Annotated in this window: 79 protein-coding genes and 1 pseudogene (1 of these 80 only partly in view); 17 read left to right on the top strand and 63 right to left on the bottom strand. The window is 48.5% G+C overall.

What is annotated here, in order from left to right; translation table 11 throughout:
- Positions 1–529 precede the first annotated feature (529 nt).
- Genes ACO53F_RS07760 through ACO53F_RS07750 form a run of 3 tightly spaced genes read right to left on the bottom strand, consistent with a single transcriptional unit; the run spans position 530 to position 2,916 of the window.
- Positions 530–1,873, bottom strand: a complete 1,344-nt coding sequence (locus ACO53F_RS07760) for a glucose-6-phosphate isomerase (RefSeq protein ID WP_298077485.1) — start codon at positions 1,871–1,873, stop codon at positions 530–532.
- Positions 1,874–1,910: 37 nt separating this feature from the next.
- Entirely contained in the window at positions 1,911–2,312 is a 402-nt protein-coding gene (locus ACO53F_RS07755) for a CvfD/Ygs/GSP13 family RNA-binding post-transcriptional regulator (protein WP_023392268.1), read from the bottom strand.
- Positions 2,313–2,331: 19 nt separating this feature from the next.
- Complete coding sequence (locus ACO53F_RS07750) at positions 2,332–2,916, bottom strand: peptidylprolyl isomerase (RefSeq protein WP_485137970.1); 585 nt, start codon at positions 2,914–2,916, stop codon at positions 2,332–2,334.
- Positions 2,917–3,105: 189 nt separating this feature from the next.
- On the opposite strand from ACO53F_RS07750, the gene ACO53F_RS07745 reads away from it, so the two are divergent.
- Both ACO53F_RS07745 and ACO53F_RS07740 read left to right on the top strand, forming a co-directional pair.
- The gene (locus ACO53F_RS07745) at positions 3,106–3,594 is read left to right on the top strand and encodes a divergent PAP2 family protein (RefSeq protein ID WP_023392270.1); all 489 of its coding nucleotides are present in this window, start codon (positions 3,106–3,108) and stop codon (positions 3,592–3,594) included.
- Between the two features lie 76 nt (positions 3,595–3,670).
- The gene (locus ACO53F_RS07740; RefSeq protein WP_485137969.1) at positions 3,671–4,675 is read left to right on the top strand and encodes an NAD(P)/FAD-dependent oxidoreductase; all 1,005 of its coding nucleotides are present in this window, start codon (positions 3,671–3,673) and stop codon (positions 4,673–4,675) included.
- A 33-nt stretch (positions 4,676–4,708) separates the two neighbouring features.
- On the opposite strand, the gene ACO53F_RS07735 is transcribed toward ACO53F_RS07740, so the two are convergent.
- The 7 genes from ACO53F_RS07735 to ACO53F_RS07705 all read right to left on the bottom strand — a co-directional run bounded on the left by ACO53F_RS07735 (position 4,709) and on the right by ACO53F_RS07705 (position 9,302).
- Positions 4,709–5,119 (bottom strand): Ohr family peroxiredoxin, encoded by a 411-nt coding sequence (locus ACO53F_RS07735; RefSeq protein WP_070755835.1) that lies wholly within the window; start codon positions 5,117–5,119, stop codon positions 4,709–4,711.
- A 59-nt stretch (positions 5,120–5,178) separates the two neighbouring features.
- Positions 5,179–5,799, bottom strand: coding sequence for a TIGR01906 family membrane protein (locus ACO53F_RS07730; RefSeq protein ID WP_485137968.1), 621 nt, complete (start codon positions 5,797–5,799; stop codon positions 5,179–5,181).
- Between the two features lie 2 nt (positions 5,800–5,801).
- A complete protein-coding gene (locus ACO53F_RS07725) occupies positions 5,802–6,572 on the bottom strand; it encodes a TIGR01457 family HAD-type hydrolase (RefSeq protein WP_485137967.1) in 771 nt (256 codons plus the stop codon).
- 9 nt (positions 6,573–6,581) lie between these two features.
- Positions 6,582–7,250, bottom strand: coding sequence for a YutD family protein (locus tag ACO53F_RS07720; protein WP_303885937.1), 669 nt, complete (start codon positions 7,248–7,250; stop codon positions 6,582–6,584).
- 166 nt (positions 7,251–7,416) lie between these two features.
- Entirely contained in the window at positions 7,417–8,490 is a 1,074-nt protein-coding gene (locus ACO53F_RS07715) for an iron-containing alcohol dehydrogenase family protein (RefSeq protein WP_485137966.1), read from the bottom strand.
- A gap of 186 nt (positions 8,491–8,676) precedes the next feature.
- Positions 8,677–8,964, bottom strand: a complete 288-nt coding sequence (locus ACO53F_RS07710; RefSeq protein ID WP_485135837.1) for a DUF1294 domain-containing protein — start codon at positions 8,962–8,964, stop codon at positions 8,677–8,679.
- Positions 8,961–9,302, bottom strand: a complete 342-nt coding sequence (locus ACO53F_RS07705; RefSeq protein ID WP_023392278.1) for a MazG nucleotide pyrophosphohydrolase domain-containing protein — start codon at positions 9,300–9,302, stop codon at positions 8,961–8,963. Before ACO53F_RS07705 ends, ACO53F_RS07710 begins: the two co-directional genes overlap by 4 nt.
- 92 nt (positions 9,303–9,394) lie before the next feature.
- Here ACO53F_RS07705 and ACO53F_RS07700 point away from each other — a divergent pair, with 92 nt between their 5' ends.
- Entirely contained in the window at positions 9,395–9,730 is a 336-nt protein-coding gene (locus tag ACO53F_RS07700) for a thioredoxin family protein (RefSeq protein WP_485137965.1), read from the top strand.
- A 32-nt stretch (positions 9,731–9,762) separates the two neighbouring features.
- Here the strand turns inward: ACO53F_RS07700 and ACO53F_RS07695 are convergent, their stop codons facing one another.
- From ACO53F_RS07695 to ACO53F_RS07675, 5 genes are all read right to left on the bottom strand, one after another.
- Positions 9,763–10,383, bottom strand: a complete 621-nt coding sequence (locus tag ACO53F_RS07695) for a DNA alkylation repair protein (protein WP_485137964.1) — start codon at positions 10,381–10,383, stop codon at positions 9,763–9,765.
- A 60-nt stretch (positions 10,384–10,443) separates the two neighbouring features.
- The gene (locus tag ACO53F_RS07690; protein ID WP_485137963.1) at positions 10,444–11,499 is read right to left on the bottom strand and encodes a threonine aldolase family protein; all 1,056 of its coding nucleotides are present in this window, start codon (positions 11,497–11,499) and stop codon (positions 10,444–10,446) included.
- Positions 11,500–11,672: 173 nt separating this feature from the next.
- A complete protein-coding gene (locus ACO53F_RS07685) occupies positions 11,673–12,476 on the bottom strand; it encodes an aldo/keto reductase (protein ID WP_485137962.1) in 804 nt (267 codons plus the stop codon).
- Positions 12,477–12,698: 222 nt separating this feature from the next.
- Positions 12,699–13,169 (bottom strand): putative immunity protein, encoded by a 471-nt coding sequence (locus ACO53F_RS07680; RefSeq protein WP_485137961.1) that lies wholly within the window; start codon positions 13,167–13,169, stop codon positions 12,699–12,701.
- A gap of 129 nt (positions 13,170–13,298) precedes the next feature.
- Complete coding sequence (locus tag ACO53F_RS07675) at positions 13,299–14,030, bottom strand: cyclase family protein (protein WP_485137960.1); 732 nt, start codon at positions 14,028–14,030, stop codon at positions 13,299–13,301.
- Positions 14,031–14,317: 287 nt separating this feature from the next.
- Here ACO53F_RS07675 and ACO53F_RS07670 point away from each other — a divergent pair, with 287 nt between their 5' ends.
- Positions 14,318–14,848: a GNAT family N-acetyltransferase gene (locus tag ACO53F_RS07670; RefSeq protein ID WP_485137959.1), complete on the top strand. Its 531-nt coding sequence runs from the start codon at positions 14,318–14,320 to the stop codon at positions 14,846–14,848.
- 97 nt (positions 14,849–14,945) lie between these two features.
- Here ACO53F_RS07670 and ACO53F_RS07665 read toward each other — a convergent pair whose 3' ends face one another.
- The 11 genes from ACO53F_RS07665 to ACO53F_RS07615 all read right to left on the bottom strand — a co-directional run bounded on the left by ACO53F_RS07665 (position 14,946) and on the right by ACO53F_RS07615 (position 28,283).
- Positions 14,946–15,689, bottom strand: a complete 744-nt coding sequence (locus ACO53F_RS07665) for a hypothetical protein (RefSeq protein WP_485137958.1) — start codon at positions 15,687–15,689, stop codon at positions 14,946–14,948.
- Positions 15,690–15,790: 101 nt separating this feature from the next.
- Positions 15,791–16,531, bottom strand: a complete 741-nt coding sequence (locus ACO53F_RS07660) for a TraX family protein (protein ID WP_485137957.1) — start codon at positions 16,529–16,531, stop codon at positions 15,791–15,793.
- A 105-nt stretch (positions 16,532–16,636) separates the two neighbouring features.
- Positions 16,637–17,317, bottom strand: a complete 681-nt coding sequence (locus ACO53F_RS07655) for a hypothetical protein (RefSeq protein ID WP_485137956.1) — start codon at positions 17,315–17,317, stop codon at positions 16,637–16,639.
- 186 nt (positions 17,318–17,503) lie between these two features.
- On the bottom strand, positions 17,504–20,242 hold the full coding sequence (locus ACO53F_RS07650) for a G5 domain-containing protein (RefSeq protein WP_485137955.1): 2,739 nt from the start codon (positions 20,240–20,242) through the stop codon (positions 17,504–17,506).
- Positions 20,243–20,580: 338 nt separating this feature from the next.
- Positions 20,581–22,947: a G5 domain-containing protein gene (locus ACO53F_RS07645; RefSeq protein WP_485137954.1), complete on the bottom strand. Its 2,367-nt coding sequence runs from the start codon at positions 22,945–22,947 to the stop codon at positions 20,581–20,583.
- Positions 22,948–23,222: 275 nt separating this feature from the next.
- Positions 23,223–24,383 carry a hypothetical protein gene (locus ACO53F_RS07640; RefSeq protein WP_485137953.1) on the bottom strand — a complete coding sequence of 387 codons (1,161 nt, stop codon included), beginning with the start codon at positions 24,381–24,383 and terminating at the stop codon, positions 23,223–23,225.
- A gap of 217 nt (positions 24,384–24,600) precedes the next feature.
- Positions 24,601–25,170: a GrpB family protein gene (locus ACO53F_RS07635; RefSeq protein ID WP_485137952.1), complete on the bottom strand. Its 570-nt coding sequence runs from the start codon at positions 25,168–25,170 to the stop codon at positions 24,601–24,603.
- A 29-nt stretch (positions 25,171–25,199) separates the two neighbouring features.
- Complete coding sequence (locus tag ACO53F_RS07630) at positions 25,200–25,565, bottom strand: YdeI/OmpD-associated family protein (RefSeq protein ID WP_485137951.1); 366 nt, start codon at positions 25,563–25,565, stop codon at positions 25,200–25,202.
- A gap of 164 nt (positions 25,566–25,729) precedes the next feature.
- Complete coding sequence (locus ACO53F_RS07625) at positions 25,730–26,572, bottom strand: DUF4300 family protein (protein ID WP_485137950.1); 843 nt, start codon at positions 26,570–26,572, stop codon at positions 25,730–25,732.
- Positions 26,573–26,645: 73 nt separating this feature from the next.
- Positions 26,646–27,194, bottom strand: a complete 549-nt coding sequence (locus tag ACO53F_RS07620; protein ID WP_485137949.1) for a DUF6609 family protein — start codon at positions 27,192–27,194, stop codon at positions 26,646–26,648.
- Between the two features lie 126 nt (positions 27,195–27,320).
- Complete coding sequence (locus ACO53F_RS07615; RefSeq protein ID WP_485137948.1) at positions 27,321–28,283, bottom strand: aminoglycoside phosphotransferase family protein; 963 nt, start codon at positions 28,281–28,283, stop codon at positions 27,321–27,323.
- A 184-nt stretch (positions 28,284–28,467) separates the two neighbouring features.
- Between ACO53F_RS07615 and ACO53F_RS07610 the strand changes: the two genes are divergently transcribed.
- Positions 28,468–28,719, top strand: a complete 252-nt coding sequence (locus ACO53F_RS07610; RefSeq protein WP_314761227.1) for a hypothetical protein — start codon at positions 28,468–28,470, stop codon at positions 28,717–28,719.
- A 67-nt stretch (positions 28,720–28,786) separates the two neighbouring features.
- Here the strand turns inward: ACO53F_RS07610 and ACO53F_RS07605 are convergent, their stop codons facing one another.
- A complete protein-coding gene (locus ACO53F_RS07605; RefSeq protein ID WP_485137947.1) occupies positions 28,787–29,713 on the bottom strand; it encodes a cysteine peptidase family C39 domain-containing protein in 927 nt (308 codons plus the stop codon).
- Positions 29,714–29,882: 169 nt separating this feature from the next.
- A complete protein-coding gene (gene hemH / locus ACO53F_RS07600) occupies positions 29,883–30,977 on the bottom strand; it encodes a ferrochelatase (RefSeq protein ID WP_485137946.1) in 1,095 nt (364 codons plus the stop codon).
- A gap of 462 nt (positions 30,978–31,439) precedes the next feature.
- Here hemH and ACO53F_RS07595 point away from each other — a divergent pair, with 462 nt between their 5' ends.
- The gene (locus tag ACO53F_RS07595) at positions 31,440–32,501 is read left to right on the top strand and encodes an ABC transporter permease (RefSeq protein WP_485137945.1); all 1,062 of its coding nucleotides are present in this window, start codon (positions 31,440–31,442) and stop codon (positions 32,499–32,501) included.
- A gap of 10 nt (positions 32,502–32,511) precedes the next feature.
- On the top strand, positions 32,512–33,186 hold the full coding sequence (locus ACO53F_RS07590) for an ABC transporter ATP-binding protein (protein WP_298077513.1): 675 nt from the start codon (positions 32,512–32,514) through the stop codon (positions 33,184–33,186).
- 215 nt (positions 33,187–33,401) lie between these two features.
- On the opposite strand, the gene ACO53F_RS07585 is transcribed toward ACO53F_RS07590, so the two are convergent.
- The 5 genes from ACO53F_RS07585 to ACO53F_RS07565 all read right to left on the bottom strand — a co-directional run bounded on the left by ACO53F_RS07585 (position 33,402) and on the right by ACO53F_RS07565 (position 38,540).
- Positions 33,402–33,896, bottom strand: coding sequence for a hypothetical protein (locus ACO53F_RS07585; RefSeq protein WP_485137944.1), 495 nt, complete (start codon positions 33,894–33,896; stop codon positions 33,402–33,404).
- 83 nt (positions 33,897–33,979) lie between these two features.
- Positions 33,980–34,429, bottom strand: coding sequence for a hypothetical protein (locus ACO53F_RS07580; RefSeq protein ID WP_485137943.1), 450 nt, complete (start codon positions 34,427–34,429; stop codon positions 33,980–33,982).
- Between the two features lie 39 nt (positions 34,430–34,468).
- A complete protein-coding gene (rlmD, locus tag ACO53F_RS07575) occupies positions 34,469–35,851 on the bottom strand; it encodes a 23S rRNA (uracil(1939)-C(5))-methyltransferase RlmD (RefSeq protein WP_485137942.1) in 1,383 nt (460 codons plus the stop codon).
- 344 nt (positions 35,852–36,195) lie between these two features.
- On the bottom strand, positions 36,196–36,933 hold the full coding sequence (locus ACO53F_RS07570; RefSeq protein WP_143227653.1) for an amino acid ABC transporter ATP-binding protein: 738 nt from the start codon (positions 36,931–36,933) through the stop codon (positions 36,196–36,198).
- A complete protein-coding gene (locus ACO53F_RS07565; RefSeq protein WP_485137941.1) occupies positions 36,933–38,540 on the bottom strand; it encodes an ABC transporter substrate-binding protein/permease in 1,608 nt (535 codons plus the stop codon). The genes ACO53F_RS07570 and ACO53F_RS07565 overlap by 1 nt, the downstream gene beginning before the upstream one ends.
- 200 nt (positions 38,541–38,740) lie before the next feature.
- Here ACO53F_RS07565 and ACO53F_RS07560 point away from each other — a divergent pair, with 200 nt between their 5' ends.
- Positions 38,741–39,763 (top strand): LTA glycolipid anchor biosynthesis glycosyltransferase, IagA/BgsA family, encoded by a 1,023-nt coding sequence (locus ACO53F_RS07560; RefSeq protein ID WP_485137940.1) that lies wholly within the window; start codon positions 38,741–38,743, stop codon positions 39,761–39,763.
- Positions 39,764–40,122: 359 nt separating this feature from the next.
- Here ACO53F_RS07560 and ACO53F_RS07555 read toward each other — a convergent pair whose 3' ends face one another.
- From ACO53F_RS07555 to spxA, 7 genes are all read right to left on the bottom strand, one after another.
- Positions 40,123–40,554 (bottom strand): hypothetical protein, encoded by a 432-nt coding sequence (locus ACO53F_RS07555; RefSeq protein ID WP_485137939.1) that lies wholly within the window; start codon positions 40,552–40,554, stop codon positions 40,123–40,125.
- Positions 40,555–40,951: 397 nt separating this feature from the next.
- Complete coding sequence (locus ACO53F_RS07550; RefSeq protein WP_023392317.1) at positions 40,952–41,302, bottom strand: hypothetical protein; 351 nt, start codon at positions 41,300–41,302, stop codon at positions 40,952–40,954.
- Positions 41,303–41,318: 16 nt separating this feature from the next.
- A complete protein-coding gene (locus ACO53F_RS07545) occupies positions 41,319–42,152 on the bottom strand; it encodes a Cof-type HAD-IIB family hydrolase (protein ID WP_485137938.1) in 834 nt (277 codons plus the stop codon).
- A 25-nt stretch (positions 42,153–42,177) separates the two neighbouring features.
- Positions 42,178–43,101, bottom strand: a complete 924-nt coding sequence (locus ACO53F_RS07540) for an aldo/keto reductase (RefSeq protein WP_485137937.1) — start codon at positions 43,099–43,101, stop codon at positions 42,178–42,180.
- 44 nt (positions 43,102–43,145) lie between these two features.
- Positions 43,146–44,639, bottom strand: coding sequence for a helicase HerA-like domain-containing protein (locus tag ACO53F_RS07535; protein ID WP_485137936.1), 1,494 nt, complete (start codon positions 44,637–44,639; stop codon positions 43,146–43,148).
- Positions 44,640–44,779: 140 nt separating this feature from the next.
- A complete protein-coding gene (locus ACO53F_RS07530; protein WP_485137935.1) occupies positions 44,780–45,493 on the bottom strand; it encodes an adaptor protein MecA in 714 nt (237 codons plus the stop codon).
- A gap of 126 nt (positions 45,494–45,619) precedes the next feature.
- Entirely contained in the window at positions 45,620–46,018 is a 399-nt protein-coding gene (spxA, locus tag ACO53F_RS07525; protein WP_298077533.1) for a transcriptional regulator SpxA, read from the bottom strand.
- Between the two features lie 305 nt (positions 46,019–46,323).
- Between spxA and trpS the strand changes: the two genes are divergently transcribed.
- Together trpS and ACO53F_RS07515 are read left to right on the top strand one after the other, a co-directional pair.
- A complete protein-coding gene (gene trpS / locus ACO53F_RS07520) occupies positions 46,324–47,319 on the top strand; it encodes a tryptophan--tRNA ligase (RefSeq protein WP_485137934.1) in 996 nt (331 codons plus the stop codon).
- 69 nt (positions 47,320–47,388) lie between these two features.
- The gene (locus ACO53F_RS07515) at positions 47,389–47,853 is read left to right on the top strand and encodes a Fur family transcriptional regulator (RefSeq protein WP_023392324.1); all 465 of its coding nucleotides are present in this window, start codon (positions 47,389–47,391) and stop codon (positions 47,851–47,853) included.
- 97 nt (positions 47,854–47,950) lie between these two features.
- Here ACO53F_RS07515 and ACO53F_RS07510 read toward each other — a convergent pair whose 3' ends face one another.
- Genes ACO53F_RS07510 through ACO53F_RS07500 form a run of 3 tightly spaced genes read right to left on the bottom strand, consistent with a single transcriptional unit; the run spans position 47,951 to position 53,821 of the window.
- Positions 47,951–49,810 carry a family 20 glycosylhydrolase gene (locus ACO53F_RS07510; protein WP_485137933.1) on the bottom strand — a complete coding sequence of 620 codons (1,860 nt, stop codon included), beginning with the start codon at positions 49,808–49,810 and terminating at the stop codon, positions 47,951–47,953.
- Positions 49,811–49,815: 5 nt separating this feature from the next.
- Positions 49,816–52,509, bottom strand: a complete 2,694-nt coding sequence (locus ACO53F_RS07505) for an alpha-mannosidase (RefSeq protein ID WP_485137932.1) — start codon at positions 52,507–52,509, stop codon at positions 49,816–49,818.
- A gap of 19 nt (positions 52,510–52,528) precedes the next feature.
- On the bottom strand, positions 52,529–53,821 hold the full coding sequence (locus ACO53F_RS07500) for a glycoside hydrolase family 125 protein (protein WP_485137931.1): 1,293 nt from the start codon (positions 53,819–53,821) through the stop codon (positions 52,529–52,531).
- Positions 53,822–54,031: 210 nt separating this feature from the next.
- On the opposite strand from ACO53F_RS07500, the gene ACO53F_RS07495 reads away from it, so the two are divergent.
- The 4 genes from ACO53F_RS07495 to ACO53F_RS07480 all read left to right on the top strand — a co-directional run bounded on the left by ACO53F_RS07495 (position 54,032) and on the right by ACO53F_RS07480 (position 58,841).
- Positions 54,032–55,300: a DUF1576 domain-containing protein gene (locus tag ACO53F_RS07495; protein ID WP_485137930.1), complete on the top strand. Its 1,269-nt coding sequence runs from the start codon at positions 54,032–54,034 to the stop codon at positions 55,298–55,300.
- Between the two features lie 12 nt (positions 55,301–55,312).
- Positions 55,313–55,657: a hypothetical protein gene (locus tag ACO53F_RS07490; RefSeq protein WP_303823148.1), complete on the top strand. Its 345-nt coding sequence runs from the start codon at positions 55,313–55,315 to the stop codon at positions 55,655–55,657.
- Between the two features lie 32 nt (positions 55,658–55,689).
- Positions 55,690–55,962 carry a hypothetical protein gene (locus ACO53F_RS07485; protein ID WP_485137929.1) on the top strand — a complete coding sequence of 91 codons (273 nt, stop codon included), beginning with the start codon at positions 55,690–55,692 and terminating at the stop codon, positions 55,960–55,962.
- Positions 55,963–56,882: 920 nt separating this feature from the next.
- Positions 56,883–58,841, top strand: coding sequence for an ABC-F family ATP-binding cassette domain-containing protein (locus ACO53F_RS07480; protein ID WP_485137928.1), 1,959 nt, complete (start codon positions 56,883–56,885; stop codon positions 58,839–58,841).
- Between the two features lie 155 nt (positions 58,842–58,996).
- Here the strand turns inward: ACO53F_RS07480 and tsaD are convergent, their stop codons facing one another.
- The 4 genes from tsaD to tsaB are packed head-to-tail and all read right to left on the bottom strand — an operon-like array spanning position 58,997 to position 61,818.
- The gene (gene tsaD, locus ACO53F_RS07475; protein ID WP_485137927.1) at positions 58,997–60,010 is read right to left on the bottom strand and encodes a tRNA (adenosine(37)-N6)-threonylcarbamoyltransferase complex transferase subunit TsaD; all 1,014 of its coding nucleotides are present in this window, start codon (positions 60,008–60,010) and stop codon (positions 58,997–58,999) included.
- Positions 60,007–60,492: a ribosomal protein S18-alanine N-acetyltransferase gene (rimI, locus tag ACO53F_RS07470; RefSeq protein WP_485137926.1), complete on the bottom strand. Its 486-nt coding sequence runs from the start codon at positions 60,490–60,492 to the stop codon at positions 60,007–60,009. The genes tsaD and rimI (ACO53F_RS07470) overlap by 4 nt, the downstream gene beginning before the upstream one ends.
- A gap of 11 nt (positions 60,493–60,503) precedes the next feature.
- A complete protein-coding gene (rimI, locus tag ACO53F_RS07465; protein WP_485137972.1) occupies positions 60,504–61,097 on the bottom strand; it encodes a ribosomal protein S18-alanine N-acetyltransferase in 594 nt (197 codons plus the stop codon).
- Positions 61,069–61,818, bottom strand: coding sequence for a tRNA (adenosine(37)-N6)-threonylcarbamoyltransferase complex dimerization subunit type 1 TsaB (gene tsaB, locus ACO53F_RS07460; protein ID WP_485137925.1), 750 nt, complete (start codon positions 61,816–61,818; stop codon positions 61,069–61,071). Before tsaB ends, rimI (ACO53F_RS07465) begins: the two co-directional genes overlap by 29 nt.
- Before the next feature lie 228 nt (positions 61,819–62,046).
- Here tsaB and ACO53F_RS07455 point away from each other — a divergent pair, with 228 nt between their 5' ends.
- Positions 62,047–62,469: a DUF1310 family protein gene (locus ACO53F_RS07455; protein ID WP_485137924.1), complete on the top strand. Its 423-nt coding sequence runs from the start codon at positions 62,047–62,049 to the stop codon at positions 62,467–62,469.
- Between the two features lie 66 nt (positions 62,470–62,535).
- Here ACO53F_RS07455 and nagE read toward each other — a convergent pair whose 3' ends face one another.
- From nagE to infC, 7 genes are all read right to left on the bottom strand, one after another.
- Entirely contained in the window at positions 62,536–63,984 is a 1,449-nt protein-coding gene (gene nagE / locus ACO53F_RS07450; RefSeq protein WP_485137923.1) for an N-acetylglucosamine-specific PTS transporter subunit IIBC, read from the bottom strand.
- Between the two features lie 23 nt (positions 63,985–64,007).
- Positions 64,008–64,907 carry a DUF7916 family protein gene (locus ACO53F_RS07445; RefSeq protein WP_268445384.1) on the bottom strand — a complete coding sequence of 300 codons (900 nt, stop codon included), beginning with the start codon at positions 64,905–64,907 and terminating at the stop codon, positions 64,008–64,010.
- A gap of 269 nt (positions 64,908–65,176) precedes the next feature.
- The gene (locus tag ACO53F_RS07440) at positions 65,177–66,943 is read right to left on the bottom strand and encodes an ABC transporter ATP-binding protein (protein ID WP_485137922.1); all 1,767 of its coding nucleotides are present in this window, start codon (positions 66,941–66,943) and stop codon (positions 65,177–65,179) included.
- A 1-nt stretch (position 66,944) separates the two neighbouring features.
- Positions 66,945–68,687 carry an ABC transporter ATP-binding protein gene (locus ACO53F_RS07435; protein ID WP_485137921.1) on the bottom strand — a complete coding sequence of 581 codons (1,743 nt, stop codon included), beginning with the start codon at positions 68,685–68,687 and terminating at the stop codon, positions 66,945–66,947.
- A 95-nt stretch (positions 68,688–68,782) separates the two neighbouring features.
- Complete coding sequence (gene rplT / locus ACO53F_RS07430) at positions 68,783–69,136, bottom strand: 50S ribosomal protein L20 (protein ID WP_023392342.1); 354 nt, start codon at positions 69,134–69,136, stop codon at positions 68,783–68,785.
- A 30-nt stretch (positions 69,137–69,166) separates the two neighbouring features.
- Positions 69,167–69,364, bottom strand: a complete 198-nt coding sequence (gene rpmI, locus ACO53F_RS07425; protein WP_023392343.1) for a 50S ribosomal protein L35 — start codon at positions 69,362–69,364, stop codon at positions 69,167–69,169.
- Between the two features lie 22 nt (positions 69,365–69,386).
- Positions 69,387–69,902, bottom strand: coding sequence for a translation initiation factor IF-3 (gene infC / locus ACO53F_RS07420; RefSeq protein WP_485137920.1), 516 nt, complete (start codon positions 69,900–69,902; stop codon positions 69,387–69,389).
- Between the two features lie 817 nt (positions 69,903–70,719).
- Here infC and nrdD point away from each other — a divergent pair.
- Positions 70,720–72,562: pseudogene (nrdD, locus tag ACO53F_RS07415) on the top strand (anaerobic ribonucleoside-triphosphate reductase); the annotation flags it as partial.
- Positions 72,563–72,564: 2 nt separating this feature from the next.
- Positions 72,565–73,098: an anaerobic ribonucleoside-triphosphate reductase activating protein gene (nrdG, locus tag ACO53F_RS07410; protein WP_291427719.1), complete on the top strand. Its 534-nt coding sequence runs from the start codon at positions 72,565–72,567 to the stop codon at positions 73,096–73,098.
- Between the two features lie 136 nt (positions 73,099–73,234).
- Here the strand turns inward: nrdG and ACO53F_RS07405 are convergent, their stop codons facing one another.
- The 9 genes from ACO53F_RS07405 to ACO53F_RS07365 form a co-directional block, all read right to left on the bottom strand.
- On the bottom strand, positions 73,235–73,999 hold the full coding sequence (locus tag ACO53F_RS07405) for a class I SAM-dependent methyltransferase (RefSeq protein ID WP_485137919.1): 765 nt from the start codon (positions 73,997–73,999) through the stop codon (positions 73,235–73,237).
- 127 nt (positions 74,000–74,126) lie between these two features.
- A complete protein-coding gene (locus ACO53F_RS07400; RefSeq protein WP_485137918.1) occupies positions 74,127–75,668 on the bottom strand; it encodes a prolyl oligopeptidase family serine peptidase in 1,542 nt (513 codons plus the stop codon).
- Positions 75,669–75,763: 95 nt separating this feature from the next.
- A complete protein-coding gene (gene glf, locus ACO53F_RS07395) occupies positions 75,764–76,873 on the bottom strand; it encodes a UDP-galactopyranose mutase (RefSeq protein WP_303886667.1) in 1,110 nt (369 codons plus the stop codon).
- 30 nt (positions 76,874–76,903) lie between these two features.
- Positions 76,904–78,427, bottom strand: a complete 1,524-nt coding sequence (locus ACO53F_RS07390; RefSeq protein ID WP_485137917.1) for an LCP family protein — start codon at positions 78,425–78,427, stop codon at positions 76,904–76,906.
- Between the two features lie 483 nt (positions 78,428–78,910).
- Entirely contained in the window at positions 78,911–80,254 is a 1,344-nt protein-coding gene (locus ACO53F_RS07385) for a CapA family protein (protein ID WP_485137916.1), read from the bottom strand.
- A gap of 197 nt (positions 80,255–80,451) precedes the next feature.
- Entirely contained in the window at positions 80,452–82,413 is a 1,962-nt protein-coding gene (locus tag ACO53F_RS07380; RefSeq protein ID WP_485137915.1) for an N-acetylmuramoyl-L-alanine amidase family protein, read from the bottom strand.
- A gap of 317 nt (positions 82,414–82,730) precedes the next feature.
- Complete coding sequence (locus tag ACO53F_RS07375) at positions 82,731–84,191, bottom strand: flippase (protein WP_485137914.1); 1,461 nt, start codon at positions 84,189–84,191, stop codon at positions 82,731–82,733.
- 26 nt (positions 84,192–84,217) lie between these two features.
- Complete coding sequence (locus tag ACO53F_RS07370) at positions 84,218–85,291, bottom strand: acyltransferase family protein (protein ID WP_485137913.1); 1,074 nt, start codon at positions 85,289–85,291, stop codon at positions 84,218–84,220.
- Between the two features lie 22 nt (positions 85,292–85,313).
- Positions 85,314–85,517, bottom strand: the final stretch of a protein-coding gene (locus tag ACO53F_RS07365; protein WP_485137912.1) for an O-antigen ligase family protein. The gene runs 1,002 nt beyond the window's last position; only the last 204 of its 1,206 coding nucleotides appear in the window; the start codon falls outside the window, past its right edge — the gene reads right to left on this strand; it ends in the stop codon at positions 85,314–85,316.

Raw genomic sequence — 85,517 nt, 5'->3', positions numbered from 1 at the left:
TCGATGACCCTCACATTCTTGGTGTGTCTTTGTTTAGTTTTCAATGTGCTTGTTGCCACCACGTGACAACTTCTATATATTAGCACAAGCCTCACTTCCTGTCAACAACTTTTCAGAAGTTTTTTCGAAGTTTTTGCTTGTTGCTTGTTGCTGGTAGCAACTCATATATCATATCAGTCTCGGCTATGCTTGTCAAACACTTTTTAGCTCTTTTATCAAACTTTTTAGTGAATGTTCGCTAACTCTCAGACCTACTTTATAATATCATTACAACCGCTTCAGGTCAAGCCCTTTTTGGGAATTGGCCAGCAGCTTTTTTAGCTGTCGCTGTCGTAAGGACTCTAGTAATATACCATGGTCCACTTATGACTGTCAACCACTTTTTTTCATCTTTTTTGGTCTATTTGAGAACTTGTGTTTACGGCTCTTTGGGGCCCTCTTTGGCCACAAGATATAGTGGTAGAAAAAGACAAGCAGGGAAGTCCATCTGGATCCCTGCTTGATTCTGCCTATTATATAGTAGAAAGTCTTATAAGCGGCTGTTTAATTCTGCAGCTAAGTCTTCAAAACCTGGCTTGCCTAAGAGGGCAAACATGTTCTTCTTGTAGGCTTCTACCCCTGGTTGGTCGAATGGGTTAACCCCATTGAGGTAACCAGAAATAGCCACTGCGATTTCGAAGAAGTATACTAAGTAACCTAGGCTGTAGGCGTCCATCGCTGGGATGCTTACGACTAAGTTAGGTACTTGGCCATCGATGTGAGCCAAGAGTGTCCCTTGGAAGGCTTTGGTGTTAACGAAGTCAACGGTTTGACCTTGTAAGTAACCTAAACCATCGGTATCAACTTCTTGTTCTGGAATGACCACGTCATGGCGAGGCGTCTCAACCTTGACAACCGTCTCGAAGATGTTGCGACGGCCTTCTTGGATGTATTGACCCAAGGAGTGTAAGTCAGTAGAGAAGTTAGCACTTGATGGGTAGATGCCCTTGAAGTCTTTCCCTTCTGATTCACCGAAGAGTTGCTTCCACCATTCGTTGAAGAAGGCCATTCCTGGTTCGTAGTTAACCAAGAGTTCGGTTACTTTACCTTTACGGTAGAGTAAGTTACGAATCGCCGCATATTGGTAAGCTTGGTTGCTTGCTAAATCTGCTTGGCTGTATTCGGCCATAGCAGCTGCTGCCCCTTGCATCATAGCTTGGATGTCGCCACCCGCAACCGCGATTGGCAAGAGACCAACTGGTGTTAAGACAGTGAAACGTCCGCCGATTGCATCTGGGATAACGAAAGTTTGGTAACCTTCTTGGTCAGCTTCTGCCTTGAGGGCCCCACGCTTAGCGTCAGTGGTTGCGTAGATACGTTTGATGGCTTCTTCCTTACCATACTTAGCAATCAATTTTTCCTTGAGGACACGGAAACCAACGGCTGGTTCAGTAGTAGTCCCTGATTTAGAAATAACGTTGATTGAGAAGTCACGGTCGCCAATCAAGTCTAATAAGTCATGTAAATAAGTAGAAGAAATGCTGTTACCAGCAAAGACTACTTGTGGCATGCCCTTACGGCCAGCTTTCATATTATAGAAGCTATCGTTCAAGAACTCGATGGCTGCACGAGCGCCTAGGTATGAACCCCCGATCCCGATAACCACTAAGACATCAGAATCTTGACGGATTTTCTCAGCAGCTGCTTGAACTTGGGCAAATTCTTCCTTATCGTATGCTTCAGGCCAAGTTACCCAACCGGTGTAGTCACTACCTGCCCCTGTACCCTCACGCAATTGACGGTCAGCTACGGTCACGTAGTCTTGGAGTTGAGTTAGTTCGTGTTCGCCAAAGAATTTTTTGGCAGTAGAGTAATCAAATTTAATATGTGCCATTTTTTCCTACCTCTTGTCTAGCTAGTGTTGGACTAGTTTATTTGATTTGTTGCTTGACTTCAAAGCGATCTTCTTCAATGGACTGAAGGGCGCTGTCAATCCACTCCGGTAACTTCTTAGCCACACTGGAAAAACCAATGTCAGGCAAATGGCGCTTGGCGCGCTTCTTGGTCCGGGCTGGATATGGCGGGGTGTTGAGTTTCATCAGAACCCGCATGGACAGGCTAATCTTCTTGGTATATTCATCAATGTCAATGACCATGACCTTGACCTTGTCGCCTACCTTAATCTGGTTGCTGAGCTCATTCATGTAGCCATGCTTGCACTCTGAAATATGAACCAGACCTTGTTCGGTTGGCGAGAGGCCGACGAAAACACCATAATTTTGGATACCTGTGATTTGGCCTTCAACGATATCGCCTATTTTAAATTCAGTCATAGGATGTCACCATCCTTGCTTATTCTAACACATCAATCGTCTCAATCACAACAGGTTCTACCGGTTTATCTTGGAGACCGGTAACAACTTTATTGATTGCAATGACGACATCCATGCCTTCTACCACATGACCGAAGACAGTGTGGCGTTGGTCCAACCAAGGTGTCCCACCCTCTGTCGCATAGGCTGCCACGATTTCTTCAGGGAAACTGAGTTCCTGCATTTGGCCCAACATGGTGCTTGGTACATTGCTGGCTGTCACGATGAAGAATTGGCTGCCGTTGGTATTAGGCCCTGCGTTAGCCATGGAAAGGGCCCCCTTCAAGTTGTAGAGCTCACGTGAGAATTCATCTTCGAAGCTCTCGCCGTAGATGCTCTCGCCGCCCATACCGGTACCGCTTGGGTCGCCTCCCTGAATCATGAAGTCTTCAATGACCCGATGGAAAATCACGCCGTCATAGTAGCCTTGCTTAGCAAGACCAACGAAGTTAGCCACGGTCTTAGGCGCTAGCTCTGGGAAGAGGGCTACCTTGATGTCGCCGTGGTTGGTTTTAATTAAAGCATGTAAGCTGGCTTGAGCCAGATCAAGTTGTGGATATGTCATGAATCATCCTCCTATTGTTAATGGTTGAATATCATCTATATGATACACTAAATCCCGTCAGATTCAAATCAAAAGCGACCTTCTCACGATTTTTCTTGAGAATTTACGGCTTCCTACTAGTTTCAAGTCGCATTTTTTGATATTATCTAATAGATACCTGTATAAGGAGAAGGAGGGATCCCCCCACTTATGAATACCATATTGCTGACATCTCTTGTCGCGATTCTCTTCACCCAAGCTATTAAATACCCTATTGCCCTCTTGACTAACCGCCATAAGGTCAAAGTAAATATTGTCATGACGACTGGCGGCATGCCAAGTTCCCATTCGGCCGCAGTTAGCAGCCTGATTACCAGCCTGGTGCTGGAATACGGCTTTGAATCCCCTCTGGTGGCCATCGCCACCATTTTCGGGGTCATCGTCATGTTTGACTCCATGGGCGTGCGTCGCCAGAGTGGTGAGCAGGGTCTTCTGCTCAACCTCTTAGCTAAGCGTCGCCTGCAAGACCCGGAGATCCAAGCTGACTTCCGCCGTCTGCAAGAAAGCCACGACATCGATCACTATGAAGATATGATCATCGAAAAATACCTGGGCCATCGCCCCACCGAAGTGGTGGTCGGCGTCTTAGTCGGTGTTCTAGTCGCCTTCGTCAGCCGGGCCATCTATCTCAGTCTCTAAGAAATCTGGTGCAAGGACCCTGGACTTGCCCTTTTCTTTTGCCTTAAAAACTATGATTGAATAAGGAGTCCCTACTATGTCACAAATTTACGACATCACCATCATCGGTGGCGGGCCGGTTGGCCTCTATGCTGCCTTTTACGCTGGCATGCGCCAGGCCAAGACTAAAATCATCGAAAGCTTGGACCTGCTAGGTGGCCAGCCAGCCCATCTCTACCCTGAGAAGGCCATCTACGATATCCCGGCCCACTACCAAATCAAGGGGGGCGACCTCACCCAGTCTCTGATTCAACAACTGGACCACTTTGACACCACCATCTGTACCGGCCAAGAAGCCCGTCAACTGATTCAGCATGAAGATGAGGATGGCAAGCCCTACTATGAAATTCAGACCCCGCACGCTAGCCATTTTAGCCGTGCGGTCATCATCGCCGTGGGTAACGGAGCCTTCCGTCCACGCAAGTTAGACCTAGCTGAGGCGCCAGACTTTGAAGGAAAATCGCTTCATTATTTTGTCCGCCAACCTGAGGCCTTCCAAGATCGGGTCGTAGCCATCTGTGGCGGGGGCGATTCAGCGGTTGACTGGGCCTTAGCCCTTGAACCCTATGCTAAGCAGGTCCACCTAATCCATCGCAGACCCCAGTTCCGGGCCCACGAACACAGTGTCAGCCTGTTGGAGTCTTCTAGCGTCAAGATTTGGACGCCTTATATTCCAGTGGGCCTCCATGGCCAAGACGGCCAGCTAGACCACCTGACCTTGCAAGTGCCACGCCAAGAAGAAAGCGTCGACTTAGCCGTCGATGACTTCATCGTTAGCTACGGCTTCGTCTCTTCCTTAGGCCAGATTGCCAAGTGGCCCCTGACCATCAAACGTCAGACCATCGAGACCGGCAGCTGCCACCAAACCAATTTGCCAGCTGTCTATGCTATTGGGGATATTGCCCAATATGAAGGTAAGACCAAGCTGATTGCGACCGGCTTTGGTGAAGCCACTACAGCGGTTAGCCACGCCATGGCCAGCCTCTATCCAGAGCGCAACAATCTACATGTTCACAGTTCCTCCCTTTTCGAGGATAAATAAAGAGACGAGGCCTAGGCCTCGTCTTTATTTTGCTTATTCAGCTACTAATTCTACTTCAATGTTGCCTTTAACTGCCTTGGTGTAAGGGCAGATGTTTTCTGTCTCTTGAACATAGCGTAAAGTTTCTTCTGGGCTCAAACCTTCAATGGATACAATTAATTTAGCTGCTAGGTGCAAGCTGTTAGTATCTGGTAGGTCGCCTAAGAGCACTACTTCAGCGCGCACTTGACGTTGACGGTCGCCTAAGCCATCACGTTGTAATGGGAAGGACAAAGCCCCATTGAAGCAGGCAGATAAACCAGCTGCGAAGAGCTCTTCAGGGTTGGTGTAGCCTTCTTTTTTAGCCATGCTAGTCTTAAGGTTTAAGTCCCCTGTTACGGATTTAACCTCGCCATCACGGCCACCTGTGTTAACGACGGTTGATAATGAAATTTTTTTGCTCATACTTGCTTCCTCCTTAGTTAGGTTACCTTCATTATAACATAAGCCTGAGCTTAGCGTGCTCAGGATGCTCGCGGTGCGAAGAATTTGGCAAAAAGCCAGGACCACAAGCCATAGAGGACCAGAATAAGTGCTGTCAGTCCCAAGAAATAAGACTGGGGCAGAATCCAGATGACGGGGTCCAGACCTGGATTGAAGAGCCAGAGCTCATTGGCGAAGAAGAGCCGATGGAAGGCCACAAAGGCCTGTTCAAAGAAGAGTAGCATCCCTAGTCCTAGTAGGGCTAGCCCCCACTGGCCTTGCTTAAGCGCCTGCCAATAGGACCAGGAGTTGAATTGGCCTTGGCGGACCCAACGCCAGATAAGGACATTGAGCAGGAGAGCTAGCAAGACCAGACCGATTATGAGCGTCCGAACCTCAGCAAAGTGCTGGCGCCCCCCGGCTGAACTGGCAAAATGTGCTAGTTTTAGGCTGGGCCGCCAGACTTGCCATAGATAGGTCCAAATACGCATAAAGTCCTCATAGACTGCTGACTTTGACAGACCCGCAATGTGGGGAATCCAATCTACTTGCAGATAGACCCCATAGAGCAGAGGCGCTAAGATGACGGTGCCCAGAACGGCATTGGCCAGGCCAGTCAAGAGAGTGACTCCCGCCCGAATCCAGGTCCTTATTTGTTCCATGACTAGAGCTCCCAAGTGGAGAGGTCTGGCCGGACGTAGGTTGGTTGCACGGGCACGGACTTGAGATCTTCTTCTTGAGTAAAGCCTGTCAGGACTAACAAGGTATCCATACCGGCATTAATCCCCACCTTGATGTCAGTCTCGTAATTATCACCAATCATGAGAACTTGATCCTTGGTCAAGCCCAGGGTATGGAGACCACCCTCCAGAATAGGACTGAAAGGTTTGCCCATAACGACCGGTTCTACCTGACTGGCATACTGGATAAAGGAAGTCAGGGCCCCTGAGCTCGGCATCATGCCCCGTTCAGTTGGAATATTGCTGTCGGTATTGGTCACTAAGAAGGCCGCACCATTACGGATAGCTAGGACCGCAATGGACAGGGCTTCATAGGTGGTATGACGGTCCAAGGCTTGGACCACCACTTGAGCCGATTCATCTTCCACTAGCGTGAAGCCGGCTGCTGCCACTTGTTCCTTAAGGGGCGCTTCGCCCACTACATAGACCGTTTGCCCCTCATGGTGGGCTTGCAGATAGTCGATAATAGCCATGGCGGAGGTATAGACATGTTTCTCAGTTACAGGCAATTCATACTGGGTGCTGAGGGCCTGGGCCACTTGAGCAGCCGAGCGCGTCGCATTATTGGTAATGAAGAGGAAGGGAATGTCTTGCGCCACTAACTTTTTAATGAAGGCTTCGGCTGTCGGAATACGATTCTCACCGAAGTAGACGGTTCCATCTAAATCAATCAAATAACCTGCGTAGTCTTTCATAGGGACCTCCTAAGGGTTGGTTTTGTTCTTTTGCTTGATGACAAAGTTATTCTTACGTTGCTTGGCAGCGGCTGGCGCCTGCTTAGGAGCGGCTTGATCGCCAGCGGATGGGCGACGGTTGCGCTTCTTGAAAGGCTTCTTGCCGCCCTTAGCCGGCGCATCCACCTTGTTGCCCTTGAAGCGATTTGGATCTTCCTTGACTTGAATCTTAGCTAATTGCTTGGTCTCGCCTACCTTTTTCTCGATTGGGGCCGGCTTAGTCTTAGCCTTGTCTTTGAGTTTGGCGTATTTAGCCACTTCCCGCTCCTTGGCTAGGACGAAGTAACGGCAGCCAAAGTTACAGTATTCATTGAGATAGTCTTCTAGAAAATCAATGGTTTGATCCTTGGGCACCTTGGCCTGGCCAATTTGATAGAAGCCTCGTAGGCGTAACTGTTCAAAGCCCCAGTCCCCGACAATGAAGTCGAACTTCTCGAAGTATTCTTGGTAGCGATTCTCGAAGGCTAGCAAGTCGAAGCCCTCACGGTAGTTGAGAACCAATTGATAAGGTTCCTCCTTAATCAGCAGGTGGTCTTCGTTAATCTGGCGGATTTGTTTGTCTTCTTGGACTTGGTCCTGACTAACGTCGGTCAGGATGGAGTCGATTTGATAGGATATATTATTATCGCGTTGGGTCATGCCTTTAGCTCCTTTACTTCTATGTCTCGTTCCTTCCTATTATAGCAAATTCTGGCCCTGCAAGCTATGGAATTCTCTGAGCCAAGTCACCCGACAAAAAAGCCCGCTCATTCAGCTTATGGCGAACTGAATGAGCGAACCGATCTTAAGGAAGCAGAAATTAGAATTATTTGGCTTGGGCTTCTACTTGGTAGACAGCCGCTTGGACTTGCTCAGGTGTCACGCCAGGCACCGCCAGTTTGAAGGTCTCCTTGTCGGAGGCGGCGAAGTCAGCCATCTTAGCTACGGCAGTCGCCATATCCTCTTGGACCCCTAGTTGTTGCCAGGAGTAGATGAAGCCATTGTCCTTGCAGTAATCGATGAGTTTTTGGGTCTCACCTTCTTCGCCCATAGCCGCCAACATTACCAGCAACCCATAAGCCACCTTGACCCCATGTTCAATAGTGTGGGTTTCAGCAAATTGTGACAGGGCGTTGTGGACAGCATGGGCCCCCGACATGCGCCCATATTCGCAGGCAAAGCAACCCACGGCAGCGGCCACATTGAAGACCGTATCGACCACGCGCTTGAAGGTGTCATTCACTACACCCAAGGCATGAGTGGCTAGGGCAGCGTGGGTATCTCGGAGCAGAATGTCCTTGGTTACCTTAGCAGCAGCCAAGCCTAATTCGACATTGGCTTCTAGAGCTCCAGTCAAATGACGGGTGATACTTTCGGCCTCATACCACTTAGCTACCGTATCACAGATACCCCCTTCGAAGTAGCGTCTAGGCGACTCAACTAGGAGATCTAAGTCCACCACGCAGGCATAAGGGGTACGTTTGAAGTAGGCCACGTCATTGAAGACTCCATTAGGATGGTAGACAGCCGCAACAGGGGTGGTTGGCGCACAGGTCCCCACGATTGTCGGCACGGTCACCACTTCACAGTGGAGGCGGTCAGCCGTTCCCTTGGCGGTGTCACAAAGCTTGCCCCCACCGACAGCCACAATCACATCGGCATCGGCTGCTAACTGAGCCAAGCGGTCCATATCTTCATAGCTGGCTGTGTGGTCATAACGTAAGACTGGCACACCTTCTAGTGGTTGAGGTAAATGTTTAAGAAAGGCAGCGTAAGATTTCTCCCCGGTAATAATGTAGGGACGCTCGAAGTTCTTTAAAATGCCTGCTAAAGAAGCCAAAGCTCCTTTTTCACTGATATATTGTCCGGGTGTACTACGTACGACTTGTACAAATTCCATAAGCGTCCTCCTTATCACTTAGATATAACTAAGTGAATGATTAAAGTTTTATTAGAAAATACTCTAACACACTTATTTTTCTTATACAAGGCCCTGGCGGCAGAAATTTGTATCACTTTCTGAAAACAATCGGAAATTTCATGAAAAAAGCGCCAAGCTATCGGCTTGACGCTAACTAGTACTAGCTTAACGCCCTAACTTAGGGAGCCACTCAAATACAAGGAAAATGAGAAGGACGGCCTGAAGCACTAACATAAGAGGGACCCCCAGGGCAAAAGGCCACTTGTGGGTCTTGTGGCGCCAAACCTGCATGGCCAGGAGGGCGCCCAGGGCACCGCCTATGGCAGCTAGGCCTAATAGGCGGGCTTCCGGCACCCGCCAGCGGCGCGCCACAGCTTGATGCTTATCCCAGATATAGACAGCAGCCGTCAGCAGATTAATCAGAACAAGATAGAGCCAAATATAGGTCATCATGGCCGCTGTTTCCATTCTGCTAGGAAGTCAGCCAGATTGCGCTCATGCTGGTACTTGATGGCTGCCTGAATATCCTTCTCGATGATGGCCTTGCTTAAATCCAAGCCATTGATGGCCGCAATGGCCACCGCATAATGAATCAAATCCGCCAGCTCAGTCACCAGTTCCTGGTCGGTATCCTGGCCCTTGCCTTGCTTGCGCCCCGCACGAATATTGAGTAGCTCGGCTATTTCACCCATTTCCTCTACTAGCTTAATGAAGAGGCCCTGTTCCTGACCCCAGTCACCATAATGCTCCGCTAGATAGGCCTCTAGAGCTGCCAAATTCAAATCTGTCATTCCCGTCTCCTCCTATAGGCGCAAGCACCTAACTTGCCCAGTCTCAGTCACCATGCTACCATAAAAATAAGAATCTGTTAAGGAGGACCCATATGCAAGCACTCCAAGCCCACGAAGACTTGGCCCAACTCAAGGCTCAGTCTCAGCTCCTCATTCTCCAATTCGGTAAACCCCAATGCGCGCCCTGCGCTAGCTTGGCCTTGAGACTGGATGAATGGGCTCAAAGCCATCCCCAGGCTACCCTACGCTATGTCGACTTAAGCCAGTGGCCCCAAGTAGCCGCCCAGGAACAAATCCTGTCCGCTCCCACCTTACAAGTCTACATTGACGGGCGCCGCTATCTGCAAGAAGCTGGCTATTTTAGCCTGGACCTCTTGCTAGACAAGCTAGATCACTACTGGGAACTACGTCAAGACACTGCCGAATAATGACAAAAAGGCCATAGACTATGGCCTTTTTCTTATGCTGTTAGAAATTTGCTAGCTAGCTTATGAACCTGCTGGATGCCTTTGCCGTCCAAGGTCCAAGTTGCTAACTCCGCTTGAATGAGATCAGGAAATTTCCGGCTAATGTCCCTCAGGGCATTGCCGACCGACTTGCGGACATAGTCACTGGGATCCCGCTTCAAGCCAGCGATACGCTCAATGGCTTCCTGGGGATGGTCCTTAAAGTAAGGCCGGCTAGTCCAAATTCTCAGCCCCTCCGTTACAGCCCGTCTGGTATTAGCTTGGCTATGGCCTAGCCATTCATCAATGACCGGCAAGGCTGCTTGGTAGCCTGTGGTCTTGCAGTAATGGTCCAAGGCCTTGGCTAATACTTCCTGAACCCGCCAGTTAGGGTCTAGACAGACCTGCTCTCTCAAATAATCCAGTATGTCCTCTTGCTGGGACAGGTAGCCCATGAGGAAGACGGCATACATACGGACTTGATAGGTTTCTGACCGATAGGCCTGCATAGCCAATTGCTTGATATAGTCCCAATCCTGACTGGCATAATCCGCTTGAGCTCTTTTCTCCTCTTCCTTGAAGCCTTTTTCAATCAGTGAGAACTCCGCCTCCAGGCGCTTGATATAGTCTTGCACTGACAGTCACCTTCTCTCTTTTACTAAAGACCGCATCCTATCAAGGCGGTCAAACTAAACTTAGCTTTGAACTGGATGCTGGGCAATGAAATCACAGAGGGCCGTCACCTGCTCTGGTCGTGTAGACCAAGCCGTTGTCAGACGGGCCACAACATAATCCTCAGCCAGTTCCCAGGTCGCATATTGGACCTTGTCCGACCAGATCGGCACCAAGACCTTAGGTAGACGGACAAAGACCTGGTTGGTCACCGAAGGATTGACTAGCTCGTAGCCATTGGCCACTAGACAATCCTGAATAGTCTGGGCGGCTGCCACCGCCTGGCGGCAGATGACCTGATAGAAGCCATCCTCGAACAGTACCTCGAATTGGGCCCCTAGGACGCGGCCTTTGGCTAGGACCGCACCCCCCTGCTTCATAACAGTAAAGAAATGTGGCAGCAGACTTGGGTTGGAAATCACCACGGCCTCCCCTAGCAGGGCCCCACACTTGGTCCCGCCAATATAGAAGACATCCGTCAAACGCGCCAAATCAGCCAGGCTAACATCGTTACTTGGACTGCCTAGGGCATAGGCCAGTCGCGCCCCATCAATAAAGAGGGGGAGCTGGTGCCGACGGCAAACCGCTGACAAGGCCTCCAATTCCGCCAGACTATAGAGGGTACCTAGCTCGGTTGGTTGCGACAGATAGACCATGCCAGGATAGACTGAATGAACATGGTTGGCATCCGCATAGAAATGAGTCATCCACTCCTCAACCGCTTGGGCGGTCAACTTACCATCTTGGCCAGGCAGGGACAAAACCTTGTGACCCCCTAGTTCAATCGCGCCCGCTTCATGGACATTAATATGGCCCGTGTCCGGCGCCAAGACCCCCTGGTAGGGCCGTAAGAGGGCCCGAATCACAGTCGCATTAGTCTGGGTCCCCCCTACAAAGAAATGAACCGTGGCATGTGGGCAGTCGCAGGCTTGACGAATCAAGTCATAGGCCCGTTCACTGTGGCTATCACTGCCGTAACCGGCTGCCGGCTGGCGATTGACTTCTATCAATCGCTCCAAAACCCGCTCATGTGCTCCCTCTAAGTAATCAGATCCAAAATACAAGTAGTCTTCGGTCATACTAATCAATCCCCTAATTTAATCAATATTGTCCTGCTGGATTTATTATATACCCTCTTCTCTCTGGGGCGCAAACCGCACTACTAAGTTTAAATAGTTGGTGCTAAAAGTTCGTGATTCTGACCTAATACAAGAAAAGTAAAGCCCTACTCCTAGGAGTAGGGCTAATGAGCTTATACAATATTCTCCTGCCAGATTAAATTACGGCCCTCATCAAAGCTCCGTAAAATAGCTAAATCATCTGGACTCAAGGTTAAGTCTAGGCTGTCAAAATTCTCCTTCATTTGGCTAGGATTGACCGTTCTCGGAATGACAATCACGCCTTCTTGCATCAAAAAGGCTAGGAGGACTTGAGCCACGCTTTTACCATAACGGCGCGCAATGGAAGCAAGGGTCGGATGTTGGAAGATTTCCCGGCGGCCTTCAGCAAAGGGTGCCCAGCCTTCAAACTGAATGCCGACTTGCTGGGTGTAAGCCCGCATGGCGCCTTGTTGGTGGAAGAGATGGCACTCGCTCTGCAGGACAGCCGGGCGAACGCGACAAGCAGATAAGACCGTCTCTATCTCCTTACGGCCAAAATTAGAAAGCCCAATGGCACGCACGTAGCCTTTTGAAACTGCCTCTTCCATGGCGCGATAGGTCCCCATATAATCGGGTACCATCCAATGAATGAGCATAAGATCTAGATAATCTAACTGCATCTTATCGAGCGCTTGCTTAATGGCCTGCTTAGTAGCCAAATAACCAGAACTATTGACCTTGCTCGTTATAAAAAAATCTTGACGCGGAAGTCCCGATTGCCTGACGGCTTGCCCGACTCCCTGTTCATTTCCATAGTAGTAGGCTGTATCAAAGAGTCGGTAGCCGATTTCAATGGCCTGGCTCGCTACCTTAGCCGTCTCCAAAACCGGCACCTGGTAGAAGCCCATACCTAAGACAGGCATTTGCTGACCTGTATAAAGTTGACAGTAACGCATCATTAGCCCTTCTTTCATCCTCATTAGAACGGTTCCCTATTCCTTAAGTGATAGCAATCAAGAAATGTTAAGTGTAAGCGTTTTTCTCCAATTATATTTTACCGGCCCTTCTCCGGCCTGTCAACCTCTTCCGACCGGATCTGTTATATAAGAGTCTTTCTAGGTGAGGATATAGTTGGGCGATGTTGATGCCCCTAAGAAAATAAAAAACGATGACAGAAGCTAGGCTCTATCATCGTCTGTTTTGTCTCGCCACCAAGCCAACTGCCACTGGCGCTCTCTTTGGACAGCTGCTAGGTCATCTGGATAGGCTAGGTTAATAAGTTTAATCGCATAATCACTGGCGACCATGGCGTGCTCCTTCATATGGGCGGTCGCCACTGCATGGCCGATGACCCGCAAAAGGACTTGCTCAATGGGATTTTCAGCTTGCTTGGCCATGGCGTGTATCTTGAAGCCAGCCTGTCTGACATCGTACATACGGGCTTGACCGGCCAAACAAGCTTGGCTGACGGCCCAGCCTGCCTCAACATCAGGCTCCTGCCCTACCTTAGAGCCAGTCAATTCAATCAAATGCTCTACCAAATCCCGGCCGAAGCGGGCACAAGTCTCCTGACTAGCGGCTTGGTAATAGGAATCTAGCTGCTTTCTCAAATCATCGCTGTCTAGCAACTTAATTTTCCGTCTGGTCATAGCCTCACCCCCTTATAAACTTCTTAGCCCTAGTATACACCAAGCCCTAGCTGAGTCAAACAAAGCCATTTGCCACACATTCCCATAAAAAAGAGGTCGGACTTCAAGAATCCGACCTCATTTATTGGCTTAAGGTAAAATAGCAATGGCGCGCACAGGCGAACCAGTGGCTTGCTCCCAATGTGGGAAGCTGACACTAATCAAGGCACCATTGGCTGGAACTTGGTCCAAATTATTCAAGACTTCTACTTGGTAGATATCTTGCTCCAAGAGATAGTATTCGTTAACTAAGCCGTACTCCGCTGCTGGAATACCCGCATCGGTGTCAAAGGTCTCATGGCCGACTGCTTTGACTTGGCGTTCCTTAATCAGAAATTCCAAGGCCTCGCGACTCCAACCTGGACTCTGCTGAACACCGGCTGCATCTAAGTTGCGCATAGCCTCTTGACTTGGCCAACGCTTAGACCAGTCGCTCCGGAAAGCTACAAAACTTTCTGGGCGAATTTGACCATGTTCTGCTTCGAAATCCAGGATGTCTTGCTTGGTCAAAATGTAGTTAGGGTTCTCCGCCACTTGAGCCGACTTGTCAATAACATAAAGAGGTAAGAGCAGATCCTTGAGCTCAATCTGATCCAGCCAGCGGCCACCTGCCACGAAGTGAATTGGAGCGTCAATGTGGGTGCCGTATTGGCCCACCACCGAGATTTTCTGAACGTGGAAACCATCCTTAAGGGTGAAGAGGTCTTCCTTCTCTAGGGCTGGTAGCGCCGGGAAGTGGGGGCTAGATTCGTTAATGACATGGCTAAGGTCAACCCATTTTTTGGACTTGAGTGTTTCATAGAGTGAAAGTAAATCTGACATCTTGTCTCCTCCTAACTAAGAGCTAATGATTACTGTAAAGGCAGTATAACAAAGTTAAGTGAGGCAGAACAAGATAGAAGGCCTTATTCCCTTAGACTATTTTGCTAGAACACGATATAACTATTAGCTATATCTTGCGCCCTAAACTGAGCCCACGTCCGACTAATCCACGCCTCCTATCTATTGCCAGAGTCTTCCCCTCTCATCGGCTAGACCTTGACAAATTTCATGGCAGAGACTAGACTGGGGCAAAGTAACAGATTCCCTTCCAGCAGAAAGGACAGCCTATGATTGATATCCATTTAATTACTCCTGAGCGCCAGATCGCTCTTCAACTCCCCAATGAAGATTTTCCCCTTATTGGCCAACTTCTCCCCTCTTACAAGGAGGGTGTGTGGTCCTACCAGGAACGGCTACTGGCCGACCATGATATCAGCCTCATGCGCTTCCCGGATGAGACTTATGACCTCCAGCAGATCAACCAAGCTGGCTTTGCCCTAGGTGCCTTCGACAAGGAGACTTGCCTTGGTCTGGCCATCTTCCAGGATGGCTTCTTTGCCTATAGCTACCTAGCTGACCTCAAGGTCACCAGTGCCTACCGTGGGCAAGGAATTGCTAGCCAATTGCTGGACCGAGGGCGTCAAATCGCTAAGGAACGTGGCTCGCGCGGGATTTATACCATTGGCCAAGATAATAACCTAATTGCTTGTCGCTTCTATCTTGCCTATGGCTTCCAGATAGGTGGCTTAGACACTCAAGTCTACACGGGAACGACTCAAGAAGGAAAAGCTGATATTTATTTCTATCTAGATCATTAAAAAAGAGGCCCTAGGCCTCTTTTTCTTGTCTTAATTGATAGGCCTCGACTAATGGCATTAACCTCACTATGGTCATAGGACTAGTTGTTGGACCACCTTACTTATCTTTACTCAATTGGCTTAAAATCCCCTTGAGATTGCCTACTTGATGGCTGATGGCCGTCTCTAGGTCTTGGTCTCGCTCTAAGGGGAAGTAGAGGGCGCCGACTAAGACGGAATCATCCTGTTTGCCCGTATCCTCTAAGCGGTAGAGGACTAGGCAGGCCATGCCTTGGTTAGGCTCCACTTCGTAGCGAGCCAAGAATTGCTTGCCGTCAATCTCAAGTTTATCTTGGAAGAGGGCATCTTCCCGGTCCGATTCGATGCGCTCCTGCAGCTCCTTATCGGTAATCAACTTGCCACCTTTGAGGGGCGAAGTCGCATAGGCCTCTAAGGTATAGAGATTGACATAACCCTTCATGCCAGGCGTCATGATGCGATAACCCACATCCCGACGGTCATCCTTGGTCAAGGACGGATGCAATTTCCAGTCCTCAGGTATCTTGTAAGGACGTTCGGTTGGCTTAGGGGGCTCCTTGCCATCCACGGCCTCATACATCCAGTTCTTGGATGATTCGAAAATCTTATCTTGGCCCTTGTCAATAGCAGTTGGCTCCACCTTCAAGAGGGTCTTGAAAAAGGCCTCTTCTTGCTCCTTGTTTTCTAACTCCTTGCTAGACTCTGAGACTGCTGAACTGGACTCTTGGCTATCGTCTGATTGGTTAGCCCAGGCTACTTGAGGAGCTAGTAAGAAGCTAGTGGCGGTCGCTAGACTGGCTAAGACTAGATGTAATTTTTTCATACTTTACCTCCTTGGGTGACCGATGCAGAGGGGAGTCACCTTGGTTACTGGAGTACCTAGCCCTAGTGTAACCTATTTGAGCTCGTCAGGCAAGGAAAGGCCTATTTAGCCAGACCTGCCGCCACCAAGGCCAAAAGCCAGAGATGGAGCGGATAGAAGACATAGAAGAAGTAGCGGTTGAAGGCTGACTGCTTACCTCTTTGGCCATTGTAGAGGGCTAAGACTGGCAAGACACTAATGAAGAGCCAATCAGAGTTATAGAGCAACATGGTGAGGGTCTCCTGCCAGCTGCCGTAGGTGGAGTAAGAAAGAGCAAAGAGAATCAAGGCTAGCACCAGATAAAGCACTGTCCCAAGGCCATTGCGCTGACGGCAGCAGTAAGTAATCAAGATAAAGGGTAGCACCACCATGCCACCTTCTGTCAGCAAGAGTCCGACTAAGAAGAGCAAGCCGGCACCTGCCCAACGGAGGCGTTTGGCTTGTGGCGTCAGACTTTGGCGTGGGAAGGCCAATGCCAGCATGCTCACTCCTAGGGCTAGGGTCAGGAAGATATTATTGCTGATATGGACACCGCGCTCAGCCAAGAGGCCATTAAGCAACCAGTTGCCGGCCGCCATGATGGTAGCAGCACCCCAGAGTCGGACTTGATAGCGACGCAGGTTGCGGGTATGTAGGAAACCCTCTACCGCCAAATAAGCAAAGCCCGCGGCCACACAGCGCGTCATCGCATGAAAGATGCCCTCCCAGAGTGGTGGCACCAGACCGGGCACATGGGGCAGATGGTCTAAAACCATAAGGGCTGCCAACAAGTATTTGATTTGAGTTGCATTTAATTTCTTCATAGGAATGCTCCTTTAAGTTTTCTTAGCTTAAGTTTAGACCCAAAAAGCCCGGCCAACCATAAGCTGAGCTTACAGTTAGCCGGGTTATCTTACATTATTGAAAGTTTAGCCTTGTTGATCTAAATTCCGCAAGAGACGCTGGATAACCCAGGACTTAAGCACGAGAGTCAAGATAAAGCTTGGCAACAAGGATAGGAGAAAGGCTAGAATTCCCAGACGAGCTACAAAGGACGAGACTAGGACAGGTTGCCAGTAGAGCCCCCACACTAGGGGCACCAGGCCAAAGAGATAGCCTAACAACAAGAGCCCATTGACCAGATAGGGCCGCTGGCGTCCCGGTAAAGCCCCATTAAAACGCAAGGTCTGATCACGAAAATCGCTTAAGATGGCACGCTGAGTGGCCTGGTCTGGCACTGGCACTGACTGGACTTGGCTTCTGAGATGACTTGACACGACTTCATATACTAGTGCTAACAAGAGCCCCAAGATCAGAGGCAAGGCCACTGCCCCCAGGCTACCTAGATAACGATCCGGGTAGTGCGGCTGACGCCCCGAATCATAACCTAACCAGCGAATGAGGCGCCCGGCTAGCAAGGGTAAGATGACCAAGCCTAGGGACCACAGGGTCCAGGCCACACGCCGGCTTAGGTCAGTGGGACTTTCCTCTTTCCATAGCAACTGGCCACTTGCGAGGTCATATTCAGCTAGCAAGCGACGGGCTGCTTCCTTCTGGCTTTGACGCAGATAGGCACCATAAAAGACTAGTTTTCTATAGGGGATCCACATTCCATAATTCCTCCGCTTCCTGGGCTTTTCTTCCTCTCTATTCTAGCCAGATTGGTCATCAAAAACAAGACCTTAGGCCTGAGGAAACGGCTGATCCCAATAAAAAAACACCCCCTCGTCAGGGGGTGCCATATGTCTGTCTATTGCGTTGCTCCTAGCTAACCGTTAGAGGAGAGCGCTAATAGATTAGGCATTTTCTTTTTTCTTGATCAAGATTAAGCTCATCCCACCAAGCATAGCGACGAGACCTACCGCAAATAAGGCAGCATCACTCGTTGCCCCAGTGTTTGGTAGTTGCTCGTTGTCCGCTGGGCCTTTGGCTGGCTTAGCTTCCAAAGTAAGTGCGGATTCTTCTGCTGGTAGTTGGCCGCTAGCAGGGTCTTCTGAGATGATCAGTTCTGGTAATTCAGACTGAATATCAGCTTGCCCGCTATTGAATTGGTCGCCTTTGGATTCTGAGAAGAATGATGAGGACTCGGACTCCGAACTTGTCGATTCACTCATGCTAGATGCTGACTCAGATTCGCTGGCTTGTGACTGGCTAGAAGATGCCACTGATGAGGATTCGGACTCCGAACTTGTCGACTCGCTCATGCTGGACGCTTGACTAGCTTCACTCGAAGAAGCTTCTTGTGAAGAGCTAGAGACTTCTTGTGATGAGGATTCGGACTCCGAACTTGTCGATTCACTCATGCTTGAAGCTTCACTCGATTCACTTGAAGATTCTTGAGAAGAACTTGATTCTGGGTCAGTTGGGGTCTCATTGCCACCCACTTTGGTACCTACGCGGATGATTTCTTTGACCATGGCTTTGACCACAGATTCAGTTGTGTTGCTGATTAATTCGCCGGTCGTCTTGTTGGCGAGGGCATAAGTAGTCAGCTTGAGGATTTGACCGTTGACACCGGCTTGCAAGACTTCACGTTTGCCCGTTTCTAGGGTGTCATCCTTCTGCTCCTCAGTTTCGTAAGGAACATCTACATATTCCTTATCAGGACGCGTCCCAACCTTAATTAAGCCATTTTGGACTTGGGTCGCTACCTTAGTGACAGTATCTACCACCACTTTTGAAATCACAGGTTGCTCAAATAATTCCTCATAGAGTCTAGCGAAATAAGGTTCCGCTTGATCCATTGGGGTGAAGCCCTGCGCATCCCAGACTAGGGAGCCATTGACGGTCTTATAGCGAGGATATTCCCAATTAAATATCTTCTTAGCCGCATAGCGACCCATGAACTCAGCGAAGGCTTCCTCAATATTCTTGGTGTAGTATTCGCTGTAGTCTGGCTTGTCTTTGAAGGCTGAATTGAAGACTCCTTCAAATTCCTGGGTATTTCTAAACCCTAAGACATTACTACGAGAATCGCGGTAAGTCGCAGGATAAGCATATTCCACCGCCCCGAAAATCCCGGCGTTAGCGTCGATGATATGGGCGATTTCATGCAGTAATGTGGCAATCATGGCTGTGGCTGGTTGATCCACTGGGTAGCCATAACTTGACGTGTAGTACAAGAGATCAATATTGCCGGTCGCATAATAGGCCAAACCAATGGCATCATTGGTCTTAGCCGCACTTGGCAATTTCTTATCTGACACGCGTAAGTAGACTAAGTTCTTCCGATATTCAAATGGAATTTTCTTAATGGTTGCCTCAAACTCATCCCGGACACTCTGAGGAATGTCTCCCTCATAATGTACGTTGAGGTTGTCGCTACCGTTGAGGTAGTTATAACGTTGAGTCATACCTGTATAAGCAATCTTAGCCCAGTCAATCATGCCTTGTTGGCGCTCGTCCAACTTGCCTAAGGCCTTAAGATGCTCAGCCGCTAATTCTAAACGCTGATAGTTGGCCTTAACGTCCGCATAGAGCGCATCGGTCATAGTGTTCTTAGCATGGTAGCGTCGAACTGCATCCTTCTGTGTAATCAAATTCTGCTTATCCAAAGGAATCAAGCGTTCGACATGACGCCCACTGGATACTTCGATTAAGTAAGCGAAGGTTTTCTCTAACATGACCTTATAGAGGTCTTCATCACGGCTAAAGTCAATATCTTCCCAATTGCTGGTCCCCATTGCTCGCGCCTGGTATCGGATGCTACGAATATTAGGGTTATTAGGGTCTAACATTTCAGTCGTTAGTGTATAACCCTGATAGACACCATCCGTTGGCTTAAGCAAGGTTGCATCAGACTGTACTAACTCTCTCACGCCGGTGCCTTGATCAAGATGCTGTGTGCTTGGCACTGGTACGAAGAGTTTGTTGATGACAATCTTATCACTTGGCAGCGCCTGAGAGCTGTCCACAGAATAAAGTTTCTCATCAGTGTACATATATTTGTCTGACCGCAAAGCGTCTTCCACGCCTGGCCCTAAATCAACGGCCGGTGCTTTTACTACCTTGTAAGTAGTCGTGGTTGTGACGCCACCATCAACTGGCTTTTCAACTACATCCTCTAAGCCTGCATCCATCTCTGAGTCAGCAATATATTCGATGCTGGCCGACTCCGTGATTTCATGCTCGACTTTGGGATCAGGAGCCCTAAGATTAGGTCCTGTATGTTCAGATGACTCAGCTGGCTGGTCGTCTTCAGCAAGGTTACCCCCGCCATAGTCGCCGGCTGCTTCTTCCGCTAGGTTACCCACAGCAGGAGAAGTCTGCGCTGCACTTGAAGGCGCTGCTTGTGATGATTCTGCTGATGCAGATATCGCAGGCACCTGACTTGCTAGCGGATTACCGGATTCAAGACGCGTAGCTGCCTCATCAGCTACAGGTGCTTCTTGACGGTGCTCTACACTGGCAACTTCATGACTTGCCTGAAGAACCGCTGGGTCTTCATTCGCAAACACTGCCGGGGATGGTAGCACACTACCCAGCAAGAGTGCTACAATCACAAGTCGATGTATGATGCCAAGTCGCTTAGCCATCGATCGATCCTTCTTGTTTGTTATAAACATGTATCGATTGTTCCCTCCTGTTTCCGTTTTTTGTCGAATCCTTAACATAAAGTGTCACATGCACATAAAATCGCATCCTAATTTAGTCTGCAAATAACATTCTATCTAAAGACCCAACTTCTAGTTTACCACAGGAGCTTAGAAGGTCACAATATAAGATGTGAATTTTTTTAGAACATTTTATGGCCTTGCCCCTTAGAAATCGCGCCACAATAAGAAAAGGACCTAGTCCTGTCAACGACAGAACTAAGTCCTAAGACTAGTCAATTTAAGGGTGACTCTCCAATTAGGGAGAGTAAAGGACTAGATTAGAAAAATTTCTTAAAGACCGAAGTCACCCAAGAAACTACCGCGAAGAAACCTGTCACCAACCAGTTGGTTGCATTTGAAATGACATTGCTAAATTCTGATTTTTTAGCTGGTTTCTGAGCTGGCTTCTCGGCAGGTTTCTCAGCCGGCTTCTCTTGCGATGCGCTTGAAGAGGATTCAGAGGAAACTTGGCTGCTTGAAGCTTCTTCCGAGATAGATAGTTCTGGTAACTCAGACGCTACTGCTGCTGCCCCATTATTGAATTGGTCGCCTTTGGCTTCTGAGAATGGTGGCTTAGTCCCTACCAGAATGATTTCCTTAACCATTGGCTTGACAACAGTTCTGGTCACCTTGTTAGTCATTTCGCCTGTCTCCGTATTGACAAGTTTGTAAGTTGTCAGCTTACGGACTTGACCCTTAACACCTTCCTGCAAGACTTGACGTTGGCCTTGTTCTAAGGTGTTATCCAAGCGTTCTTCTGTCTCATATTCTAAGTCTTCGAATTCCTCATCAGGACGAACCCCAACCTTGATTAGGCCGTGCTTAAGTTCTTTCTCTTCCGTGGTGATGGTATCTACTACAATCTTGGAACGAACAGCTGGCTCGAACAATTGATGGTAGAGGTTAGCAAAATAAGGTTCTAACTTGTCCATTGGGCTATAGCCATTTGGATCATAGGTCAACTGACCATCAACCATTTTATAGCGCAGATATTGCCAATTAAAGACTTTCTTAGCCACGTATTGCCCTAGAAACTCTGCAAAGGCTTCTTTCGCGCTACTAGTGTAATACTCTTCATATGGCCCTTTGCCCTTAACATATTCGTTAAAAACCGCCTCGAATTCCTGCGAGTGTCTAAATCCTTGAACATTGGTACGTGCAAAAAAGTAAGGCGCTGCTTTTTCAAATTCGTAAACACCGAAAATTCCCGCATTATGGTCGACTACATGGCCCATTTCATGGAGCAGTGTACGCAACATATTCAATACAGGGCTAGAAATTGGTTTGCCATCACGGGACGCCTGATAGAGAATATTGATGTTACCAGTCGGACCGTAGGTCGCACCTATTTGCGCTTGGTCGTCAGTTTCCCATAATTGGTCTGTTACGTTCAAATAAAGCAAATTCTTACGATATTCAAAAGGAATATAGCTAATTGCGTTCTCAAAGCTATCACGTACATCTTGAGGAATTTCCCCATTATAGTAAACGTTCAAGTTATCCTTGCCGTTGGCATAATTATAGCGTTGACTTAATAAGGAGTAGGTAATATTAGACCAGGCCTCCATCCATTTTTGTACGCTATCAAATTTACCCATGGCTTCCAACTTCCCTGCAGCTAATTGCAAACGTTGATAGTTGGCTTTAACATCAGCATAGAGGGCATCTGACATGGTGTTTTTAGCAAAGTAGCGACGAACCGCATCCTCTTGCGTTACCAAGTTGTTCTCTCTTAGAGGAATGAGGCGTTCAATATGCCCCCCACTGGCAACTTCAATAAGATAGTTGTAGCTCTTCTCCAACATTTCCTTGTATAGGTCTTCGTCACGGCTGAAATCAACCTCTTCCCATTTATCAGTCCCCATGACTCTTGCTCGATACTTAATGGTTCTTATAGCTGGATTATTTGGATCCAACATGTCAGTCGTTAGGGTGTAGCCCTTATAGGTACCCTCTGTCGGCTTAATTAAGGTTGCATCGGACTGCGCCAATTCTCTGACACCAGTGCTTGGCCCTAATTTTTGAGTGGCAGGCACTGATACGAAGAGCTTGTCGATTACAATCTGTTCACTTGGTGTTTTTTGAGAGTAGTCTACTGAGTAGATTTTCTCATCAGAGTACATATATTTATCTGATTTTAAGGCTTCCTCCACACCTGGGCCTAAATCGACATCCGGTGTCGTGACCTTCTTATAGGTCGTGGTAGTCTTACGACCCGCATGGACTGCCTCTTCAACAACTTCTTCTGCTCCCGCATCCATGTCTGGATCGGCAACATATTGGTAGTGCGCGCGTTCCTTAATATCATAGTCGATTTTAGGTTCTAGCGTCTGTGGTAAATCATCTGAATGCTCAGATGCTTCGCTCGTTAAGCCATTGGCAAGATTACCGTCGTCTTCGTCATCATCCAATAGGTTACCCGTTGGTGTGTTTGGTAAAGCTGAAGATTCAGACTGAGCTGATTCTTCCGATGTTTGATTGTCTCGCTCGACACTCGTCACCGCTTCATTAATTGCTGGACTATCCTCCGCAAGGACTGCTGGAGATGGTAGCACGCTTGTCAGCAAGAGCGTCACGAGTACAAGACGATGCGCTAGGCTAAGCCGTTTAGCCTTGGACCGATTTTGTTGATCTCGTTTGAACATAAATCGTTTCTTTCCTCCTATTTTCCCTTCTTGATTGGCGCTTCAGATAAAATCACAAGCACATTTTTTTCACCCTTATTGAATGTGCCGATAACAAGATATCTAGAAAGCTAAACCCTATTGTATCACAGGAGAATAGGGTTTCACAATATGCTTTGTGAAATTTGTTTAAGGGCTAGATATTATGTGAATCCAGCCAAAGAGGCAGGGAAATCCCTGCCTCTAATAGGCCTTACAAATCAATGACAGTTTCACTTCATATCTATATTAGCTATTTAGTTTTTGTTCCCATACGACTCCGCTAATCGGTAAATATCATTGTTGAGGAGTTTACAACATAGTTTTGCTAGAAATTGTCCATATACCTCCAAATATTTACTAGCATCATTAACAAACAAAAAACCGGGACTTTGGATTACTCCATGCATCATTTTATTTCTCAAATAGCATACGAAGTTCAACAAAAACATCATATAATCAGCGGTATCTTCTCCACTTTTTTTCTGACATTCTTTAAACTTCTTCTTCACTGTTCTATAGGGCTTCATTTTACTATCATTCGAAGAAGGATTAGAGGCATACTCCCCCTGGTATTTCCCGTATATTTCATCAAACATTTCCTCTAATAATGTCAAAAGAGACGAGTCAGAAATATTATGGATATCAAATATAGTTAGAAAACTCTCAATGTTGGAAATTTGCTGTGGGTCCTTCTTTCGAAAAAACGCTATCGCATCATTAGTATCAATTTCCTTAAGCACCAATTCCTTTGCTTCTTGAAAAATGGAATCAAACTCAGCAATACTAGACTTCATAACATCAAACATTTTTATATACGCATTTTTTTCACTGTCACCGTTTTTCCCCTTATCGTTCTTACTATTAATCACTTTATACACAGTACTATATATATAGTTGAACGCCTTCCAAGAATGTTCTAATTTATAGGTGGTATAATCCATTCCCTCAATTAGATGCATTAATGGAAAATAAATTGAATCATCACTATAATCGAACAAGCTATCTAAAACAAGTTCGTCTACTTCAAAAGGAAATCCAGTCTTAAACTTTTGATTAAAACTAGGGACTGAATGTATTTTTTTTTCGTTCCATTTGGTAACAACACTTTTTATTCCTTTAATAGTGAAGGCACCGATTTTAATGTAAGAATATAATAGAACACTAATACATTCACGATAATATCGACTTTTTATTGTATAGAACATTGTACCTTGATCAATATCCCTCGTTCGTTCACCTGATATTTCAATCTTATCCTTACAAATAGATACCTTATCCTTATATTCATTACCTTCTATATTTTTATGGTATAAATACTCTTTTTTGATTGGAAGTTCTTGCTGGATAGCGTCTTCCTTATCTATAAAATCTATCTCTATTTCGACTTTAAACTTACATTTTTTAGAGTAAATCATGATGCGCTCCTTTCACGAATATCCACGAAAGACTCTTTTTACTTAGTAATTTGTCTACATGATAAAACGCTTTGTAGATTATCACTTTGATTCACCTATGAGATTACTTTGATAATCTATTTATCTTGCTTCTATCTAGTATGTATATAATAGCATATTTGCTGAGGTGTAGAAAGATATCTTTACTTTAATATGCGCTCCTAACTACCTTGCTCTTTCAAACATAGCGCACCCCATAGTCCTGACGAGCTTGGCGCGTCCAAGTTTGGATGAAGTCAGTCTTGGCATCGGTGTAGGCATCACGATTGTGCTCATACTGCGACCAGAGAGCTAACTTGAGGGCCTCATAATCCTTGGCTACTTGGGCATGTTCCCTAAGATAGTCCCTAAAGTAGAGCTCGTCGTGATCTCCTTGGTAGCGCAAGTGAATGTGATAGACCTTATCCGCGAAGCCTTCTGGGGTGTAACCCGCATTCAAGGATACCCGCCCCTCTGACTCTGACATTTTAAGAAAGCCAGACTGAATCAAGCAATCACTGGCTAGGCGCAAATCCGACTGAGGTGCCAACTCGACCAAAACATCAACGATATCCTTGGCCCAGATGCCTGGGATGGCCGTGCTACCAATGTGGCTGATACGAACCAGAGACAAATCTCCTAGGACTTGTGCCAGTCGCATTTCCATTTCTTGATAATTGGTCTTCCACTGGGGCTTAGGTGCTACTAGGAAGATAGGAAACAGACGCCAGAGTTCTTCTAAGGATAGTTTAGTCAGGTCCTTGGCCATATGGGTTGCTCCTTTCAAACAAGGCAAATCTAGTTTTTTGGTTTTAAACCTAAAGCCGAGTAGCCCGAAGGTCGCATACGATTCTCGGCTGCTAGCTTGTCAACCAGTCTTAAATTACGCTCAGACTGAGTGGACTTGCCCTTACGAGGTGTAAACTTCTGCAGGTAGGACAGATCATCATAGGACCGTCGCATGCTTTCACTCCAGCCGAAACATAGCCCTTCTTCCAAGACCTCATGAAAGGTCACCGATGACAACTTGGACTTAGCTTTAAAAATCCGAATCCAAATACCCGGCGAAGTCTGTTCATTAGCTAGTAACCAATCATGTAGTTCTTGTCTCTTTTCAAAAGATATAATCGGAAGTTGATCATAGACTTGGTCTAATTGTCGCATTATTTTTTCCTTTCATTCTTGATGGTGACCGTTCTGCTAAACTCAGGATAAGATGGCCTCATATACAAGCTTATCTAATTAATTGCCCTCATCCGGTCTGAGTTCTCTGATTGTTGAGCCCATCAAGCCCCGTCTTGGAACTTATGGTAATGGCGATAAACTAGCTATTGAGCCCCCTCCACCCACTGATCATTGTCCATAATAAAGGGCTTAGCCAAGCCAGGGCCAGTATAGTCGGAGTACTTGGTCCCCAGATATTGATAGACCTCTTCCTTGCTGGCAAATTTGATGGCCTGATAAGGCTCCTCGAAGGTCAGTTTCTCTAGGAAGAGATAGCCCTCTTTGGCTGGAACTAAGACGCCGACATGGCCGATGAAGAGACTGTCGCCATCCAAATTATCATGTAAGACTACCGACAGCATTCTAACCTTATCATTGAACTTGAACTGGGACAGGTATTGCGCCATACGCTTGGCGTGGACCTTGACGTCCTGGGTAGCCTCGGTCTTAACCCGAGAGAAGAGGATATTGAAGGCCGCCTTATCCTTATCATCCATGACATGCCCCTTGTCTATGGCGTCATTATCCATGAAGAGCAGCTCATCATCCTGGCTGACAGGCGGAATCTCAATGGTGTTTTTGAGCAAGGTATAGCTGTTAATGCGGCAATTAGTCCCGATAAAATCCCCCTTCTGCTCATGCCAAAGTGGATTAATCTTGGCCACATCATAGTCCGTCTTGGTGAATTCGGTGAAGTCCCCCTTGAGCCCGCTAGGCCCAACAATGTCATTATAGTCTTTGACGAGTTTGAGGAATTCCTCAACGCTATCCTTGTCCAAATGAGCAGACAAGAGGGTCCTCACTTCTTCTATGCTACTTGGACTATTAAGGTTAGAATAGCTGGGATGAGAAGGACTTGCTTCTTGGCCACTCTGCTTAGGACTACAGGCTACTAGAGATAAGACGAGGCCGAGGGATAGGATGATGGTTTTGGTGTGTTTGAACATGAGGCTCTCCTCTAGCTGATATTTTGGTCAAAATTTACCTTTTAACATTAGGTTAAAAGGTATACTGAACTATTTATGCTTGTTGAGATGGTCGCGACAAAAAGTAGAGATAGGCCCCAAAGGCGAACTTAATGGCAGCATCCACATAGGCAATGACCACCATGGAAATATTAGGGAAGAGATAGCCAACCGCAATATTGACCGCACACATCAGGGCTAGATAAATCATAGACTTGCCATGTACGAAATAGAAGGGGAAGAAATGCAGCGCGGTCGCCATTAAGGCTCCCAGCCAGATGAGGCGCCAATTTTCCGTCGCGAAGAAGGGGCCGCCTAAGATGGCCATTAAGACAAAGAGTAAAATGACCGCATAGAGGGCTACTTTCTTCTGGAAGGGACTCGAACTGCCAGTTGATAATTTATTAAGTAGGGTTTTGTTCTGGTTAATAGCGAAAAAGCTGACAATGTAGCCCATGCTGAAAACCTGCATGTTAATAATCTGCTTGCCACCAATCAAGGTTGCCACCGCAATCACCGACGCAACGGCCATCAACCATAAGCCACAGGCTTTCTTGAAGTTAAATGCTAGTTTTTCATTCTTGTCATAAGCTAAAAATCCCATAAATAAGTGCCTCCAAAATCTTCATAGCTGCCATCTAGCCTCTATCCAGTAAGCTAGGTGGCTCTTACTTTATTATAGCACTTTAATAGAAGAAAAGGCGTTGACAAGCTCCTTTTATCTCAAAAATTATACTGGAACCGGGAACTGCTCCAAGCGCAACCATTCCTGAGCAATTCTTAAGAGGCTATCACCTAAGTCGTGTTCTTGAATTACTTTTAAAAACAACCCAGTTGATACAGATTGAATGAATGCCCATTCCCAGATGCTCTGCATCTCAACTCCAGTTTCATTATGAAGCAAGAGGACTCTCTCATTAGCTTTTTCCAAAGGATCATCAACCAACTCCTCCACCCATTCTCGCACGAGGATCCCAAGGTCGTAGGCAGGCTCCCCTAGGATTCCATCCGGATCTATCAATTTATAAGATATCTCATTGGAATCTAGTGCTTTCAGTATATTGTCAGCGTGTGGATCCCCATGGACTAGCACAGATTGATATGAAGACAGGCACTTTCTTCTTGATTCTAAAAACAAGAGCGCCCGTTCAATGATTTCTTTACTGCACGGTTTCTCTAATTTTTCCCAAGTGGACAGGATAAAATCTTGAAACCACCCAATTAATTGTCCCATCGGTCTTAGCTCTTGATTTTCATCGAGGGGAATCCAGGTTTTCTTTAGTAGCCCGCAAATTATCTTCATTTGGTCTCTAATAGAATAATCAAACTCACTCAAAGGCTCGCCCAAACACTCTAGCAGGACTGCCTTCCTCTTCGCATCGTACTTGAGCAACTTGACATATCCCGCTCCATTTACAACTCTAAGGGCCTCTACCTGTTGCTCAAACTCGGAATTCCCCTCCAATTGAGGCATAAATAATTTGAGAATCCCCTTTTCTTGATTTCTCAAGGCACATTTTGCTACAAAGGCCTCTGAACCTCCTTCAAGGATTTGCTCCAAAGAAAGGCTCCACTCTTTTTCTATGCAATCAATAACTGTGTTTAAGTCTTTTGTCCATTGTAGCCCCTCACCACCTAATGCATCCAACTTATTTTGAACATTGCTTGGAATGTGGTCTTCCCAGTTTTTCATCACATGCCATTCCCCTTTTATTTTTCTAGCTTAGCTTTAAACTCATTTGTCTACTCACCCCTATTTTAAATAGTCTCTTCATTTTTTTCCACTCCTTTTAAGTAGCTTTTAGGTTCATGCTTTACATTAGAGTTAGCACTAAGGAAAGGAGAAAGCTCCCCCCAGAGGTGAGCGGTGTAAAACAATGAGAACAATCGTCGTCATAGCTAACCTACTAGCCCAAAAACTTCATAAGTACTTCCTCAGCTCAGAAAACGCCAGGGCAGCCTACAAAATAGGCGTCCTCCCCCTCATCTTCGGCTCATTCCTAAAAGCTGTCTTCGACATCTACGGCACCCATTCAGTCTTCCCAAGCTTCTACCTGCCAGTTGGCTTGCTACTCTTGCTGGTCGCACTTTGCTTTGAAATTCACCAGAGGAAGGGGATGACAAAATAGGAAATGAAATAACCGGAGGTCTGCCTGTATAGGCGCCTCCGGTTTATTTTGGATATGAGGTTAAAGCTTAACTATCTCTAGCTTCTTGGCATAAAGCTCTAAATCGGTCATCTAATTCCGCTATCTCAAACAAGAGGCGCGACAACTCTTCATAATCTTCCTCTAGGCAAGACAGGTGGGCTTGTCCAAATAAAGAGGCTAAGTCTTCTTTAATTTTTGAACGCAGGCCATCGTGCTCTGCTAGGAATCTACTCAGGTAGAGATTTCTGACAGCGGCCAGTTTAAAACTGAAATACTGATGCAGTTGTTTTTGCTCTTCATTCAAGCCATGTTTTGCTACTGCCGCCGCGTAGAGTGGAAGGACGCCTTCTTGCCCTTGCAAGTATCTTTGGGCCATTATTTGCGAGGTGACCAGATAGATTGCGCTCGCGTCTGGATTAGCGACTCGCTTGAAATTGCCCCACATAGAATAGGCGCCTCGCTTATAGTCGATTTCCTGGGCTTGCCATGCTGGCAGAAAGTCTTCAAACTTGATTTTCATACAGGCAAAACCTGCTGGATCATGCAAGTAGAGATAGTCATCATCTAAATCATAAACTGAGACAAAGTGATCCACTCCGTATAAGTGGGTGTGGTTAGGATTGTAAGTCAGATGCCCCATATCGAGTGGTCCCAGCACTACCGGCCCATTAGCTAGAAGAGCTTTCAACTTCCTTCTGATTAAATCCAAATCAACCGTTTGTCCCTCCCTTAGATAATATTCTTCATAGTCAAAACCCAAAATGTCTAAGACGTGAGAAATCGAAAGATCCGGCATGCCGTTATCGAAGAACACTAATGGGTGCTTTGCATCGTCTTTGACAATGGAAGCCCCATTCCCCATCAACATAAGGGCCTCGAGATATTCCGGCCTCAGGTCATAACCGTAGGCTTCCAAGGCCATGGCTAAAGAATAAGTATAACAAAGTGATACGTCTCCAAAATAGATCTGCATATGTCTGCCTCCTTCTCATTGATAGCTTGATTATACAATGCAATTAGGGCTGCCACCCTAGAAAAAAGGAGCAGAATTTATGGGGTGTGGGGATTGGAAAAAGTTACAGACCATTAAAAAAGCCCCCCCTAGTAGATTTTTATCTAGCTAGGGAGGCTTTTTTGACTATTTAATCATACTTCTTGCCGAATTTCTTCTCCAGCATTTTCTTGACTAGATATGGCATTTTGACATTTTCTCGTCCCTTTTTGGCAATGAGCTTTTTAACAAAATCAGGCATCTGGATGTCTTGGTCTTCCTTTAGAATCGCATCGCTGTCTCTAGGCGCCGCCATCTCATCAAAAGTAGTCTCATCAGCTTGATGGATTTTGTAGTCCCCATGGAGATGCTTGGCAATCGTTGACAGCAAGGCCTCAATCAGACGTGGATCCGTATTGGGCATAGGGGGACGCTTATAGCCCACGCCTAATTCATGGCAGAGTTCTTGACACTCCACGTCATTGTCAAAAAGCACCTCGATATGCTCACTAATAAAAGCAATAGGCACAAAGATATAATGGTCGGGATGCTGGCTTTGCTCTCGCAAATATTCCAAGACATCTGGCTTAATCCATGGCATTCCAATATCGCTCTCACTCTGCCAAGTGTTAGTATACTGGTCTTGAGCAAGTCCGAGACTTTCAGCAATCAAGCGGCTATTGTCGTAGATTTGATCGATATAAGGATCGCCAAACTCTAGTGCCAAGACAGGTACGCTATGAGCTGAGAAAACGACCCGATAAGTCTGACTACCAATTTCTTGGATAATTTTTCGAATTTCCTCTACCCAATAATTGATAAGGGTTGGCTCGCGATACCAGTCCTTAATGACTTGGAAACGGATGGTCTGGCTCTCTAGGAATTTCTCATAGCCCATTACGGAGTAATAGGAAAAATGAGGTTCCAAGATTAAACAGAGGCAGTCTTCAATCCCATCTGCCTCCATCTGTGCAATGACATCGGGGATGAAGGGACGCGAAAATTTATTGGCAAAATAAACGTTCGCTTGGCCTTCTAGGGCCTCAGCTACTAACCTTACCTCTTCCCTAGTAATGGCCTGGAGAGGCGTACCACCAATCCGAACATAATTATCATATAGGGTTTTGATTTCATCTTCTTCTGGACGAACACCCCGGCGAATATTGGTGAAAAATTCCGCGACTGCTTCATAGCTAATCGCTTCTGGTGACCCAAAGGTCATCATGAGAACAGCTTTCTTAGACATGTCAAACTCCTTATGTGTGTGTCGTAGTTTCCGTCTCTTATTCTATCATAGAAAGGGCTTTATCGGATAATCAGACGAATCTAGCTTGTCCGATACATAGAAAATATGGCCTAATCTAGTCAACAGGTGCATAAATTACCTCCTAAATCTTAATATCTATCGTATTCTTCATACTAGCCCAGCAAGATATTTTAGAACAAAGGATATTGAAAGATCTGGCATAAATTAATATAATCATTGTTTCCTGTTAATCTTTTAATGCCTTTAGTATGATTCTAACCCACGACTCCTTTCTCTTGACAGTGCTTTTTAGTTTTGGTAGATTGATAGGACTAAACTCGGAGAATGGGTTACAAAGAGATATCCAAGCAGTAATTCAATGCTTCAAATGATTTTAGCTAATAGGAATGACTAGATTTAATTTAGTCAGAGCCACATCACAAACAATTAAGGAGCATTCATATGTATCTCGCTATTAAAGAAATTCTGCAAAATAAATTACGTTATAGTCTTATTGTATCCACCATTTTTCTGATCACCTTCATGGTCTTTTTCCTGACTAGCCTAGCACTTGGATTGATTAGAGCCAATCGCATTGCTGCAGATAACTGGGAAGCAACAGGCGTCGTCTTATCTGATTATGCCAACAAAAATTTGACTGCTTCTTTTATTCCTGAGGCCAATTACCAAGATAAGCTCTCAGATGACGTGGCTGCTCTTGGTTTTATGTCTGTCGTTACAAATCTCAAAGACAATGACGATAGTGAAAAATTCAATCTTTCTCTCTTTGCCCAAAACTGGGACAGCTTTATTGCACCTAAGTTAACTGAAGGCAATTATCCAACTCAAGATGATGAAGTGGTGGTTGACGAATCTTTGAAAAACTACGGCGTCGAACTGGGAGACGAGATTCAGCTTAATGGGAGTAAGACTAGCTATAAGATTGTGGGGTTAACTACTAATAGTAAATTTTTCACTGCACCTGTCGTATACAGCAGTTTGACAACCTACTGGACCTTACAAGGGACGCTTGACTCTAGCCGTTCGGTTTCAGCCTTAATCTTGAAAAATAATCAAATGATTGCTGCAGACGAATTGACTCAGGTTACGGAGGATGAGATGATCTCCCGTATTCCTGGTTATAGCCCTCAGAAAAATGTGTTCTCTGGGATGATTGTTGCCATGATTGTGATTACTGGTCTGATTGTCGGGATCTTCATTTATATTCTTACCATTCAAAAGTTGGGCTTATATGGCGTGATGCGCGCTCAAGGGATTCAATCTAGAACCATTGTTTGGTCCTTATTTTGCCAAATATTCATCCTGTCTCTTATTGGGATTGGCTTAGCTTTAATTGGAATCTGGGCGATTACTTTTGTCTTGCCAACAACCTTCCCTTCCTATCAAAATTGGGCTGCTTATGGTGCCTTAAGTCTGGTTATTGCTTTGATGGCGTTACTTGGCGGAATGATTTCATTACCGCGCGTGCTCAAGATTGATCCAATTACTGCTATTTCCGAATAAGGAGAAAAAGATGACTAAATTAATTGAAATGAAACAAGTAACGAAAACTTACGGGCATGGGCATTTACAGGTGGTTGCTTTACACGAAACAAACTTCCATCTCAATGCTGGTGAGTTTGTGGCCATTATTGGACCGTCAGGTTCCGGGAAAACAACTTTCTTGACCACACTCGGACAACTCCAACATCCATCGAGTGGTGATATTCTTGTAAAAGGAAAAGATACGCACCAGTTATCTGAAAAAGAAAAAACGGCTTTACGTTTCAAGGAGTTTGGCTTTATTCTGCAAACCTCTAACTTAATCCCATTTCTAACCGTCAAAGAACAATTAGACTTAATCGACCGTTTGGATAAGGGAAGGTCGGTTAAAGAAGATCGTCAAAAATTATTCAATCTATTGGATTTAGACAAGGTCAAAAACAACTACCCCAAAGAACTTTCTGGGGGCGAACGTCAGCGTGCTGCGATTGCAAGAGCCCTCTATAATAATCCAAGTATCATTTTGGCCGACGAACCTACCGCTAGCCTAGACACCCAACGGGCTTATCAAGTCACTGATATGTTAGCGACTATTGCCCATGAACAAGGGAGAGGAGTTGTCATGATTACCCATGACACACGCCTTTTAGACAAGTTTGACCGTATTTACACCATGAATGACGGCCAATTGAAAGAGAAAGTCTAAGACTATTGGTAAGTTTGCGACTACCTATTTGGTCTTCATATATAGAGAAAAAGCCTTGAAATCAAGGCTTTTTTCTTTTCAAATTTATCTCTGTTTTTAGGCTTTCATCAGCAGAGCCACGCACTCGGCGGTTCACTGTTACCGTATCGTTTCGTCGTAAACTCCTTGGACTTCTTCAATTAATTGTCTGATTAGCATGGGCTCTCTCCTAAATCTTAGTACATATCATAATCTTCATACCAGCCCAGAACCGCGACCTTATAGCCTTCTTTTGAATATTTCTTGGCATAGCCTTCAGCCACCCAAGCACTAGGAAATGTTAGGACTTGTAGTGTGTTTTTAGGATCCTGAAGCGTATATGTCCATAGACTCCGACTCCATCCTGAGACTTTATATTCTATTTCGCGATCCAACATAATGGCAAACAGTTGCTTCTTGTAGCGCGAAAATCTCCCTACTTTATTCTGAAAAGCTTTATTTATCCACATACGCTTACCGTTCTCGAAAACAGAAAACCTCTGATAAACTACGATAACATATCTCCCGGACTCAAAGTTACTGCCCCAGTCATAGCCAACATCGTCCATGCCCATATAATCCGAAAATAGGTTGAATGCCTCAGCAATCAATGCTTTCTCACTATCTTCTGGTCTAAAGACCAACTCAAGATTTTCTTCTTTAAAGACCGTTTCTACCTTCTGAATTCCCATGACAAGACTCCCTATACTTCCTAACTATCGATAACATAACTTTTCCCATCATCAATATAGGCTTAACAATGACTAGGACTCTCTTAATTCTGATAATGATTTTCCCAATAGGTCCTTGAATTTGGACCTGCCCCTTCAGGTAGCTGCTCTAAACACAGACCTTCTTTTTGCATATCCACAATCCACTTAAGTTCTGCAAAGGCAAGTCGATGGGCTGCCCGCGAGAATGAGCTATCTTGATAGTCTATTTCTTCTAGTATTTTGACCTCTATCCTATAGCCCGCTTGTATGTGTTGGTCGATTAGTTTAGGCACTAAGTTCGTAACGTAATTATTGAGATAACGATGAATGTGACAACCTAACAATCTAGCACGTAAGTTCGTGGCTTTCCCCACATAGATACAAAATTCTTCGTTCTCCTTTTTAGCAAACACGCCATAGACCGCCACTATATCTCTTTCAAGCATTTCCAAAGGCAAATCAATCCCTCGTTGATTGGCCATATCCACCTTTTGTTTGTTAGTCATTCCCATTGATAATCAGTCCTGCCTTTTCAATAAATTTATCAATACCTAGCTATTATGGTTTTTAACAAGCACCGCCACGCACTCCACATGCGCAGTCTGCGGGAATAAATCAACCGGCTGCACCCACTGCAGCTCATAGCCTGCCTGGGCCAAGAGTTGGCAGTCCCGAGCGCAGGTGGCTGGGTTGCAGGACACGTAGACGATCTTATCTGGTGCCAGTTCAATCAGGGTCTTAACGAATTCAGGATCTAGACCCTTGCGCGGTGGATCGACTACCGCCACATCAAAAACAATACCTTCTGCCTGCCAAGCTGGTAGCACCTCTTCGGCCTTGCCGGCTTGGAAGGTCACATTGGTTAGGCCATTGGCCTGGGCATTGGCCCGCGCCATGTCAATGGCTTCAGACACGATTTCCATGGCATAGACCTGGCCGGCTTGGCGGGCTAGGGCCAGGGAGATGGTTCCGATCCCGCAGTAGGCATCCAGGACTGTCTCGCTGCCAGATAAATCAGCCGCCTCAATAGCATAGCGATAGAGGGCTTCGGCCTGAGGGGTGTTGACCTGATAGAAGGAATGCGGGGAGATGGAGAAATCCAGCCCCAACATCTGATCCTGATAAACTGGCTGGCCCCACAAGAGGCGATTGGTCGGTCCCATAATGACATTATTGTCCTGCGTATGGCTGTTGAGGACCAGACTGACCAGATTAGGAATGGCATCGGTCAGTGCTGCCACCAGCTGCTCTTCTCGCGGCAAACCCTTGCCATTCACGACCAAGATCAGCATGACTTGGCTGCTATAGTGACCGCGCTTGACGATGATATGACGAATTTGGCCCTTGCGACTTTCCTCGTCGTAGGCAGAGTAGCCTAGCTTGCGTAGAATATCCCGCGTCACCAAAATAGCTTGGTCGATGGCCGGATCTTGAATATGGAAATTCTCCACCGGCACTAGTTGGTGGCTGTTCTTACGGAAGAAGCCGGTCTCTAGTTGGCCTTTGACGGTCCGCACCGGGATTTGGGCCTTATTGCGGTATTGCCAAGGATGGTCCATGCCATGCGTTGGCCGGACCTCCAGACTTTCCGGGAATTTTCCTAGTCGACTGAAGACTTGCTTAACTAGGGCCTGCTTAGCCTTGAGCTGGGCAGGATAAGCTAGATGTTGCAGGGTCATGGTGCCAATCTGCCGGCCGATAGGGTCGGTAATCTCTACTCGGTCTGGACTGGCTGTTAGAACCTCTTCTAGGCGCGCAAAGCCGAAGGACTTGCCGACCTTGAGGACCTTAATGGCCACCTGCTCGCCCGGAATCACCCCCTCGACAAAGAAGGGATAGCCGTCAATTTTGACGACGCCCTGTCCTTCATGGGTCAGGTCCACTACCTGGCCTTGGTGTACTTGATTCTTCTTAAATACTTGTTTTGCGTCCATCTTCAGTCTCCTTTGCTTTTCCTTCCTATCATACCATGAAACGAAGGCTAGGCAAAGACGTGGCACCTCCTTGCGGGCTAGTTTAGGAAGCCATATGCCGCCTTTTTCACCGAGCCAGTCCATTGTTCTTCCTATCCATGGACTGGCGGCACCTTCCCTAGGCTATCTAGCAGTTTTTGTCCAATTTTCGTCGAGCTAGTCCATTGTTCTGGCTATCCATGGACTGGCGCTGACTTTTTACCTAGCTTGTGGGAACTGGGGCCAGTCCATGCTTGTATTAAGTGCTGGTGGTGGTCTTAATACAACAAAAACAGGCGACTGGACATCCAGTCGCCTGTGGCTGATTAACTGCGTAAGTAACGTTCCAAGAATTGTTGGGTCCGTTCTTCTTGTGGGTTGACGAAGAGTTGCTCTGGTGCGCCTTGTTCGGCGATGACCCCTTGGTCCATGAAGACCACGCGGTCGGAAACCTCACGAGCGAACTCCATTTCGTGGGTGACAATAATCATAGTCAAACCAGTATGAGCCAATTCCTTCATAACCTTCAAGACTTCGCCGACCATCTCAGGGTCAAGTGCGGAAGTCGGTTCATCGAAGAGAATGACATCTGGCTGCATGGTCAAGGCCCGAGCAATGGCTACCCGTTGCTTCTGACCCCCAGATAATTGGCTAGGACGGGCATGGACATAATCTCCCATACCTACTTGTTCCAGGAACTTAGTAGCTAAGGCTTCAGTCTCAGCCTTGTCCTTACCTAGGACCTTGATAGGGCCGACGGTACAGTTAGCCAAGACATCCATGTTATTGAAGAGGTTGAAGGATTGGAAGACCATGCCGATATGGGTCCGGTACTTGTTGACGTCATGCTTCACGTCTAAGATATTCTCGCCCCGGTAAATGATTTCCCCACCGCTTGGTTCCTCTAAGAGGTTAATACAACGCAAGAGGGTGGATTTACCTGAACCTGAAGAGCCGATAATGGTTACGACTTCCCCTGCTTCAACGGAAAAATCAATGTCCTTGAGGACCGTACGGTCGCCAAAGGTTTTGCTTAAGTGTTGAATTTCTACAATCGCCATGATTAGGCCTCCTCTTTGAGCACTGCCACTTGTTGTTGGTTACCGGCAGCCAGTTGATCACTTGGGCGACCGTCAATGCGTTTTTCAATCGCGCGCAAGAGTGATGTAATGGTAAAGGTTAAGATGAAGTAGATAACGGCCGTTACGAAGAAGGTCTCGAAGTAACGGAAGTTATTGCCGGCAATGGTCTTGGTCGTGAAGTAGAGTTCGCTGACCGAGATCACGTTGAGGACAGATGTATCCTTGACGTTGATGACAAATTCATTGCCGACAGATGGCAGAATGGTCCGGAAGACTTGTGGCATAACCACTTCTTTCATGGTTTGCCAGTGGTTCATCCCAATAGCACGAGCCGCTTCAAATTGGCCCTTGTCGATGGCGTAAATCCCACCCCGAACGACTTCAGCAATGTAGGCCCCGGTGTTAATGGAGACAACCAGGAAGGCCGCCGACATAGGGGTTAATTTCCAGCCCCAGAGTAGGTCGGTCCCGTAGTAGAAGATCATAGCTTGAACGATCATCGGTGTCCCACGGAAGATGGCAATATAGGCGTTGAGCAATAGGTTAGCGACTTTCAAGACGCCATTATGGATTTGGCTCTTAGACTTCGGAATGGTCCGGATAATCCCGACGGCCAAACCAATCAGGAGACCGATTAAGGTACCGGTTAAGGATACCCAGAGGGTCATGCCGGTCCCGGCCAAGTATTGACGCCAGTTCTGAGTGGCAATCTCCCAAGTACGAGCAAAGAAGTTATAATCTTCTGTGGTCGCTCCCTCAGTGCTGGTTTCTTCTTGACCGTCAGCCGCTGGCTGGTTCTTAATGGCCTGATCCATGAAGTCCTTGCGTTGCTGATCTGTAATTTCCGCAATGGCTTCATTAATCTGGTTCATAAGTGGGCTTCCCTTCTTAACCCCGATAGAGACCTTGCGATCTTCTGGCGCCACTTGGAAGCTTGGATTAAGTTCTACGTAGGTGAATAGAGGGTTGGCAGCTGCCGCAGAGACAGCTTCTGGATATTCTGAAATGTAGGCATCTAGCTTGCCTGCTTCTAAGGCCACCCGCAAGACAGGGAAAGAATCCTGTGCCTGCTCAACCTGAGCGTCCTTGAGTTGTTTCAGTAAGTCATAGTGCAGGGTCCCTTGTTGACCTGACACCTTAGCACCCGCAAAGTCGTCTAGCGTCTTCGCTTGGGCGTAAGGCGAATCCTTGCGGACCACCATAACGAAGCGTGATTCATAGTAAGACTCGGAGAAGTCGATTTCCTTAGACCGCTCCGCTGTTGGCGACATGCCGGCAATAATCATATCGATTTTATCTGATTGGACAGCTGGTAAGAGCCCATCCCACTCCGTCTTGACCACTTGGACTTCGCGGCCTAATTTTTCCCCAATCTTACGCGCGATTTGCACGTCGTAACCATTGGCGAATTCCTTGGAGTCCTTAATAGGTACAGCACCGTTAGCGTTGGTGGACTGCGTCCAGTTATAAGGCGGATAGCCCGCTTCCATCCCGATCAATAGGGGTTGAGCGTCTTGCTTCTTGGCACCACACGCTACCATCATGAATGCAACGAAGGCTAATGCCAAGAATTTTAACGATTTTTTCATTTTTCTCACTCCTATTAATAGAATTATAATAAGTATACACCTTCAGAATCATAGTGCAAGATATTTTTAAGATGAAAGCGTTATTTATGGTTTAATTTTTTCAAATGTCCCAACTATTCTCTCAGCTAGACTTGCACTCTGGCCTCTATTACTATACACTTAAGGAAAGCAATTGCATTTTATTTAAAGGAGGTTTCGGGGTGAAAGTCCTACTCTACAGTCAACATCTCGACAAGATTGCCAAATCTGGCCTTGGTAAATCAATTAAACATCAAATGAAGGCCTTGGAACATGCCGGGATTGACTACACCACCGATCCCAAGGACTCCTTCGATTTATTACATATCAATACCTACTTCCCCCAATCCATGCTCTTCGCCCGCAAATGTCGCAAGCAAGGCATTCCGGTCGTCTACCATGCCCATTCGACCATGGAGGACTTCCGTAATTCCTTCCGCTTCTCTAATCAGCTAGCGCCTATCTTCAAGCGTTGGCTCATGACCTGCTACCAACAAGGCGATGTCCTCATTACACCTACGCCCTACTCCAAGCGTCTACTCGATTCTTATAATATGGGTCGGGAAATCTTCGTCTTGTCCAACGGTATTGAACTAGAAAAATTTGCCCCTCAGCCTCAGGCGCGGGAGCTCTTCCGGGCGCGCTACGGACTGACCGATCAAGACTTCGTCTGCATTGGGATTGGCCTCTATCTAGAGCGCAAGGGCATTCTAGATTTTGTGGAGTTGGCTAAGCGCCTGCCCCATATCCGCTTCATCTGGTTTGGCTATACGGACTTGAACCTAGTGCCGTCCGCTATTCGGGCTGCTGTCTCCAATCCACCGGCCAACCTGACCTTTGCCGGCTATGTTGACAATCAGCAGATTATTCAGGCCATGCAGGGCAGCGACCTCTACCTCTTCCCTACCTTGGAAGAAACCGAAGGCATTCCGGCCGTCGAGGCCTGTGCCGCCCATGCAAAGTTCATCGTTCGGGACATTCCGGTCTTCGATGACTGGCTAACCGACCAGGTCAACGTCTACAAGGCTAAGGATGTCGATGACTTCGAGCGTCTGATTCGGGCTAGCCAAGCCCAAGAGCTACCTGACTTGACCCAGGCAGCCTATCCCGTGGCAGTCCAACGTGACCTAGCGGTCATCGGTCAAGAACTAGGTCGCATCTACGGCCATGCCATTCGTGCTAGTCAGGAGCGACAAGGATTATAAGATAAGTAAAGGGTGGGGTTTCCCGCTCTTTTTTATGTTCCTAAAACCATGTGAGACCAGTCCCACTCGAGCCAAAAGACGGGACTAGTGGTGGGACCGGCTTCAGCCAGCCTGTGGCTGTCTTCCGCCTTGCCTCGCTATCGAAGGGCTAGGTCACTAACGTTCCAAGCCCTTCTGATACGCGAGGCATCCACTAGACCACAAGCCCGCTTTTGGACGTGGGGCTGGTCTCACACTGGACGATTGGCAAAATGAAGAAAGTTAAGTTGTTTACCTCTTGAAAAGCACCCCGTAAGTCAGACATTAAAAGTCCAACTTATGGGGTGCTTTGCATAAAAGGCAAAATCTTATTTTCTAACTCAATTGCTTGCACCTGGACCTTGTAAAATAACCGCCCCCTTATATAGAGCGTAGTAAATTGGGCCCAGTTGCCATATTTTAACCACAGGGATATAGCCATAGTAGTGATTTTTATTATAGTAAATGGTTTGAGGTGGCTGAGAACTAAAGAATCGAATCTCTTCTACCACAATAGAGCTTGGAAATGCATCTCGTTTTTTGTCCTTCTTATCAGGAATATAGGCTGTCAAATCTTCTTCAATCGGCCGAACATCATTTGGATTTCCTATGTACCACTCTACAGCATATTCTTCACACCAAGATTCATGTGGCTTCTTAGGACAGCAACATAGGTCATCACCTACTGATTGATTGGCTTGAACGTTTGAAGTCGAAAGACAAAAGAGCAGTAGAAACAAGAAAGTGAGTGGGGTCAAAATAAAACGTTTCATATTGCATTGCTCCTTTATTATAGTTGCATACCTGATGACGACTTTATCCTAAACCTCCCTTCCCAAATACATCGTCATCCAAATTCTATCTACACACTCATTATACATCCAGAAAGTGTTTTCATCCACCTTTTTTTATGCTTTTTGCCAGTCCAGTGTGGGCCAAGTCCCACGGCCAAAAGACGGTGCTTGTGGTGTCCAGGATGTGGCGCGTATCAGAAGGGCTGGGAAGGCAGTGACTTAGCCCTTCGATAGCGACACAAGGCGGAAGACAGCCGCAGGCTGGCTGAAGCCGGTCCCACCTCAAGCATCGTCTTTTGGCTCGAGTGGGGCTTGGCTCACACACCTTTGGACACAGATAAAAAGGGTGGGAAATACTTTTCCCACCCTTTCTATCTTACCCCTCCGTCTGGCGGAGATGGTCCACAAATTTATCCAGTTGATGCTTGTCCCGCGCCTTCTGGGCCTGAGAAATATTGCTTGGATTGAGGTAAATCCGTAGCTGTTCGACGTCGGCCGCATCATAAGCGACCACTGCCTCCCCTTCTTCCTCATTGTCCGAGACCCGAGCCACCCGGGCGAATTCCTGGCTCAAGAGAGCCAACAAATCCTCGGCCACGGCTTCCCGTAAAACTTGATACATGGCGGCAAAGGGCGCCGGAATCATAAAGGCGTCAACCTGCACCAAGTCATCTTGGGCTTGCTCCTTGTGGGCTTTTTGCTTTCTTTTGCTTGGCTTTTTGGACACGGTCTTGCTCCTTTACTTAGCGACGATATTGGGCCAGGAAGGCCGCACTTGGGTCGGCCACTAGGGCTTCCAGGATATCAATCACTGCTTGCGATTCATTATCGCCAATTTGATAACGGCAGATAGCCAATAAATCTGGATCGGCGTTGCCCATGGCTAGGCTATAATCGACCACTTCCATCATGGTCTGGTCATTGAGGCTATCACCAAAGGCCATGGTCTGACTAGCGTCAGTGCCCAGATAGTCTTGTAGGTAGCGGATGGCCTTGCCCTTACCCCCTTGGGGACTGAAGACATCAATCCAACGGCCACCACTGGTCACCGCATGCCCCTCTGGGAAACGCTCATTGAGAATCCGCGTCATGACCTTATTGTCGGCTACGCTACGCTTACTCATGACCGATAGTTGAAGAATGGCTTCTTCTGGATTGAGGTCACGGAAATTAACCAAATGATCAATATGCGGATGGTAGAGACGGAAATGATCCAAGGCATCCTGATCTTGGGTCACGGCATAGGAGCCACGGTCGGTCATGACCAGACAGAAGAAATCCGAGAACTCATTGAGGAAGTCAATAATGGCTTCGGTCGTGTCGTAGTCCAAGGCGCTATAATGAAGGCCTTGCTCTTCTACCATAATGGCGTTACCGTTAGTCGAGGCAAAGAGCAGTTCCTGACGTAATTGGTCATCAAAATAGCCGCGCAACTTAGGATAGCTATTGCCTGAGGCAATACAGACCCGGGTTCCGGCTTCCTTAAGGGCATGAACTGCCCGCTCGAAGCGATCCAAATCAAAGGACTTGTCCCCTCTTAAGAGGGTCCCGTCCATATCAATGGCGATTAATTTCATTGATTCTTGTCTCCTTCACACTTGATTAAGGGAGGCGATTGCCTGCACTCTTGTAGATGTCATACCATTCTTGGCGAGTCATTTGCACACGTTCAGCCTGGGCCAACGCTTCAATCCGTTTTGGGCTCATGGTCCCCACAATCGGTTGGAAGCCTGCCGGATGGCGCAAGAGCCAGGCAATGACCATGGCTTCGAAGGCCACACCATGCTGCTTAGCACCCTGACTTAAGGTCTCGGTCAAGAGCTGATAGTCTGGATGGGTCATGAAGACTCCTTGATGCAAGTCTACCTGGAAGGGCGACCAAGGTTGGATGGTGATGCCCTTGAGGCGACAATAATCCAGAATGCCCCCGTCACGGTTAATACCTGCGACTTCTCGCATATTAACATTGAGGCCGGCATCAATCATGGGGGTATGGGCAGGCCCCAACTGCAATTGATTAATAATGAGGGGCTGATTTACACTGGCCTGCAGCAGTTCCATTTGATAGGGATTCTGATTGCTGACGCCGAAATAACGCACCTTCCCGGCTGCATGCAGACGACCGAAGGCGGCTGCCACCTGGTCCGGCTCCATCAAGGCATCGGGCCGATGTAGGAGCAAGACGTCCAGATAGTCGGTCTTGAGGCGTTTGAGAATGCCATCTACCGAATCCAGGATATGCTGGCTGGAAAAGTCAAAATATCCTTCCGGCAGGCGAATCCCACACTTGGACTGAATCAGCAGCTGATCACGCGGAATGCCTAGTTCCTTGACAGCTTGAGCAAAGCGGACTTCCGACTCGCCTCGGCCATAGATATCGGCATGATCGAAGAAATTAATGCCGACCTGGCGGGCAGTCTCCAGAACCTGGCTAGCTTCTTGTAGCGAATGGGAGGCCATGCGCATGCAGCCTAGAGCGATGCGACTGGCTCCGGCTAAGTGACGACCAAGACATAAGGTTTCCATGATAGCGACTCCTTTATTGGCTGGCGTAGGAATGGGACAAGGTCTTACTTCTTGAACATACCGGTAATCCCGCGGGATACCACACGGCCGACTTCACGCCCCACTTGGCCGACCACATTCTTCATGAAACGATCCAAGAGGTTGTCTGTCTTGCGACCACCAGTGCTGCTTGACTTCTTGCTAGTTTTTGCCACGTCTTCATCCTCCTCTTCTTCTACTTCTGCTGCCTCTGCAGCTTGAGCGGCTGCTAAGAGGGCCGCCTCCTGTTCTTGGGTTTGTTTGAGAATGACTTCATGGGCACTCTCACGGTCAATGGCTTCACCATACTTGTCATCCAATGGTGAGCTATTCATTAGACTGGCCTTAACGGTTGGGTCGATGGTCCCTAAGAGACTTTGCGGTGGGTAAATGAGTACCCGGTCGGCCAGGCTAGGGCTACCATCTTCCGTCAGGGTAGACACCACAGCTTCCCCTACCTTGAGTTCTTGAATGACCTTGGCTAGGTCTTGGTTGGCTTCTTGACGGAAGGTGTCCGCTACCGTTTTAACGGTCTTGAGTTCCTTAGGCGTAAAGGCCCGCAAACCATGCTGGATGCGGTTAGCCAATTGGCTGGCTACCTTGTCTGGAATATCGGTTGGGTTTTGGGTAATGAAGTAAACCCCGACCCCTTTGGACCGAACTAAGCGGACAATGAGCTCAATCTTCTCTAATAAGACAGCCGGCGCATCCTTGAAAAGGGCGTGGGCTTCATCGAAGAAGAAGACCAACTTAGGTTTATCCAAGTCCCCGACTTCCGGAAGGTTCTCATAGAGCTCAGCCAAGAGGGCCAAGAGCACAGTCGCATACAAGGTTGGTTGGTTGAAGAGCTGTTCCGCATTGAGGATGTTGACAATCCCACGGCCATCGCTGTCTTGGCGCATGAGATCGGCAATCTCCAAGCTTGGCTCACCAAAGAACTTGGCTGCCCCTTGTTGCTCTAAAATAACTAGAGAGCGTAAAATAGCCCCAACTGAACGTGCTGGAATGTTACCGTAGTGTTGGCTTAATTCACCAGCATGAGCGGCCACATAGTTAAGCATAGCCCGCAAGTCCATGAGGTCAATCAGCAAGAGACCTTGCTTATCGGCCACATCGAAGACCACGTTGAGAATGGATTCTTGGGTTTCATTGAGGCCCAAGAGACGGGTTAACATGACAGGCCCCATATCGGAGACAGTCAAACGCAAAGGCGTCCCGTTCTCGCCTTTGACATCCCAAAGTTGTACAGGATAAGAACTTGGTTCATAGTTCTCACGACCTGTCTGAGCCAGGCGCTCGCTGACATCGGTATTGTTGGCTTGAGCCAAGGACATAAGGTCTCCCTTGATATCAGAGAGGACGACTGGAATGCCTTCTTGGCTTAGTAATTCGGCCAAGACCTTAAGGGTTACGGTCTTACCGGTCCCTGTCGCACCGGCGATAATGCCGTGACGGTTTAATTTATCAAGGCGAAGTTGCGCTGGATGCGCCCCCTGCCCGAAGGTGATGACTGAAGTCATGCTCTTTCCCCCTTTTTTCTTGATGACACTGGACAGTCTTCGCCCAGTTGCCCATTCTACTCTTATTTTAACATATCCATAGCCCGTAAGCGACCACAAAAAAACCGTCCACAGGTAAATCCTGTCGACGGCAGTCAATCTTAAAATTGTGCGAAGAATGCCAAGGCATCTCCCGCTTGCAAGAGTTCCCCGTGTTCCTTCAAGATGGCTTCCTTGACGGTGGCTTCTTCCCCAAATTCCAGCATGAAGAGGAATTGTTGGTAGAGGCCGTCTGGTTCATAATCACCAATCACATCGCTCAAGACCAGATAGTAGGCGTCATTGTAGCGATAGAGGCTATTTTCAACCGGGAAGTCCCGTAGTTGACGTGCCAACTTGAGGAAATCATCCAAGCTATCGAAGCAGACAATCTCGGGCCCGACAGGTTCTTCTTGATCCTGGGCCTGTTCAATCTCGGCTTCAATCTCCTTGGTCAAGCCTTCTAGGACTTCTAGCTTCTCATTGACGCTGAGGTCTTCTTGATCTTGGGCTTGTTGCTTATCTTTTAGGGCGGATTTACGACGGTCCAAGAGACGTTTGAGGACTTCGTTCTCCAGCAAATCTTCTAGGCCATTACCACTGCTACGGCTAATGTAGAGTTCGAGGCCTCGATCGGATGGGATGACATGGAAAGTGACGGAATCAGATTCCGCGAATTGGTTCTCTACGTCCACCTCTTCCAGGATCGAGTAGAAGAATTGCTCAATGCGGGCATGGTTGCTAATCAGTTCTAGGAAGTTAATCCCTCGTTCTTCCAGATCTTCCGGCATAATCAAGACTTTGATTGTATCCTCATTGATACGTTCCATTTCCATAGTAACACCTCCTCTATTTCTTCATTATACTAAACTTTAGGCCAAGACGCTATCCTAATGTATTGTCCTAGGGGAAAAGAAAGGCGAGGCAGAAACAAGGTTCCGGCCTCACCTAGACTCTATTCATTACTCATTGACTAAGGCTTGCACCTTACGCAATTCCAAGGCACGCACTTCGCGTGGCAAGAAACGACGAATTTCATCTTCATTGAAGCCGATTTGCAGGCGTTTCTCGTCAATCATGATTGGACGACGCAAGAGACCTGGTTGCTCTTGCACAATGCGATAAAAGTCATTCAAGGATAATTCGCTAATTTCAATATTTAAGTCTGAATATGCTTTGGAACGGGTTGAGACGATATCTTCTGTCCCTTCTTCTGTCATACGTAAAATATCTTTAATTTCTTGTAGAGACAGTGGTTCCGAAAAGATATTACGTTCTGTGTAGGGAATTTGATGTTCTTCCAACCAGGCACGGGCCTTACGGCATGAAGTACAACTTGGGGTCGTATATAACGTTACCAAACTAATCACTCCTTTTTTCAATAACCACTACGATTACTACTATGCTATTATACTACCCCTAGCCCCTGATTACTATACTTTTTTTGAAATTTAACAATAAATCATACTTAAGACCGAGATTAGTTCACAGCTGTAAACAAAACTTCACAAAAAATTCATATACTCTTAGGGAATTCTTTAAAAGTCCTTGTTCAATCTCTCCTTGGCCGTCTTTTGCTAGGCGGGCGCCACATTGCTTTTGTCAATTAAGTGAAACTGCGTTATAATAATAGTAGCGAAACTAAGAGAGAATGAGGCTCGATTTGATGAAACCCAAAATTTTTTCTGGCGTTCAACCCACCTCGGTTCCAACCATCGGGAACTATGTCGGGGCTATGCGCCAATTTGTTGAATTACAAGATGACTATGACGCTACCTACTGTATCGTCAACCAGCACGCCATTACCGTGCCCCAAGACCCAGCCAAGCTCCACCAAACAACCCGTGAGTTGGCTGCCCTCTATCTAGCCCTAGGGATTGATCCTAAGAAGGCAACCATTTTCGTTCAGTCTGATGTCCCAGCCCACACGCAAGCGGCTTGGATGATTCTCTGTACGACCGGCTTGGGCGAATTGGAGCGCATGACCCAATTTAAAGATAAATCCACCAAGCAAGAAAGTGTCAATGCTGGCTTGCTCTGCTACCCTGCCTTAATGGTGGCAGATATTATTCTTTATGATGCTGCCTATGTACCGGTGGGCGAAGACCAGAAGCAACATTTGGAGTTAACCCGTAACTATGTGGACCGCTTCAACCAACGCTACGGCAAGGGCAAGGAGCTCCTAGTCAAACCTGAAATCATCACCCCTAAATCCGGTGGCCGGGTCATGAGTCTGCAGGACCCATTCAGCAAGATGAGTAAATCCGATACCAATGCTAAGGCGACCATCTCCCTCCTAGATGATCCTAAGACCATCCTGAAGAAGATGAAGAGTGCCGTCACCGACTCGGTTGGCCAAGTCAATTACGACCGTGAAAATCAACCGGCTGTCAGCAACTTGCTGGATATTTTCTCTGCTTTTTCTGGCCGTTCGATTGACTCTCTGGTGGCCGAATATCATGAGGCTGGCTATGGGACCTTTAAGCAGGCTATTGCCGACAGTATTATCGCGACCCTAGAGCCAATCCAAGCGGAATATCACCGTCTCTTGACTTCCAGCACCCTAGACGACATTTTGGCCGACGGAGCTAAGAAGGCCAACCAACAGGCTAACAAGGTCCTAGCGCGGATGGAGAAGGCAATTGGCTTGACTTATCGCTAAAATTTGTGCTACAATTTTATATGTAGTAGATTGTTTTAATTATCAATAAATAAAAGGAGGTGACCCAAAATGGAATATGTAACTGATGTCGCTAAAGAACTCGAACAAGTTGTTGCCCAACTTAAGAATAAGCACATTCGGATGACGCCGCAACGTCGCGCCATTCTGTCCTATATGATTCAAACGCACAATCACCCTACCGTGGAAGAAATCTACCATGATCTCTTACCTGATTGGCCAAGCCTTAGTCTTGCGACCATCTATAATAACCTGTCTTTCCTAGTCAAAGAAGGTTATGTCAATGAGATGAAATTCTCTGATGTCACCAGTCGTTATGACTACATGGGCCTAAATGGCTACAACCATCAGCACATTATCTGTGAACGCTGTGGGAAAATTGCGGACTTCGCTATGACTAAGTTCCCAGATCCAACCGAAGACGTCCATAAACAAACCGGCTATACAACCAACCGGACTAAAGTCGAAGTTTACGGTGTCTGCCCAGACTGCCAAGGTCGCATCCGCGCCTGGTAATCACAGACGAAATCAAATGACGAGGACTGAGTCCTCGTCATTTTTGTATTCATAAAGCCAAAGGCAAGGGTTATTCCCTTGCCTTTTTTCTCTTATGCTACCAGGTCATACGGGACCGCGACATAGTCCGTAGGGCGCGGTTGTAGTTGACCGCTGGTTTGAAACCACTTTGGTCGTTTGGCAGCGGATTGAGTCGTGCTTCCTCCAACTCTGGCAGACTGTCGACACGGCCTGACAGATAGTCCTTCAAGCGCCAAATGACCGCTTGCGTCCGAGCCATCAGCCCACCAATCCGATATTCTAAGATTTCCAAGCCGAATGGGTTGGCTTCTTGTAACCAGACTTGACGACGACTTTGCAGGACGCGGTCATAGTCCGCAATCAGTTGTGGCAAGCGACCGTGAACGAGGTCAGCTAGCGTCTGACGGTCGTGGGCATGATAGGCCTGCCAGATTAAGTAAGGCAGGTTCCATTTGTTAGCCAAGCAGAGGGCATAGTCGCTATAGAACTGGTTGACAGCTGGATTGCCACCCTCCATAGCATCGAAGTCAACGGCCAATTTGGCCATACGGGCCCCATAGTCCACATCCATGGACTCAATTTGTGGCATAAACATTGGTAGTAGCAAATCTTGATAGAAGAAGTATTTAGAAGGCGTCACATCAATGCCTGCTAATTGATCCCATTCTGGCAACAAGTCTAATTCCCCTTGCTTGAGCCAGTCGGATAAGGATAAGCCGGTGAAGAAGCTTAGCCATTGGCTAAACTCCTCTTCTACATAGTCAGCATGGCTGTCTAGGTAAGAATAGAGGACGAGGCCGAAGACGGCCACTTCAAATGGTGACTCAGAGCTGTCATCGCCCCAGGCCGTCGCCATGACTTCCTGGATGCCAGTTTGGCGGGCCGCTTCTAAGCCGGCCAGGCTAGCCACCAAGGTCTTACGGTGGTGCGGTGTGTAACCCGTCCAACGCCAGGCCCCACCAGCAAAGCTGACTTGAGCCCCTAAACTACGACGTTGGGCGATTTTATCCAAGTAAGCTTGGGTGGTATGTTGGTAGTAATCCCAGTACATGAGGCTGATGCCCTCAGGAATGTCGATTTTCTCGTCTTCTCCCACTTGGTTATACCAAGAGAAGAACATGTCATCCCAAATGATGGGTTCCAGGTCATAGCGGTCACAGAGGGTCTTCATACGGGCTAGGTGGTCCAACATAATGTCAGTCTTGGCTCGCAAGCCCACTTGATCCAGATAATGACCTCGCCCTAGGTCATAGGCTTCATCCATGCCTAAGTGAATGCGCTTGGTTGTAAAGCAAGAAGAGAGAGAGGCCAACATTTGGTCGATTAAGGTATAGGTTTCTTCCCGTCCTACGTGGAGGACGTCCGCCAGATCTGCATATTGACTGTTAATATGCTCCCATTGGAAGAACTGGTTGAGGTGGGCCAGGGTCTGCACACAAGGCACCAACTCAATACCCAAGTCCTGGGCGTAAGCATCCAATTCACGCAAATCGGCCTGGCTATAACGGCCTCGGAAGGCCCCAAAATAAGGTTGCTCCGGAATTTCATAGACATCTTCCATATAGAGCATATACCAAGTGTGGCCTAAGACGGCCAAGCGTCTTAAGAGGGACTTAACATAGTCCACCTTGGCAACGGCATTGCGGGAGTTATCCAGCATGAGGCCATTGCGGCTGAAGCTAATGGGCTGACTAAAGCTGCTAGTCTGGCCGGCTTGTTGCCGCATATTCCAGAGGGCCAAGCCATGGAAGAAATGTGGTAGGTCAGGCGCCACAATGAGGACGCCCTCTCCTTGGCCGGATACTTCTAACTTGCCCGCTGGGCCCGCTTGATAGTCAACCAGGCGGCCATCAGGCGCTAGGGATAGGTCTAATTCTGCTGCTAGACGCTGAACCTTGTCGCGCAAGGTCGCATCTTCAATCCAAATCTTAGTCATACTACTTACCCTTTCTTAAGGCGATAGGTCTTGATTTCATAAGGCGCAATCAGCGAAGAGGTCTCCTCTAGGTCCTCTTCTAAGAGGTTGACCGATTGCAGCTTGCTAGGCAAATAAGGTGCCAAGTCGAGTGCCTCTGAAGCATGGCTGACCAGGCGGAGAATCCAATCTTGGCTATCGTGGGCCTGCTTGAAGGCCGTCACCTCGATGCCTCTTGGCAGGTCATTGACCTTGACTGGGCTATCTTGCCAGTCAGCCAAATCTTTACCTGGGCTGGCTTGCTTAACCAAGAGTGGGATGAAGATGGAAGCCCCGGTCGCAAAACTTTGGCTTAACTGATCCTGGCCTTGCCAGAATTGGAGGTAGGCACTGGCTTCGTAATCGCCCAGACATTGGGCTTCCGGTGTTGGGAAGTAACCCCAGTCACCTAATTCGCCGGTGCAACGCAAGCAGGTCAGATAGAGATAAGTCGCCTGGTCGTCGACGGTCACCTCATATTCAGGTAACCCCTGTACGCTCAAGGTCAAACCTTGACTCTCACCAATGGCCACATTGCGGTGCAAGGCTTGGGGGTTGCTTGGGTTACGCCATTCAGGCGCCACATGGTTAGAGCGCCAGAGCCATTCATAGGCAGAGTCGACAAAGTGGCGGTCCGTGTGCTCAGGCAGCTTGAAGCCCAGTCGTACTCGGTGATCCAAGACCTCATTGTGACCTTCTAGACGGATGGCCAGGCCTCGTGATTGAGGGGTCAGGCTATAGGTCACGAAGATTTCAACCGGCACTGTCTCAGAAGCCCGGCCAATTTGGCGTTCGACCACATCAATGACTTGTTTTTGCGCCTCTAATAAGGCATAGTCAGCCGAAATTGGCACTTGAAGTTGATAGCCTAAGACCAGATGATCGGCCAAGCCATCCTGGATGACCCGGGTGCTAATCAGAGCATCCGCTTGGGTCAAAGGTTGACCTAAGGCTTCGCGGAAAATATATTCATTGCCCACATCTCCGGTCTCTTCTAAGAGCCCTTGATCTTCATAAACCTTGCCGGTCACCTTATCGGTGATGGTAACAGAGCCATTGGCTGCAAGGGCTACTTTGATGTAGTCATTTTCGATGAACTCCTTGTCTTGGGCCCCACCTTCTAGTTCCAGGTCCTCTGTCTTAGGCACTAAATAGTACTCAGCCAAGGACATGGCAGGCACAGTGGCTAGCCATTCCACTTCTAATTCACGTGCGAAGTAGGCCCGGCGGAAGCGGTCATCTGGTAGGTCATAGTCGAAGTTAGCCCCTAGATCCACAATGGTGGCAGGCACGACTTGACCTTGGTCATCCACTAATTGGTAGTCTTCAATGGCTAATTCGGCCATGCGTTGATAGGCTTCTTTAACCGGATATTGACTGAAGAAGGCCCGGTCTAAGACGACTTTGCTGACCAGACGACCTTCCTTGAGGCAATTGCTTGGGTTCCAGACCTGCAAGACATACGGCTGGTCTGCCAAACGATTTGGTGCCTTGACCCGCTGAGCCAAGAAGTCTAGGATGCCCCGCACCAAAGTCTGGCTAGCCGCTTGGACGGCTTCAAAACGCGACACCATGCCCCGGTGAACTTCGTCGATACTACAGCCACAAATGCTGTCATGAGGGTAGTTCTGCAAGAGGGTCTTCCAGATAAAGTCAATTTTATCGCTTGGGTAGACGTAGCCGTAGCGGCTAGCTAAGGTAGCCAAAGGCTCTAGAACTTGCTCCAAGTAGTCAGACAGACGGGCTGAATACTGCTTGAGATAGAGGCGAGAAGAAGCGGTATTGGCCAAAGTATACCAGCCATCCGTTGCTTGCGAACGCAATTCTCCTTCCACCACACTTAATTGTGGTTGATTGCTTGCTAGGCTCGCTTCTAGGGCTTCTTGATAGAGGGTAAAGTTAGAGTGGATGAATTCATAGTCTGGGTAGAGCTGGTTGGCCAAGGCAATGGCTTGAGATAAGTCTGTCTGGGCGGGTTGGTGGTCACAGCCGTTCAGCATGAGCAACTGGTCAGAGACCGCATAGCGCTCAGCATCGGCTAATTTCTTGTCCCAGAAGACTTTGGCTTGCTCAGGCTCAGCAGGGATTTCATTGCCGTTACTATACCAGTTAGCGAAGAGAATCCCCAGGACATCCGAGCCATCTGGACTCTTCCAGGTAAGCTCTGAGAAGGCCGACTTGAAGCTGCCTTCTTCAAAGGTCTGGTTGTCAAAGCCCGTTGGTTTGACCCCGCGACCAAAGGCCGCCACAGACATGCCCATACCTCGGGTAATTTGTGGGGTTTGGCCGGTTAGGCCGAAGGTATCCGGATAGTAACCTAATTGTTCGCCCTTAACCCCCCAGCGTTTGAGATCTTGATAACCAATCAGACCATTACGTACGGTTGCCTCGCCACTAATCAGGAAGGCATCCTGCAAGATATAGAAGGGCCCAATCCGTAATTTACCGGACTGAACGGCCGCCTTAAGGCGCGCTTCTTGATGGGGACGAATTTGCAGATAGTCGTCCAAGGTGATGGTCTGGCCATCTAGGTGGAAGTAACGGTAGTCTGGATCTGTGTCGAATAGGTCTAGGACTTGATCAATCAAGTCGACTAAACGTAGGTGGTGTTCTTCAAAGGGAAGATACCATTCCCGATCCCAGTGGGAGTGGGAAATGATATGAACGGTTTTCTTGCTCATTTTATTGCCTCATGTCTTTCTAGCGTTTAACGCGAATATCGAAGTAGTCTAAGAGGAGTTCGCAGAACATCATATTAGACCAGGAGAACCACTCCCGGGTGTAACGACTGTCATCGTCCACGTGGAAGGATTCGTGCATTTGATTGGTGCCGGCGTCCGTATTGACCAACAAGTCTAAAATCCGAGCCTTCTCAGCCTTATGGCTGGTCGTCAAACCTTCCATAGAGAGCGAAATAGGCCAGATATATTGATCCCAAGTATGAGAGGAGCCCAAGCCACTAGCTAATTTGCCACTGTAGTAGTAGGGGTTCTCTGGCGACAGAACGGTCTGGCGTGTGGCTACATAGATCGGATCATCTTCTGAACAGAAGCCTAGGTAAGGCAGGGAAAGTAAGTTTGGCACATTGCCATCATCCATGATGCTGGCATTGCCTAAACCATCCACTTCGTAAGCATAGACTGCTTGACCTTGGGCGTTTTGAATGATCCCATAACGCTCAATGCCGGCCTGGATTTGAGCCTTAAGGGTGGCCGCTAGTTCGATTTCTTCTTGGCTCAAGCCCAAGAATGGCGCCAATTCTGCCACATAGCCCAAGACCACACTGGCAAATTGGTTGGAAGGCACCAGGTAGTGGTAGGTGCAGCGGTCATCACTTGGACGGAAGCCAGACCAGGTCATACCGGTGTAGCCAACGGGTGAGCCCTTGCCATCAAAAGGCAGGGTGTCTTCTTGGCGGTCGGTGTCACGCACAAAGCGATAAGGACTAGACCCTTCATGGTCTTGCTCTGTGCGCCAGAGGTCTAGAATGGTCACCAAACCCTTGCGGACAGTCTCGGTTAAGTGGTCGGTCCGGCCACTATTGACATAGAGTAGGTAAGCTAACTGAATGGCATAGGCCAGGCTATCGATTTCGTATTTGCGCTCCCAAATCCAGTCATTCATTTGCGTGTGGTCGGTCGCTCCGTGACCTTGGCCATTTGGTTCTTGGTTGAAGGCATTGGTATAAGGGTCAATTAAGATATAGCTAAATTGGCGCTCGACTAAACCGGCAATCATGTCGTAGATGTCCTCGTGCTCCTTGGCTAAGACTAGGTAAGGCCGCACTTGTGCGGTCGAGTCACGCAGCCACATAGCCGGGATATCCCCGGTTACCACGAAGGTAGTGCCATCTTCTAGGCGTTCAATAGTCGTCTCTAGGGTATTTAGGAAACACTCATGAAAGACCTCAGCCCAACGGGGATTGACCGCCCGGGCTTGATCACAAATCTTTTCCATATATTTTTTTAATTCAGTTGATACTGGCATTGCCATTTTTCTTCCTCCTCATCACGAATCGAGTCTCCTCTATCCTCTATTATTGCTAAGCGCTTACCCTAAATCAAGTCTTGTCTTAGACTTCTCTATTTTTTGCTAAAACAACTATAATTTGTTAATATATGCCCCGCAGAAAAACAGTAAAAAACCCCGCGAAAGCCCTTCCTTTGTGCTATACTAACATTAGCAGCTGATAAGGAGGTTCCCATGGCTGATTCTACTATCCCATCTTTCCTGCGGCCCACCAAGAAGTCTAGTCTCTTAGTGCTGGCCCTCTATACCTTTATTTTTAGCTTTTTGATGCCAGATGCTGGAAGCCTCTGGTCTGATTACGGCCAAATTTTAAGTAAACAAAGCTACCTAATGACCGACTTTACGGCCATGGGTATGGCGGCGACTTTCTTCAATGTGGCTTGCCATTTTGTCATTGCCTACTTTCTCATCTACACCAACACCCGGTCACGCCTTAATGGTCTGCAAGCGGCAGCCGCCGGTATCTTTGCTGGCCACGCCCTCTTCGGGACCCATGTCTTGAATATCCTACCTATTATTTATGGGGTCTACCTCTATAGTCGCTGGACCGGCCAATCCTTCGGTTCCTTGACCACGGTCAGCCTCTTCGCCACTTCGGCGGCGCCTTTTATCTCCTTCTGGGCCATCGCCCCTGGACTGTCCTGGTGGTCGCTAATTTTGGCAGCCCTGATTGGGACTGGCGTTGGCTTTATCTCGGCGCCTTTGGCTGAGCAATACCTCAAGTTCCACCAAGGCTTTAACCTCTATAACTTTGGCTTCGCCATGGGTATCATCGCCATGTTCGGGACCATTAGCTTCCGCTACTTCAAGCTGGAGGCTCCTAGCCTCAGCATCCTCAATCAAGAGCATCATGGCCTCTTAGTCCTCTATCTACTGGGCATCTTGCTAGGGCTCTTTGGCCTAGCAGCCTTCAAGTGGACAGAAGTCAAGACCAACTATGGCAAACTCTTGCGCCGGGCCGGGCGGACACCGGATGACTTCCTGGCTCACTTTGGCTTCGGGACAGCCGCCTTCAATATGGCCCTTAACGGTAGCCTCTACTTGCTGCTGGCCCTGGCCTTGGGTGTCCAATTCAATGGCCCTATCCTAGGGGGCATCTTAGGGGTCATGGGCTTCTCCGCCTTCGGTAAGCACCCACGTAACTGCCTGCCTATCTCAGCCGGCATTCTGCTAGCTGCCTTATTGCTAGGCCAAGATCCCGCCCAATCCACCGTTTGGGTGCCTATCTTATTCGGGACCACCCTAGCTCCAATTGCTGGACATTATGGCATCATTTATGGTGCAGTCGCAGGCTTTTTGCATTATAATGTAGTGAGTATGGTCTTTAGCTTACACGCAGGCATGAGCCTCTATAACAACGGCTTTGCGGGTGGCTTTGTCGCCGCCTTCCTGGTACCCATCTATGATACCCTGCGCAGCAACCATCACGCCTATGATGATTAGAAGGAGCCCCCTATGAATATCGAAAAACACAAAGCAACGCGTATTATGAAGGAGATTGTCTCCTATTTCTTAGACAATGGCCTCAATGATTTTAACCTAGACTTTAAGGCTAGCAACCAAGTCATTGAAATGACCGTCCAAGCGCCCTGTCAGGCCGAACCCGCTAGCTTCCAAGAGCTACTCAAGGATCTGCAAAGCCCGCGGGAGATCGAAGTGGACGAATACTTCAATGCCCTCCTGGGTAGTCACTGCACCGGCCATGACTACAGCTTCCTGGGTAAGGCCATTGATGAAGCCCAGGGTGGCTTCCAAGACGGCGTCTTGACCCTTACCATCAGACGTTACAAAATCAAATAATTTAGTCACTAGTAGAAAGGATTGTTTCCCCCATGGAATTTCTCCGCATGCCAGCTTATCAACTCTTCTTACATCCGATTACGGGTGGTGCCATCTGGGGCTATGTGCTCGCCATGATTTATCTGCGCTATGTCCGTCGCTTCCCACAATACAAGCCGCACTTCTACAGTGCCTTGGCTATCTTGATTTATGTGGCACCTCTCTTCTTAACCCAGCACATCAGCATCACTCATGGTGTGACCTGCGGATTGGCCTATGTCCTGACCCGTCTCTATGACTATGACCGGTCACAAGTTGCTAGATAAATAGACATGAGCCCCCTTGGGGGCTCTTTTTTTGTGGCTAGCCTGATAAGATTTGAGGCAAAAATATTTTGGGGCATTTTAGCTTTATCTCAAGATTTTTTGGCTATCTATTGATATGGCGGCAGTTATAGGTATCTTTATAAACTTCTTGGTTTTCAGTTTTTTGATGCGAGTTGTGGTTAACCACAACTCGATGCCAAATATTGATTAGCAAGATTGTGCGAGTTTAGGGGTCGGCGTCTATCAGCCCTGAGGGGCTTTGGGCTTTGACTCTAAAGTAGTTAGCTGGCAGCGCCAGGCTTCCGCCTGGCTAGGCCATTTTCAGCAAAAATTATTTTGGCCATTCTACATTTCTAGCCATATTATTCCGATAAACATTGATAGCACAGCAATAATAGACACAACCATCACTTTCTTGCTTTTCAGTATCTTTATGCGAGTTCGGGTTAACCCGAACTCGACGTAAAATGTTGAAAAGCAAGATAATTAAATTCTCGGTGTTTGTGGCGAGAACTCGTGATTGTCTTTCGGCATTAAAACCTAAAGTGGGTATTTGGAGCTGGACCGGCTCTAGCCTGGCTAGGCCAGTCTTCCAACAGATTTCTCTCCGTCCGACCCCTCTTTTGTCCCAAACATGAGCCTTGTCTCCGCTAAAAAATACTTGGGATAGTTTAAGTTTCTCAATGTTTTCTACACTTCCATATTGAGATACAGGCAACGGTGCCTTTGCCTATGACTTTCTTGCTTTTCAAGATTACCCACCCAGTTCGGGTTAACCCGAACTGGGCCTAAAATATTGAAAAGCAAGATGACGACACACCGCCCTCCAGTCTCCTAGAAATCGTCCCTTTTCTTTCCTTGAAGGTCCTGAATCTTCAAGGTATAATGATAGAGACACTGATAGAAAGGAATCGCATGCTATGATTCTACTACAAGCCAATGACCTGGCTCGGCGCTTTGCCGATGACACCCTCTATGAAGGGGTCTCCTTCAATATCCAAACTCAAGACCGTATTGCCCTAGTTGGCCGTAATGGGGCCGGCAAGTCCACCCTGATTAAGCAAATCATGGGCGAGGAGCCTATCTCGGACGGTTCCATCACCAAGGCCAAGGGCCTAAAAATCGGCTACCTGGCCCAACATGTTCGGACCGAATGGAATGACAGCCTATCCATCTGGGATACCATGTTAGCGGTCTTCCAGGAGACTTTGGCCCTGCGCCAGACAGCTGAAGAGGCCGCCATGCGACTAGCTGAGCTGTCAGACGACACCCAAGCGCCAGCCTACCAGGCTGCCTTGGAGCGTTACGACCAACTCCAGGAAGCCCTAACCCAACGCAATGCCTATGCCATTGAGTCCGATATCCGGACGGTCTTACATGGTTTTCGTTTCTACGAAACTGACTATGCCACACCGGTCAGCCAATTGTCTGGGGGACAACGGACCCGCCTGGCCCTGGCTCGCATCCTACTCATGGACTATGACCTACTGATTCTGGACGAGCCGACCAACCACTTAGACATGACTACCCTAGCCTGGTTAGAAACTTACCTGACTGGCTACAAGGGCGCCCTTCTCCTGGTTTCCCACGACCGTTATTTCCTGGATAAGGTGGTCAACCAGGTCCTAGAACTGCGCCATCATCGTCTCCACACCTACAAGGGCAATTACAGCTACTATGTGGAAGAGAAGGCTCTGCGTCTGGCGGCTGAAGAGAAGGCCTATGCCGCCCAACAAGCCACCATTCAAAAACTCGAAGACTTCGTCCAACGCAACCTGGTGCGGGCTTCAACGACCAAACGGGCCCAAAGTCGCCGCAAGCAGTTGGAGAAAATGGACCGCCTAGACAAGCCTAAGCAAGACAAGCAGGCGCCCCGCATCCAGTTCCTGGCCGCCAAGGACTCTGGTGAAGATGTCCTCGCCGTCGACCATTTGGCGGTGGGCTATGAGGCAACGCCTGTCGCCCAGGACCTCAACCTCCATGTCCGACGCCAAGAAGCCATCGCCCTAGTGGGACCTAACGGGGTCGGCAAGACCACCCTGCTCAAGACCCTGATTGGCCAGCTGCCTGCCCTGGCAGGGACCTATCGCTTTGGTGCGGGCGTCCAAATCGGCTACTACGACCAGAACCTGGTCTTGCCTGACGAGAACTTGACCGTCTTAGAAACTCTCTGGCTGGCTCATGACACCACCGACGAGAAGGTCATTCGAACCATTTTAGGTAGCTTCCTCTTCTCGGGCGATGATGTCCTCAAGAAGGTCGCCATGCTGAGCGGGGGCGAGAAGGCCCGGCTCAGTCTAGCCCTGCTAGCCACCGAGCACGACAACACCCTGATTCTGGACGAACCGACCAACCACTTGGATATTGACAGCAAGGAAGTTCTGGAAGATGCCTTGATTGCCTTCGATGGCACCCTACTCTTCGTCTCCCACGACCGCTATTTCATCAACCGATTGGCGACGCAAGTAGTTGAAGTCACCCCGCAAGGCGTCAAGACCTACCTAGGCGACTATGACTACTATCAAGAGAAGAAGGCCGAAGAAGCCTTAATTGCCCAGAGCCAAGCTAGCGAGGCAAGCACTGAACCTAAGGCGACCAATTCAGCTAATCCGGCCCAACAAGACTATCAAGCCATGAAAGAAGCCAAGCGTCAACGCCGCCGCTTAGAAGAAGCCGTGGATCAGGCAGACGCCAGCCACGCCCAATGGGAAGCACGCATCGCCCAACTCCACTCCCAGATGGAGACGGCTGCCTTGGCCAATGACCAGAGCCAGCTAGCCCAGCTCCACCAAGACCTGCAAGAGGCTGAAGCTGCCCAACTTGAGGCCTTAGAAGCCTGGGAAAGCGCCAGCCTGGCCTTGGAAGACTTTCTAGCCTAAGTTTAGCATTTGCCCAATATATCATATATGATATATCGGGAAATCAAAAAGGCACTGAGACTTAAATCTCAGTGCCTTTTTTTCATTGGCTTAAATCGATTTAGTGGCCCTTAGTACGCAAACTTTGGCCCTCAAGAAGAAAAAAATAGCCCAGCTTATAAGAATAAGCCAGGCTTAGCATTGAGGGTCAGTGGACTAAAGTTTTTTTGTAAATAAAGCGGATAGGCGGCCGCCCCAATCATGGCCGCATTGTCTCCACAGAGGGATAGAGGCGGAATCAGAACTTCAAGCTCAGGATAGCGACTGGCCAATTCTTGACTAAGCCGTTTGCGGAGCCCACTGTTGGCAGCCACACCCCCGGCTAGAATAAATTGCTTAACTGGATATTGCGCCAAAGCCTTGAGGGTCTTACCCACCAAGACATCGACAACCGCATTCTGGAAGCTAGTAGCCAAATCAGCTGTCACCAGCTCCTGGCCTCTCTGCTTGGCATTATGCACCAGGTTCATGACCGCGCTCTTCATACCACTGAAGCTGAAGTCCAAGTTATCTTCTTGCAGCATGGCCCGTGGTACTGGATAGGTGTCCTGACCCTGATGGGCCAAGGCATCCACATGCTTGCCGGCCGGATAAGGCAGGCCCAGCAAGCGCCCCACCTTATCATAGGCTTCGCCGACCGCATCATCCTGGGTCTCCCCCACGACTTGATAGCTTGCATGCTCAGGCATATAAACCAACTCGGTATGGCCGCCTGAAGCAATCAGGGCCAGCAGCGGAAAGGCTAGTGGCTGCCCGATTTGACTGGCATAGATGTGGCCGGCCAAATGATTGACCGCAATCAAAGGCTTGTCATGGACCAAGGCCAAGGTCTTGGCGGCCGTAATCCCGACTAAGAGGGCGCCGACTAGGCCCGGCCCCTGGGTCACCGCAATGGCATCAATGTCCTGCCAAGTGACGCCTGCTTGTTCTAGGGCCAGACGGGTGACCTGACTGATTTGTTCCACATGGTGGCGGCTGGCTACCTCTGGCACCACCCCGCCAAAGCGGATATGGCTTTGGACCTGGGAAGCCACTACATTGGCTAAGATGGTCTGGCCGTCTTCGACAATGGCCACACTGGTCTCATCGCAAGACGATTCAAAGGCCATAATCCGAACTTTTTGACTCATGAAGGCTCTCCCTCCTTTTCTGATCGACTTAGTAATTTTTGCATAATGACCGCGTCATCCACCGGATTTTGATAGTAACGCGGCCGAACGATTAAGGTTTCAAAGCCGGTCTGCTGGTAGAGGCCCAAGGCCGCTGCATTAGCCTGTCGCACTTCCAAGAAGACATGGCGAATGCCCCGATGGGCCAGTTGATTTAAGACGAAGTCTAGGAGTTGGCGCCCCAGGCCTTGGCCCCGTAAGTCGGGTTGGATATAGACTAGGTTAAGGGTGGCTTCATCCAAGACATGGTGTAATCCGACATAGCCTAGGACTTGATCATGGTCTAGCAGCAGGTAATACTCGGCCTGGTCCAGTTGGAAGTCGTCCCGACTCTGAGCCTCATTCCAGTGCAAGGCCTGATTGCCTTCAATAATGACCTGACGGAAGGCCTCGGGTAGCTGGGCGCCGGTGAAGGGCACCACCTGATAATGTTTACTGTCCATGCCGACACCTCCTATTGCTGACAGTCATAGACCATGAAGAGGGCATCCTCCTGCATGGTGTGGTAGTAGTTGGGCACTAGGCGCTCAATTTCAAAGCCTAGCCCCTGGTAAAGGGTTTGAGCGGCCTGATTAGTCGCCCGAACCTCTAAGGTCACCCGCCGACTACCGATTTGGCCGACGCAACGACACCAGCGTTGCACCAGGCGGCGGGCATAGCCCTGGCGCCGAAAGCGCGGGTGGATGAAGAGATGGCTGATGTGGGCGGTCTTTTGCTGGCAACGGCCCGAAATCAGGCCCTGAATATGGCCATCGATTTCTAGCACCCAGTAGATGGCGTAGAGATTATAGCGGAAGTCGGTCCGGAAATCCTTGAGGGTCCAGGCCAGAAAGCCGTCGTAGCAGAGCTCTTCCAGGGCCACTAGCTCAGGCAAATCCTCTTCGACTAATTGACGTAAGTAAGCCCCCGCGCCCAAGGGCTGGGGCGGGAACTGGCTGATGTCAAGCGCCGCATGACGCTTTGGTGGCGTCTGACTCGCTTCTTCAGGCTTGCGGCCTAGCACCCGCTCCTGCCAGAACTCACGAATAATAGTGGATAAGTGCTGCATTGTCGACACTGGTGCCTCCTTCTTTGGCTAGCCATTCCTGTTCCGCCAGGGTCAAATGGCCATAAACAGGCTCCAAGAGGGCCGGCTCTGCCACCCGCTCATGGGCGACTTGCTGGAACTTGTCGGTATGAGGATAGGCGGCCCAACCTTCCACCGTCTTAAGGCTGACATCTGGCAAGGCTTGGCCAAAGGCCTCAGCGAAAGGCGCCAGATTCTGGCCAATCATCACGACTTGAGCTCCGGTCTGCAAATGTTGGCGGGCTTTAGAGCTCAGCCAAGTCTGCCAATCGGCATGGCAATCCCCTGCCACCGCCACCAGCCCCTGGTCTGTCTGCTGATAGAGGGCGGTGTAGGCTGACAAGCGGCGGGCATCCATGAGGGGAATAATGTAGTCTCCCACTTGAACGCTGGCTTGCGCTGCTAGCAGGGCCAGGGAAGACATCTGATAGAGGGCTAGATCCAGACTGTCCGCCCAGGTTTTAGCCAGGGTCACCCCAATCCGCACGCCAGTATAGGAGCCGGGCCCTACCCCCACATAGAGGCTATCCACGGCTTGGCGGTCCACATTGCAATCCTCCAGCAACTGGGCCACAACCGGCACCAAACGCTCCCCGTGCTGTTTGCCTGCCGCTAAGCTGGTATGCCCTAGCACCCGGTCTGCATCATCTATGACTGTCACTGACAGTGCCTCCGTCGCCGTATCTAATGCAAGCTTGGCCATGCCGCTCGCCTCCTTCTCTGATTTATCACCTATCTATTTTAACACAATGTGACCAGCAACTGAAGAGGCCAACTGGACTCTGTGCTGTCTTTCTAACATTCTTTCCCTAGCCCTTTAGTCGACTTCTAGGACCTGAGACCTGTTCTTAGTCAATAAAGCTTATTGTCGTTCTAACCTACCTATGGTATGATGGCATTAATTAAGATGCCGATAGTAAGGGGACATAAAATGAAGAGGAAAAAATATCTTGTTTGGCTCGATTTTATCTTATTAGCCCTATTCTTGGCCCTAGTCGCCACTTTTTATATCAAACACCAAGAAAAGCAAGCTGCCGTACAAACAGAAATCAGTCAAACACTACATAGTCCCGCTGTACACACGGAGATTGAAGGTTTCTTGCTCAAAGAAGACAAGCAAGCCCTAACGAGTATGGGGAAAATTCAATCCTACGAGATTGACTACTCATCTGCTCAACCAAATCCTATGGGCGGAATCATATTTAACGTCTATATTAATGGAGACCGAGATATCTATGTAAACTTCAACCTGTCGAAACATACGAATAGGGAGGACTCTTCTCAATCCTCTGAAAATAGATTTAGCTATAGCGTATCCATCTCAGAACAATTCCAACAGTTAGTAGGCAAATAATAAGAAAAAGCGTTGGAGCCCTCAGGCTACCAACGCTTTTTTTATCTACTCAATCAATAGACTGGCTTATTTTACTTGTGCTGCTAAGGCATCGTGAACAAATTGTACTTCGGTCCCGATAATGACTTGCACGTTCTTTTTGTTGAGGACACGTGTTGCAACAGCACCGGTAGATTTGATCTTAGCTTCGTCAACCTTGCTAGTGTCAGCTAGGGTTAAACGTAAGCGAGTAGCACAGTGGTCAGTTGCTTCAATGTTGTCCTTGCCACCTAAACCTTCAATTAATAAAGGAATGTTGAAGTCGCTAGCTTTAACGGTCATGTTAGGATCATTTTCAGTAGACTCGTCATCTTCACGACCTGGTGTAGTCAAGTTGAATTTCTTGATTAAGAAGTCGAAGACCAAGAAGTAAACAACGAACATTACCACACCTAAGACAATCAAGAGCCACGGATTGTTAGCCATTGGCAAGCGGCTAGTTAAGATAAAGTCAATCAAACCAGCACTGAAGTTGAAGCCTGCAGTGGCATGTAACAAGGCTGCAATTGTCAAGGATACCCCTGTTAAGACAGCGTGCACTAAGTAAAGAACAGGTGCTAAGAACATGAAGGCGAATTCAAGTGGCTCGGTAATCCCGGTTAAGAAGGAAGCCAAGACAGCTGCTACTAAGAGGGCTGATACAGCTTTTTTCTTGCTGTCTTTGGCGTTGCGGTACATTGCCAAAGCGGCCCCTGGTAAACCAAACATCATGACTGGGAAGAAACCAGCTTGGTACATACCAGTTTGACCTAGAACACCAGTGTTACCCCAGAAGTTCCCGATATCGTTAATCCCAGCTACGTCGAACCAGAATACAGCGTTGAGGGCATGGTGTAAACCAACTGGAATCAAGAGACGGTTGAAGAAACCATAGATACCAGCACCGATAGCACCCAAGCCAACAAATGACTTACCAAAGGCAACTAAAGCACTGAAGACTGCTGGCCATACGAAGAGCAAGACAAGGGCAGCAAGTGATGCTACAAGACCTGCCATGATTGGCGCAGAACGACGACCGCTGAAGAAACCTAGAGCGGTTGGTAATTTAACATCTTTGAAACGGTTGTACATTTCCCCACCGATGATCCCTGATAAGATCCCGATGAAGGCGTTAGTGCTCTTAGAGAAAGCCAAAGCCACTTCTTCTGGTTTTACCCCTTGTAATTGAGCCACAACATCCTTAGATAGAATAGTCGTGATAATTAAGAAGGCTACCAAACCACTGAGACCGGCTGCCCCGTTCTTATCTTTGGCTAAACCAACAGCCAAACCAACGGCGAATAAGAGCGGAATTTTATCGATTAAGACTAAACCTGCTTGAATCAAGAAGACTGCTACTGGGTTAGTCCCGGTTTGGCCTGGAACACCTAGACCAGCAGGGCTAATCCAGTAACCAATCCCCATTAAAATGGAAGCCACTGGTAAAATGGCAACAGGTAGCATCAAAGAGCGACCCATTTTTTGTAAATATGACATCATTGTTTTTTCCTACTTTCTATCTATCTTAATACTGATTGTCCCATACGGAAATAAGTATGCCGCTTCCCTCTAATTGCTAGCGACAAGGCCAGAATATTCTCTGGATCTGGCATGCGTCCGTAGGAACCATCGCCAATGTGATGAATATCTGTACCCACGCGTTTGTTGGCTAGCGCAAATTCGCGAATGGTCCCACTATCGGCACTTTCCTGACTGGTGCCAATGGTTGAGATAACTAAACCGCCCAAGTCCTTGACCTGATCGGCAATCCGCGCCACCTGGTCTTCTCTGACTCCTGGCACGGTCCCCACACTTGGAATCAAGACGCCATCTGCACCTGCTGCCATATAGGCTAACAAATGCGCTTCAGAGACCACCTTCTCGCCGGTCCCGGCACTGTGCATCTTACCTGCAAAGACCAGTCCCTTGAAATGCTGCTTAGCTAGCCGCACCGTGGCTTCAATGGCTTGATGACTAACCCCTGTCGAAGGGTTACCCGTCAAGACCAAGAAATCAAATCCCTCTCGGTTAGCGGCTTGGAAGTTCTCTACGGTGGCACGTCGGCCCTCCGGTAGGTCAATCCAATCTTCTAGCGCTTCAGCACTTGGGTCAACCGGTTCTAAGTTCAAGCCCATAGGTCTACCGGTTAATTCCTTGAGGTAGGCAATGGGCGCGTCCATTGCAGGCAAACTATGGATAAATTTGGTGGATAGATCATATTCATTCAATAATAGCATATCCGCACTAAATGCCCGCATCATCTCCGCATTGCTCACCCCTTCAATTAGCGGCGCCTTGGTGACTACTGTTTCCGCCAAGATAATACGGCCTTCGCTGGCCTTAATGGCTTGTTTTAGTTCCGCGGCTGTCAAAGTTTTGACCTCACTGGCTGTGCAAGACAACAAACGTTTATGAGCCATGCTTCTCCTCCTTTCCAGATATTTTTAAACGCATTCATTCATACGTCTTGCCTTCATTATAGTCCTGAAACCCCTTAATGTAAAGCCTTTCTGCCCTAAATCCAGCATATCACTAATTGAGATAAATTTCAGCTTAATTTTGACTATCATTCTTAAAGGCAACACTTGGGCGATAAAACTATAAGCTATCTAATCCGCACTATTATGACACTTTTTTGTCTAGTCCAATTACAAAAATAAGGTTAGGACAAAATCCTAACCTTATGGGCTTATTGATTAAATTGGCTTTGATAGAGCTCGTAGTAGAAGCCCTTGGCTGCCAAGAGACTGTCGTGATTGCCTTGTTCTACAATCTGGCCATCACGTAAGACCAGAATCTTATCGGCTTCCTGAATGGTTGACAGACGATGGGCAATGACGAAGCTGGTCCGGCCCTCCATCAAGCGACTCATGGCCTTCTGAATGAGGAGCTCCAGACGGGTATCCACTGACGAGGTGGCCTCGTCCAGAATCAGAATCTTAGGATCTGCCAGCAAGGCCCGGGCGATTGTCAGCAGTTGCTTCTGCCCCAAGGAGATATTGCTGGATTCCTGGTTCATCTTCATATTGTAACCACCCGGCAAGGTCCGAATAAAGTGGTCTACGTTGGCGGCCTTGGCTGCTTCCACGATTTGTTCGTCAGTAGCGTTTAAGTTACCGAAACGCAGATTTTCCTTAATGGTCCCTTCATAGAGCCAAGCATCCTGGAGCACCATACCAAACTGCTGGCGCAATTCCTGACGTGGCAAGTCCCGGATATCCAGGCCATCTACTAGAATAGCCCCCTGGGTCACATCATAGAAGCGCATGAGCAAGTTAATCAGGGTTGTCTTACCAGCACCCGTTGGCCCGACAATGGCAATCATTTGGCCTGGTTCAACTTCTAGGTTGAAGTTACGAATCAAAGGCTTATCTTCCTGGTAGTGGAAGGCCACGTCCTGGAAGCTGACCCGTCCGGTCAACGGCCCTGCCAAATGAGCCTTAGCACTCACCACTTCTTCGGGCGCATCCATCAATTCTATAATCCGGTCCAGGGAAGACTTAGCTGACTGCAAAGCACCGGTCAACTGGGTGATCGTCTGAATAGGTTGGTTGACCTGCCAGACATACTGGACGAAGGCTTGCAGGTTCCCGATAGTCAGCACCCCTTGCAAGACAGCCAAGCCCCCTAGCAGCGCTAGGAGCAAGTAGGTCATATGAGAGATGAAGCCTACCAGCGGCATGACCATAGAAGACATGATAGTGGCCTTAAAGCCTACTTGTTGTAGGTTGCGGGTAATATCATAGAATTCCTGGGTGGATTGTTCTTCCCGGCCATAGAGCTTGATGACATTGAAACCCGTTAGGTTCTCCTGGACAAAGCCATAGAGGCGACCTAAGGCGTCGGCCTGGCCCTTGAAATAAGGCTGAGATAGAACCAGGACCTTCTTAGCCACCCAATAAGAAAGGGGCATGGAAATGATAACCACTAGGGCGAGGGTAACATTGAGCCAAATCATCATGGCAATCACCAAACCAAGGGTGAAGACGGCATTGACAATTTGGAGCAGGCTCTGTTGCAAGGCATTAGAAACGGACTCCACATCACCGGTCATACGGCCCAAGAGGTCACCAAATTGATGTTGGTCCACATAGGAGACCGGCAGGCGGTTGAGCTTCTGATTCATGGCCTGACGCAGATCCCGAGTAGTCCCTTGGACGGCATTAGTGATGGCCACGTTGGCTAGGTAGGAAGACACCTGATAGGTCAAACCACGGAAGAAGTAGATGACCAGAATCCAGCCAATATAGGCGTAATTAAGGCTAGCGCCCGGCACCTTTTGCAGGATGGCCACACTACCCCGCGAGATTTCTGTCAGGGCCAAACCCCAAATGAAGGGTTCCAAGACGGAGGCAATGTCGCTCACAATGGTCAAGAGGATTGCCCAGAAATAAGACAAGCCATAAGGCTTCATATAAGGCAGGAGGCGCTTGATACTGGATACTTTTTTATTCATCTTACATGGCCTCCTCATCTAGACTGGCTTGCTTAAGCTGAGAATTGGCGATATCACGGTAAATCTCGTTGCTAGCCATTAATTCTTGGTGGGTCCCGCGACCCACGATTTCACCCTTGTTGAGGACGATGATTTGGTCAGCATTCATAATGGTCCCCACGCGCTGAGCCACGATCAAGACGGCGGCCTCTTGGGTCACTTCCTTGAGTCGCTTACGCAGTTGGGCGTCAGTCTTATAGTCCAGGGCCGAGAAGGAATCGTCGAAGATATAGATATCAGGACGCTTGACTACGGCACGGGCAATAGACAAGCGTTGCTTCTGACCCCCTGACAGGTTGCTGCCACCCTCTTCCAGGAAGGCTTCATAGCGTTCTGATCGGCTATGAATAAATTCCCGCGCCTGGGAGATATCGCTGGCCTTCTCCAACTCGCCTTCGCTGGCATTCCATTTACCATAGCGCAAGTTCTCGCCGATAGTCCCGGTAAAGAGCAGGGACTTCTGCGGGATAAAACCAATCTTCTGGCGCAAGGCCTTGAGGTTGTAGTCGCGGACATCGACGCCATCCACCAGAATCTTACCTAAGGTGACATCATAGAAGCGCGGAATGAGTTGCACCAGAGAGGACTTACCACTCCCGGTCGACCCGATAAAAGCGATGGTCTGGCCAGGCTTAACTTCAAAGCTAATATTATGAAGAACCGGGCTCTCCGTCTCACCTGGATAGGCAAAGGTCACATTCTCGAAGCTTAGATAACCTCGCGTTTCCGTCTCGGTCACCCCATCCGGATTTGGATCAATAGAAATGGGTAGATCCATGACCTCCTGCAGCCGGGCTGCCGATACAGCCGTCCGCGGATACATCATGAAGAGGTTGGCGAAGAGCATGAAGGAGAAGAGAGCATGGAAGGCATACTCTACAAAGGCTACCAGATTCCCCACTTGGAGCGAACCCTGAGCGATTGGCTCCAAGGCAAACCAAACAATGGCCACAATCATCCAAATCAAGATATGGACGAAGAGTGGGTTGGCCCAGCCCATTAATTTGAAGAGACGGGCTGAGGTCTCGGTATAGGATTGGTTTTGCTCATCGAAGCGTTTCTCTTGGAAATCCTCGCGCGCAAAGGCCCGGATAACTCGCAAACCGGATAGGTTCTCACGGGCATACTGGTTAATCTTATCCAGCGTCTTCTGTTGTTGCTTAGACAGGGGCGTCGATTTTCTGGCCAAAAACCAGATGGACATGGCTAGCGGTGGCACCGCCAATAAAATCAACCAAGCCAGGGACGGGCTGGTTACCAGAATCATGACCATGGAAGATGCTATCATAAAGGGGGTAATCATCCCCAGACGCAGACTTTGGTCGGCAAACTGCATGAGCGCGAAGGCATCCGAAGTTATCCGGGTTACCAAACTGGAAATCCCAATCTGCTCATATTCATGGTGGGAGAACTGCTGGATTTTGTCATAAAGATCATTACGCATCTCCCGAATCATCTCGGTCGTCAGCTTGCTGGCGGTGTAGGAGAGCAGGATACGCCCCGCCACCCCGGCCAGAATCAAGAGGAACATGATGACAGACCAGTAGTAGAGTCGGCTGGCATCGTGAGGTAGGATGGCTTCATCTACCATCCGGGCTAGGATGGTTGGCAGGCCCAAGTTAACTAAGACAAAGAAAAAAGCCCCTAAGAAATCTAGAAACAAGAGCTTGGGATGCTTGCGTAAATAACGCCAAATGTACTGCATATAGAACCTCCTTTTTGTTGTTGATTGATTAAAATTCAAAAAATAGAGGCATCGACCGACCGGTCCTGCCTCCATTTATCTGCTTAATCCGCTTCTTATAAAGCTTTCTTAGCTTGTTCTACTAAAGCAGTGAATGCTGCTGCATCGTGAACTGCTAAGTCAGCCAACATTTTACGGTTCACTTCAACGCCAGCTTTCTTCAAGCCGTTCATTAAGACGCTGTAGCTGATCCCGTTCATACGAGCTGCCGCGTTGATACGGGTAATCCATAAACGACGGAAGTCACGTTTTTTCTGACGACGGTCACGGTAAGCATACATGTAAGATTTCATTACTTGTTGCTTAGCGGTCTTGAATAAGAGATGTTTGGCACCGTAGTAACCTTTAGCTAATTTTAATGTACGTTTACGACGTTGACGGGTAACGTATCCACCTTTAACACGTGGCATAGTAAATTCCTCCTTGGTTCTTCTCTAGTATTATAATTGCGAAATTTGTTGTTTAATACGTTTGTAGTCTGAATTAGATACTAAGTCAGCTTGACGTAATTGACGACGTTGTTTCTTAGTTTTACCATGGAAACGGTGGCTAGTGAAAGCGTGTGAACGTTTCAATTTACCTGAACCAGTCTTCTTAACGCGTTTTGCTAAACCGCGGTGTGTTTTTTGTTTTGGCATGGGAATTCCTCCTATAAAAAGATTAGTCTTGTTGCGCCACTTGGGCTAATGGGGCTAGCACGATGAACATGCTGCGACCTTCCATTTTTGGTCGAGCTTCAACCGTTGACACATGGCTTGTGTCATCAATGAAGTCTTCCAATACGTCTTGACCCAATTCCTTGTGGGTGATGGCCCGCCCGCGGAAACGAATGCTGGCTTTGACCTTGTCACCGTGTTCGAGGAACTTGATGGCCTGGCGTAATTTGGTTTGGTAATCATGGTCTTCGATACCAGGAGAAAGACGAACTTCTTTGACGGTTACAATCTTCTGATTCTTACGTTGTTCCTTTTCCTTCTTCTGCATCTCATAACGGTATTTACCGTAGTCCATAATCCGAGCAACAGGTGGCTTGGCATTTGGTGAGACAAGTACTAGGTCAAGTCCGAAAGATTCTGCAATAGTGAGCGCATCATTAAGTGATTTGACTCCGATTTGTTCACCATTGTCTCCAATCACACGTAATTCACGTGCGCGGATATCTTCGTTAATGATCATTTCTTTAACGATGGTAGTCCACCTCCAGTTAGATTTCGAGCCTTACAAGAAAAAAACTAGCTTGTGTACACAAACTAGCCGCTACTTATCCCCGCACCGAAGCGCAAAGGAAATTCTCTATCGGCCAAGCACCTAAGGGGATTGGCGAGAAACGGCTGGTTTCTACTTGTTTTACTCAACTACGATAGTATAGCACAGCTTAGACCGGGATGCAAGGGGAAATTTTTTGTTTTTGCCGGCTTCTTAGTTAGGTTGTGGGGCGCGGGCGCGTGACTTTTCGGAGCTTTTGGCTAGGTTGCTGTACTTTTCTGAGGAGCTAGTGGTCCACAACTTTTCCTAGCTTTTGACCCGGTTTTGGCTCTTTCCCAGGGAGCTAGTGGTCCACTTTGAAGAGTGGACCACTGGCTCAAGGCTTTTCGGAGCTTTTGACCCCTTTTCGGCGCTTTCCCAGGAAGCTAGTGGTCCACTCGACGGAGTGGCCCACTGGCTCACGCCACACTAGATCTTGCGAAACTTTGGCCTAGTTTTGGCTGTCAAAGTTGCCTTGTCTAGACCGGGCATTGGCACAGTTTAGCTAAGCTGTTTTAGCTATAGAGCAGGCGCCAACCAAGTTAGCACCCTAACACCTCAAGGAACAGGCAGAAACACTATATATAGTTGTGGAACAAGTTTATAAACACTATATATAGTGTGAAGTATATTGACTTTACACCTAGACTAGGGTAGCATAGGCTTTGAGGTGATAAGTATGAATCCACAAATTAGAGCGGCCCAAGATATTCAAGCTGCAGTTGACCGCCTGCACCAACAGGAGTCAAGTATTGTTAACGAGAATGCCAACAAGGATAGCCAAGTCTACAACACCCAACGAGACTTGACTGCCAGGCATCGTTGCTAAAGCCATCGGCATTGGCATGTTGCCGGAAGCAGTCGCCCTAGCCCATTTGAACGGCGACTTGCACTATCATGATTTAGACTACCATCCCTACCAGCCTATGACCAACTGCTGCCTGATTGATTTCAAAACCATGTTCAAGCTAGGCTTCAAGATTGGCAATGCAGAAGTCGATTCCCCTAAATCCATCCAGACCGCCACCGCCCAAATGGCGCAGATCATTGCCAACGTGGCGTCTAGCCAGTACGGGGGTTGCAGTGCCGACCGTATTGACGAGGTGCTGGCGCCTTACGCCCAACTCAACTACGAGAAGCATCTCAAGCTGGCGGAAGATTGGATCCCCGACACCACCCAACACCATGACTTTGCTACGGCTCGGACTAAGAAAGACATCTATGACGCCATGCAGAGTCTGGAGTACGAGATTAACACCCTCTATACCTCTCAAGGCCAGACGCCCTTTACTACCTTGGGTTTCGGCCTGGGAACTTCCTGGATTGAACGCGAAATCCAACGCGCCATCCTTAAGGTTCGTCTGGGCGGTATTGGCAAAGAGAAAAGAACGGCTATCTTCCCTAAGCTAGTCTTCTCCCTTAAGCGCGGCGTCAACCTAGCTCCCAAAGACCCCAACTATGACATCAAGGAGCTAGCCGTCCGTTGCGCCACCAAGCGCATGTATCCCGACGTCCTCATGTATGACAAGCTAGTCGAGCTGACTGGTAGCTTCAAGGCGCCTATGGGCTGTCGCTCCTTCCTGCAAGGTTGGTGGGACGAGCATGGTCAGGAAATCAATGCCGGCCGTATGAACCTGGGCGTGGTGACCCTTAACCTACCCCGGATTGCCCTCGAGAGCCAAACTCTGGATGAGTTCTGGCAGCACTTAGAAGCCAAATTAGAGATAGCTCGTCAGGCCCTCTGCTACCGCATCGAGCGGGTCAAGGAGGCCAAACCTTTCAATGCGCCTATCCTCTATCAACACGGGGCTTTCGGTCGCAAGTTGAGTCGTGACGGCAAGGTCGACGACCTCTTCCGCGACAAGCGGGCCACCATCTCCCTAGGCTACATCGGCCTCTATGAAGTGGCTACCCGCTTCTTCGGTCCCGACTGGGAGACGGATCAAGAGGCCAAAGCCTTTACTATCGACATTGTCAAAAAGCTCTACCAACACACCCAAGACTGGGGCAATCAATACGGCTACCACTTCTCCGTCTACGCGACGCCGAGCGAGAGCCTGACTGATCGCTTCTGTCGTCTGGATTTAGAGCGCTTTGGCTCGGTGCCCGACATCACGGACAAGGGCTACTATATGAATAGCTTCCACTACGATGTCCGCAAGAAGCCGACGCCTTTTGAGAAGATTGATTTTGAAGCGGCCTATCCGCCTTATTCTTCAGGTGGTTTCATCCACTACTGCGAGTACCCTAATATGGTTCAGAATCCTAAGGCTCTGGAAGCCGTCTGGGACTTCGCCTATGACCGGGTCGGCTATCTGGGCACCAATACACCAATTGATAAATGTTTTGAATGTGGCTACGAAGGGGACTTTAACCCGACCGAACGGGGCTTCGAGTGTCCTTACTGCAAGAACCGCAATCCCGAGACCTGCGACGTGGTCAAGCGGACCTGTGGTTACCTAGGCAACCCTCAGGCTAGACCTATGGTGGCTGGGCGTCACAAGGAAATTGTGGCCCGGCAGAAACACCTGACCATCCGCATTAAGTCCTCCGACAAAGGCCCGGACCCAGCTGACGACAAGGAGGTCTAGCCATGGCCATTCCTGAGACGACTACCAAGGTGGCCGACTACAAGCCCTATAACTTCGTGGACGGCGAAGGCGTTCGTTGCAGCCTCTATGTCAGTGGCTGCCACTTCGCCTGCCCGGGTTGCTACAACAAGGTGGCCCAGAACTTCAACTACGGCACTCCCTACACAGAGGAACTTAAGGAAAGAATCCTGTCCGACCTAGGCGCCAGCTACTGTCAAGGCCTGACCCTACTGGGCGGCGAACCCTTTCTCCATACGGCAGTCCTGATTGACCTCTGCCAGGAAGTCAGACGGCGCTATGGCCACAGCAAGGATATCTGGTCCTGGACAGGCTATGACTGGGAGGAACTCATGCAGGAGACGCCGGACAAGTTGGAACTCCTGTCCTATGTCGATATTCTGGTCGACGGTCGTTTCATTCAAGAACAGTTAGACCTGACCCTGCAATTCCGGGGTAGCCGCAACCAGCGCATCATCGACGTCCCCCAGTCCCTGGCGACCGGCCAGGTTGTCATCTGGGACAAGTTAATCCGCTAAACACTAGACGATTTTTTGAAAGCACCCCATAAGTTGGATTTTAATTGTCCAACTTATGGGGTGCTTTTCATTTGATTGACTGTTTCTCAAGTCCTTATCTTCCATTATAGAAACTGGGATTTTTTAACCCTTAATATTATAGTTTAATGCAGAGTGTCGCGATATAGTCATTTCCATAATGTGATAATCTATTTCTTTTATCGCATGATTCATAAAAATCGATCATGGCGAGACCATTTTTAAGTTGTCCTCTAATCTGACTTTCTAAGGTATGGCTAAATTCATAGCCATATGCTGGATCTATGGTTATTTTGCCTTCCGCTTCAAGCTCTTTTGAATTAAAAGGTAGTGCAAACTTCAAAAGTAATTCCTCATCGGGTTTGTCCCATACAACGTCCGCATCATACATGTAGATCCAAGGATTCATAAATCCGACCATTAAGAGCCCACCCTTTTTCAATACTCGAGCGGCTTCTTTATACATGTTTTCTAAATCTTCTATATATACATTTGAAACTGGATTAAAAATAATATCAAAAGTTTCATCTTCAAATGGAAATGCTTTTGTCATATCGCCTTGAAGAGTGTTGATTTTTAAGCCTTCTCTTTTAGCAACCATCTCGTCTCTTTCTAATTGTGATTTAGAAAAATCCATGATGGTGACATCATAACCTTTGACAGCAAAAACTGGCCCCTGCTGGCCACCACCACAAGCTAAACCTAATATCTTTTTCCCCTTGGCTTTTTCAAACCATTCTGTCGGAACTTTTTTCCCAACAGTTAAGGCAACAGAAATTGGATGCTTTCTAGCTTCTTCTAATGCTTCATGTGTCAATGGCTCAGTATAGGCATTTTTTACCTTATTCCATCGATCTTCATTTAATTTTATATAATTGTTCATCTTCTGATCTCCTCGTTATTTTGTGCTATTTCGACTTAAGCATTAGATCCTTTTCCCCTGTCTATAGATCACGCCTGTTCAATTCATATTCTGCAAGCCTGGCTAGTCCATCGCTTTTTTAATTATCTTATCGGTGTTGGGCGTTGAGCCAGTGGAAGACATCCTGATAGGACTGGCCGGCCACTTGGACCTGGGCCTTGCCACCGCCGCTGGCATTATCGGCCTCAAAACCACTCAAGCCTGGGCTTTGGCGAATGACTTCTGGGTCTTGCACGCCCTGGACCTGCTGATTGAAGAAGGGAATCCAGGAGAAATGGCCGGAATAGCGCATCTTAGGCAAGTCTTGACCTTGCACCGATTGGAAGAGGGACAGCCAGATATTCTGCCCACCCGCATCGACTAGGTCCTTGTAAATCGGCAAGACATAGGCATTGGCTGGCACGGTCGGGTCATCCAGGCTATGGACAAACCAAATGGCCTGATCCTTGAGGGCAGCCACCTTGTCCTGGTCGAACCATACTCGCTGAGTCGGCGCATAGGCTTGAATACTGCCCCGTTTCTTAGGGTCTTTGATCAGATAGTGACCGTTGTCCAGGCGCTGGAATTCATAGTAGGAATAGGCCGTTGCCTGGGGCACCAAGCCGGCAAAGTAGTCCGGATAGTGCAGGGCCATGTTGAGCGTCATATAGCCCCCGTTGGAGCAACCCATGAGATGCACCCGATGCGGATCAATCTGGGGATGACTGTCCACGTAGTCCCGAATAACCTGCATGAGGGACTCGGTGTAGCGGGAATGACCCGCCCCCGGCCCATTCAGCCCGTCACCCTCGTCCATCCAGTAGGTCGGCGTCTGCACTGCCAGGACATAGGCGCCCTTAAGCTCGGGCTGGTCAGTCGCCGTAAAAATTTCTTGAACTTGCGGTCGACTGAGAGCCGTCACCTCATTGCCTAGCAGGGCAATGCGAGGATCCTCGCCCCCTTCGGCTTGGCCATGCAACCAAATCAAAAGCGGAAACTTGGCCTGGGACTGGTCCTTGGTAGCTGCCGGCTCAAAGGCTCCATAGTGTAGGGTCTGGCTCTCCTCTTGGCCAGTCAGGGGATTGGTCACCCCGTCTACCTGGACTTGCTCAAATTGATAGCCCGCTAAGTCCGGCAGCTCCAGATGGGGCAGGGCGTCATAGTCTGCCAAGTGAACCTGGGCCGACTTGCCCTCTTGGGTCGTCACCTGCACTGGCCCTACAGCAATGAGATAGCTAGCCTGCCATTGACTAATCAACCGCTCCTGGTTGTAGCCAAAGAGACTACCTAAATCCCAAGAGTCCACCACCAAGTCCAAGGCCAGCCATTGACTGGCTTGTCCCTCTGGCAAGGCCTGGCCCTGCTCGTCGGCTAGATAGAGGGCACTCACTTGGCGCGCTTTGCCTTGAGTGGTGACCTCTAGCTGGGCATCAGGATCCACTGCCGTCACGGCTTGACTGAGCTGAAGGACGATTTTATTAACGGCCGGGCCAAACTCATAGCCCTGGGCCTGAATCTTGGCTTGAACCACCTGCACCTGGTCCGAATCTGCCTGGGCTCGCGCCGCTTGGCTAGTCCACCAGCCCCTAATGACTAATAAGGCACCTAGGCAACCCGCTAGCAGGGACCACCAGTATTTGGCTTTCTTCATGACGACAACCTCCCTTTTGTCTCCTATTCTAGCAGAAAAGCCCGACCCACGCAAAAGCCCCCTTACCAGCCAGTAAGGGGGACTTGATTCTTGATTTAGTCTACTTTGGCTGCCAATTGCAAGGCCAGGCCGATGACATGGTGCATGTCATAGTAGCGGTAGTGGCCCAAACGTCCGGCGAAGGTCACCTGTGGCAGGGACTTAGCCAAGTCAGTATAGGCTTGATAGAGCTTGGTGTTGCGCTCATCATTAATTGGATAGTAAGGCTCATCCCCTCGTGACCAGTTGGCTGGATATTCACGCGTTACCACGGTTTGTGGCTGGCTGCCATACTCGAAGTGTTTGTGCTCAATAATCCGGGTGTAAGGCGTCTCGCGGTCGGTATAGTTAACTACCGCATTGCCTTGATAGTTGGCCTGGTCCAAGACCTCGGTCTCGAAGCGCAAGCTACGGTATTCCAATTCACCCAACTCATAGTCGAAGAACTGGTCGATCATACCCGTGTAGAAAATCTTAGGAAAGGCCGCCAAATAGTGGTCCTTGTCTGCAAAGAAGTCTGTCTCTAGGCGCACTTCAATGTTAGGATGATCCAACATCTTCTCCACAATCTGGGTATAGCCCCCGATTGGAATGCCTTGGTAGCGGTCATTGAAGTAGTTGTTGTCATAGGTCATGCGGACTGGCAAGCGGCGAATGATGAAGGCTGGCAATTCAGTGGCTGCCTTGCCCCATTGCTTCTCGGTATAGCCCTTAATCAGTTTCTCGTAGATATCGCGCCCTACAAGGGACAGGGCTTGCTCTTCCAAGTTGCTTGGCGTCTTGCCTGCCACTTCAGCCCGCTGTTCTTCAATTTTGGCGGCCGCTTCTTCCGGCGTCACCACACCCCAGAGCTTGTTGAAGGTGTTCATATTGAAGGGCAGGTTGTAGATTTCCCCGTGATAATTGGCGATTGGCGTATTGATATACTGGTTGAATTCCGCAAATTGGTTGACATAATCCCAAACGGCCTTGTCGTTAGTATGGAAAATGTGGGCGCCAAATTTGTGAACTTGAATGCCCGCGATTTCTTCCGTATAGATATTGCCCGCCACGTGGTCGCGCTTCTCAATAACTAGGACGCGCTTGCCTTTCTTGGCAATTTCATGGGCAAAGGTAGCGCCAAAGAGGCCGGCACCTACCACTAGATAATCATATGTTTGTGTCATAAGTTTCTCCTTTTCTCCTTGAAAGCGGGCCTATTGGCCTAGTACTTGCTTGATTTGAGCTTGACGCTCAGCCAAGCTAGCCTCATCCACTTGCATCATATAGAGTTCAGCGCCCGGCATAGCGTAAGATGGCAAGCCAGTTGAACCGTGGCCGGTTAGAGCAACTGAGGTAACCGTGTAACTTTGACCGCTCTCCAGTTGCTCGTTAACCAGTTCCATGGCCTTAGCCAGTGGCAGATTGGTTTGCACCGACTGACTCATGCGATCCATGACTTCTTGGGCTTGGAGCAGGGTCTGGCGGCTGCCTAATTTCTTAATCAAGGCGGTAATAACCTTCTCATGGTTCTTGCCGCGGTCATTATCCCCACCTGACAGGGAGTAGCGTTCACGCACGAAGCCTAGAGCTTGGTCGGCATTGAGGTGGAGTTCGCCGACAGGGAAATCGTATTTGCCGTAGAGGGAGGTGAAGGCTTGGTCGTTGTAGACATCGATGCCCCCCACCGTATCGATGATATTGAGGAAGGAGGTGAAGTTGAGGCGAACATAATAGTCGATTGGCGTGTCGTAGAGACGGGCCAAGGTATGCATGGAAGCCTCCACGCCATAGATTCCCGCGTGAGTCAACTTGTCCTTCTGGTCTGCCCCGCCATCCGCAATCGCCACATAGGCGTCACGCGGTGTGGTGGTCAGAAGAATCTGGTGGGTCTTAGGGTTGATAGTGGCGATAACGTTGACGTCTGACCGGGAAACGGAGCTGACTGGCCCGAAGGTATCAATCCCTGAAATGTAGAGGTTGAAAGGCTGGTTCTCAGCTGGTGTCTGGCTAGTTTGCTGGTTTTCCGTCGCTGGCTTAGCCGACTCTTCGGCTACTTCGGTCACATGATTGTACTGATAGAGCTTCTTGATCTTGCTACTGAAGTCGCTGGCCATGCCTTCTAAGAGGGACTCATAACCTGAGTTGAGGACCATGGCTTGAGCCTTACCGTCTAAGAGCTGTTGGTAGGCTGCTAGGTAAGATGGCACTTCCTCAACAGTCACCGTTACCTGGCGTTTGGCCTTGAGGTCATCGACTAAGGCTTGGACATTGTCGCGATCTTGGCCCAGCGGCGCTAGGACCACTTTGCCGTCTAAGGCCGACACATCTGCCACGCCGCCCTCTGCTAGGGTAGCCAGACTCATGGTGAGTTCCTTCTTCTGGGTATTGGTATTGAGTTTGTTGAAGAAGTTGACGGTGGCATTCATTTGGTAGGCGCCGTAGCTAGCCCCTAAAATGACGATCGTGGCTAGGACCAGGGTGGTTTTGCCCAGACGCTTGAGGCCGTTAAGCAGAATCAGGAGCAGTAAGACTGCGCCCAAGCCGCCCAAGACCCAGAACTGGTAGCCGCGCCCGGCCAGAATCTTGTAAGTCAAGAGGAAATAGGCAACCAGGCCACTAGCTACCGCTGCTAAAATAATAAAGAGCCAGTTAATCCGCCAGAGCACTGACTTAGTCCGCCCATGACCATGGCGGGAGTGGCCGTGACGTCGGCCCTTTGAGTGATGTGATGCTGTCATTGTTAAGTTCCTTCCATTAATAGGATATCATTCCATCGTTACTTTTTGCACTAAAAGTTATTATAGCAAAGAATCCGCCCCGGCAAAAGCCCCTAAAAGGCTTTTTTTCTAGCTAGCGGCCTAGGTTTTTGGCCTTTCCATTCTAGCCAGTGGTCCACTCGAAAAAGTGGTCCACTGGCTCTCGACTTTTTCCACGGTTTCCACCTTTTCCGGCCTTTCCACCCGAGCTAGTGGTCCACTCTCTAAAGTAGTCCACTGGCTCACGGCTTTCCCCCCGTTTCCTGCCCTTTTCCGGCCTTTCCAACCGAGCTAGTGGTCCACTCGACGGAGTGGACCACTGGCTCATGACTTTTTCCACGGTTTCGCCCTTTTTCCATGCTTTCCAGCCCAGCTCGCGGCCACTTCCCCAGTTTCCGCCTTTTTCCAGCCCCCTACATAGCCAATGGCCCACTCTTCTGAGTGGGCCATTGGCGCAAAACTATATTAGCGATGAATATCAGTATCTTCCTGGGTCCACTGGGTTTCTAGGTGGCTGACGTAGCGGAAATCTTTGGTATAGAGTTGCATGCGCTGGCGAATAATCTCGTACCAGTCGGCGCCCTCGGTGACCGCGTAGCGATTGTAGTCGGCCATAGGCACCGTTTCGTAGAACTCGGCATTCTCGGCGCCCGTAATATAGATTGGCATGAACTTCGGATCAGTGACGGTTACTTGGCCGTCTTCGTCGCGTTTGAAAGTAACCTCGGTGATGCCCCCTTGCTTATTAGCCGGGTAAATTTGGCCCGACATGAAGCTAGCCTGGGAGTAGATGGCAAAGGTCTGCTTGCCGTTAAACCACTGCATAGGTTGCAAGACGTGCGGGTGGCCGCCCAAAATCAATTTGACGCCAGCATCGCTCAGGGCTTGGAAGACTTGCTCCTGGGTTGGGTCTGGAGTAGTGTCATATTCCTGACCTAGCTGCAAAGTCACCACTACAGCATCGACCTGGTCTTTGAGGGCTTTGACATCTTCTACCATCTGAGGCAGGTCTACCAGGTTAATCAAATAAGGCTGGTCTTCTGGCACGGGCACGCCGTTGGTACCGTAGGAATAGGTCAAGATCCCTATCTTAATGCCATTCTTCTCGATAATGCGCGGGGTATCGTGATCTTCCTGGCTCTCAAAGCTTCCCACATAAGGCATCTGCGCCTCTTTGAGGTTAGCAATAGAGGCTAGCGCACCACGCGCCGAATAGTCCAAGGTATGGTTAGTCCCGTTGGTCACCATGTCCACACCGATGGCCTGAAGGGCCTTGAGAATCTGCTTAGGCGCATTGAAGGAAGGGTAGCCAGTTACCGGATACTGAGGGTTGGCCACAATGACTTCCATATTGGCTAGGGTCACGTCAGCATAGGACATGTAAGGGGCAATCTGCGCCAGCATTGGATAGAAATCATAGGCGCCCCCTGGGTTCTCCCAGCTGATGCCGTCCTTGTGGAGCCGCTCGACCGCTGATTTGTAGAAAGGATTCTTGACGCTGGCCATTTCGCTGACAAATTCATGCAACAAGACATCACCAACTGAGCGCAACTTGAGCTCTCCCTCTTTGCCTTCAAAAGGCGTCTCCTGATCCTTAGCCTTGAGACCTACTAGGGGTTCTGCCAAGACCAAGGGCTTGGGCTCGCTACTAGAGCTCTCACTCACCACTGACTCAGACTCTAGCGTCTGCAAATGATCGTGAGGCTGGCCTGCTAGGAGGCCAATCATGGCGAATCCAGCCACTAGAAAGAGAACAAAGGCAAGTGCTATAAGCTGCGGACGATACTTACTTAAAAACTCTGATTTCATAAACAGGACCCCTTTGTAGGAAGATAAGTGCTATAATTACAAAAATAAGACATTTATATTACATATTTTACATCCGCCCGGTCAACCCCGTCAAGCCATTCCCCTAAAAATATTAGAAAATTTACTTGAATTTTCGTCCTTCACCCGCAAAAGCAAAAAACGGCAGAAGCCTTAGCTTCTACCGTTATAATTTATTCCTAAGCCTTACCGAAGTAAGCTTGAATTCCTTGGACCAGACCCTTAATGAGCTTTTCCTGGTAGGTAGCTTGATTGAGTTTCTTGAACTCCTCGGCATTATCCATAAAGCCTAGCTCCACCAAGGCCGCTGGCACGTCCGTCTTGCGGGTGACATGCAGGTTCTGAGGACGCGCCCCTTGGTCGCGGGCGCCCGTCATCTTAATCAATTCCCTTTGCAGGAGTTGAGCCAGACGTTTACCTTCCGTAATCTTGCTTTCCGGATGATAAGGCATGGTTAGGTAGTCTTCTTCTTCAATACTTCGATCATGGAAGAGGGTCACAATCCCTTGCACCTTGCCAGACAGAGCGGCCGGCATAGCATTGTGGTGAACGCTGACGAAGATATCCGGCATGAGTCGGTTAGGCTCAAGCTCACGTTGGCCTAGTGGAATTTCCTTGTCGTCCACGCGCGACTCATAGACTTCATAGCCCAGACGGCGCAGTCGGTCAGCCAGTGGCCGGGTAATATCTAAGTTCATGTCCTTCTCGGCACGACCAAAGGCCACTGCCCCGGTCTCGGCACCGCCGTGTCCTGCGTCAATGTAGACGGTCCGCTTGCCCATTGGTACTTCCACCAAGTCAGAGCGTTTAGCATAAGCGAAGACCTTGTTATTGCGAATCAGCGCTACTTCAGCGTTCTTAGAGCCTGGCAGACTCGCCACACCGAAACGTTGACCGAAGTAGTCCTTAACCGGCACGGTCTGGCGCTTACCATTGGCATCCAGAACCTGAAGCGTCGTACCAATGCCTCGAACCTTGACTTCGTGGTTAACTAGACGCTCTTGGTATTGCAGCTGCAAACGACCACCTGGCGCTGTCAGCAAGAGGTTGCCCCCTTGTTGGCTGAGAGTTCGGTCGCCATGCCAGATAACTTCGTTGGCATTGCCTACGCCGCCTACTACTTGATAGACTTGTCCCTTACGGATTTGGCTAGCGTCGAAGAAGAGTTCGAAGAGACGTGGATTTTGAGTGGCTTTCACTTGGACATCCACCTTTTGACGGCCATCCTGAGATAGGACTTGGGCACTCACTTCCTTAGCTGGCGCAGCTTCTCGATAGCCGGTCGCATCATAAGTCCCGTAAGACAAGTGAGCCAAAATCTTGGCTACCCCGTCTACAACAGAGAAGTCATAGAAAGAAGTCGAAATCCCCTTGTCTACTGGCTTAGCAGGCGCTGACTTCTTGACTAGCACTCGTTGCTTAGCTACCATGGCGGTCAGATCACCTGACTCTTGCTTGTAGCTGTTGTCGCCTGCCCAGAGGGCTTCTTCCTTATTTTCCACACTAATCAACAGCCGGTAAGTCTGGTCGGCCTTAAGTGCCGTCCGGTCAAAGTCTAGGTTGAAGAGGCGTGGATTTTGGCTAGCCCGCACCCGCAGGTCTACTTGATGCTGACCCTTGGTGGCTTCTAAGCGCGCCTTGATGACAGCTTGTGGCGCCACCTCGCGGTACCCCGTCGCATCATAGGTCCCATAGGCAATATGAGCCAGGATGGTCCCTACCGCATCAGTCGCCGAAAACTCGTAGAAAGAAGTAGAGATGCCTTGGTCAACCGGCTTAACTGGCGGCTGGCTGTTAGCCTTAGGGGCTAAATCCAGGGCAGGAACCGCAGGCAAGGTCGCCAGCTCTGCTTGGCTAGCAGATGCTGACTCACTGGATGCTTCCTCCGACTGATTAGCTGACGCCCTATCAGAAGCGGCTCCATCAGCACTAGAGGCCTGACTTTGAGCAGCAGACGCCTCTTGCGCTGCTTCTTGGCCAGCTGCAGCGGGGGTGATTGCTGGGGCCGATGCTTGTAAGGGGTCCTGGACTTGATGACTGGCTGGTGCGGCTGGACTGACTGATTCAGCCTGCACCTGATCCAAGATCATGACAGAACCTAGGGCAAGGCCCACTAGGGCCGCTAAACCATGTTTCTTCATTTGGCGATTCCTCCTAAAAAAATACACTCCTTGTGGCTTGTAAATCCTCGTCTATCATACAAGTAAGCCATTCAAAAAGCAATAGATTTTATGCTGGATTGGCACCAAGAAACCAAACTTTCATCTTCTAGTTAAGCCAGTGTTACTGAATGTCATCACATGGTGACAGACGTCATAGCTCTGGCCTATTCAAAAAAATCCCTCGCGACTAGCCAAAGCCACGAGGGATTTTTGAAATTTGTTTATAAGAGAGCACGTATTTTGGCTGACTTCTACCCTATCTATTAGTGTAAACACTAATAGATAGGGAGACTGAATTAAGCCTTGCGTCTTTTTAAGAAACCTAAGGCCATCTGGCCTAGATAGCTGACAAACTGCTCGCGACTGAACCAGAGAATAGCCAAGTAGATCAGGCCGAAGACAGAGGCCGATAGCGCCAAGGTCCAGAATGGCGAAATCCAGTGTCTGAACAAGAAGGTGCTCAGCGTCGCCAGGACTGTCGCCAAGCCAATCTTGCCTAGGTCGGCCAGGACGACCATTTCTCTGAGTTGGTCGCGCAAGTACCAGGCCTGATAAATGGTGACAAGCAATTCTGCCAAAAGCGTGGAGAAGGCTGCCCCGGCTACTCCCCAGCTTGGAATCAAGACCAGGTTAAGGGCGAAGTTCAAGACCGCACCCCAACAAACAGAAGACAAGACCACCCGCTCCTTGCCTAGCGGTAGGAGAATCTGAATTCCCAACAAGTTAGACAGACCAATCAAGACAATGGTCGGCATAACTAGTTGCATAGGGAAGACCGAAGGCAGGAACTGTTCCTTAGATAGGAAGAGAATAGCTGGCTCCGCCATGGCGATAAAGTAAGTCGAGAGTGGAATACTAGCGAAGCAGACGAAGGCAAAGGCCTTACGAGTCACTCGCTTAAAGGCTTCATGTTGTTCCGTCTGAATATAGTGCGACAGACGAGGTAGGAGCACCCCACCCAGGGCTGTCACTAGACTAATCAAGATGTTCTTAATCTTAATAGCTGCATCATAATAACCTACGGCTTCCTTGCCAATCATCATACCTAACATGACAGAATCCAGACTGGTATAGATGGTGGTGGCGACAGCCATAAGGAAGAACTGCAGTGCCGGGAAGAAGTGACGCCAGATCTCCAAGTTAGGCTCTAGCTTGAAGCTGATATAGTGGCGGGCATGAATGAAGTTGAGGACATTGGCCCCCACCGTCGCAAAGACCAGAATCCCTCCATAAATCAAATAGTCCGAAGTTGAGTGAACCAGGAGGAACATGAGCACCAGGGACAAGCATTTGAAGGCAATGGAACGAACCGTAATATAGCGGTACTGCTCCAAGCCCCGATAGAGCCACTCCATACCGAAGAGGTTGAAGACAATCCCCACCCCATTAATCAGGAAGAGGGTCTTATCTTCCGCAAACCTTGGCACCAGAGCAATACTAACCAGATAGAGGGCCAGGGCTCCTAAAGTGGTAATAGCATTGAAGAAGAAAATCTCCTGAACCGTCTTGTTAAGCTCCCGCTGCTGGTTACGCACCCGCGCGACCGCCCGAATCCCATAGGTCGGAATCCCCACCATCCCTAACATGGTGGCATAGCTAGCCACCGAAGTGGCAAAGGCAATCCGCCCCGTCCCTAGTGGCAGCAAGGTCCGCGAGATATAGGGAAAGGTAATAATAGGAAAGATAAAGGACGACACCGTTAAGATGAAGTTCATGATAAAGTTGATTTTAATGGATGCTTGTTTGTGTTGGGTCATGAGCGACCTCCTTATCAATAAATCATCTAACGAACCCAGCTTGCACGGTTTGGCCACAGTCTAACGAAGAGCCGGGTTAAGTAATAAGCGATTAGCCCCGTTAGAACTAAACGTAAGACCATCATGAGGACTAAGCCACCTAGGGACAGCATGCCAGCTGGTCCCAGCAAAGCTTGGCCCAGACGCAATAAGACATAGTTCAAAGGGTCGGAGAAGATATAAATCCCTAGCCCATTTAGCAAGACTGCCTTTACAAAGCCAGACTCCAAGAAGCCCTTCTGCTGAGCCAGTGACTCAGCCAAGAGATAGGTCAGCCCCATCCCCGCGACAGCTGCCAAGTCATTGACTAGGCGTTGCAATACTGGAATGCCAAAACGCCCTACATAGAGGGATAGTAGTGAGCAGACAACAAAGGCTGTCAGCCAGATAGTTAAGAAGACCGCTCGCTTAGTCCGGAAATAAGATGTCAAAGTCTCGCGATAGGTCTCGAACATGGCTCCTAGCATATACCAAAGGAGAAACTCCATCGGTAGGCTAATTAAGGATAGCCCAACATAGGCACTCACTAGATGGATCCCCCAAAGTGGCAGGAGATACCAAACCTGCATACGCGGCACCAAGAAGTAAGCTATTAAGGCCACAACGAACAAGGTATAGAGATACCACAAGTGCGAGTTACCTAAGAGCGTTAATTGGCTGCCTTCCGCCATTAAGAAATTAGCCTGCCCAAAATAGCCACTCAGATACTTAAGAGGTACTAGATAGAGCAAGGTAAAGATTAGATAAGGAATCATGAGACGCTGCCATTTAGCTTCAGCAAAGGTGCCAAAGGCTGACCAACGCCCCTTCTTAGTCTGCAGCGCGAACAAGGCGCCTGAGATAGCCATAAACAGAGGCATATGGAAGAGGTAGATGACATAGCGAAATTTATCTATAAGATAATACCACTTGAATGAAGTTCCACTGGGGGCAAGCGCTAGTATATTTACACCTCCAAATTCATTTCCTACCTTATAATATGAGATATGACTAACTAAAACTAGGAGAATGGCAAATACACGTAATACCGTGTATTCATTAATTCGTTTAGACTGTTGCATCCAATCTCTCCTTCTTCATAATTTAGTGATTTAGGGTAATCTTATTGATAAGCGCCGCATATGCTGTCGCGGCAATCACATTAAAAAGCATCGTATTGTAGAAGATAGTTGTTAACATCAAGATGAAGTACAAGACAATAGCACACTTAGTTCGATTAGTAGAGGCGTCTGGCGCAAACAGTGCCATAAAAGGTGCAAACTGAACAATACCTTGTATGATGCCACC

The organism is Abiotrophia sp., assembly GCF_057275535.1.
This window is presented reverse-complemented; position numbering and strand designations above follow the sequence as displayed.

Coding starts and splice junctions, on each gene's coding strand:
- ACO53F_RS07385 (WP_485137916.1), bottom strand. CDS start 80,254: ATGAAATCAGAGTTTTTAAGTAAGTATCGTCCGCAGCTTATAGCACTT.
- ACO53F_RS07440 (WP_485137922.1), bottom strand. CDS start 66,943: ATGAATAAAAAAGTATCCAGTATCAAGCGCCTCCTGCCTTATATGAAG.
- ACO53F_RS07720 (WP_303885937.1), bottom strand. CDS start 7,250: ATGACCCAACGCGATAATAATATATCCTATCAAATCGACTCCATCCTG.
- ACO53F_RS07370 (WP_485137913.1), bottom strand. CDS start 85,291: ATGCAACAGTCTAAACGAATTAATGAATACACGGTATTACGTGTATTT.
- ACO53F_RS07585 (WP_485137944.1), bottom strand. CDS start 33,896: ATGGGAATTCAGAAGGTAGAAACGGTCTTTAAAGAAGAAAATCTTGAG.
- ACO53F_RS07710 (WP_485135837.1), bottom strand. CDS start 8,964: ATGATGACCTATATTTGGCTCTATCTTGTTCTGATTAATCTGCTGACG.
- ACO53F_RS07505 (WP_485137932.1), bottom strand. CDS start 52,509: ATGAGCAAGAAAACCGTTCATATCATTTCCCACTCCCACTGGGATCGG.
- ACO53F_RS07375 (WP_485137914.1), bottom strand. CDS start 84,191: ATGACCCAACACAAACAAGCATCCATTAAAATCAACTTTATCATGAAC.
- ACO53F_RS07735 (WP_070755835.1), bottom strand. CDS start 5,119: ATGAGCAAAAAAATTTCATTATCAACCGTCGTTAACACAGGTGGCCGT.
- ACO53F_RS07685 (WP_485137962.1), bottom strand. CDS start 12,476: ATGCGTTACTGTCAACTTTATACAGGTCAGCAAATGCCTGTCTTAGGT.
- ACO53F_RS07435 (WP_485137921.1), bottom strand. CDS start 68,687: ATGCAGTACATTTGGCGTTATTTACGCAAGCATCCCAAGCTCTTGTTT.
- ACO53F_RS07455 (WP_485137924.1), top strand. CDS start 62,047: ATGAAGAGGAAAAAATATCTTGTTTGGCTCGATTTTATCTTATTAGCC.
- ACO53F_RS07690 (WP_485137963.1), bottom strand. CDS start 11,499: ATGACCGAAGACTACTTGTATTTTGGATCTGATTACTTAGAGGGAGCA.
- ACO53F_RS07500 (WP_485137931.1), bottom strand. CDS start 53,821: ATGGCAATGCCAGTATCAACTGAATTAAAAAAATATATGGAAAAGATT.
- ACO53F_RS07740 (WP_485137969.1), top strand. CDS start 3,671: ATGTCACAAATTTACGACATCACCATCATCGGTGGCGGGCCGGTTGGC.
- ACO53F_RS07750 (WP_485137970.1), bottom strand. CDS start 2,916: ATGACATATCCACAACTTGATCTGGCTCAAGCCAGCTTACATGCTTTA.
- ACO53F_RS07650 (WP_485137955.1), bottom strand. CDS start 20,242: ATGGCTAAGCGACTTGGCATCATACATCGACTTGTGATTGTAGCACTC.
- ACO53F_RS07705 (WP_023392278.1), bottom strand. CDS start 9,302: ATGACAGATTTGAATTTGGCAGCTCTAGAGGCCTATCTAGCGGAGCAT.
- ACO53F_RS07655 (WP_485137956.1), bottom strand. CDS start 17,317: ATGTGGATCCCCTATAGAAAACTAGTCTTTTATGGTGCCTATCTGCGT.
- ACO53F_RS07730 (WP_485137968.1), bottom strand. CDS start 5,799: ATGGAACAAATAAGGACCTGGATTCGGGCGGGAGTCACTCTCTTGACT.
- ACO53F_RS07380 (WP_485137915.1), bottom strand. CDS start 82,413: ATGAAGAAACATGGTTTAGCGGCCCTAGTGGGCCTTGCCCTAGGTTCT.
- ACO53F_RS07485 (WP_485137929.1), top strand. CDS start 55,690: ATGGAATTTCTCCGCATGCCAGCTTATCAACTCTTCTTACATCCGATT.
- ACO53F_RS07700 (WP_485137965.1), top strand. CDS start 9,395: ATGCAAGCACTCCAAGCCCACGAAGACTTGGCCCAACTCAAGGCTCAG.
- ACO53F_RS07715 (WP_485137966.1), bottom strand. CDS start 8,490: ATGGAATTTGTACAAGTCGTACGTAGTACACCCGGACAATATATCAGT.
- ACO53F_RS07665 (WP_485137958.1), bottom strand. CDS start 15,689: ATGAAAAAATTACATCTAGTCTTAGCCAGTCTAGCGACCGCCACTAGC.
- ACO53F_RS07390 (WP_485137917.1), bottom strand. CDS start 78,427: ATGACAGCATCACATCACTCAAAGGGCCGACGTCACGGCCACTCCCGC.
- ACO53F_RS07565 (WP_485137941.1), bottom strand. CDS start 38,540: ATGAAAAAATCGTTAAAATTCTTGGCATTAGCCTTCGTTGCATTCATG.
- tsaD (WP_485137927.1), bottom strand. CDS start 60,010: ATGAGTCAAAAAGTTCGGATTATGGCCTTTGAATCGTCTTGCGATGAG.
- tsaB (WP_485137925.1), bottom strand. CDS start 61,818: ATGGCCAAGCTTGCATTAGATACGGCGACGGAGGCACTGTCAGTGACA.
- ACO53F_RS07545 (WP_485137938.1), bottom strand. CDS start 42,152: ATGAAATTAATCGCCATTGATATGGACGGGACCCTCTTAAGAGGGGAC.
- ACO53F_RS07625 (WP_485137950.1), bottom strand. CDS start 26,572: ATGTTCAAACACACCAAAACCATCATCCTATCCCTCGGCCTCGTCTTA.
- ACO53F_RS07745 (WP_023392270.1), top strand. CDS start 3,106: ATGAATACCATATTGCTGACATCTCTTGTCGCGATTCTCTTCACCCAA.
- ACO53F_RS07620 (WP_485137949.1), bottom strand. CDS start 27,194: ATGGGATTTTTAGCTTATGACAAGAATGAAAAACTAGCATTTAACTTC.
- ACO53F_RS07605 (WP_485137947.1), bottom strand. CDS start 29,713: ATGCAGATCTATTTTGGAGACGTATCACTTTGTTATACTTATTCTTTA.
- ACO53F_RS07760 (WP_298077485.1), bottom strand. CDS start 1,873: ATGGCACATATTAAATTTGATTACTCTACTGCCAAAAAATTCTTTGGC.
- ACO53F_RS07640 (WP_485137953.1), bottom strand. CDS start 24,383: ATGATTTACTCTAAAAAATGTAAGTTTAAAGTCGAAATAGAGATAGAT.
- rimI (WP_485137972.1), bottom strand. CDS start 61,097: ATGCAGCACTTATCCACTATTATTCGTGAGTTCTGGCAGGAGCGGGTG.
- ACO53F_RS07595 (WP_485137945.1), top strand. CDS start 31,440: ATGTATCTCGCTATTAAAGAAATTCTGCAAAATAAATTACGTTATAGT.
- ACO53F_RS07445 (WP_268445384.1), bottom strand. CDS start 64,907: ATGGCTCATAAACGTTTGTTGTCTTGCACAGCCAGTGAGGTCAAAACT.
- ACO53F_RS07615 (WP_485137948.1), bottom strand. CDS start 28,283: ATGAAAAACTGGGAAGACCACATTCCAAGCAATGTTCAAAATAAGTTG.
- ACO53F_RS07635 (WP_485137952.1), bottom strand. CDS start 25,170: ATGGCCAAGGACCTGACTAAACTATCCTTAGAAGAACTCTGGCGTCTG.
- ACO53F_RS07610 (WP_314761227.1), top strand. CDS start 28,468: ATGAGAACAATCGTCGTCATAGCTAACCTACTAGCCCAAAAACTTCAT.
- rlmD (WP_485137942.1), bottom strand. CDS start 35,851: ATGGACGCAAAACAAGTATTTAAGAAGAATCAAGTACACCAAGGCCAG.
- ACO53F_RS07540 (WP_485137937.1), bottom strand. CDS start 43,101: ATGGAAACCTTATGTCTTGGTCGTCACTTAGCCGGAGCCAGTCGCATC.
- rimI (WP_485137926.1), bottom strand. CDS start 60,492: ATGGACAGTAAACATTATCAGGTGGTGCCCTTCACCGGCGCCCAGCTA.
- ACO53F_RS07630 (WP_485137951.1), bottom strand. CDS start 25,565: ATGCGACAATTAGACCAAGTCTATGATCAACTTCCGATTATATCTTTT.
- rpmI (WP_023392343.1), bottom strand. CDS start 69,364: ATGCCAAAACAAAAAACACACCGCGGTTTAGCAAAACGCGTTAAGAAG.
- ACO53F_RS07675 (WP_485137960.1), bottom strand. CDS start 14,030: ATGTCAGATTTACTTTCACTCTATGAAACACTCAAGTCCAAAAAATGG.
- ACO53F_RS07680 (WP_485137961.1), bottom strand. CDS start 13,169: ATGACCAGACGGAAAATTAAGTTGCTAGACAGCGATGATTTGAGAAAG.
- ACO53F_RS07530 (WP_485137935.1), bottom strand. CDS start 45,493: ATGGAAATGGAACGTATCAATGAGGATACAATCAAAGTCTTGATTATG.
- ACO53F_RS07645 (WP_485137954.1), bottom strand. CDS start 22,947: ATGTTCAAACGAGATCAACAAAATCGGTCCAAGGCTAAACGGCTTAGC.
- ACO53F_RS07725 (WP_485137967.1), bottom strand. CDS start 6,572: ATGAAAGACTACGCAGGTTATTTGATTGATTTAGATGGAACCGTCTAC.
- ACO53F_RS07670 (WP_485137959.1), top strand. CDS start 14,318: ATGATTGATATCCATTTAATTACTCCTGAGCGCCAGATCGCTCTTCAA.
- ACO53F_RS07535 (WP_485137936.1), bottom strand. CDS start 44,639: ATGACTTCAGTCATCACCTTCGGGCAGGGGGCGCATCCAGCGCAACTT.
- ACO53F_RS07495 (WP_485137930.1), top strand. CDS start 54,032: ATGGCTGATTCTACTATCCCATCTTTCCTGCGGCCCACCAAGAAGTCT.
- ACO53F_RS07400 (WP_485137918.1), bottom strand. CDS start 75,668: ATGAAGAAAGCCAAATACTGGTGGTCCCTGCTAGCGGGTTGCCTAGGT.
- ACO53F_RS07660 (WP_485137957.1), bottom strand. CDS start 16,531: ATGAAGAAATTAAATGCAACTCAAATCAAATACTTGTTGGCAGCCCTT.
- trpS (WP_485137934.1), top strand. CDS start 46,324: ATGAAACCCAAAATTTTTTCTGGCGTTCAACCCACCTCGGTTCCAACC.
- ACO53F_RS07755 (WP_023392268.1), bottom strand. CDS start 2,312: ATGACTGAATTTAAAATAGGCGATATCGTTGAAGGCCAAATCACAGGT.
- ACO53F_RS07510 (WP_485137933.1), bottom strand. CDS start 49,810: ATGACTAAGATTTGGATTGAAGATGCGACCTTGCGCGACAAGGTTCAG.
- nrdG (WP_291427719.1), top strand. CDS start 72,565: ATGGCCATTCCTGAGACGACTACCAAGGTGGCCGACTACAAGCCCTAT.
- ACO53F_RS07515 (WP_023392324.1), top strand. CDS start 47,389: ATGGAATATGTAACTGATGTCGCTAAAGAACTCGAACAAGTTGTTGCC.
- ACO53F_RS07590 (WP_298077513.1), top strand. CDS start 32,512: ATGACTAAATTAATTGAAATGAAACAAGTAACGAAAACTTACGGGCAT.
- ACO53F_RS07490 (WP_303823148.1), top strand. CDS start 55,313: ATGAATATCGAAAAACACAAAGCAACGCGTATTATGAAGGAGATTGTC.
- ACO53F_RS07405 (WP_485137919.1), bottom strand. CDS start 73,999: ATGAACAATTATATAAAATTAAATGAAGATCGATGGAATAAGGTAAAA.
- hemH (WP_485137946.1), bottom strand. CDS start 30,977: ATGTCTAAGAAAGCTGTTCTCATGATGACCTTTGGGTCACCAGAAGCG.
- rplT (WP_023392342.1), bottom strand. CDS start 69,136: ATGCCACGTGTTAAAGGTGGATACGTTACCCGTCAACGTCGTAAACGT.
- ACO53F_RS07480 (WP_485137928.1), top strand. CDS start 56,883: ATGATTCTACTACAAGCCAATGACCTGGCTCGGCGCTTTGCCGATGAC.
- ACO53F_RS07580 (WP_485137943.1), bottom strand. CDS start 34,429: ATGGGAATGACTAACAAACAAAAGGTGGATATGGCCAATCAACGAGGG.
- infC (WP_485137920.1), bottom strand. CDS start 69,902: ATGATCATTAACGAAGATATCCGCGCACGTGAATTACGTGTGATTGGA.
- ACO53F_RS07555 (WP_485137939.1), bottom strand. CDS start 40,554: ATGAAACGTTTTATTTTGACCCCACTCACTTTCTTGTTTCTACTGCTC.
- nagE (WP_485137923.1), bottom strand. CDS start 63,984: ATGTCATATTTACAAAAAATGGGTCGCTCTTTGATGCTACCTGTTGCC.
- glf (WP_303886667.1), bottom strand. CDS start 76,873: ATGACACAAACATATGATTATCTAGTGGTAGGTGCCGGCCTCTTTGGC.